The organism is Gordonia sp. NPDC003504 (assembly GCF_053587995.1).
Map to the genome: position 1 here is coordinate 515710 of NZ_JBSFPC010000002.1, position 112841 is coordinate 628550.

Below are 112841 nucleotides of genomic sequence, written 5' to 3' on the forward strand. Positions count from 1 at the left end.
CTCGTCGTTCACCCTGACCGGGGTGTTCGCGATCTACGTGGTGACGATGCTGATCAGCCTGCTGTCGGTGGGATCGCTCTCCGATCACATCGGCCGCCGACCGGTACTGGCCGCGGCCCTGGTCCTGCTGATCGCCAGCATGGTGCTGTTCCTGGCCGCCGACGGCGTCGGCATCCTGATCGCAGCTCGCGCTCTGCAGGGCCTGGCCACCGGGGCCGCGATCGGCACGCTGACCGCCACCGTCGTCGACCTGCAGCCCAGTGCGCGCCTCGGCTCGGCGATCACCGGGGCGGCCCCGACCATCGGCCTGGCCGCCGGGGTCGCGATCGCCGGTGTCCTCGTCCAGTACGCGCCGCAACCGCGATTCCTGGTCTACGAGATCACCCTGGGCATCTACGCCGTACTGCTCGTCGCGCTGCTGGTCGTGCCCGAGACATCGTCGCGCATCGGATTCACCTCACGCCGACACATGCTCGCCACCCTGGCCCCGCAGGCGTCGGTTCCCAGTGAGATCCGCCATCTCTTCTGGGGCGCCCTGCCCGCCTTCGTCGCGACGTGGTCGATGGGTGGGCTCTACCTCTCGCTGGGGTCGTCGGTGATCGCGAAGGTCTTCGGCATCGACAATCACGCCGAGGCGGGCGCCCTGCTGTTCACCTTCTTCGCCGCCGGCGCACTCACCTCGCTGGCCCTCATCGGACGCGACGCCGCGACCAAACTGGCCTACGGTTACCCGGCCCTGGCCGCCGGCGCGGTGATCTCGCTGGTCGGGGTGCTCACCTCGGCGCTGCCGTTCTATGTGGCGGGCTCGCTGATCGCCGGCACCGGCTTCGCGGCGACCTTCCTCGGTGCGCTCGACTCGATCAGCGCCGCCACCCCACCGCCGCAGCGCGGACAGGTGTTCTCGGCCGTCTTCATCGTCAGCTACCTCGCCTTCAGCGGCCCGGCCGTGATCGCGGGACTCGTCGTCAGTCACGTCGGACTCCAGGAGACCGTCGTCGGCTACGTCATCTACGTTCTGCTGGTCGCGATCGTCGGGGCCGTGCTGTCGCGGCGGGCGCGACGGCGTGCCGGAATTGTCTCATTGTCGGCGCCGGAGCCGACCGATTCGCGATCCCGGGTTTTGCCCCGCGACCTCGAAGAGTATGAAGGTAGGCATGCACCTGAAATACAGTTCAAGTGAGGAAGCATTCCGCGAGGAACTCCGGACGTTTTTCACGACCCAGGTCCCCAAGGACATTCGTGAGCGCAGCGCCGCCGGAAAGCTGAACTACCCCGAGGACGTCGTCACCACCACCCGCATCCTCAACGAGGCCGGGTATGCGGTGCCGCACTGGCCGACGGAGTGGGGCGGCCAGGATTGGACCCCGATCCAGCACCACATCTACCGCGAGGAGATGAGCCTGGCGTCGGTGCCGGACATGCTGCCGTTCAACGCGGGCATGATCGGGCCGGTCATCGCACAGTTCGGCTCCCCGGAGATGAAGGAACGTTTCCTGGCCAAGACCGCCAACCTCGATATCTGGTGGTGCCAGGGCTTCTCCGAACCGGAAGCGGGCTCGGATCTCGCATCTCTGAAGACCCGGGCGGTACGCGACGGCGATCACTACGTCGTCAACGGCCAGAAGACCTGGACGACGCTGGGCCAGTTCGCCGACTGGATCTTCTGCCTGGTGCGCACCGACCCGGACGTCAAGAAGCAGGCCGGCATCTCGATGCTGCTGTTCCCGATGGACACCCCGGGCGTCGAACTCCGCCCGATCCAGCTGATCGACGGCGGCTTCGAGGTCAACGAGGTGTTCTTCAACGATGTCCGCGTTCCGGTGGAAAACCTTGTGGGCGAGGAGAATCAGGGCTGGACACAGGCCAAGTTCCTGCTCGGCAACGAGCGCAACGGCATCGCCCGCGTCGGCTACACCCGCACCAAGCTCGCCCGCGCCAAGGAACTCGCACGAGAGGTGACCGCCGCCGACGGCACCCCGCTGCTCGAGGATCCGCTGTTGGCCGCACGTCTGGCCGAACTCGAAAACGAGTTGCTCGCACTGGAACTCACGCAGCTGCGGGTGGTGGCGTCCTCCGCAGACGGCAAGCCGAATCCGGCGTCGTCGCTGCTCAAGCTGCGCGGTAGCCAACTGCAGCAGGAGGCGATGGAGCTGATCGCCGACATCGCCGGCCCCCAGTCGCTGCCGGTGTCCGCGATCGAATCCGGCTCCGCCAACGGTTCCGCCGACATCCTTGCCCCGGAGTGGGCGCAGCTGTCGGTGCCGACGTACCTGAACTACCGCAAGGTGACCATCTACGGCGGTTCGTCGGAGGTTCAGCGGCAGATCATCGACAAGGCCGTCCTCGGCCTGTAGCCCCGATCCCCTTCTGCCCCAACACCTCTCGACAACCGAGGAATTTTTCATGGATTTCGAACTTTCCGAAGAACAAACGATGTTGCGCGACACCGTCCGCGACGTCCTGACCAAGACCTACGACGTGGAGACGCTGCGCAAGGTCACCGACACCGAACTCGGCTGGAGCCGCGATGTCTGGAAGTCGTTGGCCGACATCGGCATCCTGGGTCTGACGATCCCCGAGGAGGACGACGGCGCGGGCGCCGGTCCGGTGGAGTTCGCCAGCGTCATGGGCGAGATCGGTCGCGCCAATGCGCCCGAGCCGTACCTGGATTCGGTACTCGTGCCCAGCTCGCTGATCGTCGCCACCGCCGAGGGCGAGCTGCGCGCCGAGCTTCTCGGCGGGCTGGCATCCGGCGAGTTGCTGATGGCCTTCGCCCACCACGAGTCCGGCGATCGCTGGCCGGCCGCCGCGGTGGATGCGACCGTCGCCGACGGCAAGCTCACCGGAACCAAGGCGCTTGTCCCCCACGGTGATTGCGCCGACAAGCTTATCGTTTCGGCGCGCGAGAACGGCGAGCTCGGCCTCTACCTCGTCAACGCCGACGCCGACGGCGTGGACCGCGTCGCCTACCGCACCAGCGATCGTCGACGCGGTGCGCAGATCACCTTCACCGACGCACCGGCCACGCGGCTCGGCTCGGGTGATGCCAGCGCCCTGCTCAGCGACGTCGAGGTGGGTATCCAGACCGCCCTCTGCGCCGAGGCCGTCGGCGCGATGGAGCGCGCCCTGGACCTCACCGTCGACTACCTCAAGACGCGCAAGCAGTTCGGCGTGACCCTGTCGACGTTCCAGGCCCTCGACCATCGGGCCGCCGACGTGTACGTCTCGCTCGAACTCGCCCGCAGCATGAGCCTGTACGCGACCACCGCGCTCGCCGACGGCGTCGCCGACCCGATCGTCGCCTCACGCGCGAAGCTGCAGATCTGCCGTTCGCTGCGACACGTCGGGCAGGAAGCGGTGCAGATGCACGGCGGCATCGGCATGACCGCCGAGTACCCGGTGGGTCACTACCTGTCCCGGTTGACCGCGATCAGCCACACGCTCGGCGACGCCAACGATCACCTCCGGGCGCTGTCGAAGAACGTGGGCAGCTACGACCTCGTCGGACTGCTCTGACAACTCGCTGAACGCGAGAACGCCACCGCCCCGATCAACCGCCGCACACGGCGGGTGGTCGGGGCGGTACTTGCCTGGCGCACACCCGACGGAAATCAGCGCACACTCGACGGGAAAGGGCGCCCACTCGACGGGGCGGGTGGGGTCACGGCGGGTGGGGTCACGGCGTTCGCACTCACGGGATTCGCACTCACGGTGTCGACACACGGGGTGTCCGCACATAGGGCGGTGGCACCCACCGACTCGGGGCACAGTCCCGCGACACCGTCCAGCAGCCGGCGATGCTCGTTCTCCAGTAGTCGTGCCAACCAGCCCATCCCGGACACCTCCTGCGCCACTCGATTCCCACGACGATCCCGCCCAGTAGGCCCCGAACAGATCGCGGTGACCAGGGTTTGGCCCAGCGTGATCGTGCCGACCTCGTCGGCGACCGCATGTCGTGGGTGCCAAACCCGACGCCCGGGACACCATTGTCGCTAGGGTTTCTTCTGACCCGGCCGGTGACGGACGGGCCTCGACGATCGGTGACGACAGGAGTTCGGGTGGAGATCTTGCGGGACAATCTGGCCCAGGCGGCGTCGTTCTCGCTGGTCGGCATCGCGCTGCTGATCCTCGGCTTCGCCGCTCTCGACCTCGTCACGCCGGGACGACTCCGGCAGTTGGTGTGGGTCGAGCACAATCGCAACGCGATGATCATGACGGTGTCGATGGTGATCGGCCTGTCGCTGGTGCTGGTGGGGTCGGTGTTCGACACGGCCTTCCTGGAGTTGTGGCGCGGCCTCCTCTACACCATCGCGTACGCGGTGGTCGCGATCGCGGTGATGATGTGGTCGTTCGTCCTCATCGACTGGTTGACCCCGGGCAAACTCGGCACCATCCTGCTCGACGATTCCCGGGATCACCCGGCGATCTGGGTGACCGCGGCGGTGTTCGTGGGGATCGGCGCGGTCATCGCGGCCACGCTGCTCGCCTGACCGCTTATTGACGGTTGCTCAATAGGTGGCCTAGGGTCGCCCATATCCGACGTCACCCGTCGGGGTCTTTCAACCGATCACGACGTCATCGACCGATTCACACGAACCGATCAACACAAGGGGAACCGAACCGTGGCTGCACCACTCATCGAGGAGTCCATCGACATCAACGCCTCCCCGGAGGCGGTCTGGACGGTGATCTCCGACCTCAAGCGCATGGGTGAGTGGAGCCCGCAGTGCGTGAAGATGATCATCCGCGGCCCGGTGGAACTCGGCACCAAGACCATCAACATCAACCGTCGCGGACCGCTGGTGTGGCCGACCACGTCCAAGGTCGTGCGGTTCGCCCCGAATCAGGAGATCGGTTTCCGGGTGGCGGAGAACCACACCGTGTGGAGCTACACCATCACTCCCACCGACGCCGGTGTCACGTTGACCGAACGCCGTGAGGCGCCCGGCGGGACGACCACCAAGGTGTCGTCGGTGCTCGTCGACAAGCTCATGGGCGGCACCGAGTCGTTCGAGGAAGAGCTCAAGCTGGGGATGGCCGAGACCCTCGGCAAGATCAAGAAGGCCGCGGAGGCATAGGAGGCGTCGAGCGTACCCGGTTCAACCGTCGAGCTTGTCGATCAGTGCGGGTAGGTCGGCGATCGAGTCGATGACGTAGTCGGGCACCGGGCCGAACTCGTCGCGCTGCAGGGCGGCGAGGGCCTCCTCCCGGAACTTCCCGGTCCGCACCAGTACCCCGATCAGTGCCGAGGCCTGCGCGCCGAGCACGTCGTTGTGCATGTCGTCGCCGACCATCACCACCTGCGTCGGTTCCAGATTCATCACCTCGACGGCCGCCCGGAAACCCAACGGGGACGGTTTGCCGATCGCGCGGATCTTGCGGCCGGCGGCCTTCTCCAGCCCCTCGAGGTAGACGCCGGTGTCGATGGACAGGCCCGACGCCGTCGACCAGATCATCGACCGATGCATCGCGATCACCGGCACCCCGGCGAGCAGCATCTCCAACACCGTCGACAGCGCCTCGTGGGTGAACACGGGGCCCGCCCCACCGAGGACGACGACCTGCGCCTGCGACGGGTCGTCGGTGAGGGGAACCCCGGTCATGTCGTCGGCGATCGGCCCCTCGTTGAGCACCCACGCCTTCTTGCCGGGGTAGGTCTGCGCCAGATATTCCGCGGTGAGCTTCGCGGCGGTGAGGATCTCCTCGGGTGCCACCTCGAATCCCGCCTGCGCGAGGGCGTCGGCGATATCCCCACGCGAACGAGACGTGGTGTTGGTCAAAAACATTCGTGGGATCTGCCGGTCGGCCAGGGAGCGCACCGCATCGACGGCACCCGGCAGCGCCTCCCATGACGTGACCATCACGCCGTCGATGTCCAGCAGCAACCCGAGACTCATAGACCAAATCTAGTATCGGTCGCCGATGCCCGCAGAGCTCGACGCCCCCAGTTCCCTCGGTGTGCACCGACGACGGCCCGGTGGGGCGATGGCATGCCGGGGCGATGGCATGCTGGGGCGATGCGCCCGGTGAATGTCCATCAGCAGATCGTCGCCGACCTGTTCGGTCCGCCGGAACCGGTCACCGTCGCCGTCACCGACGCGCTGGGCCTGGTCACGGCCGAACCGATCGACGCGCCGATCTCGCTGCCCGGCTTCGACAATTCCGCGATGGACGGATTCGCGGTCCGGGCCGCCGAGGTCGCCGAGGCGAGCTCCGAGCACCCGGCCATCCTGCCGGTGGCCGCCGACATCCCGGCTGGACGCACCGACCCACCCCCACTGGCACCGGGCACCTCCGCACGCATCATGACCGGCGCTCCGATGCCGGCCGGCGCCGACGCGGTGGTACCCGTCGAGTCGACGACGGCCGATTTCACCGGCGACGCCGACCTGCCCGACACGGTGACGATCACCGCCGGCGTTCCGCTCGGCAAACACATCCGGCTCGCCGGTTCCGACATCGCCGCCGGCAGCCCCGCGCTGGCCAGGGGCACCGAGATCGGTGCCGCGCAGATCGGTCTGCTCTGCGGCCTCGGCATCACCGAGGTCCGTGTCTTTCACAGACAGCGGGTGGCGGTGCTCTCGACCGGTTCCGAACTGGTGGCGCCGGGGCAGCCGCTGCTGCCCGGCCAGATCTACGAATCCAACGGCGCGATGCTGACGGCGGCGGCCATCGAGGCCGGGGCCATCGCGCGGCACGTGCACTTCGTGCCCGACGACCCCGCCCAGTTCCTCCGCCGGCTGGCCGACATCGCCGCCGACGCCGACCTCATCATCACCTCCGGCGGCGTCAGCGCGGGTGCGTTCGAGGTCGTCAAGGAGGCCCTCACCGCCACCGGTGGCGTGGAGTTCGCGAAGGTGGCGATGCAACCGGGAATGCCGCAGGGCTGCGGCCACTTTCGTGCACCCGACGGGCGTGCGGTGCCGATCGTCACCGTGCCGGGCAACCCGGTGAGTTCGCTGGTGTCCTTCGAGATCTTCATCCGCGATCCGCTGCGTGCGGCGATGGGACTGCACCGGCGCCGGGAACGTCTGCGCGCGAAGATCACCACCGACCTCACGTCACCGCCGGGCAAACGCCAGTTCCAGCGCGGACTGTTCGTCCGCCACCCCGACGGCCCGTGGATCTCCCCCGCGGGCCCCCCGGCGTCGCATCACCTGAGCAACCTGGCGCGTGCCGAGGCCCTCGTCGACATCGACGCCGACACCGTGACGCTCTCAGCGGGCGACGAGGTCGACGTCATCCGACTGCGGTAGTCGGCGGGTGGGTAGCGGACGGGCGGACGGTCCCGGCAGTTCCTTCGCGACCGGGGGCTCTAAGCTGTACGGGCGCACCATCGGAGTGCGCATCCCCCGACATCGGAGAGGTTGACTGTGGCGAGGCGCCCGCGGCCGGACGCACCAGACGGCCTGTCACCTGCACATCTGCTCACCCTGGCCAAAGAGACCATTCCCCCGGTCCATCCCGCCGGTCTGCCCTTCGTCGCCGCCGCATCCGGCCTCGCCGTCGTCGGCCGCAGACACCGCTGGATCCGGGTGCCGGCCGCCCTCACCGCCGGGGCGTGTGCCGCGTTCTTCCGGCACCCCGCCCGGGTGCCACCCACCGATCCGGCAGTCGTCGCGGCCCCCGCCGACGGCACGGTCAGCCTCGTCGACGAGGCGGTCCCACCCGCCGAGGCCGGCCTCGGTGACACACCACGGCCGCGGGTGTCGGTGTTCCTGTCACTCTTCGACGTGCACGTGCAGCGGGTTCCGGTGTCCGGAACGGTCACGTCGGTGACGCATACGCCGGGACGGTTCGTCTCCGCCGACCTGCCCGACGCCAGTTCGGTGAACGAACGCACCACCATGACACTGCGCGCCGACGCAACCGGCGACGACATCGCCGTCGTCCAGATCGCCGGCCTGCTCGCCCGTCGCATCGTCTGCGAGCCGTCGGCGGGTGATTCGCTGTCGGTCGGCGCGACGTACGGTTTGATCCGTTTCGGGTCCCGCGTCGACGTCTACCTACCACCCGGAACGGTGCCGCAGGTCCGGCTCGGCCAGCGCACCATCGGCGCCGAGACCGCGCTGGCCACCCTGGGTGGCGACCGCGCATGAGTCCGCACCGGGAGCGTCCCGTCACCCAACGCCCGCCCACGCGGGTGGCGGGTCGTCGGACCTCGCCGGCCGAGCAGTCCCGGCTGCGTCGTCAGGCCGCCGCGGGGCGCATGTTCGTGCCGTCGGCGCTGACGATCCTGGCGATCTGCGCCGGGATGACGTCCATCCGGTTCGCGATGAACGGCAACATCAACGCCGCGCTGGGCCTGCTCGTCGCGGCCGCGTTGCTCGACGGCATCGACGGCCGGGTCGCCCGCCTGATGGGTGCGACCACGAAGATCGGCGCCGAGATCGACTCGCTGGCCGACGTCATCAACTTCGGCGTGGTGCCCGCATTCCTGGTGTATCTGGCGCTGCTCGACGGCACCGACCTGGGCTGGCTGCTCGCCCTCATCTACTGCTGCGCGATCGTGCTGCGTCTCGCCCGGTTCAACACCCTGCTCGACGACGATGACGCCCCCGCCTACACCCGCGACTTCTTCGTCGGGGTGCCGGCGCCGGCCGCCGCGATCGGCGCCTTGCTGCCCGTCGGACTGCTGCAGCAGTTCGGGACGGGGTGGTGGACGTCGCTGGCCGCGGTCGGGATCTGGTTGATGCTGGTGGCCTTCCTCGCGGTGAGCCGCATCCCGACAGCGTCGCTGAAGGCGGCGAAGGTGTCGGCCCGGGCGCTGCCGGGCCTGCTACTCCTGGTGGCGATCGGCGCGGCCCTGCTGCTGACCTTTCCCTACGTCCTGATGGTGATCGCCATCGTCGGCTACGCCGTGCACATCCCGTTCGCCTGGCGGAGTCGACGCTGGGTCGCCTCGCGACCCGAACACTGGGACGCCGCGCCGAAGGAACGTCGCGCCGAACGGCGAGCCCTGGCCCGGGAGGGTTCCGGACGACGCGTCATGCCGCGGCGTCGGCAGGCGATGAAGAAGTCCGACGGTCGACTCGGCCTGCACCGGCCACCGCGCACCGACGACTCGGGGCGTCGTCCGTCATGAGCCAATTAACCCTGACCGCGCGGCTCAATCCGTCGGCCGCCGACGCCCGACGCGGGATCGTCCGCGTCCACCCGGAGGTCCTGACCGCCCTCGGCCTGCGCGAATGGGATGCCGTGAGTCTGACCGGGGCGCGCGTCACCGCGGCCGTCGTCGGCGCCACCGCACCGGATGCGGCGACCGGCGCCATCCTGCTCGACGACATCTCGTTCTCCAACGCCGGTGTGCGGGAGAACGCACAGGTGGTGATCGGCCCGGTGGTCGTGCAGGCCGCCGCGCGAGTCATCGTCAGCGGATCGGCCCTGGCCAGCCACGGCGTCGACCCGACGACCCTGCGACGGGCACTGCTCGGCAAGGTGCTCTCCGTCGGCGACACCGTCTCCCTGCTACCCCGTGATCTCGGTCCCGAGCTGACCGCCGGCGACGCGGTCCGCGCCCTCGCGGTGTCGGTGGGCATCACCTGGACCAATGAACTGCTCACCGTCACCTCCACCGAGCCCGGCGCGCCGGTGAGCGTGCAGCCGAACACCGCGGTGATGTGGACCGTGGGCGCCGTCGGCGGGAATCCGGGCGCTGTCAATGCGGAAGTGAGCGCTGTCAGTGCGGGACAGGGCGCCGTCAATGCGGGCCAGGGCGCTGTCAACGTGGGAATGAGCGCTGTCAACGTGGAACAGAGCGCTGTCAGTGCGGGTGAGAGCGCTGTCAGTGCGGCGCGGCCGGCGCGATCGGTCGCCGAACTGGTCGGCGTCGATGCCCAGGTCGCCAAGCTCACCGAATGGTTGCGGATCACCCTTGACGAGCCGGAGGTGCTGCGGACGCTCGGCGCCATCCCGCGGCTCGGGGTCCTGCTCACCGGTCCGGCCGGCGTCGGCAAGGCTACGGTCGTGCGGGCAGTCGTCGCCGGGCGTCCGATGACCGTCGTCGACGGTCCGACGGTCGGAGCGCTCGAGGCGAATGCCCGACTCCGTGCGGTCACCGACGCGATCGCGGGTCTGCGTCCGGGTGGCGGTGTTCTGCTCATCACCGACATCGATGCGCTGTTGCCGGCCGAACCGGAGCCGGTATCGACGCTGATCCTCGACGCGTTGCGTACCGCACTCGATCCGGCCGGCGGGGACACCGGCGGGGGCACAATCGCGCTCATCGCGACAAGCGCCGAACCTGCCGCGATCGACATTCGGCTGCGCGATCCGCAGTTGTGCGACCGTGAACTGTCGATCGGTCTGCCCGATGCCGCCACCCGGGCCAAACTGCTCGCCGCCATCCTGACCGGCGTACCCACCGACGGTGCGCTGGACCTTTCGGCGATCGCTTCTCGCACACCGGGTTTCGTTGCCGGCGACCTGGCCGCCCTGACTCGTGAGGCGGCATTGCGGGCCGCGGCGCGGGTGACCGCCGATGCCGCGTCGTCGACGCCCGCATCGTCGGCACCCGTGCTGACCGACGCCGACCTCGCCGGGGCGCTGGGCGTGATCCGGCCGGTGTCGCGCGGCGAATCGCCGGAGGTGTCACTCGGGTCGATCACCCTCGACGACGTCGGCGACATGACCGAGACCAAACAAGCGCTCACCGAGGCGGTGCTCTGGCCCCTCGAACACCCGGACACCTTCACCCGGCTCGGCGTGCAGCCGCCGCGCGGCGTCCTGCTGTTCGGCCCGCCGGGCTGCGGGAAGACCTTCGTGGTGCGTGCTCTCGCCGCGTCGGGAAGATTGTCGGTGCACACCGTCAAGGGTGCCGAGCTGATGGACAAGTGGGTCGGCTCGTCCGAACGCGCCGTCCGCGATTTGTTTTCTCGCGCAAGGGAATCCGCGCCCTCACTGATCTTCCTCGACGAGGTCGACGCGCTGGCCCCGCGGCGCGGGCAGTCCAGCGACTCCGGCGTTTCCGACCGCGTCGTCGCCGCCCTGCTCACCGAACTCGACGGCGTCGAACCGTTGACCGATGTGGTCGTGCTCGGCGCCACCAACCGGCCCGATCTGATCGATCCGGCGTTACTACGCCCCGGCCGGCTCGAGCGTCTGGTCTTCGTCCCGCCGCCCGATGCCGCCGCCCGCGCCGACATCCTGCGGACCTCGGGGCGCAACGTCCCGCTGGCCGACGACATCGATCTCGATCACCTGGCCACCGATCTCGACGGCTACTCGGCCGCCGACTGCTCGGCGCTGCTGCGCGAGGCGGCCCTCTCAGCGATGCGGCGCAACATCGACGCCGCGACCGTCACCGCCGACGACATCGCCGACGCCCGTACCCGGGTGCGCGCATCCCTGGATGCCGCGCAGGTGGAGAACCTCCGCGCGTACGCGGAGCGTCGGCTCACCTGATCCCGACCAACAAAAAGTGGGGGAAGAATGATGTTCTTCCCCCACTTTTCGTCAGCTGGTCTGGGTCTGACCGTCGGTCTGCGTCGGCGCCTGGGTGGGAGCCTGCTGCTGGCCGGTCTGGCCGTTCTGGGTCTGCCCGCTCTGGCCGTTCTGGGTCTGCCCGCTCTGGCCGGGTATCTGACCCATACCACCGCCGGGCATCTGACCACCCATGCCACCACCCTGCTGGCCACCCATACCGCCGCCGGGCATCTGACCACCCATGCCGCCGCCCTGCTGGCCGCCCATGCCACCACCGGGGAACTGCTGGGTGTTCGACGACGAGCCGGAATCGCCGACGACGTAGCCGGCACCGAAGCCGAGCAGCCCGAAGCCGACGGCGAGGCCGATACCGCCGGCGATCACGGCGTTCTTGGTCTTCGACGGCAGGCCCGAACCCGGCTGAGCAGCGACGGGAACCGCGGCCGCCGGCGCGGGCGAACCGGCGACCGGCGCCGACCCGACCGGTGTCGACCCGATCGGGGCGGTGGGAGCGGTGGCGGCCGTCGGGCTCTGTCCGACCGGCGCCGTCGGGGCGGTGTCGCTGTAGGCGTCGGCATTCGACGGTGCCGCAGTGGTGCCGGGCGTTGCGTCGGGGGCCGTCGACGTATCGGAAACTGTCGTGGTGTCGGGAGTCGACATCGTGTCACTCTCGCTTTCAGGTTTGGTCCGGTCACAGACACCTGCGTCCCGGATCGGTTTCAACGACTCCACGGTGGCGACACCCGCTTGGCCGGTACTGCCCATCACCTGTGAACCCGCTGTCAACCGCGGCACGGCCCGAACCGATCTGCCCTACGTTTGGCTCACCCGTCCGCTCAGCCGACGCTGACCTGATAGAACACCGAGGTGGCACCGGCGGCCGCGGCCGGTGTGATGCCCAGCGTCACCCAGTAGGTGGTGCCGTCCTTCGTCCCCGACATCCGCACCACGGTCTGACCCGAGTCGCTCTCCCGGCCCTCCTCGGTGAAGCCGGCGTCGGTCAGCTTCGTCACCGCACCCTCGATCGGGTTGCCCTGATTCGCCGGTGCCTGCACGGTGACGGTCCAGTGATCCTTGCTACCGTCGGCGGTCAGCACCTGGCCGTCGACGAGCGGTACCTGCGCGGTCGGGAAATCGGCGGGCAGCCCCGGACGGGTCGGCGCGTCGTCGCTGCCGCATGCCGCGATCAGCACCGTTGCCACCGATATCACCAGCATCACGGCGAGCACCCTCACCACTGCATTCAGCCGAGCCATGGGAGCAACGGTAAGGTAGAGCCCGCGGACGTCACGTCGTGACACTCCCGGCCACCGGACAGACACACTCGACACCCGCGCCATGACCACCCCGCCCGCCGACCGAAGACCGACGACCGAAGACGGAGTGCGCCCCCTTGCTCACTGTGCTGATGGCATTGGCACTCTGCGCGCTCGTGGCCCCCGCGATCGTCGGCAAGCTCGGGACGAAGGGGTTCTACCTCCTCGGCCTGGCCCCTCTCGGCGGACTTGTCTGGGTGCTGACGCACTGGCCCGATTCCGATCGCGCCCCGCAGGTCGAGACGCTGCACTGGGTTCCCACCCTGCACATGGACATCGTCATGCGGATGGACACGCTGTCGGCGATCCTGTCGGTGCTGATCCTGGGTGTGGGCACGCTGGTGCTGTTCTACTGCGCGCACTACTTCGACGACGCCCTCCCGCGCGTCGCCGTGTTCGGCGGCGAGATGATCGCCTTCGCCGCCGCCATGTTCGGCCTGGTGACCAGCGACAACATGCTGGTGCTGTACATCTTCTGGGAGCTGACGACGGTCCTGTCGTTCATGCTGGTTGGCTTCTATCGCATCCGCGCGACGTCGCGACGCTCGGCCACCCAGGCGCTGCTGGTCACCACCCTGGGCGGTCTGGCGATGCTCGTCGGCATCATCATGCTGGGCGAACGCACCGGCAGTTACCTGCTCAGTGATCTGCTGGCGCATCCCCCGATGGACGGCGTCTACGTCGAGGTGGCCGTCGTGCTGCTGCTGATCGGGGCGCTGAGCAAGTCGGCGATCGTGCCGTTCCATTTCTGGCTGCCCGGCGCCATGGCCGCACCCACCCCGGTCTCGGCGTACCTGCACGCCGCGGCGATGGTGAAGGCGGGCATCTACCTGATCGGTCGTCTCGCGCCGGCATTCGCGCCGCTGCCGAGTTGGCAGGTGATGGTGATCGGGCTCGGCTCGTTCACGATGGTGCTCGGCGGCTGGCGCTCCCTGCGGGAACTCGACCTGAAGCTCGTCCTCGCCTTCGGCACCGTCTCCCAGCTCGGTTTCATGTCGGTGCTGATGGGCATGGGTGATGCGAACGTGGCGATGGCCGGCCTCACCATGCTGGTCGCGCACGCCCTGTTCAAGGCGTCGCTGTTCATGGTCGTCGGCATCATCGACCACGCCACCGGTACCCGCGACATCCGCAAACTCGCCCGGCTCGGGCATCGCCTGCCCGTCCTCGCGGTCACCGCGGCCGTCGCTGGCGCAAGCATGGCCGGACTGCCGTTCACCTTCGGATTCGTCGGCAAGGAGACCGCGTTCGGGTCGGTGTGGGACACCGGGTCGCTGCAACCCTGGCAGGGCCATGTCGTCGACCTCGTGCTGCTGCTCGGTTCGGTGATCACCTTCGCCTACACCTGCCGATTCCTCTGGGGAGCGTTCGGACGCAAGGTCCGCACCCTGCCGACGCGGGCGGTCGCCAAGATGCATCCGCCGACGCCGATGTTCCTGTTCTCCCCGATCCTGCTCGCCGCCTTCGGCGTCGTCGCCGGCCTGGCCAGCGGCTGGGTCGGTCACTGGTTCGAGCCCTACGCCGAGGAACTGCCGCTCCACGGCCACGACCTCGAACACCTCGCGATGTGGCACGGCTTCGGCCTGCCGGTGGTGTTCTCGGTCATCGTCGTCGTCGGCGGCGCCGCCCTCTTCCTGGGGTTGCGCCCGATCCGCGACCGCGTCTTCGGGTTCCGGCCACTGCTCAACGCCGACCGCATCTACGACGCAACCCTGCGTGGCGCGGACACCGTGTCGCTGTTGATGACCCGCAACACCCAGCGCGGATCGCTGCCGATCACCCAGGGGGTGATCCTGTCGACGATGATCATCCTGCCGACGACGGTGCTCTTTCTCGGCAATCGCAACACGCTCTCCCCCCGCGGCTTCGACTCCCCGGTCCAACTCGTCGTCGGCGGCATCATGATCGCCGCGGCCATCGCCGCGGTCATCCTCCGCAACCGCCTGGCCGCCACCCTCATCGTCGGCGTCACCGGATACGGATGCGGCATGCTCTTCGCGTTGTACGGCGCACCCGACCTGGCCCTCACCCAATTCCTGGTGGAGACGCTGACACTGGTGATCTTCGTCCTGGTCCTGCGCAAACTGCCCGCCGAACCCGAGCCCCGCCACTCCACCGGGTTCAAACCGCTGCGCGCGCTCATCGGCATCGCACTCGGTGTGTCGGTGGTGGTGATCGGATTGTTCGCCGCCGCGGCCCGCTCCGAACAGCCGGTGAGCATCGACCTCCCCGAGGCGGCCTACAAGTTCGGCCACGGCGCCAACGCGGTGAACGTGCTCCTCGTCGACATCCGCGCCTGGGACACCCTCGGCGAGGTGTCGGTCCTCATCGTCGCCGCGACCGGGGTGGCGTCGATGGTCTTCCGCAACCGCCGGTTCGGTGCCGCCCCACGCGTCGCCGACGCCACTCGGCGCTTCGGCCCGGCCACCGACGAGGACGACGACGTCATCCCACCCGATCGCACCACCTACCTGCTGGGCAGCGAATTCCGTGACCCCCGGCATCGGTCGATGGTGCTCGAGGCCACCACCCGACTGATCTTCCCGACGATGGTGGTGCTGTCGGTGTACTTCTTCTACGCCGGCCACAACTCGCCGGGCGGCGGGTTCGCCGGTGGATTGACGATGGGCCTGGCACTCGTGCTGCGCTACCTGGCCGGTGGCCGCTACGAACTCGGTGAGGCCCTGCCGGTGGAACCGGGCACCTTCCTCGGCGCCGGACTGCTGATCTCCGCGAGCACGGCGGTGACCTCAATGTTCCTCGGTGCACCGGCCCTGAGTTCGGCCGTCTTCGAGATCACCGTCCCGGTGCTCGGACACATCAAACTGGTGACCGCACTGTTCTTCGACCTCGGCATCTACCTGATCGTCATCGGTCTGGTCCTCGACGTCCTTCGCAGCCTCGGCGCCCGCCTGGACGTGGAGGGCCCGGGTGGCCTGGTGACCCGGTCGGTGCAGGTACCGGCGGATGGTGGCGCGAAATGAGCGTCAACCTCGGCCTGCTCGTGGTCATCGCGGTGTTGATCGCCGCCGGCGCCTACCTACTGATGGAACGCAGCCTGGTGCGGATGTTGCTGGGCCTGCTGCTGGCCGGCAACGGCATCAACCTGCTGATTTTGGTGCTCGCGGGCGGGATGGGCAACCCACCGATCATGGGTCGATCGTCGGAGGCCCGGCCACGCGACGCCGACGCCCTCGCACAGGCGATGGTCCTCACCGCGATCGTCATCACCATGGGCGTGGCCGCCTTCATCCTGTCGCTGGTGTACCGGCTGTTCGTGCTCAATCGCGACGACGACGACGTCGAGGACGACACCGAGGACGTCAAGGTCGCCACCGGCTCACTGCAGACCGCACCCGACCGCGACCGCAGCGACGACCCCCTGACCGGCGCCGACACCACCGCCGGCGACTTCTTCGACGACGAGGGCAACCCGCTGACCCCCGAGGAATACATCAACCGACACCTCGAGGTGATCGAGACCGACCTGATGCCCGAGGACGCCGACGTGATCGACGAGATCGGCGTCGACGACACCGAGTCGGGTAGCACCGAGTCGGGCGACACCGCCGGCTCGGATGACCGCACCCCGGGGGATCGCCGATGATCCCGCAGACCTCCTGGCTCCCGGTCCTGATCACCCTGCCGACGCTGGTCCCGTTGCTCGGCGCGGCGTTGACGCTGTTGCGCGGCCGCGGCGCCATCTTCCAGCGCATCATCACGGTGTCGGCGATCGGGGTGGCACTCATCGCGTCGTGCATGATGCTCTACCTCACCAACGAACACGGCACCTACGCGCTGGCCATCGGCGGGTGGGATGACAAGGGATTCGCGAACGGACCCCTCGGCATCACCCTGGTGGTCGATCAACTCGCCGCCCTGATGCTGGTGGTGTCGACGCTCGTGCTGCTGTGCGTCGTCATCTACGCGATCGGGCAGGGTATCCGCGATGGCACCACCGATCAGCCGGTGTCGATCTTCCTGCCCACGTATCTGATCCTGTGTGCCGGCGTGTGCAATTCGTTCCTGGCCGGCGACCTGTTCAATCTGTTCGTCTCGTTCGAGGTGCTGCTGGCCGCGAGTTTCGTGTTGCTGACCCTCGGGGCCAGCGCCGATCGTGTCCGCGCCGGCGCGTCGTACGTGATGGTCTCGATGGTGTCGTCGCTCATCTTTCTGGCGGGCATCGCCTTCGCGTATGCGACCACCGGGACCCTCAACCTCGCCGAGATGGCGGTGCGCCTCGACCACGTGCCCGATGGCACCCGCAACGCGCTGTACGCGGTGCTCCTGGTGGCCTTCGGCATCAAGGCGGCGGTTTTCCCGCTGTCGACGTGGCTGCCGGACTCCTACCCGACGGCCCCGGCACCGGTCACCGCGGTGTTCGCCGGCCTGCTCACCAAGGTCGGCGTATACGCGATCATGCGAACACACACCTTGCTGTTCCCGGGCGGGTCGATGGACGCCATCCTGCTGGTCGCCGGATTGTTGACGATGCTCGTCGGCATCTTCGGTGCGATCGCCCAATCCGACATCAAACGACTGTTGTCATTCACCCTGGTCAGCCACATCGGGTACATGATCTTCGGGATCGCGCTGTCCTCGGAGATCGGGATGAGCGCGGCCATCTACTACGTCGCGCACCACATCCTGGTGCAGACGACGCTGTTCCTGGTGGTCGGGCTGATCGAACGTCAGGCCGGGTCGGCGTCGCTACGGCGACTCGGTGGCCTCATCGCCAGCCCGGTCCTGGCCGCGTTGTTCCTCATCCCGGCGTTGAATCTCGGTGGTATTCCGCCCTTTTCGGGCTTTCTGGGCAAGGTTGCGTTGATCGAGGCCGGCACCTCCGACGGTTCGGTGCTCGCCTGGATTCTGGTCGCCGGGTCGGTGGTGACCAGCCTTCTGACCCTGTACGTGGTGGCCCGCATCTGGACCAAGGGCTTCTGGCGTCCCCGCGCCGACGCCCCCGAGGGCGACCTCTCCGACAGTGCCCCGTCGGCGTTGATCGACGAGAGCGCCGACATCGCCTTCGACGAGCGCGCCGACGTGGGTCGCATGCCCATCGCGATGGTCATCCCGACAGCGCTGATGGTGGCGGCGGGTCTGGCGTTGACGGTGTGGGCAGGTCCGATCTTCGGATTCACCGACCGCGCCGCGACCGACATCATCGACCGTGACATCTACGTCAGCTCGGTGTTGGGAGGCCGATGATGACCGACCGGAAGAACGAACGGATCGCGCCCGTCAGACCCGTCGGCAAAGGGCCGGTGAAGCGCCTGCTGATCAACATCGCGCGCTATTCGGTGCTGGGTTTCGCGTGGACGACGGTCAGCGCGTGGGTGTGGCTGCGCGGACGGGTTCGCACACCCCACTGGTTGGGCACCGACGGCCGGGAGGTGGCCGTCCGACTGTGGTCGATGGCGTGGCTGGCCTTCGTCTGGGTGCTGTTGTGGGGCACGGTGTCGTGGGCGAATGTGATCGCCGGGCTGGTCCTGGCCATCGCCATCGGCGTCCTGTTGCCGCTGCCCCGGGTCCCCGTCGAAGGCCGGATCCATCCCCTCACCCTGCTTGTGCTGGTTCTGCGGTTGATCGTCGACTTCTTCGTCTCGAGTGCGCAGGTGGCGTGGATCGCGATCCGGCCCGGCCGACCGCCGCTGGGCGCGGTCATGCGTGTACGCGTGGCCATCAAATCCGACATGGTCCTGACGCTGGCCGTGGATTATCTCAACCTGGTGCCCGGCACGATGGTCCTGGAGATCGATCATCGTCGGCGCCTGCTCTACGTCCACGTCTTCGACGTCCGATCGGACAAGAAGGTGCGCAGCTTCTACAACCAGGTCGCCTTCGTCGAGCGGATGTTCATCAAGGCCTTCGAACGCGACAGCGAGTGGCATCCCAGTCCGTACCACGGGATCGACGACAGCTTCCATCACGTGCCCGACGGTGAGCATGTCGGCATTGCGACCGGCGCGGTCCGGCACCGCCCCGACCTCTTCGACCGCACGACCCCCGGCGACGAGGAGGATCGGCTATGACTGTGGTCTGGTACTGCATCGCCACCGCATTGCTCGTCGCCGCCGTCCTGGTGATGGCACGGATTCTGCTCGGCCCGACCACCCTGGACCGGTTGGTCGCCCTCGACGCGCTCATCGCGCTGTGCATGTGCGGGCTCGCGGCCTGGACCGCCTACAGCGGCGACACCACGGTGGTGTCGGGAATCGTCGCGTTGTCGCTGGTCAGCTTCGTCGGCTCGGTGGCCATCGCCCGCTTTCGCGTCCGGGATGATCAAACATGATCGCCGACATCGTCACCGCCGTCTTCCTGTCCATCGGGGCGTTGCTCGCCGTCACCGCGGCGATCGGCATCCTCCGATTCCCCGACACCCTCTCGCGGATGCATGCCGCGACCAAACCCCAAACGCTGGGATTGCTGATGATGCTGATCGGAACGATGATCAGCGTCGGCGGCGGGCACGTCGACAACGGGATGCTGATCCTCGCCGGGATCTTCGCACTGATCACCGCACCGGTGGTCGCGCACCGCATCGGACGCCTCGTCTATCAGGAGCAGCGTGCCCGCGACGGGCTCATCGCACGCGACCAGATGGAAAGCGGCGACCGGGATTAGGGCCTGATCAGGACTGTCTGACACCCGCGGTGTGACGGATATCTCGACATTTACGCCCATTGTGTAAGTCGACCCTTCCCCGCGGACGACAACCACCGGTAGATTGATTGTTCACAGGACTAAAGAGGGGGTCGCGGAAGGAATCGAGTGGTGGGTAATCGATTCGATCAGCGGACGCTGGCTGTCTTGTGCAGCGAGCTGGGGGCGGTACCGCTGCTGATCTTGGCGCTGTTCTCGTCGTCCTTCGCTGTCGCCGGCACCCGACCACTCTTGGTGGCGATCCTGGTGTTCACCGCGATCTCGGTGTCACTCACGGCCTGGCAGGGCAGTCTCGACGACCGGCTGTTCGTCATCCTGTGCACGGGCGGGATGATCGGGGTGGCCGGCTCGGCGGCGGTGATCGCCGATCAGGGCACCTCACACGCGGTGCTGGTGCTGTTGGCGGCGATCCCCGCACTCGCCGCGATGGGGTCCTCGGGGCGCACCGTCGTCGGTTTCATGACGATCGCAGTGACCCTGGGACTCGCCGTCGTCGCCGTGCGCGCGGCATCGCTGACCGATCTCCTGGTCAGCGGGGGTGCGGTGATCATGGCGGTCATTGCACCGACGCTGATGGTGACGATGCTGCGGCGCAATCTGTCGGATCTGATCCACGAACAGGCGACGCTGAGCCTGATCGATCCGCTCACCGGCGCCCTCAACCGGCGCGGCCTGTTCGACGGCGCGCCGACGGTCTTCGAGGAGGCCCAGCAGGCGGGTCAGATGATCGGCATGCTGGTCATCGACATCGATCACTTCAAACGCGTCAACGACGCACTCGGGCACTCCGCCGGCGACGAGGTTCTCGTCGACATCACCTCGGTTCTCCACGAGGAGGTGGGGGATCGCGGGATCGTGGCACGCACCGGCGGTGAGGAATTCACCATCCTGTTCGGGGTCGCCGGCGCGGCCGAACTCGAGGCCGCCTCGACGAGGTTGCGGCTGGCGGTCGGTTCCGGCTCCGAGGTGACGGTCAGTGTCGGCGGCGTCTGCGCACCGCTGCGGCGACTCGATGCACCGCTGCACCCCGATGCCCAGACGCTCCTGGACGATCTGGCACGACCGGCCGACCAGCGCCTGTACGCCGCCAAGGCGTTGGGCCGCAACCGGTCGATGGTGTCGCAGATACCGACCGTCGATTGGTACTTCGATGATCCGGAGGCGACGGCGACGTCGGAGGACGGGACGGCCCGTCAGGTACGCACCACCTCCGCGCTGGTCTCGGCGGTCGCACCGCGATCGGCGGGAGCGGCGACGCGGGTACTGCGGGCCGCGTCGACACGCACCGCGAGCGGGTCCCGGCCGCCACGCAGCGCCCGCCGTATCGACGGTGTGGACATCACCGACCCCGGCGTCGCCGATTTCGGCGCCCCCGACCCCACCGGCGATGCGACGTTCGAGATCCTGCATCCCGCCCGGGACGCCGGCCGCATTCGGCAGCTCACCTCGTCGAATCTGTACGAGTTCGTCGACATCTGGCCCGATGCGGTGGCCGAACTGCGGCAACTCGATGCACTCGATCACGTCGAACCAGGGGTCCGGCCGGCAGACCCACTCGACTACGACGACCCGTCGGTCGTGACCGGACATACGCGGTACGTGGTGTTCCCGTGGCGCCGCCGGGTGGTCCGGATGCCCGACAGTGCGACGTTCTATCGGTTGAAGACAGCACGTAATCGCTTCCTCGTCACCAGCGCGGAACAACGCCGGTGGGGTGAGACGATCATCGCCGTCGCCGGACTCAGCGTCGGATCGTCGGCGGTGACGGCGTGTTCGCTGACCGGGGTGCGGCATTTCCGCCTCGCCGACCCGGACACCCTGGCCACCACGAATCTCAACCGGATGTCCGGGTCGGTGTGCGATGTCGGGACGGCCAAGCTGGACCTGACGGCGCGTCGGCTCCTCGAGGCCGACCCCTACACCGTCATCGAATCGTTCGCCGATGGCTACTCGCCGACCACGGCCGACCGGTTCCTGGCAACCTCGCCGTCCGGTCCGCGAACCATCGTGATCGAGGAGATCGATGATGTCGCGGCGAAGATCGACATGCGTCGCCGTGCCCGCGCGTTGCGGATTCCGGTCATCAGCGCAACCGACATGGGCGACAACGTCATTCTCGACATCGAACGCTACGACCTCGACCCCACCTACCCGATCTTCCACGGCCGGGTGGAGAACTTCACCGCCGGTGATGCCACCGACCCCGCCCAGCGACTGCGAATGGCCACGTCGATCGTCGGCGACGTCCTCACCCCTCGAATGGCGTTCTCCGCCAGTCAAATCGGCCGCGGTGTCGCGTCCTGGCCGCAACTCGGTTCGACCGGCGCGATGGCCGGCGCCTTCGCCGCGGCGGCGGCCCGGAACATCGTCAGCGGCCACCTCGTCGAATCCGGTCGCCACGTCATCGACGTCGAGCAGATGCTCAACGCCGGCCACGGCGGTTCCGCATGGAATGAACTCGATCCCGAGTTCATCGCCGGTAGGCCCACTGACGGGCCGGGGACGTGGGACCGCGAGAAGCCACCTGCTTGAGGTAAGTTCTCGCGGTCGGTGTCCCCCGACGTGCACCTGTCAGGCCACCGTCGCCGTCTCCGCCGCCGACACCTCCCGCGACCGCAATGCGGCGGCGTGCTCCGCATTCATCAACTCCCATACGTCGGGATCGGCGAAGGACTGCAGGTTCTCCGCGTCCCAAAACATCGCCCGGGTGCGGTAGCGGTCGTCGGGGTACGGGGTCGCGGCGATCAGCGGATTGACTCGTCCCCCACCGGATGACCAGCGTTCGAGCACGTAGTCGGCCGCGGTGGCGAGCATGTGGCGGCATCCGGTCAGCTCCATCGAGATCTTGGCCGACCGCGCCAGCGCACCCGCCGCCACCTTGGCCAGCGGCGACGACGGGTCGACGAAGGCCGACTTGACCTCGATGATCCCGTCGGGGATGCGATGGTTGATCGCCGCGATCAGGTCGTCCTGGCCGGGTTGGCCCGCCCACTCGCCGATCGCGTGTGACTGTCGGGCATCGCGATACGGCCCCTGCACGCGGAGGCCACCGACGACCGCACCCGACGGGTCGAGCACGGCACAGAACAGGGTGGTGTCCCGGCCGTCGCGGATCCGCTCGTATTCCAGCGCCGACCGGACCCCGCGTGCGGTGTATTCGACGACGGCGCCATCGATGTACTCATGCCACAGTTCCGGCCACGTGTGCGGATCGGCGAAGATCATCGTCGCTCCGCTCCCACAGAGGTCGTCCACCCATGCCGACGCACCGGCGAGATCGAGTGCAGAATACTGCGGGGAATGCGCGATTGTCACGATGGAATTCATAAGCTTTCATTTCCTTTGCCAGATAACCCCGCCACCGATTTCGGATGCTGCACACGGACGGGCAGCACCTCTTCAGTGTCCGTTAGCAAAGGTCACAAGCCAACACGCGGACACGACGCAACCCCGCGCATCGTCGGACTGTCGACGTCAGTGCGGCAATCCGGACAGGCCGGTCACCGGCGAAACCCGACATTCACACGGTCGGAGAAGCCCTACTTCACACGCGGGAAAATGAATTGTCAGAGTGGGTTATGAAATGGTCGCGAATTTCCTCAACGCACCCGATCCCGCGCGGTCCCGGGTCCACACCGAACACACCGCCCCGGCTCTCGGCCGGCACAGCGGCGCCGCGGGTCATTTCAGTTCGTCGACCACCGACGCGACCACCGCGCGAATGTCCCGGGTGGCGGCGAACGTCGCCCGCTGCCGTTGATAACTCGCGCCGCGGGCCATGATCTCGGAGATCCCGGCGAGTTCGTCGACGCAGTCGAGGTCGGCGGCGATCGGCGCGAGCCGCACCAGCAGGTCCGCCAGATCCTCGGTGACGAGGCGTTCGGTGCAGTCGGAGTCCAGGATCACGATCGCCTCGAGCCCGTATCTCGCTGCACGCCACTTGTTTTCCTGCACCAGCCAGGGCGCCATCTGCGGCAGGGTCTCGCCCGCGGAGAACCGCCGGTCCAGGTCGACGACGAGGCAGTGGATCAGCGCCACCAGTGCGGAGAGTTCGTGCAGGTTGGTGGTCCCGTCGCACACCCGCACCTCAATGGTGCCCAGATGCGGCGACGGCCGGATGTCCCACCGGATCTCGTTGATGTGGTCGATGATGCCGGTGGTCTTCTGGTCGGCGACGAACGCCTCGAACTCATGCCACGTCTGGAACTGGAAGGGCAGGCCGGCCGTCGGTAACTGCTGGAACATCATCGCCCGATTGCTGGCGTAGGAGGTGTCCTGCCCCGACCACATCGGCGACGACGCCGACAACGCCAGCAGATGCGGGTAGTAGTTGAGCAGCGACGACAGGATCGGCAGTACCTTGTCGCGGTGGGAGATGCCGACGTGCACGTGCACGCCCCAGATCAGCATCTGCCGGCCCCACCACTGGGTGCGCTCGATGAGTTCGGCGTACCGATGGCCTTCGGTGAGCAGTTGCGTCGACCATTGCGCGAAGGGGTGGGTTCCCGCCCCGTAGAGGTCGACGTCGAGGTCGTCGGCGACGCCGCGGACGGCGTGCAGCGTCTCGGCGAGGTCGGCGACCGCCTCACCGGTGGTCCGGCAGATGCCGGTGACCAGTTCGACGGTGTTGCGCAGCAATTCCTTGTGTACCTTGCCGGCGAGATGCGGATGCGCAGACCCGAAGGCCGCGAACAGGTCTGCCGCGGAGTTCGAGAGATCGCCACTGACCTTGTCGGTCAGGGCGAACTCCCACTCGACGCCGAGTGTCGGCTCCGGCGAGCCCGAGAATTCAATCGGGAGGATGGCGGACATCACGTCACCACACGTGGATTGTGCACCGGAGCCGTCGGCAGAACGCCCTACCCCGCGGTCTCGATGACGCCGCACGCCAAGCGCGGCCCACCGTCACCGGTGGACATCGTCGTCTCGTCGGGTCCGGGCTGTCCGTTGGCCTGGTAGCGATCGGGGATGTTGGCGAAGTTGTCGGCGTTCTCGTGGATGATGATCGTCTTGCCGGTCACCTGCTCCAGATCGACGGCATCGCTAGAGGTCAGCGTCGTCCCCGAGCCGTCGGGCAGGACGTTGATCGACACCAGGTCACCGCTGGCCGGGTGGCCGGTGTGGCCGTCGACCTGCAGGTGGCCACCCGCCGAGTCGAACTTGTCGGCGGTGTTGCAGGTGCTGCCGGAGTGGATGTGCATCGCGTGGAAACCGGCTGGGAGACCGCTGCCGGCGTTGAGCTTGACCAGCACCGCCAACGATTCCCCCTGCGGGCTGAAGGTCGCGGTACCGATGTCCTTGCCGGAGGTGTCCTTGATGGTCGCCGAGCCCTTCTCACCGCTGCTGGAGGGGATGTCGTCGGCGTCGACAAGTCCGACGACGGGCGCCGGATTTCCGGTCTGCACCGCCGGGGTGGTGCCCTTCTCGGTGGTGGTCGGCTCGTCCGGGGTACATCCCGCCAGTGCCAACCCGACGGCGCCGGCCGAGGCGAGCACCGCGAGCGCACGCAGGGACGCAGAGCCTGATTTCGAACTGACGGTCATCTCGCTCCTCGAGTGATATGTGATTGGAAACCGGGCTGCCTTGATGAGCCGGTGTCAGCGCCCGCGGCTGCAACGCTGAGGTCTGGGACGCCGCCGCCTGGGACACTGCGGTCTGGGACGCCGGGGCCTGGGATGCTGGGGCCTCGATGGACGGATGTGCCGATCACGGCTGCCTCACCACGACCACGGCGATCCCGCCGTCGCAACGGCTGAACCCGCTGCCCAAGGAGCTGCGCGAGTCGACACTGAACTCCCCGCCGAGGTCGTCGTTGAGCTTTTCGGCGAGCGGCTTCTGCGCGGTCGTCGAGTAGACGATGGAATTTTCGGAGAAGCCGCCCTGCGAGTAGTTACTCTCGCTCGTGATGCCCTCGGTGGTGTAGCCCTTGGCCTTGACCTGGGAGTCCACCTCGCCCGCCAGACCGGTGACGTCACCCGCATTGATCACGCAGATGGTGGTGTTGCCCTGGTTCACCGTCGACGTGGTGGCCGGTGCGCTGGCAGTCGTCGACGGCGCCGACGACTGCGCGGCCTGCAGTTGTTCCTCGGGGTTGTCGTTCGCGGTGGCCGCGGAGTGCCAGCCCAGGCCCACGAACACGATGGCAACCGCGAGGAGCAGCATGGCTCCGGCCCTCAGGGGCAGGCGGTTGGAGTCGCGATCAGCATTCATCACCGATGACCTTAACGCACACACGCATGGCGCCTGCTCTCCAGCGCCGGGGCGTGCGGGCTCAGGTGATGTCGAAACCGAGTCGACGTGCGGCACGCGCCTTCTGGCGTGATGCGCGCAACCGTCGCAGGCGCTTCACCAGCATCGGGTCGGCGGCCAGCGCCTCCGGCCGATCCACCAAGGCGTTGAGGATCTGGTAGTAGCGCGTGGCCGAGAGCCCGAAGAGTTCCTTGATGGCCTCTTCCTTGGCGCCGGCGTACTTCCACCACTGACGTTCGAAGGCGAGGATGTCGTGCTCGCGGCGGGACAGCCCGTCGGGACCGACCTCGTTCGGATCGAAGTTCTGCGCGCCGTCGACGTCGTGGGTCTTCTCAGACTCCGGGCCCTGGCCCGGCTGATTCTGGCTTCGCGCTGCTGCGCCGTCCATCTCGCTCCCTCGAAGATCTCCTCTGCGACCCCTCACACCACGTCATCGGGGTCCGGGGTCCATCATCGGACGTCTGGTGACGTCGCGCATGACAGGCTCGGGGCCGGCGAATGACAACGGTGTGGTTCGTGAACATCTAACCACGCAGAACCGGGTGGGTTGACGTGACGCGCGGGCGGCACGTCGCGCAGGACCATTCGGCGCCGGTGGCCGTCTGCGCGCACGATAACCTGTCGTGCATGGCAATTCTCCCCATCTGCATTGTCGGTGAGCCGGTTCTGCACCGTCCTACCGAACTCGTCGAACTCGACGGTGACGGACGGCCGTCGGCGGAGACGGTGACGCTGCTCGACGACATGTACGCGACGATGGACGCCGCGAACGGCGTCGGCCTGGCCGCCAACCAGGTGGGGGTCGGTCGGCGGATGTTCGTCTACGACTGCCCCGCCGGCGAGTCCCGGATGGCGGCCCGCCGCCGCGGTGAGGTCATCAATCCGGTGCTGGAGACCTCCGAGATCCCCGAGACCATGCCCGATCCGGACGACAACGACGAGGGCTGCCTGTCGGTACCCGGTGAGCAGTTCCCCACCGGCCGCGCCGACTGGGCTCGGGTCACCGGTGTCGACCGCGACGGTGCCGCGGTGACGATCGAGGGCAACGGGTTCTTCGCCCGGATGCTGCAGCACGAGGTCGGTCATCTCGACGGATACCTCTACGTCGACGTGCTGGTCGGCCGCAATGCCCGGGCCGCGAAGAAGGCGATCAAAAAGAACGGATGGGGGGTGCCGGGGCTGACCTGGACCCCGGGTGAGCAGGCGGATCCCTTCGGTCACGACGACGACTGAACGTGCGTATGTCACGGATGTCACGGTGACCGGGGCGGCGGGTTCGATGCCGGATCGGTTCGGCATGTCGTCCGGGGCTTTCCGCGGTGACCGTGTCGTGGTGCGTTATCGCCTTGGCTCTGTGACCCCGGCCGATTGGCGCGATACCCCCAATCCGCACCCCGCACCGGGTCGGCCGTCGCTGTCGGATGTGACCGGTTTCCTGCTCGACGACGGCGACCCGATCCGACTGGACCGCGACGGGGTCGTGGAATCCATCCCGCGGTCGGCGATCACCTCAATGCGGCTGCTGTCGGCGGTCGCGGTCCGCAACAGTGACATTCGGACGCTGGAACATGCCGCGGCGCTGGCGTGGCCCGGCATCGAGCACGAGGAGATCGACGGATGGTTGCTGCGCGCCGGTGGCGGCATCTCTCGGCGCGCGAATTCGGCCATCGCCGTTGATCGTTCGGCTCGCGCCGATGCCCAGATGCTGTCGGTGATCGAAGACTGGTATGCGGCACGGGGATTGCGCACGCTCATCGCGGTTCCCGATCGGCTGCTGCCCCGGCAGATCGTCGGGGAGCCCGCGAGCGACGAGATCCAGGTGTTGACACGCATTCTCGACGTGCCGGCTGACGGCGGTGTGCCGACCGGCAGTGGCGATGTCACGCTCGGGGCTGATCCGTCGCGCGCTTGGTTGCGCGCCTACCTTGGTGACGAGGCCGACCTCACCGTCGGCGCCGGCGTCCTGAACAGTGTTGTCGGCGAGAATGGTTCGGTGGTGTTCGCCTCCGTCGAGTACGACGGGGAGCCCATCGCGATCGGTCGTGGTGCAGTGACCGAGGCGCCGGGTTCACGACGGTGGTTGGGCATCACGGCGGTGTGGACCGATCCGGCCCGTCGCCGACGTCATCTCGGCGACGCCATCGTGTCCCGGTTGTTGTCCTGGGGAGCGCAGCACGGTGCCGACGCGGCCTACGTTCAGACCGAAGCCGCCAACCGGGTGGCCGGGGCCTGGTATAGGTCACGGGGTTTCGCGCTGCACCACGGCTATCGTTACCTCGCGCTCGGCGACGGAGGGCGAGAGACATGAATGCGACATCGAAGCGGCCGCGGTCATCGACCCGGGGATCGCGAGCACAGACCCCGGCGCAACGGCGCCGTCAGGCCGTCGTCACCGCGATCGGCCTGGTTGTCGTCGCCATCGTCGTGATCGCGACCTGGCTCATCAGCAACTCGGGTGACGACGCCGGGTCGTCCGGTTCGTCGGTGGCACGGTCTTCGGTGGCAGGGTCTTCGGTGGCACGGTCGTCGGTCGCATCGTCGGGACCATCGGGGCGGTCGACGTCCCGGCAGACGGCCGCCGTCCCCGCCCGGGTGACCCGCACGCTGGCTCTCATCGACGCCGGGGAATGGCCCGAGGCCGCCGACGCACCCGGCACGCAAGGCGGAATCACCTTCCGTAACAGCGAGGGTCGGCTACCGGCTCGCGATTCCGCCGGTAAGCGGATCACGTATCGGGAGTGGGATGTCAACCCGAAGGAGCCCGGCCGTTCGCGCGATGCCGAGCGCATCGTCACCGGCAGTGACGGGTCGGCGTGGTACACCGCCAATCACTACCGCAGTTTCGTGTTGATCAGGGGGCCGTCATGAGCGGAGACTCACGCACCATCGACGAGTTCCTCTCCGATGCCGGAAGGGGCGGTCCCGCAGTCGGATTGATCACCGACGCACTCTCGGTGACATCATTGCCCAGCTCTGTTGCCGACTCGTACGAGGTCCGCGTCGTCGACGGCGACCACCTCCGTTCACTGCCGCAGCTGTACGCGGCATTCGCCGATGGTTGGGGATTCCCTTCGTCTTTCGGCAAGAACAAGGACGCCTTCGACGACGCGATGCGCGACCTCGACAACCTCACCGCGGACGCCGGAAGTCCGCCACGGCGTGGATACCTGACGGCGATCACCCACGCGCAGCACCTGCTGACCGCGTCGGACACCGACTTCGACTGGTTCGCTGAGTCCCTGCCGTTCTACCGCGACCACTACCGTGATTTCTCTGATCCCCCAGTAATATTCGCCGTTCTCCTGTCGACGCCGATGGCATCCCGTCGGGCAACGGTGTCCCGCTGGCAGCGCGCTGGTATCCGCCTGGCACCGGTCAGCGTTTAGTCGGACGGTCGCACCGCCCCGTCCACCGGGGCCGAGCTTGTCGAGGTCGAGGCCACTTTCGCAACCTGATGCCGGAAACCGGTTGCAGCGCAGCACCACCCGACAGCAGGCCGATGTCGGCCGCCTATCGCGGATAGGTGGTGATGGTTTCCCCGGTGGCGGGGTCGCGCCAGATGACCGCCCGATCGGCGAGCATGGTGGGGATCAGCAATCCCATGTGTTTTCGTTGGTGGTCCGGGGTGCACAGCGGCATCAGGTTGAACTCCACCGTCCAGCCACCGGTGATCGGATCCTGGTGCACGAATTTCACCAGGTGATCGATCTGGCAGTCGCTGGCCGGGCGTCCGCACTGCGGGTATCGGCAGGTGCCGTCCAATTCGATGATTTTCTCTCGTAACCAGGCTGGGATCCGATATGTCAACGCACCCGGTGGTGGGAGGAGATAGCCGCCGTGTCCGGTGGGGTCGATCGGGGTTGTGGGGAACGGGTCGTCGAGGCGACGCCACGCCGCCGGTATCCGATCCAGTGAGGTGGTGGTGCTGATGGTGGGTATGTCCAGGGTGGGAAACTCGGTGACGGTGACCAGCTGTCCCGAATTGATCAGCGTTCGGGCGTGAGCTTCGTCAATCACGCCGAAGTATTCCAGCCGGGCTTCCCGCTGCCCGGATGGGTCGGTGATCAACGACAGCGACAACTGCAAATCACTGTCGAGTTCGGTGTCGGTGTCGGTGTTGGGGTGCGCCTCGACGGTATCCGTTGCCGCACAGTCAGCGTCGCCGTCGGTGATCGTCTCGGGATCGACGGCCACATTAGCGTCCGTCTGGGGATCGTCGGTCGTCTCGGGTTCGGTGATCTCATCAGGCTCACCATGATCGACGTCCGCGTCGACATCGTCAGACAGATCAGCCGCGTCGAGGTCGACATCGATGTCGAGGTCGGTCAGACCAGTGGGTTCTTCCGGCAACGGGATCGCCCGCGAGCAGTCACCCCGCCCGCATTCACACGACAGGTACGCACCGGGCAGGCCTTGGATTTCGGCGAATGCCGCGACCTGCACCTGACCGCGACGGCGTGGATCACGTGGGCAGATCCGCTCACTGATCATCGTCGCGATCCGCGCTGCCAGATGCGCACCCACCTCGCCGGGGGCGTAGACCGAGATGCTGCAATGCCCGTTGGTGTCCCGCCGGACCCGCACACTCTGAACCCGAGCGGCGGCCTCCTCGCGACGGTCGGCGGCACCGTCGGGATCCAGGGCGATCACCATCTCGGCGACCTGATCCCGCAGGGTCGTATCCGCCTGATTACGTCCGGCGAGTTGCAGTGCTCGGGTTTCGGCGAACGCGCGCACATCGTCATCGGATAGGACGACGATCTCGTCGGCGATGATGCGGATACGGTCCAGCGACTGGTCACCGGCCAGGAACGCCGCGGTTACCGTCGGGAGTGTCGACAGCAGGAAGCTCAACGTCATCCACGCGGTGGCGTGCGGTACCGACACACCCAGCGCGGTGGACACCTTGCCGGTGGCGGCTTTGTCGACGGCACCGGTGGTGTGCATGTTGGTCTGATGGCCCGAGAGCAGCATCTCGTCGTACACGGTGTGCCCGATCCGGGCTGCGGAGAGCACCTTCCGGGCGATCAGTTGTCGTTCTTGGCGCTGCAACGATCGGGCCAGAGCGGTGGCCTGCTCGGCGGGGAGGTGATCGATCATGGCGGCGTCGGCGGCGGTCATCGACAACTCCGGCGCGGCAGTCGTGCGAATTGTGGTGTCGGCCATGATGTTCACCCCTCTGCTCGGTCGCTCCAACTGAACTCCAGTCAAGTGTAGCGAGGGGGTACGACAAAACTGATCGGTGCGGAATCTGCTGGGTGCGAGAACTATCCGCATCCTCAGCGTTGGGTTCGGTTGGGGGTGGCCTGGTTTCGCTGTCGGGTTGCGGAGGAGGCCTCGACCTCGACAGGCTCGGCCTGCGGATACACCGACCCGCAAGCTCGTCGGCACTCGACCAGCGGGGATCAGGCGCACTCGACCAGCGGAAGCGGGGGTGGACCGGCCGGCCTCCGTGCGGGCGGGACTTGCCCGCCCTACTCCTCCGCAGCCCGCGCGAGCGCCGGCTTGAGCAGGTCGAGGACGTAGACGGTGGCGTTGGGTGAGGGTTCGTTGAGCCCGGTCACCTGCAGCGTGTCCATCAACGTGACCGCACCGGCTTTCACCGAGTCGAGATTCTGGTATCCGGGAAGTCCGGGCAGTCGCTTACGCAGGTCGTCGTTCTGGACGCCCATGACGAGGAGGTCGGAGTTGAGCCACGGGATGTTCTCCGCACTGATCTGGAACCGCGGCTCGCCGGTCTTCTGCGACTGCGCGATCAGGCGTGGCGCCATCACCAGTCCGAGCGATGTGAACAGCTGTCCGGCACCGTCATTGGGGTCACCGAGCACGGAGAACTGGTCGGTGCCGTAGAGGTAGGCGAAGGTGTAGGTCTTGCCCTTGATGCCGGGATACTCATCGGCGATGGCCTTGATCTTGGCGTCGACACCGGCGATGATCTCCTTCGCCTTGTCCGGCTGATGCAGGATCGTGCCCATCAGGGTCACCATGTCCTGCCACGGATCTACTTGTGCGCCACTGATCTTGTCGATCGTCGGTGCGATCTCGGTGAGCTTGTCGAACACGCCGCTCATCGAGGCGAAGCCGGGAGCGACGATGAGATCCGGCTCGAGTTTCGCGACTTTGGCGACGACGTCGTCGTTGGGATTGAGCGCCGTCGAGTCGGCGAGCTTGTTGCCGAACCACGGCGGGTTCTGGCCGCCCTGCGCTTGAATCGCGTCGTAGTACCCGACGGGTGTCACCCCGAACGACAGCAGCACGTCCGTCCACTGCCCACCGAGCGTCACGATGCGCTTCGGGTTCTCCGGGATGGTGATCGACCGGCCGTCAGGCAGGTTGATCTGCACTGTGCCACCAGCACTTTCGTCATCTGACGACGAGCACCCGGCGACACCCACGAGGACGACCGCGGCGAGAATCAGCGCCAGGAGGGCGCGCAGCCTGGTCATACTCAGGCGACCGAGCACGGGACCATGGCGTACGCGGCGATCACGCAGACGCTCTCATTGGAGAGTTTCCACTTGCCGTCGAGCCAGAACCACTTCATCGGCTTGTACCGAGATCCGTTGCCCGGCAACGACATCTGCAGTTGCGCATTCATCGTGGTGCCGTTGACGGTGACCGGGCCGACGATCTGGTAGGTGAAACCGGAGCTCGGGTAGGCCGCCAGCAACCGCGAGACGGTGTCGACCGAAGTGAGGGCCTGGTTACCGCCCTGCAGTTTTCCGAGGCGCGACCCGCACGCGGAGCGCTGGTGTTCATGACGGTCTTGACCTTGGTGGTCAGCTGGCCCGGGGTGAGCGCCGCCGGTGCGGCCGCCGCCTGCTGCTGGGTCGGCTGGGCCGCGGTGTTGCTGCCACCATTGTTGTCGTCGGCGATGAGCAGGCCGACGACGCCGATCGTGACGATGAGTGCGGAGATGATCGTGGCCACACCGGCCGAGGCCAGCACCGTCGGCCAGCTCACGCCACCGCCGGAGCCCGAGCCCGAGTCCGAGCTCGAGTCCGCAGAAGCGTCGGCCGCGGCCGGTTGGTCGACGGCGTACTGCTCGGTTGGATAGTCGTCGGCCGGGTACGCAGACCCGTACGCCTCGTCGTAGGGGGCATCTGCCCCACCCGTCGCCCCGCCGACAGCGTCGTTACCGGTCGATCCGTGTGTCATTTCGTAGTCCCGTCATAGCCGGAGTCCACCCCCCGGAACCCGCTGAAGGAGAAGCTAACCTGTCTGTTCGCGATTCCCAACCCGCTGTTGCCCAGACCGAACCGCAGGCAATCAGGACGGATCGGCCTCCGGCCGCCAGTAGGCCTGCGCCTTCACGCCCTTCTTGCCGAGGCCGAAGTCCTCGCGCAGCACCCCGGCGACGGCTCGAGTGCTGGTGGAATCCAAGGCGACCCAACCGAATTGGCCGGCGGACGGGGTGGCCGCGGCGCGCACCGCGTCGACGAGGGCGGCACCGTCACGCTCGCGGCGAACCCAGTGCAAGGTGTCCTGCGGCCGCAGCCGGATCGGCAGATCCTTGTCGTCGTCGTGCGCGAATTCGAACCAGATCGTGGCCGCCACCTCCGGCGACGACGACGCACTCAGCGCGTCGAGCAACGAATTGATCGCCGGCAGCGAGGCCGGATCACCCGCGATGAGCCACCCGGTGGGAGCCGGCTCCGGGATGGCGAACTTCGATCCCATGAACGTGGCACCGATGGTCGTCCCCGGCTGCGCGGCCTGAGCCCAGCGGGCGGCCGCGCCGTCGTGGATGGCGAATTCGATGAAGAAGGTGTCGGCCTCGGCGTCCGCGTCGGCGAGGGTGTAGCCCCGCTGATGCGCCTTACCGTTCGACTCGAACCACAACCGGACCCACATCGTCGGATGGATCGGGCGGTCGGCGAGCAGGCCGCCCCCGGTGAATCCGACGCGGATGTAGTGGTCGGTGATCACCTCGTTGCTGGTGACGGTGAATTCGTAGTCGTCGGCGCGGAGCAGCTTCAGGATCGCTCCCTGGATACCCCTCGACGGCGCCTTGTGCTGGGTCTCGGCCATGCCGGACGTCCCTTTCCTCGACGGCGGTTTGAGGTCAGGTAGCCTAAGTCAAAACAGGCGAGCCGCCGCGAGCGGGCCCACCAGGACCTTTTACACCGGCGCCAACGGCACGATTACACCGGCGCCAACGGCACAACACCGGGATGCTGGTCCAGGAAATCCTTGGTGAAGGTACACACCGGCCGCACCCGCGCCCCCTGATCGCGAATGTAGGCCAGCGCACCCCGCGTCAATCGGGTTCCGAGGCCGTGTCCGGTGTACTCGTCGTACAGAACGGTGTGCAGCACCGTCACCGTGCGTTGCCCGTCGACGTCGTCGATCGAGTAACCGAGAACTCCGACGAGGTCACCGGCGACCCACAGTTCGAAGCGCTCCCGCTCGGGGTTGTGCACCACCTGCGAGATCTGCTGAAGAATCGACTGCGCCGTCTGCGGCGGGCGATGCCGGTGTTTGCGTTGCATGTGTCCATATCCCTTATGCCGTGGTCCGGTGAACGACGAACCCCTGCCGACCGGCGCCCCTTCCTGTCGGCGAATCACTCTCTGTGATTCCGGTCACACACTACATTACGGTTCCGTAGGTGGGTGACGTGAACGCAACGGCCTGTGGACGAATCCGTTACGGTTCGGCCACCTCGGCCAGGCGTCTGCGAATCGCTTCCACATCCCTGCCACCCGCACCATCCACCGGCCCATCGGCGCCACACCACCCCGACGTCGATCGGTTGAACCCCGACCCGCGTATGCTCATCCGTGTACGACGACGATGCATATCGTCGGTGCACAACTTCACACGCGGGGGCTCCCACGTACCGGGGGCTGAGATGGCGACAGGCGGTCGCCGACCGCCCGAACCTGTCCGGGTAATGCCGGCGTAGGGAGACACAGACTATGGGCACACCTGTATCCGCCGACCGCACACGCACCACCGACACCGTCGACGGCTCGATCCTGACCACCGGCCCGATCCAGGGCAGCACCAAGCACTACCTCGAGGTGGACGGCCTGCGCGTCGGGCAACGCCGCATCCACCTCACCAACGGTGAGCACCTCGACGTCTACGACACCTCGGGCCCCTACACCGACGACGCCGCCGACATCGACGTCGAGAAGGGGCTGCCACCGACCCGCGATTCCTGGACGCGGCCCGCTCCGATCGACGGCGCCTCGACCCAGTTGGCCTGGGCGCGTGCGGGAATCGTCACCGACGAGATGCGGTTCATCGCCGCCCGCGAGGATGTCGATGTCGAACTCGTGCGCCGTGAGGTCGCCGCCGGCCGGGCGGTGATCCCGGTCAACCATCGACACCCCGAGTCGGAGCCGATGATCATCGGCAAGGCCTTCGCGGTGAAAGTCAATGCCAACATCGGCAATTCGGCCGTCACCAGCTCCATCGCCGAGGAGGTGGAGAAGATGGTGTGGGCCACCCGCTGGGGCGCCGACACCATCATGGACCTCTCCACCGGCTCCGACATCCACATGACCCGCGAATGGATTCTGCGCAACTCGCCGGTCCCCGTCGGTACCGTGCCGATCTACCAGGCATTGGAGAAGGTGAAGGGCGATCCGACCAGGCTGACGTGGGAGATCTACCGCGACACCGTGATCGAGCAGGCCGAGCAGGGCGTGGACTACATGACCGTGCACGCCGGGGTGCTGCTGCGGTACGTGCCACTGACCGCCCGCCGCGTCACCGGCATCGTCTCGCGCGGTGGGTCGATCATGGCCGCCTGGTGCCTCGCCCACCACGAAGAATCATTCCTCTACACCCACTTCGACGAACTGTGCGAGATCTTCCGGCGCTACGACATCACCTTCTCCCTCGGCGACGGACTGCGTCCCGGCTCGATCGCCGACGCGAACGATGAGGCTCAGTTCGCCGAACTGCGGACCCTTGGGGAACTCACCACGATCGCGAAATCTCATGGCGTGCAGGTGATGATCGAGGGACCGGGCCACGTGCCGATGCACAAGATCGCCGAGAACGTGCGGCTGGAGGAGGAACTGTGCGAGGAGGCACCGTTCTACACCCTCGGCCCACTCGCCACCGACATCGCACCCGCCTACGACCACATCACCTCGGCGATCGGTGCGGCGATGATCGCCCAGGCCGGCACCGCCATGCTGTGTTATGTCACGCCGAAGGAGCACCTGGGCCTGCCCAACCGTGACGATGTCAAGGTCGGCGTCATCACCTACAAGATCGCCGCACACTCCGCCGATCTGGCCAAGGGCCATCCGCGCGCACAGGAGCGCGACGACGCACTGTCCAAGGCGCGCTTCGAGTTCCGCTGGAACGATCAGTTCAACCTGGCACTCGACCCGGACACCGCACGTGAGTACCACGACGAGACCCTGCCCGCCGAGCCGGCCAAGACCGCCCACTTCTGCTCCATGTGCGGTCCCAAATTCTGCTCGATGCGGATCTCGGCGGACGTGCGCGCCTACGCCGAGGAGAACAATCTGGTGACCGCCGAGGACATCGACCGCAAGATCGCCGCCGAAATGGCCGCCAAGTCAGCGGAATTCGCCGACGCGGGCGGACGTATCTACCTCCCCATCGAGGCGGGCAGCACGCCGTGAGCTCTCACCCCCTGCCCACCGCCCCGCCGGGGGTCACGCCGACGCGGGTGATGACCGTCGCCGGCTCGGATTCCGGTGGCGGCGCTGGTATTCAGGCCGATCTGCGCACCTTCGCACTGTTGGGCCTGCACGGATGCGTTGCCGTCACCGCGGTCACCGTGCAGAACTCGGTGGGCGTCAGCGGGTTCCAGGAGATCGACCCGGGTATCGTTGCCGCCCAGATACACTCGGTGGTCTCCGACATCGGGGTGTCGGCGGTCAAGACCGGCATGCTCGCCTCGGCGCCGATCATCGACGCCGTGGTGGCCGCATGCACCGAACTCGGCATCGGGCGAGACGCGCCCGTCCCGCTGGTGGTCGATCCGGTGAGCGCATCGATGCACGGCGACGCCCTGCTCGCCACCGAGGCCCTGGACACGTTGCGCACCAACCTGTTTCCGCTTGCCACGCTGGTGACGCCGAACCTCGACGAGGTGCGATTGCTGACCGGGATCGAGGTCGTCGACGACGCCACCCAGCGTGATGCGGCACGCGCTCTTTACGCACTCGGCCCGCGTTGGGTGTTGGTCAAGGGTGGTCATCTGCGGACCAGCGCGCAGAGCCCCGATCTCCTGTTCGACGGTGAACAGTTCCTCGAGTTCACCCACGAACGCATCGACACCGGCCACGATCACGGCGCCGGCGACACCCTGGCAGCCGCGACGGTATGTGCTCTCGCACATGGCAGGTCGGTGCCGGATGCGGTCGGATTCGCCAAGGACTGGGTGACCCGCGGGCTCGCGGCCGCCTATCCCCTCGGCGCGGGCCACGGGCCGGTCAATCCGCTGTGGCGGGTCGGTGCGGCGCCGGACGGTGCGGCTACCGACGGTGAGACAGCACGTTGACCACGTTGCCGTCGGCGTCACGGAAGAAGAAACGCCGTACGCCCCACTCCTCGTCGGAGAGCGGGTGGACGATCTCCACACCGTCGGCGAGCGCCTGCGCGTAGGCGGCGTCGACGTCGGGTACCTGCAGCGACGCCACCGGATTCACTTGCGCGGTCGCATCAGTGGTCATCAGCGAGAATTGCGGTGCCGCACCACCGACGGCATCCGAATTGCCCAGCGTCGCAATCCATCCGTGATTCATCAGGACGTCGAGTCCCAGCAACGAGGTGTACATCGTCACGGCCTCGTCGAGGTCGTCGACTGTCAGGATCGGTACCGCGCGCACGAGTTCCATCTCCACGAGGATAGGGCAAGCGTGCGACCGTCGGCCGAGAACAACGTAGCGTGGAGCCATGACCTGGACCTACCTGATGGACATGGACGGTGTCCTCATCCGTGAGGACCACCTGATCCCCGGTGCCGATGCGTTCATCGCCGAACTCCGTGACGGCGGCATCCCGTTCACCGTGCTGACCAACAATTCGATCCGCACGCCCCGCGATCTGCGCGCCCGGCTCCTGCGCACCGGCCTGGACATTCCCGAGGATTCCATCTGGACCTCGGCGTTGGCCACCGCCCGTTTCCTGGACACCCAACGCCCCGGCGGCAGCGCATACGTCGTCGGCGAGTCCGGACTGACGACGGCCCTGCACGACATCGGTTACGTCATCACCGATGTCGACCCCGACTACGTCGTCCTCGGTGAGACGCGGACGTATTCGTTCGAGGCCATCACCACCGCGATCCGCCTGGTGGAGCGCGGTGCGCGGTTCATCGCCACCAACCCCGACGCGACCGGGCCGTCGGCGCAGGGCCCGCTGCCCGCGACGGGTGCGGTCGCCGCGTTGATCACGCGTGCCACCGGGCGTGACCCGTACTACGTCGGCAAACCGAATCCGCTGATGATGCGCTCGGCCCTGCGCAAGATGGGGGCGCATTCCGAACACACCCTGATGATCGGCGACCGGATGGACACCGACGTCATCTCCGGGCTCGAGGCGGGACTGCAGACATTGCTGGTGCTGTCCGGGATCTCGACCATCCAATCGGTCGAACTGTTCCCCTACCGGCCCACGCGGGTCATCGACTCGGTTGCCGATCTCGTCGGGCACACCACCAATCCGTTCGGCGGCGAACCCGACAGCCTCTGAGGCCTGAGTCCGGCCGAGAAACGCCGACCGCCCACCCGGTGAGTCCGGATGGGCGGTGAGAGTCGGGGTGACTCGACGTCAGTGAGCGAGCGCCTTCGCCTTGAGGGCCTCGTACTCGTCGGCGCTGATCGCGCCGGAATCCAGGAGCGACTTGGCGTCGGCGATCTGCTGCGCGGGTGAGGTACCGGCGACCGACTTGATGTAGCTGTCGGATTCCTTCTTGTACTCAGCCGCCGCCGCCTGCGAACGCTCGGCCATGCCCTGGCCCTTGGCCAGCAGGTACACCAGCGCCGTCAGGTACGGAAAGATGATCAGGAAGATCACCCAGATCGCCTTCGATAAACCGGACGCTTTATGATCACGGAAAAGGTCGGCGATGATGTACCAGAGCACCACCAGGTACGCGACGAACGCGAAGATGATGACCATCGACCACAGGAAATTCCAGAACGAATCCCACACGGGAGTGCTCCTTCAGAAATAGTGAAGCGACCAGTTTTCTGGCCAGCAATAGCATTGCACATATTCGCGGATTCATAGTGAGGCAAAGGGCTTATTTCGTGCCAACTTCTCCGTCGTCGCCCGGCGGGCACAATGGACCTCGTGAATCTGGAACTGGGACTCGACACCTTCGGTGATGTCACCGTCGACGACGACGGTGCACCGATCACCGCGGCGCAGTCGATACGCAATCTCCTCGAACAGGCCGTCCTCGCCGACGAGGTAGGCGTCGACTTCCTCGGCGTCGGCGAACATCACCGCGACGACTACGCGGTATCCGCGCCCGAGGTGGTGCTGGGTGCCGTCGCGGCCCGCACCACCCGGATGCGGCTGGGCTCGGCGGTCACCGTCCTGTCCTCCGACGACCCGGTCCGCGTCTTCGAACGGTTCTCCACCGTCGACGCCCTGTCGTCCGGTCGTGCCGAGGTGATACTGGGGCGCGGCTCGTTCACCGAGTCCTTTCCGCTGTTCGGCTATGACCTCGAACAGTACGAGGAGCTCTTCTCCGACAAACTCGAGTTGTTCTCCCACCTGCGCACCGGCAACCCGGTCACCTGGTCGGGCACCACGCGCGGCCCGCTGAGCAACCAGATCGTGCATCCGCAGCTGGAGAATCCGCCCCTGCCCGCCTGGATCGCGGTCGGCGGGAGTCCCGAATCGGTGGTACGCGCCGCGCGGCACGGACTGCCGCTGATGCTCGCGATCATCGGCGGCGACCCGCTGCGGTTCGCACCGTATGTCGACCTGTACCGTCGCGCGCTCGACCAACTCGGCAAGCCGACGGACCTGCCGGTGGGTGTGCACTCCCCCGGCCACGTCGCCGACACCGATGAGCAGGCCCGCGACCAACTGTGGCCGCACTACCGCTCGTACGTGTCGCGGATCGGCGCGGAACGCGGCTGGCCGCCACCGACACGCATCGAGTTCGAACGATCCACCGGACCGGGTGGCTCACTCTACGTGGGCTCGCCGGAGACGGTGGCCGGCAAGATCGCAACCACCGCCCGCGCGCTCGGTCTCTCCCGGTTCGACATGAAGTACTCCCATGGCGCCCTGCCGCATAGCGCCCTGATGCGCAGTGTGAAACTGTATGGCACGCAGGTCATTCCGCGGGTGCGGGAGTTGCTCAGCGACGACTGAGGGTCAGCAAGAAGTCCCCGTGCGGGTCGGTCCAGCTGGTGACGTGCGCCAATCCGGCGTCGGCGAGTTCGGCGTCCAGGGTGGCCGGATCGAACTTGGTGCTGATCTCGGTGAGGATCTCCGCGCCGGCCGGTAGTACCCAATCTCGTTGCAGCACCGCGAGATACGCCCGGACGTCCCGACGGGCCCGCAGCCACATCTCGATGCGGTGCCGGGCCGGATTCCACCGTGCGATGTGGTCGAAGTCGTCGGCGTAGAGTCCCGTCGCGGCCAGCCCGGTACGGAGCACCTCGATCATGTTGCGGTTGAAATCCGCTGTGACACCGGCCCTGTCGTTGTAGGCGGCGACCAGACGCCCGGTGTCCTTGATGAGGTCGGCACCGAGCAGGAAGTGGTCGCCGACCGCGAGTGACGCCGCGAGCCCGTCGAAGAAGGCGCGCCGCGCGTCGTCGTCGAAGTTGCCGATCGTACCACCGAGGAATACGACGAGGCGGTTCCCCGGCGAACCCGGAAGTGTCAGTTCGGATTCGGTGAAGTCGGCCTCGGTGGGTTCGATCGCGATGCCCGGGTAGTCACGCGCCAGGATCGTCGACGACTCGGCCAGCATCTCGGCACTGACATCCACCGGCACGTAGGTGACGTCGACACCCGCGGCGGCCCGCGCGGCGAGCGCATCGAGCAGTAGACGCGTCTTGGTGGAGGTGCCGGAGCCGAGTTCGACCATGGTGGTGGCGTTCGACGTGGCGACGATGTCGCGCGCGTGCGCCCGCAGGATCGCCGTCTCCCGACGTGTCGGGTAATACTCGGGGACGCGGGTGATCTCGTCGAACAACCGGCTGCCGCGTTCGTCGTAGAGCCACTTCGTCGGCAGCACAGGCGGATCGAGCCACAGTCCGGCCAGCGCGTCGGCGGCCAGCGGTGTTACGGCCTCAACGGTCACCGCGCCAACCTCAGCCCGGCGAACACCCACCGCGACGGAGCCGGGAAGAAGTTCCGGTACGTCGGACGTTCATGCCCTCGCGGGGTGATCGCGCTCGCTCCCCGCAGGACGTGCTGATCGGACATGAACTTGCCGTTGTACTCCCCGACCGCACCATTGGCGGGCACGAAACCCGGGTAGGGCAGATACGCGCTCGCGGTCCACTCCCAGACGTCGCCGATCATCGCCGCCCCGGCCATGCCCGGGTGGCATCGGTCCGGGTCGAGGAGCTCACCCCGTTGCGAGCCGAGCGCGCAAGCGGCTGCCTCCCATTCGAATTCGGTCGGCAGTCGGGCTCCGGACCACCGGGCGAAGGCATCCGCCTCGTAGAAGGACACGTGCATCACCGGTTCGCCGAGTTCGATGCGCCGTCGCCCGGACAGTGTGAAGGTGGTCCATTCGCCGTCGTCGAATCGCCAGTAGCCCGGTGCGTCCCAGCCGTGCTGACGAATCGTGGCCCACCCGTCGGACAGCCAGAATTCGTGGCGCCGATAACCGTCGTCGGCCATGAATTCCAGCCAATCGGCGTTGGTTACGGCGCGTTCGGCAATCTCGAAGTCCTCCAAGAACACTCGATGCCGCGGACCCTCGTTGTCGTAGGAGAAGCCCACTCCCGGCGCCGCCCCGATCTCGGTGATGCCGCCGGAGACCGACCGCCAGGTGGTCGGGCCGGTGGATGTGGGCGTGTCCGGGTCCCGGTCGACGTACACCGGTCCGGGTGAAAGCGGGATCGTGGAGAACAGGTGCTTGATGTCCATCAGGAGCAATTCCTGATGCTGCTGTTCGTGATTACAGCCCAGTTCGAGTAGGTCGAGGGCGTCGTCGTCGAGGGCGCCACGGGTGAGGACGTCCTCCATCGCACCGTCGACGTAGTTGCGGTAGTGCGTGATGTCGTCCACGCCGGGTCGGGTCACGAGTCCGCGGTCGGGGCGTGGGTGCCGTTCGCCGACCGCCTCGTAGTAGCTGTTGAACAGGTAGCGGTAGGTTTCGTCGTACACGGTGTAGGACGGGTCGCGCCGCAGGATGAACTCCTCGAAGAACCAGGTGACATGCGCGCGATGCCATTTCGCCGGACTCGCCTCGGTCATCGACTGTGGCGTCTGATCTTCTGCCGACAGTCGCGCCGACAGCAGGTCGGTCAGCTCCCGCACCTCTCGAAAGCGTTGCGCCGGTGACTGATCGGCGTGGGTACCGTCTGGGCTGGTGGAGATGCGTTCGGTAATGCTCACTGGAGTACCTCCCGTGGCGTGTGGACCCCGGGCTCTCCCGAGTCGTCGTAGTCCATCGTTCCTACGACGCGTGAAACTGTCAACGCGCCGAGATCACGCGTATTCCGTTCGGCACCGACGCCGGACGCCCCGCGCGCCGTGCCGTGCCGCGGTCACAACGCGAAACGACCGGCCCCACACGGAACTCCTCCGTGTGGGACCGGTCGCGTGGCGAGGTGCCGAAAGACCGGTTGCCCGGTAACGACTCTCGCATTCCGGACATGGTTGCGTGCGGCAAGCCCCAGGTCAGAACTCGTCGCCGACGACGTGCACCGCCGCCTCCTCCGCGCTGGCGCCGGCGCCGTCGATACCGCAGTCAGAGGCGACGGCCTCGGATTCGGTGTCCACACCGTCACCCCGATCGGGTGCGAGCAGGCGGCCGGCTCGACGCTCGCCCACCTGGTCGGCCCCCTCGGCGAATTCGTCGTCGGCGTCGGACTCGTGCGACTGCCAGTCCCGCTTCTCGTCGGCGACGATGTCGTCGAGCGGGTCGGTCGCACCGACGTCGGGCTCTTCCTCGGCGAGCTTCTGATCGAGCGTCTCCCCGTCACGCATCTCCTGGGCCGTCAACCCGTGGACGGCCCCCTTGGGCGCGTAGTCGGGCGGCGAGAAGCCTTCGTCGAGGACGTCGTCCACTCCTCGATCGTCGAGGGTGTCCTCGGGCTGCAGCTGATCGTCGGGGTCGAGGCTGTACTCGCCGTCGGAGCCTTCAGGGGTGCTGTCGTTGTCGTATCCGCTCACACTTCCAACGATGCCAGGCCGCACCGCACTAGGCCAGTATCCCCAGGTAATTGGGGTATTTCTGCCCTGAATCCGACCGTCGACGCCCATCGGCGGCCGGTAACATGTTTGTGAAACAGATCACTTTCTGCTGCTGCGTCGGCGACAATCGAGTCGTGATCGAGGAAATGCAGGACGAAGCCCGGTCCTTGCTGTCGGCCGGTGAGTACGGACATGCACTGGCCGAGTTCTCGGTCTTGCGCGAGATCCGATCACGCCGCGAGGGACCGTACTCGCCGATGTACCTGTCCAATCTGCACGATTCGGTGCGCTGCATGTCGCACCTGCACCTGTGGGCCGACGCGACGCCCCTGTGCCGCGAACTGCACGGCAAGTACGTCCGGACCCACGGTCGCGGCGAGGCGGACACCGTCGACGTCGCCAAACACTGGGCGTGGGCGCTGGTGCACCTCGACGACTACCCACCCGCGGTGCGGCTGTACCTACTGACCGCCGACGCCCTGTGGGACGTGGACCGCGAACAGGCGCACCGACTGCTCGGTGCGGCGTTGACTCACCGGCACGGCCTCGAGCCCGAGACCCTGGTGACGCCCGGCGAGATCGACGGCGTCGGGCTTCGTCATGCCGACGACGTGCTGGCCGACCTCACGTCGTTGCGCAGCCACCTTCCCGACGGCGCCGAACTCGACCGAACCGCATTCGACCGCACCAGTATTGATGGGTTGGTGGCGTAGCAGCCCTCAGACCGGCAAACCCGCCCGGACCCGGGTTCGGACATAAACCGACTGGTGGCTGAAGTACGAGGCAGTCGACCGATTGAACAACAGGTATCCAGGTAAGACCCACCCGATCCCAATGGTCGCCAGAACACCCAGCCAATGCCACCAACTCAGCGCCCCGGGCGCGCTGGAAGCCACACCCGGAATGAACAGCGTGGCAACCAGTAACGCCGGGAACAGAAGGCTCAGCGACCACATCACGATGAAGAAGGTGCGGGCGCCCCGCTTGCCACGAAGATATCTGATCGAGGCCAGAACGAAGATCAACGCAATCACCAGCAATACAAGTCCACCGATGAATGCGATCGTCGCATCGTCGTTGCGGGTCGTCGAGAGGCTACCGGAGTCGTCGATTTCATAGGTCGTCTCCCGTACCCAGCCTCCACTTCCGAGGGCCAAAGCGACCCCATAGCCCGCGTGTACCACCGAGGAGATCAACGCGAGCACACCGAAGACGACGACCTGCCACTGTATCCGGAGTGCGAGGTCGCGCGGGTCACGGAAGGGCTGACCCGACACAGGATGGCCGGGAGAACTGACCACCGGATACGCCGAGACCGGCAGAGTGTGAGCAGGGCCGGCGTACGCGGGCGGAGACGCCCACTCTCCCGGCGGGGGAAAACTCTGCTGCGGTCGCGGGATCTGTGGGGGTGGAGGTATCGGGGGAGGCGCAACCGGTGGCGCGGTGCGCGGTGGCGGAGGCGGAACGGCACCGAACGGCCGAGCGGGACGCGGTCCGGACGGCGGGCCGGGATACGACATTGTCCGATTTTAGGGCCGCCGACCTGCGCAGATCTGTCGCCCATTCAGAGGAAATCGGCAGCGCCGACCTCATCACCGACAGCGCTCTCGTCCCCGTTGACAGCGCTCTCGTCCCCGTTGACAGCGCTTTCGTCATTACTGACTCCGGCGGCGACGGCGGGTCGGTAACCGAATCCACCGACCTCGATGACATGGTCCGTCAGTGACACGGGCGCAGCCGAGGTGCTTGCCCATTTCTAGACATTCCGCCGAGTACAGGATGGCCGCGACCTGGGGTTTTGGCGCGAAGCTACTTCGAGAATGTCTAGAAATGGGCAAAGAGGTGATCGCGGGCGGCATTGACCGCGTCGGGTGTGGTGCGGGTGAGGTCAGTGTGATTTCTGGTGCATGCGGGACTGCTGCGAAGTGGATGTCACACGTTCCGAGATCTGCTTGCCCATTTCTAGACATCCGGCCGAGTACCGAATGGCCCTGACCTGGCGTTTTGGCGCGAAGCTACTCCGAGAATGTCTAGAAATGGGCAAGGGACCGGGTAGTGCGCGACGATGACGACGCCCAACCACAGGCGCCGTCAACCTCCGCCTTCCTCAGTCCTCAGTCGACAGCTGCCGAGCGTCGCCGGCCTCGACCCCGCACGAGATAGTTGTCGGCCGCGAACACTCCCGCATTGGCGAAGCCCACGGCAAGGAGTCCGGCGATCAGCGCGAGAGGCCATTCCCAGCCGGCCTTGCCATCGGCGACCCAGAAGCCCAGGTCCCAATGGACGTAGTAGATCGCGCCGATCATGTCGATGACCAGCAGCACCGAGACGATGGGCAGCAGCAATCCGAGGATCAGCAGGATGCCACCGACCAACTCGAGCCAGGTCACGGCGTAGGCGGAGAAGCCGGGCGCGACCACGCCCATCCCTTCGAAGTTCGCCTTCACACCGGAGATGTGGAAGGTGTTGAGCTTCTGCCACCCGTGGGCGATGAAGATGCAGCCGAGGATCACTCGGGCCGCCAAGAGGGCTATGCCCCGGAATCCGTTCATCTAACTCTCCTTTTCGACGAGAAGTCTTGTGGACTGTCTCCGCTATCGACCACCACAACCTATTCGGACCACGGTCCGTTTACAACGTGGCCCGACCGGAGCCAACCGATGCGCACGATGGCCGGAAGGTAGTCTGAGTGTCCGCAAGGTCGAAGCGACATCGGTCCATCTCGGGGCGATCGTCATCTGGTCGAGAGCTTCGACATCAGCCTGTGACCAGATCGCGATGCGCCGTGACATCGCGTCTCCGGCGCGGGCAGTTCGGCGAGTTCATGAAGAGGCGAGGAGATGTGGGTGCCGGGTAAGTCGGGCAGAGGCGCACGGCAACCGGGCTCCGGGCAACCGGTATTGGGTTCGCCGACCGACGTCCTCGATCCCTACCTGCCGGACAACGGAAACCTCGGCTACCGCATCAGCCGATACGACCTCGACCTCATGTACAAGGTCGCCGGCAACCGGCTCGAAGGCACCGCCACACTGACCGCGACCTCACACATCGATCTGCGACGGTTCAGCCTCGACCTGGCCAGCACCCTCACCGTCACGCGCGTGAGCGTCAACGACAAGCGCGTCCGCTATTCGCACCGCAACAAGAAGCTGACGATCACCCCGGCCGATCCCATCCCGCCCGGCGGCGCAATGACGATCGTCGTCCGCTACCACGGGTCCCCACGCCCCATCCGCAGTTCGTGGGGCGAGGTGGGCTGGGAAGAACTCACCGAGGGCGCGCTGTGCGCCAATCAACCCAACGGTGCGGCGTCGTGGTTCCCCTGCGACGACCACCCGATCGCCAAGGCGCCCTACCGCATCTCCATCACCACCGACAGCCCGTATTTCGCTCTGGCCAATGGCGTCCTGGAGTCCAAGCGGGCACGCGCCGCCCAGACCACGTGGGTGTATCACCAGGTGGAACCGATGCCGACCTACCTCGCGTCGATCCAGATCGGGCCGTACAAGAAGGTCTCACTGGCCACCAAACCGTTGCCCGTCGACGCGGTGATCCCGCCGCGGCTGACCAAGAACTTCGACGTCGACTTCGGCCGGCAACTCGAGATGATCGACGTCTTCGTCGAGATGTTCGGCCCGTATCCGTTTCCCCGCTACACCGTCGTCGTCACCGACGATCCCCTCGAAATACCCATTGAGGCACAAAGCTTTTCGACGTTCGGTGCGAACCACTGCGATGGCACTCGCAATTCGGAACGACTCGTCGCACACGAACTGGCGCATCAGTGGTTCGGCAATTCGGTGACGCTGGCCCGGTGGCGTGACATCTGGCTGCACGAAGGATTCGCCTGCTACGCGGAGTGGCTGTGGAGCCAACGTTCCGGCGGACGCAGCGCCGACGAATGGGCGCGCCACTACTACCAGAAGCTCGCCGCCTCCCCCGTACGCGTCCCCCTCGCCGACCCGGGTCCGCGAAAGATGTTCGACGACTGGGTGTACAAGCGCGGGGCGATCACCCTGCACGCCTTGCGTCTGACCATCGGCGACGGCAACTTCTTCGCTCTCCTGCACCGGTGGACCGAGAAGTACCGCTACGGATCGGTGACCACCGAGGACTTCATCGCCCTGGCGGCCAACTTCTCGTCCACCCCGCTGCAGGATCTGTGGCAGCGCTGGTTGTTCACCCCTGCCCTGCCGCCGTTCCCGGTTTAACCCGCACACGCTGCAGGTGCCACCGAAAAGCTTTGGGCGAGCCGGAAAGTGGCGGAAGAATGGTTCCTCCCCCGGGTTCGCTCCAATCCGCGGGAAATAGCTGGGGGACGAATCTGGACGTGAGGGAAGAAATCCGGCGGTAACGCACTCAGAGCCCGGTCAGATACTCCGTGACCTCGTCATACCGCGGCAGCAATCCGGACTCGGCGGCCTCCAAAAGTCCGGGCGCCGCCGTGTCTTTCGCGGACAGCTCGTAGTTCAGCGCACTGCCGTCGCGCGCGAGAGTCGGCCACTCGATGCCGAGTTCTTCATCGAGCGGGTTGATGCCGTGCTCGGCACCCGGGTTGTATCCCGTCGAACACAGATAGGTGACGGTCGAACCGTCGGCCAGCGAGAGGAACGCATGCCCCAGCCCCTCCGAGAGATACACCGTGCGGCGGTCGACGTCGTCGAGCAGCACCGTGTCGTAGGTGCCGAAAGTCGGTGAGCCGACCCGGATGTCGACGATCACGTCGAGGATGGCACCCGACGGACAGGTGACGTACTTCGCCTGCCCGGGCGGCACGTCGGCGAAGTGCACGCCCCGCAACACGCCGGCCGCCGACACGGACAGATTCACCTGGGCGAGGTCGAAGCGATGGCCGATGGTCTCGCTGATGACGTCGGCCTTGAACGCCTCGGTGAACAGCCCACGTGCGTCGCCGTGCAGCACCGGGGTGAACTCCCACGCCCCGGCAATGGACAGTGGCCGAACCTTCACGCGAATCCCTTTCCGCGGGCGAGGATGTCGAGGAGGTAGTTACCGTAGCCCGACTTGCGCAGCCGTTCCGCCCGGGCGGCCAGCTCGTCGTCGGTGAGATACCCATGCCGCCAGGCGATTTCCTCAGGCACCGCGATCTTGAGTCCCTGCCGCTGTTCAACGGTGCGAACGAAGTTCCCGGCGTCGAGCAGCGAGTCGAATGTGCCGGTGTCGAGCCAGGCGGTCCCGCGCGGCAGCACGGTCACCTTGAGTTCGCCGCGTTCGAGGTAGTGGGCGTTGATGTCGGTGATCTCGTATTCGCCTCGCGCACTGGGCCGCAGTCCGCGGGCGATCTCGATCACCTCGTTGTCGTAGAAGTACAGTCCTGGCACCGCATAGTTCGATTTCGGTGCGGCCGGCTTCTCCTCCAGCGACACCGCGGTCCCCATCTGATCGAATTCGACGACGCCGTACGCGCTCGGCTCGGCCACCCAGTAGGCGAAGATCGCCCCGCCTTCGATATCACCGAAACCCTGCAACTGCGAACCGAGACCGGGACCGTAGAAGATGTTGTCGCCGAGCACCAGGGCCACCGACTCGTCGCCGATGTGGTCGGCGCCGAGGGTGAACGCCTGCGCGAGCCCCTCGGGGGCGGGTTGGGTGATGTAGCTCAGCTCGATCCCGAACTGCGATCCGTCGCCGAGCAGCCCCCGAAAGGCCGCCTCGTCCGACGGTGTGGTGATGATCAGGATCTCGCGGATACCGGCCAGCATCAGCGTCGAGAGCGGGTAGTAGATCATCGGCTTGTCATAGACAGGGACGAGCTGTTTGCTCACCCCCTGCGTGATGGGGTGCAGCCGGCTCCCCGTTCCTCCGGCCAGAATGATCCCGCGCATGGGGCCAAGCCTAGTGGTTCGCCCATCCCCACGCCGAGGCGTGCGCGGCGTCTCACATCACCACGCCGCCCGGCGACCATCCGACCACCTCGGTATCGTCTGACCCACACCATCACTCGAGGAGAAGTGGGAGACGATGCGCGTTCTGGTCACCGGGGGCGCCGGATTCATCGGCGCGAACTTTGTGCTTCGTACCGTCGAACAGCGTCCTGACGTGCGCATTCGCGTCCTCGACAAGCTCACATATGCCGCGAATCCGGCCACGCTCGCACCGGTGTCGGATGTCGTCGAACTGATCGAGGGCGACATCGCCGACGCAGCCCTGGTCGATCGGCTGGTCGGCGACTCCGACCTGGTGGTGCATTTTGCCGCCGAATCCCACAATGACAATTCGCTCGCCGACCCGTCGGACTTCATCCAGACCAACCTGGTGGGCACTTACACCCTGCTCGAGGCGGTGCGCCGGCACGACGTCCGCTATCACCACATCAGCACCGACGAGGTGTACGGCGACCTCGAACTCGACGATCCGGCCCGCTTCACCGAGGCAACCCCATACAACCCGTCGAGCCCGTACAGCTCCACCAAGGCCGGTAGCGATCTGCTGGTGCGGGCGTGGGTGCGCTCCTTCGGGGTGGCCGCGACCATCTCGAACTGCTCCAACAATTACGGCCCGTATCAGCACGTGGAGAAGTTCATCCCGCGTCAGATCACCAACGTGCTCTCCGGTGTCCGGCCCCGCCTCTACGGCGACGGCCGCAACGTGCGCGACTGGATTCACGTCGACGACCACAACGACGCCGTGTGGACCATCATCGAGAAGGGCGAGATCGGCGAGACGTACCTGATCGGCGCCGACGGCGAGGTGGACAACCGCACCGTCGTCGAGACCATCCTGGAACTGACCGGACAACCGCGCGACGCCTTCGACTTCGTCACCGACCGCCCCGGTCACGACCTGCGCTACGCCATCGACTCCACTCGCCTGCGTACCGAATTGGGTTGGCGGCCACAGTATGTCGACTTCCGATCCGGCCTGACCGCAACCATCGACTGGTATCGGGCCAACCCCGACTGGTGGCAGACCGCCAAGCAATCCGCGGAGTCGAAATACGCTGTCACCGAACGGGTTCTGGGCTGACGCCGTCCCTTCGCTCAGCGACGGCAATCTCCACGGTCGCCGCGACCAGCGTTCCGACGGCGGCCACGGCCGGTCACCACGCTGATGAGGGCATAGATCCCGCCGACGAACCACAGGATCATCACGACGATCAGTACGTAGTCCCAGAACACCCGGCCCTCACACCCCCGCCGGCACCGTCGCCGTCAGGAACGCGATCTGATCGCCGACCACCCGCTCGAACGCGTCCCCGACGTAGATGTCGAAGTGCCCGTAGGGGTAACACTCCAACGTGATCATCGGATTCGCTTGCGCCGCACGCACAGTCGGACCCACCGGCGCGACGGTGTCGGCGTCGCAGGCACACACCAGGGTGGGGATGCGGATCTTCTTCATCGACCGCGCAGGCGAATGCACCGAGATCGCCAGACCGATCCGGGCCGCCACCTCGTTGCGGAACGCCGACCCCTCGGGCACCAACCCCAGGTACCCGGGCACCACATCGGGGGCGGTCATCAGCGCCGTGTCGTGACCGGTGCCGGCGAGTGCGACGAGGACCGGTTCACGGCGCAGCACCATCGACACGAGGTCGGCGACACCCCGCGCCGACACCTTGGCCGCGCCGCGGCGATCGAGCGCCAACGTCGACGCCACACCACTGGTGAACGGGCACTGCGAGATCGCGGCGGCCAGATCGGGGTGGCGGGCGGCCAGAACCAGCGCATGACCGCCGGAGAACGACGTCCCCCACACGATGACGCGGGCCGCATCCACGCCGGGCAGGCTGCGCGCGTATGCGATGGCGGCGTCGTAGTCGGCGAGTTGCCGACGAACCGACAGCAGCTGCCGGGGTTGCCCGTCGCTGTCACCGAAGTGCCGGTAGTCGAAGACCAGACACGCATACCCCGCCTGGGTGAAACGCTCGGCGAAGGCGTCGAGTCGCATGCCACGCACCCCGCCGAGGCCGTGCGCCATCACGATGATCGGCGGATCCGGCGTTCCCGGCTCCGCATCCGGCCGGTACCACCACGCCCGGATCGTCGTTCCCGACGACGCGAACTCCACATCGGACCGCTGCACACCCATATCCACCCCTACAAGTCTCGTCGCGGGCGTCACCGTTGTCGTCGGGTCGTGCGGATCACAGCATCCTCGCGGCCATCTGTCAGGCTCGCCGCCTACCGTGAACAGTATGCGTGTACTCGTCAGCGGCGGAGCCGGCTACATCGGCTCACACACCGTCATCAGACTCGTCGAACATGGCCACGACGTGCTCATCGTCGACGACTTCTCCAACTCCAAGCCGACGGTCATCGGCCGGCTCGAGGCCCTGACCGGCACACATATCCCCGTGCACGCCTTTGACCTCACCGACGTCGACAAGACTGAGCATCTGTTCGCCCACGAGCAGATCGACGCCGTCATCCATTTCGCCGGCTTCAAGGCTGTCGGCGAGTCGGTGGCCAAACCGCTCGACTACTACCAGAACAACCTCGACTCGACGTTCTCGCTGCTGCGGGCGATGGGCCGGCACGGCGTGTCGACGTTGGTGTTCTCGTCGTCGGCGACGGTCTACGGCGCCGAGCCCGTGCTGCCGATGACCGAGGACTCCCCCACCTCGGCGACCAACCCGTACGGCTGGACCAAGGTGATGATCGAGCAGGTGCTGCGCGACGTCGCCGCCAGTGACGACGCCTGGCGCATCGCGGCGCTGCGGTACTTCAACCCCGTCGGCGCCCACCCGAGCGGGCAGATCGGCGAGGACCCGTCCGGCATCCCCAACAATCTGATGCCTTTCGTCGCGCAGGTCGCCGTGGGCCGTCGGGACAAGCTGTCGGTGTTCGGTGACGATTACGACACCCCGGACGGCACCGGGGTGCGCGACTACATCCACGTCGACGACCTCGCCGCCGGTCACGTCGCCGCCCTGGAGCAGATCAGCACCACCGACCCCGGCCTGTCTGTGTGGAATCTGGGTACCGGACACGGTGTTTCGGTGCTCGAGGTGATCAAGGCCTTCGAGCGTGCCAGTGGCCGGGAGATCCCGTATGAGATCGCACCGCGCCGCGCCGGCGACATCGCCGCGTCCTACGCCGATCCGTCGCGGGCCAACGCCGACCTGCACTGGAGCGCGGAGAAGACCATCGACGACATGTGCGTTGACACCTGGCGGTGGCAGTCGGGCAATCCGAACGGCTACCCCGACGCCTGACCCCGACGCCTGACCCCGCCCGAAACCCATGACCACGTGACCCTGGCCGAATATTGGTTGTAGTTCTACAATCTTTGTATGTCTACAACTACCTCCGTCGAGCTGACCCCTCGCCGCAAGACGGTCATCCTCGCGACCTGTTGTATGAGTCTGCTGATCGTGTCGATGGACGCGACCATCGTGAACGTCGCCCTTCCCGCGATCCGCACCGACCTCAACGCCTCGGTCTCGTCCCTGCAGTGGGTCATCGACATCTACACGTTGGTGCTGGCCAGCCTGCTGATGCTGTCCGGGGCGACCGCCGACCGATACGGCCGGCGCCGCCTCTTCCAGATCGGGTTGATCACCTTTGCCGTCGGCTCCCTCGCCTGCAGCCTCGCCCCGTCGATCGGCATCCTCATCGCCGCCCGCGCCCTCCAGGCGATCGGCGGTTCGATGCTCAATCCGGTGGCGATGTCGATCATCACGCAGGTCTTCGTCGATCCCAAGGAACGCGCCCGGGCGATCGGCATGTGGGGTGCGGTCGTCGGGATCTCGATGGCGGTCGGTCCGATGGTCGGCGGCGCCCTCATCGACCTCATCGACTGGCGGGCGGTGTTCTGGGTGAACATCCCGATCTGCCTCATCGCGGTCACCCTGACCGCGCTCTACGTGCCCGAATCACGCTCACCCGTCATGCGCACCCTCGATCCCGTCGGTCAGGCCCTGGCGGTCCTCGCGCTCGCCGCGGTCGTCTACGGCCTCATCGAGGGACCGGGCCACGGGTGGGGATCGCCGCGCACGATCATCGTGTTCGCCGTCGCCGTGCTCGCCTTCGTCGGATTCCTCATCGCCGAACGCCGTCATCGCGATCCGTTCATCGAACTGCGCTTCTTCCGGAGCGTGCCGTTCTCCGCCGCGACCGCCATCGCGGTCTGCGCCTTCGCGAGTTGGGGTGCGTTCCTGTTCCTGATGTCGCTGTACCTGCAGGAGATCCGCGGCCTGTCCGCGATCGCGACCGGCGCCATGTTGTTGCCCGCCGCACTCGCCGTGCTGATCCTCTCGCCGCTGTCCGGGCGGGCCGTCGCCCAGTTCGGCACCCGTCCGTCCCTGGTGGTGGCCGGCATCGCGATGCTGATCAGTTCGGCCCTGATGATCACCATCGACGCCGGCACCTCCCTGGTGCAGATCGGCATCATCTTCGCGATCTTCGGCATCGGCTTCGGCGCCATCAACGCGCCGATCACCCACTCCGCGGTCAGCGGCATGCCACGACACCGGGCGGGTGCGGCCGCCGCGGTCGCGTCGACCAGCCGGCAGGTCGGCGTCAGCATCGGGGTGGCGCTGGCGGGCAGCATCACCGGCGTCGCCGCGGCCGGGATCGGCCCGTCCTTCAGCACCGACATGCACCCAATGTGGCTGCTGGTCGTGGTGTTCTCCGCGACCATCCTGATCCTGGGGATCGTGTCGACGACGCGGTGGGCCAAGCACACCTCCAACGAGGTGGCTCGCGTGCTGATCGATCCGGAGCCCGCCGATGCCTGAGTCCCGCGCGTCTGAGCCGACCGACGCCGACCGCCTGCGCACCGAGATCTGGCGCGCCATCGCCGCCGCCGTCATCGACTCGCGCGATCAGTGGAGGCGCGACGTGGTCGCGACCACCGGGCTCCCCTTCAGTCGCTACCGCGTGCTCCGACGCGTCGCACGAAAGCCGATGACACTCAAGGAGGTCGCACATGCGGCGATGATGGACGCGCCGGCCGCGTCGGTGGCCGTGTCGGACCTGGAGTCCGCCGGGTATGTCACCCGGGAACCGTCACCCACCGACCGCCGATCCAAACACGTCCTCGTCACCGACGCCGGCCGCACTCTGCTGGATATGGTCAACAACATCGCCGACCCGCCGCCGGAGACATTGATGAGGGCCACCCCCGAACAACTCGCGGTGTTGCACACCGTGTTCGGCGAGTAGGGGTTTCAGTCACCGTCGCCGACGCGATGGCGACGATGCCCCACCAGCACGACGGCCAGGCAGATCAGCGCCGCGACGACACCGAAGCCGAACATGTCGGTGTAGGTGATCGCCCCGAAACTCTCTGACACCCAAGCCAAGACGGCGGGAACCGCGAAGCCCAGGTACGTGACCCCGTAAAACACCGCCGTCAATCCGGCGAGATCACTACGGCCGGAGGGATTCCGCGCTCCATGGTCACGAGCGATGCGCTGCACCTCCAGCAGTCCGGCGATCATCGCCATGCCGTACCCGCAGCCCAGGACGGTCGCCGCGACCAGCGACAGCCAGATGGTCAGGACGTGAGCAGCCAAGGCCGCCAACACCATTCCAATCGCGAGGACCACCAGCGCACTGACCACGCCACGCACGCCGTCGGGGTCGTCGATGCGGCGACCCAGGGATTGAATGCCGAAACCCGCGGCGAGTCCGAGCACACAGCACAACGCCGCGAAGGCGATCGGCGCACCCGCGGTTCGCGCGGACATCAGCGCCGGAATGACCGCATAGGCCGACGCACACGCCCCGAACACCCACGGCGCCACCGGGAGCACGACGAGCAGGAAGCGGCGGTGTCCGGCCGACGGGATCTTCAGATCATCGAACAGTCGACCCGGATCGGTCTGCCGCGCAACCGTTTCCGGGACTCGTAGGATCAGCACCGCGGCGATCGCGGCGATCGCGATGTTGACGGCGTAGGCGAGGACATGCGGCCACGGCGCCCACTGGGCCAGCGCTCCGGCAACCCCGGCGCCGATGCCGAAGCCGGCGGTCAGGCTCATCGCGGCCCGCCGAGCACCCGCCGCCGCCTTGTCACCGCCCCGGATGCTCAGCTCGGTGATCCAGCTGCCGCCGACGGCCATCGACAATCCCAGTGCCACACCGCTGCACACGCGTCCGATCGACAGCAGCGCCACCGAATGCGCACCGAGCGCCAGGAGCACCGACCCGAGTGCGGCGAAGATCGGCGCGGGCATCATCAGGGGCCGTCGGCCGAACCGGTCCGAGAGCGGGCCGCCGATCAGCAGGGCGGGCACGATGCCCAGCACGTAGAGGAACAGCAGGGCGTCGACCATGACGGCGGAGAACTCACCGCTCTGCCGATACATCACCAGCAGCGGGGTGAACTCGTTGCCGCCCCAGGCCGAGGCGAACACGGCCAGGGCGACTGCGGGCCACGTACGGCGGCGGGTCGTCGTCGACGACGGGAATTCGGTGGTGAGGGTCATCGGTCATCTCCGGGCCGGTTGCGAGTGGCACCGACGCTGTGGACGGCGTCGAGGTGCCTCGTCAACGCGGCGTCGAAGCCGTCGGCGTCGCGCTGCGCGATGAGTTCGAGGAGTTCGGCGTGATCGGCGAGGATGCGCGCAGCGATGCGCGCATCGCGGTGGACGCTCGCGGTCGTCATCCGGCGATGCCGTTCACCGAGTCCGGTGAAGAAGCCGGCGAGCAACTCGTTGTCTCCGGCGACGACGATGAGCTGATGGAACTGGGCGTCGATCCGCGCGAAGTCGGCGATGTCGTCGGCGGGCACGAGGCGATGCCGCTCGAGATTGTCACGCAGTTCCGCGGCCAGCGTCGCCGCCGACGCATCCCCCACGGCCCGCACCGCGTGACCCTCGAGCAATCGGCGGGCGTCGACGACGTCGCGCGCCTCCCGCTCGGTCACCGGGAGCACCAGGGCACCGCGTTTGGGGTAGAGACGCATCCAGCCCTCGGCCTGCAGCCGCAGGAAGGCCTCCCGCACGGGCGTGCGACTGACCTCGCAGCGGCCGGCGACCTCCCCTTCGGAGATCAGCTCACCGCCGGCGATCTCGTTGGTCAGGATGAGCTCCTTGACCTCGCCGTACACCCGGTCGGCGGCCGACGGCACGGACGCATGCAACATAGACACAAGATGAATGCTAGCGGCGGACCGGGCGGAACGGCCACCCCGGAGTTGCACGGAACACAACAACGCGACCACTGTGACCGCGTCGTCGGACGTGGGTGAGACACTTGCGAGCAATCCGCGTGGCGCCTGACCAGGCATGCGATGCGGATGCAACGTGCGACGGCTGACGGCATACCCCCCGCGCTGGCGCCGAGCACGACCACGCCGCGACGCGTCAACGCCGACACGTCGCGCAGAACAGGTGACGCTGAGCCCGTCGCCCGACCAGGAGGAAATGCCCGTGACAAGTACGGACGACAACACCACAACACGACCCGGCGAGCCCACGATCGCCGACGCCCCCATCACCGACGACGAGATCTTTCTGGCCCATGCCGGCGGCAAACTGACCGTGGAACTGCGTTCCCCCATCGAGACCAAGCGCGACCTGTCCATCGCCTACACGCCCGGCGTGGCGCAGGTGTCACGCGCAATCAACGCCGAGGCCGATCTGGTCAACCGCTACACCTGGACCGACCGGCTCGTCGCCGTCGTGAGCGACGGATCGGCCGTCCTGGGCCTCGGCGACATCGGCCCGCGCGCCTCACTGCCGGTGATGGAGGGCAAGTCGGCGCTGTTCCGCACCTTTGCCGGCCTCAACTCGATCCCGCTGGTGCTCGACACCAAAGACCCCGACGAGATCGTCGAGACCCTCGTCCGGCTGCGCCCGAGCTTCGGCGCGGTCAACCTGGAGGACATCTCGGCGCCCCGCTGCTTCGAGATCGAACGCCGCGTGATCGAGGCCCTCGACTGCCCGGTCATGCACGACGATCAGCACGGCACGGCCATCGTCGTGCTCGCCGCGCTCAAGGGTGCCGCCCGGTTGCTCCACCACGGCCTGACCGATCTGCGTGTGGTGATCTCCGGTGCCGGTGCCGCAGGCGTCGCGTGCGCCAACATTCTGCTGGCCGCGGGCGTCGCCGACGTGGTGGTGCTCGATTCCAAAGGCATCGTCTCCGTCGGCCGCGACGGCCTCAACGAATTCAAGGAAGACCTCGCCCAGCGGACCAATCCGCGTGGTCTGGTCGGCGGCGCGGCCGAGGCGTTGGCCGGTGCCGACGTGTTCATCGGCGTCTCGGCGGGGCAGATCGACGAGGCGTTCATCGCCTCGATGAACGACGACGCGATCGTCTTCGCCCTGTCCAACCCGGACCCGGAGATCCACCCGGATGTCGCGGCCAAGCACGCCGCCGTCGTCGCCACCGGACGCAGCGACTTCCCGAATCAGATCAACAACGTCCTCGCCTTCCCCGGCGTGTTCAAGGGTGCCCTTGACGCCGGTGCGCGCCGTATCACCGAAAGCATGAAGATCGCTGCGGCAGAAGCGATCCTGTCGGTGGTCGCCGACGATCTCGCCGTCGACAAGATAGTCCCGAGCCCCCTGGATCACCGGGTGGCGCCGGCCGTATCCGCCGCTGTGGCCGCAGCGGCGCATGCCGAAGGGATCTGCTGAACGGCGCCCTGCCCCGATGACCACAAACGTCCCCGTGAGGCCCTCTCACCGCAATAATCCCGAGCCGGCCGCCCACGGGGACGTTTCTCGTCATTCGGTCTGGGCACCCTCCCGCTCCTGCCAGGTGCACAGACAGATCTCGTTGCCCTCGGCGTCGGCGAGCACCCAGAACTCGGGGGCGTGCTCGTCGGTGACCAGTCGACCGCCGGCGTCGAGGGCCGCGGCCATCCGGTCGGCGACCACGTCGTGCGGCAACCAGAGGTCGACGTGCATCCGGCTGCGTTGTGACCGTGGGGAATCCATCTGCTGAAACCACACCGGTGGGAGCAGTCCGTCGGGGTCTGTGAGGTCGGCGAGGGTGTGCTCGGGATCGTCGCGGTAGCCGAGCACCGCACGCCAGAATGGACGGATCGCCTCGAGGTCGAGGGCGTCGATCGCGAGGTCGAACCGGGCGGGCGGCGCGGCGAGTGGCGACAAGTCCATCTCGGCGGCGATGTCGGCGATGGCACCGGCCAACGCGACGTCGGCCGCGGTGATCCGATGTGAACTGTGCGTACTCAACGTGAGATGCACTGAGCCGTAATGCAGATCAATGTCGGGGTGATGATTCGCCGCCTCGGCCGCGTCGATGATGCGGGCGACGAATCGACCACCGGTCACCATGTTCGACGTGGCGTAGGCCGCCTGCAGGGCGTCCCCGATGACGCGCCACGGATCGGCGACGGCGGCGGTGACCTCGGCGGCGGTGAGGGGTGTGCGTGGGGTTTCGGTCATGACCCGACGATACGACCCGCAATCGCGTGTGACGCGCGGATATCGCTACTATCCTGGGCGCCATGCTGATACCGGCACGGCTGACGGGACGCATCGTCGACGGCGAGGTGGATCTGGCCTTTCGACGATGGACGTCGCCGCGCGTCGCAGCGGGTTCGCGGTTCATCAGCAACGAGATCGTCGTCGAGGTGACCTCGGTCGAGGAGATCACCCTCGCCGACATCACCGACGACGACGCCCGCCGTGCCGGTTTCGATTCCGTGGCCGATGCCGGTAGGCGTTGCGTCGCAACGAAGCTCCCGTCTTCCGGATCGGACTGAGATATGCCGGACCGGACCTCCGCATCGCACTGCGTAACGACGCCACGCTCTCCGACGACGACCTCACCGACCTGCAACGACGACTCGATCGCCTCGACGCCCACTCCACGCACGGCCCGTGGACGCGAGAAGTGTTGTCCCTCATCGGCCGTCGTCCCGCGGTGGTCTCCACCGAGTTGGCCGCCGAGATCGGACGACCACGGCCGAGTTCAAGCTCGACGTCCGGAAACTCAAGAAGCTCGGGCTGACCCACAGCCTCGACGTCGGATACGAATTGTCGCCGCGGGGCGCGGAGTTCCTCCGCCGCGACGCGCAGGACTCATAATCGATCCATGCCCTCGCGTCCGCCTGCGCGTCGCCTGCTCCGTGCGAAGGAACTGGTCGACACCCGATTCGCCGAACCACGCGGCGGATGGAACGAGCCGCGGCGATGCTGCGCGGCACCGACCGCAGCGTCGCCGACATCTGCGCGGCGGTCGGATTGACCAGCGTCGGGTCGTTCACCACCGGTATTCGGTCGGGCCTTCGGCACATCTCCCACCGAACACCGAGAGTCGTTCCCACCCGCAGCCACCTACGCTCGCCTCCCGGCGTGCGTACCGCGCGTCTACGGCCGGCCGGCGGCGACCTCGCGAACCGAGGGCATTGCGCAGACCAACACGGCACACGAGAAGCAGACCCACGCCGTCGGTGCTGCGGCCCGCGCCGAGGGTTTGGCCGCAACATGCGGAGTGATCGACTCGGTGTGACGGCAAGCGCGAGCGCTCACCGAGTCGACCACCGCAGTCCGGTATCGTGAGCCGACGATGTCCAGCGATGTGACCAGCCCCGATGATCGACCTGCAAAGAGTGTCGATCAACTCAGCGAGAAGGGGCGCCGCACACGCGATCGACTGCTCGATGCAGCTCGCGTCGTCTTCGAGCGCGACGGATTCATCGATTCCCGGGTTGCCGACATCGTCAAAGAAGCCGGCGCCGCATACGGCACCTTTTACACCTATTTCCCCTCCAAAGAGGCAGCCTTTCTGGCAGTGATCGAGACCCAGCAGGATGCGATCAAAGAAGCTGCCCGTCAACACGAGGCCGGAGTCGAGCGCCTCAACGCCCGCGATGTGGTCGAGGCCTCCAACCGCGCCTACCTCGAGGGCTACGGCAAACATTGGCGCCTGATGGAAGCGTGGTCGGTGGCCGCCGCTGTTGATCCCGAGATCGGCGGGCTACTCGAGGAGCTGATTCACTTCAACATCGAGCGAACCGAACGCTCACTGTTGCGGCTCCAGCAGCGCGGCGACATCTCGACAGACATCGATCCCCACTACGCCGCGCGCGCTCTCAACGCCATGGTGATGCAGTTCTCCATCCGTATCTTCCGCGACAACCCAGAGGGTGTCGACATCGACACCGCGGTACGCACCATCACCAACATCTGGTGTCAGGGCATTGGGCTCGGCGAGGATGCCCCGGCGTTCGACGCCACACACCCCTGACCGAGATTCACCCCGCGCTCCCCCACCGATAACCACCGCCGCGCCCTGGTGCTCCAGCCGACCGCCCGGGGCTTGTCTGCGCCCGCATCCGCGTCCACATCCGCACACTTGATATTGACATCAATGTCATATTCTCGCTAGATTTCATGTGCCCGCCGTCACATAGCGGTGGCACTGGCGAGAGGACTCCGACATGACAACCGTCGCGATCACCGGACAGGGCGTGATCTCCAGCCTCGGCCTGACCATCCCCGACTTCTGCGCCGGTCTGGACAAAGCCACCGTGGCAGTCGAAGCCACGCCATGGTCGGCAGAGACCGGAGGTCATCTCTACTACTCCCCGGTCACCGGATTCGACCCGACTCACTGGCTCGATGAACGCACCGAACGCGGCAGCGACAGATTCGCCCAGTACGCCGTGGCCGCCGCCGCCGAGGCCGTCGCAGATTGCGGGATCGGCCAGCTCGACCCACTTCGCACCGCCGTGGTCATGGGTACCTCGATGGCGGGAGCAGCAACTCTCGCCGGAGCCCAAGAGGCTTATGACGCAGGCGGTTACGGCTCGGTACCCAAAAAGCTACAGATGATGGCGTGGCCCAACATGGCGGCCGGACACATCGCGCTGCGCTGGAATCTTCATGGCCCGTTGCTGACGATCTCAACCGCATGCGCATCGTCGCTGGACGCGATCGGTATTGCCGCACGCATGATCGCCAGCGGCCAGGCCGATGTGGCGATCGCCGGCGGAACCGACAACGGTGGCGTCAAGATCAGCAGCCTCGGCGCCGCCCGGTACGGCATGTCACCCACCGACATCGACAACCCGCACGAGATCTGCCGCCCATTCGACCGTAATCGCAAGGGGGTCATGGGAGGCGACGGTGCGGGCGTAGTGATCCTCGAGCGCGCCGAACACGCTCGCGCTCGCGGTGCCCGCATCGACGGAATCGTCCGCGGTTATGGTTCGCTGTCCGACGGCTATCACCCCTCCTCCCCCGATCCGTCTGCGCGCTGGGAAATAGCGGCAATGCAGGCGGCCCAAACCGATGCCGGGCTCCACCCCGGCGAGATCGGCGCGGTCGTGGCACACGGCACTGGAACGCCCGTCGGCGACGCCGCCGAGATCTTGGCCATCAACACCGTTTTCGGCGAGTCAGTGTGTGCCACATCCATCAAAGGTCATGTCGGGCATACGGCCGGGGCAGCCGGAGTGATGGGCGTCATCACCGGTCTGCACACCCTCGCGACCCGAGCCCTCCCGCCGACCGCCTCGACCACCGATCTCGAACCCGACATCCAGTTTCGTGTTCCGCTCGGCTCCCCGGGCTCAGTCGATCTCGACGCCTTTCAGGTGAATGCCTTCGGCTTCGCCGGCCAAAACGCCTCGCTGGTCATCAGCCGAGACTGAAGAACTCGGCGACACCCACCGAAAGGACCACTCATGCCCGGATTTGCGTTCACCGACAACCTCGGCGCGATCACCGACTTCGGACTCCACTTCCGCCCCGACGAGCCGGCACTGATCCAACACGACCGTACCTTCACCTATCGTGAACTCGACGAGCGAATCAATCGGGTGGCGTGCGGGCTTCTCGCCGCCGGGATTCACGCCGGCGACCGAGTACTCATCTTGTGGGAGAACGATATCCGGTTTGTCGAGGCCACCTTGGGAACAATCCGTGCCGGTGCCGTTGCCGTCCCGGTGAATCCCAACCTCACCGAAGCGATGCACCGAATGCATCTCAACGACAGCGGCGCCGTCGCCGTCCTTGCCGGCACCACCGCCGCAGCCCACGCCGCATGTTTTGCCGACGATGAACGCGTAATACTGGCGGTCACGGCGGATGGATCTCAATCACACATGGTCGAACACGAGGCATGGCTGGCGTCGTCGCCGGCCCAGCGACCCGAGATGAGTTCACACCCTGAGGAACTGGCCTGGGCGCCCTACACCTCCGGGACCACCGGCACCCCCAAAGGTGTCAAACTTGCCCACCAGATGCTGTTGCGCGATGCCCAACTACTCAGTCAGAACTGCTATCTCAATCCCTCGGATCGAGTCGTCCTGGCAGCCCCGCTGTTCCATATGAACGCCGCAGCATGTGGGATTCTGCCGATGCTCTTTGTCGGCGGTTCTGTGTATATCCTGCCCTCCTTCGAGCCCGCTACCGTGCTGCGCACCTTTGCCGAACAGCGAGCCACTTACTCGTTGGGGGTTCCGGCGATGTTCAAACTCATGTTGTCCCAGCCTGATTCGGAACTCGCACGCGACTACAGCGCCTTGCGATTGATCTGCTGCGGCTCGGCTCCGATGCCACCGAGCCTGATCGACCGGCTCACCGAGGTCTTCCCCAATGCGCGTTTCGTGGAGGGCTATGGGCTCACCGAATGTGGCCCTGCCGCGACGATGAACCCCCTCATCGGTCCTCGCCGAAACGGAAGCATCGGCCGGCCACTGCCTGGATTCGAGGCCCGGATCGTCGACTACGACGGGGAAGAGGTAGCCCCCGGCAACACCGGCGAACTATGGTTGCGCAGCCCGCTGTGTACCACGCTGGGTTACCTGGGACGGCCCGATGAGGATGCCCGTAAACGCAAGGCCGACGGCTGGTTCGCCACCGGCGACCTGGCCGTGAGTGATGAAGACGGCTGGCTCTACTTTCGGGGGCGCGCCGATGATCGCATGAATGTCGGTGGCGAAAACGTGTATCCGGCCGAGGTCGAGGCGATCCTGACCCGGCATCCACAGGTACGCGATGTCGCGGTTGTCGCCCTGCCTCATGACACCAAAGGGCAGGTGCCAGTTGCCTTCATCGTTCGTGAGACCGGGTCCGACCTGGATGAGGCGAGCCTCCGCGAGTTCTTCTTTACCGAAGGTCCTGCATACGCGCACCCGCGGCGGATTCACTTTCTCGACTCACTACCGTTGTCGCCCACCGGCAAGACGGACCGCCGCTCACTGACACGACAAGCCAGGGACACCACACCGGCCGAGATCTCCGGAGGACCACGATGACCCAACCCCTCGTATCCAACCCGTCGACCGATATCGTCGTCGACGATTGGGAACCGGGCATTCGCCGGATCACCATCAACCGAGCTCCTCTGCGCAATGCCTACCGAACCCAGACTGCTATCGAAATAACTTCGGCAATAGCGCAATTCACCGCCGATGACACCGCACGGGTACTCATCATCACCGGTGCGGGCGGGGCCTTCTGTGCCGGCGGGGATCTCACAAGCACGTATGAGACCGAGCACGCCGCGGCCGTCGAGTTCGGGCATGGGGTGGTGATTCGAGAAGGTATGCACTCGGTGATCCGAGCCCTGGCGATCTGCGAGAAGCCGGTCATCGCCATGATCAGCGGCCCTGTAGTTGCCGGCGGTCTGGCCCTGGCGCTGGCGTGCGATATCCGCATCGCCGATGCCACCGCCCGACTCGGCGACACCTCCGGCCGCGTGGGCCTGCTCCCCGATGAGGGGGGAGCATGGTTGTTCAGTCACGCCATGGGCACCGACCAGGCACTAAAGATGCTGTGGGGCAACGAGATCTACGATGCACAACAGGCACTCGAGCTGGGGTTGCTCACCGAGGTCGTCGACGACGCCGCGAGCGCCACCCTCGCACTCGCCCGCAAGTTCGCGGCAACCGCACCACTGACTACCCGAATCGTCAAGCGGTTGGTGCGCAACGCCGGCGTGCAGACTCTTGATCAATCGCTGCGCGAAGCCGAGTATGCCGTGGAGATCATCAATCACACCGCCGACGTGGCCGAGGGCATCAGTGCCTTTGTCGGCAAACGTACTCCCAAGTTCAGTGGGCGCTGAGAGATGAGCACCGACGTACCGCCGACAATTGATGAGACTCGATACGCCGCCCCCATGACAGGACCACTATCCGGGGTATCGATCCTCGACATGTCTCGACTGGCACCCGGCCCCTATGCGACGATGCTGCTCGCCGATCTCGGCGCCGAGGTGACCGTCGTGGGCGGCGGTCGGGCAGGGCTACCACTGGATGCGGTGTCCCGGGGCAAGCGGTTTATCTCGTTGGATCTCAAATCTACTGCTGGCCAACAGGCATTGCATCGGCTGGCCGCCGAATCCGATGTCTTTGTCGAGAGCTTTCGCCCCGGTGTCGCCGCAAGACTCGGGGCAGGCTATGACGATCTGCGCGGTATCAGACCCGACCTGATCTACTGTTCCCTGACCGGATACGGCCAGGACGGACCAATGCGGAACGCGGCCGGCCACGACATCAATTACCTTGCGATGAGCGGAATGTTGGCAATGTTGGGGCCCACCGATGGTCCGCCGAGCATCCCACTGAACCTGGTGGCAGACTTCGCCGGAGGCTCTCTCGTGGCGGCAATGGCCATCGTTGCCGCGCTCTTCGAGCGCACCCGCTCCGGGGCCGGCCAATACCTCGATGTGGCGATGGTGGACGGGGCAGTGTCGCTGATGTCCATGCACCGCCAGATGTGGGGAACCTCGGCCGCCCCCAGCCGCGGGGAGAGCGTATTAGCCGGAGCCGCACCGTTTTACCGGTGTTATGAAACCTCCGACGGCCGATACATGGCCGTCGGCGCGCTGGAACCGCAATTCTTTGCAGCACTGTGGTCAACGCTCGGGCTCGGTGCGGTGCCACCCCAGTATCCACGCACCGCCTGGCCGCGGATCGCGGCCGACCTCACCGCGGTATTCGCCTCGCGCACCCGTGCGGAATGGACCGAGGTCTTCGCCGGAGTGGATGCTTGTGTCTCCCCGGTCCTCGACCCCGACGAGGTGTCCGCCGATTCTCATATCCGGTACCGGCACAGCTTCACCTATGACTCTGCTGCTCCGGCGATCCCCCGGCTCTCGCGTACTCCCGTGCGAGCCGGTGCCACTGATCGCACCGACCAGACTGAGGCTGTGTTGTCGGGAGCAGGCATGACAGCAGAACAGATCTCGGCCGCGCACGACACCACCGAACCGACCGGGCTGACCGGCTGGCCGGATATGTGAAGCCCCGCCATGTCTACGCCACCGATCACGCGCCGTCTGCGGCGCCCCAACTCATCAGGAGACAGTAATGAACGAAGTGACGCTCGCCAGGAGCGGCGCAATCGCCACGGTGACCCTCAACCGTCCCGAGGCGATGAACGCGATGAACGACGCCCTCCTCGACCAGCTCGTGGAAACCCTTGAGTCGCTGGACGGCGACGAGTCAACCCGGGTCGTCGTCATCCGCGGGGCAGGCCGCGCCTTCTGCGCGGGTGGTGATCTCACCGTTGATCACACCGGGCTCACCCCTGCGGTGGCCGAAAGCCGTCTGCGCGCGCACGTCCGGGCGGCAGAGATCCTGCGCGCAGGTCACATGGTGAGTATCGCTGCGGTCGACGGCGCGGCCGCAGGTGCGGGCTTTGCACTCGCCGCCGCGTGCGATCTCCGGGTGATCTCCGAATCGGCGGTCTTTCGCGCCGCATTTCTCACCGCGGCCATGAGCGGTGACTTCGGGTTGTCATGGTCGTTGACCCGACTCATCGGGTCGGCCCGCGCCCATGAAGTCTTGTTGCTCAACGAGAGAATCACCGCCGCTCGGGCCGTCGAGATCGGCCTGGCATCGCAGAGCGTCGTCGCCGCAGAGTTCGAGTCGCACCTCGACGCCATGGCCCAGCGATTGGCCGCCGGCCCGCCTCTTGCCCTCGCCGCGATCAAAGCCAACCTCAATGACGCCACAGAACTCTCCTTCACCGAATGCCTTCGCACAGAATGCCGTCGACATGTGGCGACCGGCCTCAGCGCCGATGCCACCGAGGCCGGCCACGCATTCTTGGAGAAGCGTCAACCCCGGTTCGTCGGCCGCTGACGAGCCCGCAACTACACCTCCACCACTCAATGATCAGGAGAATCCATGTCTGAAAACACTTCTCAGGTGGCCATGGTCACCGGAGCCGCCCGCGGCATCGGAGCAGCAGTAGCCGCCCGCCTACTCGCCGACGGCATGGCTGTGGCATTGCTCGACAACGATGCCTCCGAACTCGAGCCAACCGCCAAAAGGCTGTCGAATAAGGGCACGGTGCACCACGTGGTGACCGACGTCCGCGATCCCGATGCCGTTGCCGCAGCAGTGGAATCGACGAAGCAGACCCTTGGGGACCCCACCGTCCTGGTCAACGATGCCGGATACATCCGCGATAACCTCTTTCACAAGATGACACTGCAGGATTGGGATGACGTGATGAACGTGCACCTGCGCGCGGCCTTCATCACGACTCAGGCGGTTCAGCCGTTCATGGCGGCCGCCGGCGCCGGCCGCATCGTCAACATCTCCTCGGTCGCCGCGTTGGGCAACCGTGGGCAGAGCAACTACAGCGCAGCCAAGGCCGGTATCCAAGGGTTCACCAGGACGCTGGCCGTCGAGTTGGGTCGATTCGGGATCACCGCGAATGCCATCGCTCCCGGCTTTGTCGACACGGCGATGACCCGAGCGACTGCCGCACGCATGCGGATGGAGTTCGATGATCTCGTGGCCACGGCGTCCAAGCAGATCCCGCTCGGTCGGGTCGGCCAGCCCGAGGATATTGCTGGAGTCGCCTCCTTCTTGGCCGGGCCGGATTCGGCCTATGTCACCGGCCAGGTCATCTACGCCACCGGCGGGCCCACGGTCTGACCTGAACACATCGGTTTCGAGGGCGATCCGGTCTTGCCAGATTCATAGGCGTATCTCGTTACCCTCAACGTCGGCCAGCACCCACGCATTCGGGCGCAAACTCGTCGCTCACGAGGTGCCAACCGGCCGCGATCACCGCAGCCATCCGCTCGGCGACCGCATCATGGGAAACCCATGGGCCGACGTGGGTGCGGCTGCGTTGCGGTCGCTCGGTGTCCATCTGTTGAAACCCACACCGTCGGCAGGATGCCGTCGGGGTCCTCGAGGTCGGCCGTGGTGTTCGGGCCCGTCACGTAGGCCGGCGCCGCCCGCCAGAAGGGTGCGAGCGGCGATGTCGAGTGCGGCGAGGTCGATGTCGACGCGCCCGAACGGGCAGGGGTGCCTGCAAGCGTGAGCTCGGCGGCGATCGCCGCGATCGTAGTGGCCGGGGCGACGTCGACCCTGGTGATGCGGCGATTGCTGTGCGTGCTCAGACGAATGTGCACTGAGCCGTATCGCAGGTCGATGTCGGGATGGTGATCGGCCCGCTCGGAGGCATCGATGATGCGGACGACAAAGGTGCCAACGGTGACCATGTTCCCGGTGCGGAATGACGCATGAGCGGCGTCGGCCATCACGCGCCAGGGGTCGCCGAGCTGCTCAGTGGCTTCGGCAGCGGTTACCGGCTACGTGGAGCGGTCACGATCCGACGATACGACCTTGCATCGCCGACCGAGGCCCGGCCGGTTTTGGCTCCCCGAAGCCCACTCGCTACACTCGTGGGCGCTGCCTCGCGCAGCACGCCGCCCTAGCTCAGTCGGTAGAGCAATTCACTCGTAATGAATAGGTCAGGGGTTCGATTCCCCTGGGCGGCTCCACGAGAACACACAGTTCACAGCAGTCTTCGGGCGTGACCACATGGCTGGTTCCGGCACGCAGGTTCCCCCGCACGGACGCGACACGGTGCTCGACGCCTTCCTGCGACCCAGAGTCACGGCTTGCCACAGTCGAGTTCACCGGTCTATGAACGCTGGTGCTTCGACCGACCACTGCGCCGCACTCGACAGTTTGGAGCATGACGAGCAGAGGCAGGAAGACGGCGACTGCCTGAGCAACTGCGAAGACCAGCACCTACCAGGCCGCAACCGGAGACATTCGTGAGGTAGCCATGTCTCGACCATTCGGACGTAGCGGACATGTGAACGGCCGCCCCGGGTAACCTCTAGCGATGTCGATGACCGCCGAACGACCCGACATTGTGGAGTAGACGTGATCCTGCCGATGATCCTGGCACTGGTTGCCGCCATGCTGTTCGCGCTTGCGTCGGTACTCCAGGCGAAGGGCACCCAGGGATTGCCGGACGAGGGCGCGACCGGCGCAGGATTCCTGGTGACTCTCGCCCGCCGCAAGACCTGGCTACTCGGTATCGGCGCCGACATCCTCGGATTCGTGGTGCAGGCATGGGCGTTGGCGGTCGGCAGTCTCATGCTCGTGCAGCCATTGTTGGTGAGCACCTTGTTGTTTGCGCTACCACTGGCCGCGATCACCGAGCACCGCAGGCTAATCGCCCGGGAATGGATTTGGGCGGCAATACTCTTCGCCTCACTGGTGGTATTCATGGTGCTGGGGCAACCGATGCACGGCATCGAGGATCCCGCGTTCAGTGCATGGATCATTCCGATCATCATCATCGTGCCGCTGGTCGCGGTGTGTGTCGGAGTCGGCTCGCGGCTGCCACACGGCACCTGGCGGTCATTGGCACTGGCGATCGCAGCCGGTGTCCTGCTGGGGGTTTCGGCCCCACTGACCAAGACCACCATCGCCGAGTTCGGCCATGGCTTCCTGACCGGATTGGCGAGTTGGGAGTTCTGGGCGATGGCGGTGACGGCCACCCTCGGAACGCTGTGGCAGCAGTCCAGTTACCAGGCCGGCGACGTACAGACGAGCCTGCCCGCGGTGACCGTGCTCAAACCGGTTGCCGCGATGGCATTGGGCCTCACCATCTACCAGGAAAGCCTGCGGGTCGGGCACGCCGGAGACATCGTCGTGATCGTCGCACTCGCCCTCATGTTGGCATCGACGATCATGCTGGGCCGACTGTCGGCACCCGACAACGCCTCTGCCGCAACCAATTCCGGAACCGTGACGTCGAACGGCACACTGGGCGCACCCCAGACCGACTGATCCGGGATGCGCCGAGGAATTTTGGACAAGACCGGGGGATTTCTGTAATCCACCCCGGCCTCTGGTTCAACAAGCGAGTTACAGCATCGCGTGAACGTGGTGACGAGAGTATCAGGTTGCCGAGCGTGAACGCCAATCGGTTTTCCCTGACCCGACGGAACCGGGGCACCGACAGTTGCCGATCGGCCGATTGGCACACGCCGGAAAACGCTGTTACACAGCGATGTTGACCGAAGAGATTACGCCTCGACGCCCCGCCGGGGACGCTCCTCGATCCATCGCGTCGAAACTCGCGCACCAGGATGTCCCACATGGTGTAGACCACGAACGCGACCGGCGCGAAGATCAATCCACTCACCACGGCATCCCGGAAACTCTGGTCGCCCCACGTCGCTACCAAGATCGTCGTGATGACGAATAGAATCAGTGGGGGCTTATTCCCCCGAACGTGCTCACCCGACGAGAATGGAAGACCGGGAGGCCGCGTAGTCAGGCGTGTCGGCCCCGTAGAGGACACGCAGAATGCCCGGTGACGTGACGACGCACCGGGCATTCCGATGTGGTTCGCGAGGCGCGCTCAGGCCGCGGGCACGAGCGCGGGGCTCGGGCCCGTGTCGGACGGGTCCTCGCCGGCCGGGGCTTCACTCGCGGGCACCTCGACGTCCGGTGCGAGTTCTCCGGAGCCACCCTCGGGTTCGGTCTCGAGTTGCGGCTGCGGATCGACCTGCGGGTTCCCGTCGCCCTCTGCGCCCGGCGGGATGACGCCCCCCTTGGCCCTGAGCCGGGGCGGAACCCGCCGAAACTGCTGCCACTCGCACACCGACCACCTCACCAGGCCTCACCCCGCAAACGCCGACAGCCGTTGGGGTTGCTCCACCGATGAATAATGGGAGGCGTCGCCGAGGAGTATCCGACTCGCCTGTCCGTGAATGTCGACGGGGACGTCGCCTGCCAGCGTGATGCGGTGGAGTTCGCGCTTCTGATTGCCGAAGTCGGCGATGCCATAGTGCTGGGTGGCACGGTTGTCCCAGATGACCAGGTCACCGTAGCTCCAGTTCCATCGGAAGGTGTTCTCCAGCTTGGTGATCCGCGCCTGGAGAAGCGCGTGCAGGCTTGCGAACTCGGATGCTTTGAGGCCGCGGAACTCCGTGGCGAAATGGCCGAGCAACAGACTGCGCTCCCCGGTCTCCGGGTGTACTCGCACCACCGGATGCAGCGTGTAGAACTCGGTGCTGGTGAATTCGGTGTAGTGCGCTTCCTTCTGGACCACATCAATTCCGCCGGACGCCTCCTTCTGTCCGGCGTAGTCGTACAGGTTGGAATGCGTGGCCCACAAGTCATCGACCAAGGAACGCAATGGTTTCGGTAGCTGCTCGTACGCCGCGACGATGGACGCCCAGGTGGTCGCACCACCGTAGCTCGGCAGCACTATCGGACGCAGCAACGACGCCTTGGGGATGCGGTCGACGAAGGTCACGTCGGAATGCCAACTGTTGGCCGCGCCTTCGATGGTGAGCAGTTGTTCGCCTCGCGACGTCACCGTCGGATGCGGTGCGGTGGGTTCGCCGAGTCGGCGCGCGAAGGCGTACTGGCTGTCGTCGTCGAGATGCTCCTGACCGGAGAATACGATCACCTTGTTGACGGCCAACGCGGTCCGGATCGCCTCGGACTGCTCGTCGGTGACGTCGCCGCCAAGTCGCACGCCCTCCACGCGAGCACCGATGTGCTCCCCCAGCTTGGTCACCGTGATATCGGAAGCATGCAGCATTCCGACTCAGGTTGATTCCAACGGCACGCGCCGCGGGATCGTGGCGTCGGGCCGCCTCACCCGCGCGGCATCAACTCGACGATCGCGATCGGCCGGCTTGTCTTGGCCTGATACTGCGCGTACCGGCCACTGTTCACCTTGTCGGCGATCTCCCAGCGCAGGGCGTAGTCGGGGTCGTCGGGATAGGTGGCGCGAGCGGTGACCGGAATGTGCTTGCGCCCGACCTGGATCTCCACCTCGGGGATGGCCTTGAGGTTTGCCAGCCACGCCGGCGGACGGGGTGATCCGCCGTTGGACGCGACGACGAGGTAGGCCTGCCCGTCCCGGGCGTAGGTGAGGGCGGTGGTGCGGGGTTGACCGGTCTTGCGTCCGGTCATGTGCAGGAGCAGCGTCGGATTACCGAACAACAGCCGATGCCCGATCAGGCCACCGGAGTGCTCGTAGATCCACTGGTGCGCGTGCAACGCACGCACGAAGAGACTGGCCACGACAGGGCCCTACGCGGACGAGCCGCCGCCCTCGGTGTCATCGGAGGCCGGATCGTCGGAGGGAGCGTCACCAGAAGATGGGGCATCAGAGACGGACGCTGCGCTGTCGTCCGACGTCTCGTCGGCGAGCGGGTCGTAGCCGGGGACGCCTTCGAGCACGGTGAGTTCGTTGTCGATCGCCGCGCCGAGCGCCTTGGCGTCCTCTTTGATCTTGTTGATGAAGTCCGACATGCTCACTCCTCGCCGACCGCGGCACCGGTTTCTCCGGCCGATACTCGCCGTCCAGGGTACAAGAGCCGGCGGCCGCGGCCCCGGGAGATGCCCGTGGGCGCGGCCGCCGCCGGTCAGGCCCGCTTGAGGTCGGGGTTCTCCGCGTAGACCTCCTTGATCAGCGACATGTCGAAGATCTGGTCGGCGGTGAGGGTGTAGCCCGCCTTGGCCAGCGCCTCGATGTTCTGGTCGATGAGCGCGTCGGTCATGGTCAGCAGGCCGTTTGCCTTGGTGTCGGCGGAGACGACGAGACCGTTCTGTGCGGTGGCCTCCTTGGTCTGCTCGGCCTCGTCGAGTCCGAGGTCCTTGCCGTACTTGGTGACGGCGAGTTTCGCCGATCCGGCCGGGTCGGCGACGGCGTCGTACCAGCCCGCGATGTCGGCCTTGAGGAAGGCCTTCACCTTGTCGCGTTCGTTGTCGATGGTTTCCTGCCGGACCACCAGCGTCTCGGCCACCAGCGGCAGGTTGAAATCGGCGAACAGGAAGTTGGTATTGGCAAAACCGGACTCCGCCAACGTGATCGGCTCGTTGGTGACGTAGGCGACCCATCCGTCGACCTCACCCTTGGTCAGCGGCGTCGGGTCGTACTGGACGGTGATCTTCTGGACGTCGGCCTCGGTCATCCCGTTGGCGGTGAGCAGCGCCTTGAAGACGTTCTCGTTGGATGCCTGCACACCGATCTTCTTGCCGGCCATCTGCTGTGGCGTGGTGATCGGCGCGCCGGCCGAGGAGACGATGCAGAAGGGGTTCTTCTGGAAGGTCGCCGCGACGGTCTTGAGGGCGGCGCCCTGCAGGATGACCGGCGCGGTGAGCTGCGGGGCGGTCATCCCGATCCACACCTTGTTCGACGTCAGGCCGGTCTCCACGCCGGTTCCGGCGCCGCCGCCGGTGAGCAGTTCGGGGGTGCCGAGTCCTGCCTGTTCGAAGTACCCCTTCTCCAAAGCCCAGTATTCACCGGCGAATTCGATGTTCTTCTGCCAGGAGAGTTGCACCTTGGGGTTGGTCGACGAGGCGCCCCCGGTGTCGGAACTGCCGCTGCTGCAGGCCGAGAGGGCCCCTGTGACACCCAGTGCCCCGGCCGCACCGCCCGCCATCAGGGAGTAGCGCAGGAACGATCGGCGATCGAAACCCCGGGCGGGCGTGTGGTGTTGTGTCATTGTTCCTTCTCCCCTCCCGGCGGACGTCGGTGATCCGCCGAGTATTCTCCGGTTGTCTGTTCTCCGGTGTCAGCGAGAGCGCCGTTGCCCTGCATGGTTTTTCGTATCGCCCACCGTCGTGGTCATCTCAGGCCGGCGTCATTCCCATCTGGCTCAGCACGACGGTCTCGATCACGCCGACGATGGCGTAGATGACGATCGACGACACCGTGATCACCAGCACCGAGGCCCACAGTTCGTCGTAAGCCGCGGCCGGAAGTGCTTGCTGCAGAGTTGCTCCCAGCCCCTTATTGGTGGCCAGCCACTCGGCGACGGTGGCACCGATGATGGCACCGGGCACCGACACCTTGGCAGCGCTGAACAGCGACGGCACCGCCGACGGGATCGCCGAGACGCGCAACGCGGTCCAGCGACCTCCGCCGTAGACGGCCACCACGTCGTCGAGGTGTTTGGGAGCGGCGGCCAATCCGGTCATGATCATCACCAGGGCGGGGAAGAACACCACGATTCCGCCCATCACCGCCACCACCGCCACACCGCGTCCGACGATCATGGTGATCAGTGGGGTCATCGCGACGAGGGGCACCGACCGCAGCAGCATCGCGATCGGCATGAAGGTCTGCGCCGCGGGCCGCGACACCACGAACACCGCGGCCACCACCAGCGCCGCGATCATTCCGGTGACGAATCCGATTGCGGAGTCCTGCAACGTGATCCAGAGGTTATCGGTGATCTGTTGGCGGTTCTGCCCGGCGTCGGGATCAGTGAACAGGTAGGCGAGAACGTCACTCGGGGTGCGGCCGATGATCGGCCCGATGTCGGGGAAGGCGAGCAGGAATAGCCACCAGATCACCAGGATCAGCACGAACGACAGGACCAGCGATCCGAGGAACTTCGCGATCGTCCACAGACTCGATGCGCCGACACTCATCGCGTCACCGCCGTCCCGGTGGACCACCGGGTGACGAATCGCGCGATCACCGCGATGATCGCGTACCCGATGCCTGCGACCACGCCGCACAGCAGCGCGATCGCCCACACCTGTGGGATGTCACCGGCCTGCTGGGCGATGATCATCGCGGGCCCGGCACCCTGCTCGGGCATCGCCAGGAACTCGCCGAGAACCGCACCCAGCACCGCCGCGGGTGCCGAGATCTTGAGCGCGGCAAGCGTATTGGGAAGGGCGGCCACGGACCGCACGAACCATAGCTGGGCGAATCGTCCGCCCCCGTACACCCGTACGAGGTCGAGGCTGCCCCGGTGCGGTGACCGCAGGCCGGACAGCGTGCCGATCATGGTGGTGAAGAACACCGAGATCGCGGCGAGGAACACGATCATCGTCTGCACCTCGGCGAAGGCCACCTGGATGATCGGCGCGACCGCGATGATCGGCGTGCAGTAGGAGATGATGGCCAGCTGTGTCGCGAGCCCCTCGACGGGCGGGATGATGATCACCAACAACGCCAATGCGATGGCCAGCCCGTTGCCCCACAGGAATCCGCGGAAGGCCAGCGAGATGGTGGCCGAGAAGTTGTCGACGTAGAACTGCAGTCCCCGATCCCCGATGGCGGCCAGGACCGCCCAGGGCGTCGGGATGGTGCCGTTGAACCATTCGAGGGCACCGGCGAGCCACCAGAGGCCGATGAGTCCGACGATCCCGATGGCACCGGCGGCCCACCGGTCGGGTGCCAGCCGACCCCAGCGGCCGGTCGCGGCCTGCCCGACGACCGCGCTACTCATGCGCGGCCCCTGCGGTTATGGCGGTCTCGCCGGCACCGGTGTCACCGCCGGCGGGCTTGGCCCCAAACAACAGACCGGACAAATGGTCGTGCAGCGCATGGAATTCGGGGGTGCGCATCATCTCGGGGGTGCGTGGGCGCGGCAGGTCGATCGGCACCATCTCGATCACCCGACCGGGCCGCGGACTCATCACCGCGACGACGTCGGACAGGAAGACCGCCTCGGCGATACCGTGGGTGACCATCAGCGTGGTGGCCGGCTTCTCCGTCCAGATCCGCAGCAGTTCGATATTGAGACGCTGACGGGTCATGTCGTCGAGCGCACCGAACGGTTCGTCGAGCAGAAGCGCGGTCGGGCGCACCACCAGGGCGCGCGCGATGGACACACGCTGACGCATCCCGCCCGACAGCATCGCCGGTTTGGCCTTCTCGAATCCGGTGAGACCGACGAGCTCGATCAGGTCGGCCACCAGCGCGTCGTCCTTGGGCATACGGCCCACCTGCAGCGGCAGTTTGATGTTGGATTCGACCGATCGCCACGGCAGCAGGGCGGAATCCTGGAAGGCGATCCCGAGCTGATGGTTGCGTTGCAGCTCCGACGGCGACTGACCGTTCATCAGGACGGTGCCGGTGGTGGCGTCGTCGAGTCCGGCGAGGATGCGCAGCACCGTCGATTTGCCGCACCCCGACGGTCCGAGCAGCGACAGGAACGCCCCCTCGGAGGTCTGCAGGGACATCTCAGACAATGCGGTGACCGAACTCGATCCGCGGATCGAGCGGGTGGCGAATGTCTTCGTCAGACCGGTGATGTCGAGACCGGTACCGAGTGGACGCGCCGGAACTGGGGCCATGCGAGGCCACGCTAGAAGGTCGGTATTGCCCCTTTATTACCGTTGAGTAACCCGAGGCGCTTCGCGGTGAACATCGCGATGCCCGAGCGACACCGACTACCGCGGCACCGGACTGCGCATCGCGAGCCCGATCCGGGCGACCATCGCGTCCACCGCGAACTTCGGTTTGACGTTGACCTCCAACGCTTCCCGGCAGTCCAGCACGGCCTCCACGCAGCGCAGCAGCTGTTCGGGGCTCGCATAGGCGGCCATCGGCCGGGTGATGTCGTCGGTCTTGTCCGGGTGCATCGCGGTCACCCCGGCGCCCATGGAGATCACCAGCGCATCCCGGTAGAGCGCCGCGAGGTCGACCAGCGCACGGTCGAGGACGTCGCGCCCCACCCGGGTGGCCCGTGACTTCTGCCGCTTCTCCAGCTCCTTGAGCGCACCCGCGCTGCCGCGCGGGGCCCGGGCGGTCCCCTTGCCGGTGCCACCGGCACCCAATGCGGTCTTGAGTTCTTCGGTCTCGGCCTCGTCGAGTTCGGCGCTGATCGCCTTGGCCGCCGTCTCCGCCGACCGGACGAGGTCCTCGGCGGCCTTGTAGGCCGTCGCATCTCGCGTGGCCGCACGGGCGATCCCCAACGCCGATTCGCGTTGCGCACGCGCGTCGGCGTCGGTGGCGAGCCGCTTCGCGCGGCCGATGTGACCGCCGCACACCGCGGCCGCCCACGACGCGGCCGGCGGGTCGATGCCGTCACGGTCGATGAGGACCCGTTCGATGTCGGCGGTCGACGGCGTCGCAAGCGGCACGTGTCGGCAGCGCGAGCGCAGGGTCACCGAGATGTCCTCGGGATCGACCGACGGCGCACACAGCAGGAACACCGTCCGCGACGGCGGCTCCTCGACCACCTTCAGCAGGGCGTTGGCGGCCTGCTCGGTGAGCCGGTCGGCGTCCTCGACGATGACGATCTGCCAACGGCCGGTGCCCGGGCGCCGAGAGGCCACCTGAACGATCTCGCGCATCGAGTCCACCGACAGGCTCAATCCCTGCGGGACGATGTTGCGGACGTCGGCGTGGGTCTGGGCCATCACCGTCGTACACGCACGACATTCGCCGCAGCCGACGACGTCCGGGTCCTGGCATTGCAGGGCGGCCGCGAAACACGTCGCGGCCACCGACCGGCCGCTGCCGGGCGGCCCGGTGAACAACCAGGCATGGGTCATCGACGCACGCGCACCCGCATCCAGGGCGGCGTCGGCGCCCGCGTCCGCCTCGTCCGAGAACATCGACACCGACCCCATCGCCGCCTCGTCGAGGCGGTTCGCCAGCCCGCGGGCAGCGCGCGCTGCGTCGGTCAGGTCGGCGACCACGGCCGACTGTCCGATCATGCGGTCAAAGACATTTGTCACAGCAGCCAGCCTAAACCGCAGCTGGGACAGTACTGTCCCGGCCAATCGCGTTTAACAATTGCAAGCAGCCAGCTACCGTGGTTGACGTGGTGCAACGTCGGTCATGGCTGTCCAAGGCCATTCACACGGGGAAATGGCTGGTCCACACCCCGTGGCCGATCCTTGCCCTCGACATGCTGCGCGCCAACCTCGTCGGCGCCCTGTTCACCTTCGCATTCCTGCGGTTCGGCATGCCGGCCAGCGACTCGTTCCGGCTCGACGAGATCACCGCCGTCAACCAGGCGATCTTCGCGGTGTACCTGGTGGTGGCGATGATCGTCGGGGCCCTGCTGAGCATCCAGTTGTCGCTGCCGGTGCTCATCTGGCATCGGCGACGCACCCGGTTGGACAACGAAGGGGCACGACGCCGCGCCCTCCAGCTGCCGATGCTGCTGTCGGCGGTGAACGTCGGCATGTGGTTGATCGGCGGCGTCCTGTTCACCGTGGTAAACCTCACCGTCTCGCGGCGCGATGCGTTCATCGTCGCGATGGCCAGTGTCATCGGCGCCCTGGTGACCTGCGTTCTGAGCTTCCTGCAGTTCGAGAAGGTGCTGCGCCCGATCACCGTCGCCGCGATGGCCAACAATCCCGACAACGCGATCGCCCCCGGCGTCACCACCCGCATCACCGTCTTCTGGGTGATCAGCGTCGTCGCCCCGACGGCCGTCATCGTCGGCCTGATCACGATGCAGCGACTGCACTTCATCGAGACCGATGCGACCGGGCTGCTCCGACCCATCCTGTGGATGGCGCTGGCCTCGCTGGCATTCAGTGTGCTCGCGATCTTCCGGGTGGTCGCGGCGATCAACGATCCGATCAAACAGTTGCGGCGCGCGCAGGCGAAGGTTTCCGCGGGCGACCTGAACGCCGCGGTGAAGATCTACGACGGCTCCGACCTCGGGCTGCTGCAGGCCGGGTTCAACGACATGGTCGCCGACCTGCGCGAACGGCAGCAATTGCGCAACCTGTTCGGCCGATACGTCGGCGAGGACGTGGCCCGCCGCGCCATCGAGACCGGTACCGAACTCGGAGGCGAGGAACGCTACGTCGGCGTCCTGTTCGTCGACATCGTCGGTTCGACCCGGCTGGCCGTCAACCGGCCACCTCGCGAGGTGGTCGACCTGCTCAACGAGTTCTTCCGGGTGGTGGTGGCCGTCGTCGGCCGCCACGGCGGGTTCGTCAACAAGTTCCAGGGTGATGCGGCGCTGGCCATCTTCGGTGCCCCGCTCGACCTCGAAGACTTCGCCGGCCGAGCGTTGGCGTCGGCGCGGGAACTGCGCGCCGAACTCTACGAGACCCTCGGCGACACCGACATCGGCATCGGGGTGTCGGCGGGCAAGGCGATCGCCGGCCACATCGGGTCGGAGCAGCGACTGGAGTACACGGTGATCGGCGACCCCGTCAATGAGGCCGCCCGGCTCACCGAACTCGCCAAGGATGAACCGGCCCGCGTGCTCGGTTCGGCGCGTGCGGTGTTCCTCGCCTCCCAGGGCGAGGCCGAGCACTGGGAGATCGGCGAGGGCGTCGAACTGCGCGGACGCGGTATCGAGACGCTGCTGGCGCGACCGCTCGTGGAGACGCCGCAGCAGTAGCGGCACGTGCAGCGATAAGGCCGGTCTGTTCCGGGCAGCCGGCTCGGTCAGCCGTCGGCCGGGGGCGTCTTCTGGGCGGCCGTCTTCTTGGCCGTCGTCTTTTTCGCCGTCGTTTTCTTGGCCGCCGTCTTTTTCGCAGCGGTCTTCTTGGCGGCGGTCTTCTTGGCCGGGGCCTTCTTCGCGGCGGCCTTCTTGGTGGTGCGCTTCTTGGCCGGACCGCGGGCGCGACGATCGGCGAGCAGCTCCATGGCACGTTCGACGGTGATGGTGCCGACCTCGTCGCCCTTGCGCAGGCTCGCGTTGGTCTCGCCGTCGGTGACGTACGGGCCGAAGCGGCCGTCCTTGATCACCATCGGCTTGCCGGACACCTCGTCGTTGCGCTCCAGATCACGCAGCGGCGGCGCGGCGGCCTGCCGACCGCGACGCTTGGGCTCGGCGTAGATCTTGAGTGCGTCCTCGAGGGTGACGGTGAAGAGCTGATCCTCGCTGGTCAGTGACCGCGAGTCGGTGCCCTTCTTCAGGTACGGCCCGTACCGGCCGTTCTGCGCGGTGATCTCGTCACCGGATTCCGGGTCGGTTCCGACCACCCGCGGCAGCGACAGCAGCTTCAGTGCATCCTCGAGCGTGACGGTGGCGACGTCCATCGTCTTGAACAGCGAGCCGGTCCGCGGCTTGGGGCCGGCGGCCTTCTTCGCGGTCTTGCGAGCCGTCTTCTTGGCGGCGGTCTTGGTGGCCGTGGTGGTCGAGGCGCCACCCCCGGTCGGGGTCTCGTCGAGCGGGACCACGTCGCCGTCGGCGGCACCACCGTCGCGAGGGGTCGGGCCGGCCGGGATGGTGGCCGGCGCGCCCGACGATCCCCCGTCACCGTCGTCCCCGTCGTCGTCGCTGGGCAGGATCTCGGTGACGTACGGGCCGAAACGTCCTTCCTTGACCACGATTTCGTGGCCGGAGGCCGGATCGACGCCGAGCACGCGACCCTCCTGCGGGGTCGAGAAGAGCTTCTCGGCCACCGCGAGGGTCAGTTCGTCGGGGGTCATGTCGGCGGGCAGATTGGCGCGCTGCAGATCCGGTTCGGCGTCGGGGCTTGCGGCGACATTGCGCTCGAGGTACGGCCCGAAGCGGCCCACCCGGACGTACACCGGACGTCCCTGCTCGTCGTCGAACAGCCGGATCGAGTTGACCTCGCGGGCGTCGATCTCCTCGAGGTTGACCCCGACGAGCTTCTTCAGCCCACCGTGCTTGGCGATCTCGGAGTTCGCGATTTCTGAATCATGTTGTCCCCCAGCCGCATCGTCACCGAAGTAGAACTCGGTGAGCCAGCGGGTGCGGTTCTCCTGACCGCTGGCGATCTGGTCCAGATCGTCCTCGAGGGAGGCGGTGAAGTCGTAGTCGACGAGACTCTCGAAGTAGGCCTCGAGCAGTCCGACCACCGCGAACGCGACCCAGGACGGAACCAGCGCGTTGCCCTTCTTGAGGACGTAACCGCGGTCCTGGATGGTGCCGATGATCGACGCGTACGTCGACGGCCGGCCGATGCCGAGTTCCTCGAGCACCTTGACCAGCGAGGCCTCGGTGTAGCGGGCCGGCGGGTTGGTGGTGTGCCCGTCGGCGGAGGGCTCGGTTGCGGTGAGCGCCTGACCTTCTCGCAGTTGCGGCAGCCGGTTCTCGGCGTCGTCGGCCTGGCCGCCGGCCTGATCGTCGACGGTTTCGACGTAAGCAGACAGGAAGCCCGGGAAGGTGATGGTACGGCCCGACGCCGCGAAGGTGGCGACCTCACCGCTGGTCGCGGTGCCGCTGATGCGCAGGCTCAGGGTGGTGCCCTTGGCGTCGGCCATCTGGCTGGCCACGGTGCGCTGCCAGATCAGTTCGTACAGACGGAATTCGTCGGTCTCGAGCTGCCCGGCGACCTGTCCGGGGGTCCGGAAACTCTCACCGGCCGGCCGGATCGCCTCGTGGGCTTCCTGGGCGTTCTTGACCTTTCGCGTGTACTGACGCGGAGTCGGATGAACGAAGTTGTCGCCGTACAGATCTCGTGCCTGTGCGCGGGCCGCGTTGATCGCCGACTCGCTGAGCGTGGTCGAGTCGGTACGCATGTAGGTGATGAAGCCGTTCTCGTACAACCGCTGCGCGATACGCATCGTGCGGTCGGAGGAGAAGCGCAGCTTGCGGCCGGCCTCCTGCTGCAGCGTCGAGGTCATGAACGGCGCATACGGACGACGCGTGTAGGGCTTTTCCTCGACGGAGGTGACCTGCATCGCCGCGTTGTCGAGGGCTGCGGCCAATGCGGTCGCACGCTGCTGGTCGAGGACAACCACACCGTCGGTCTTCTTCAGCACGCCCTTGGGGGTGAAGTCACGACCGGTGGCCACGCGGGCGTCGTCGACGGAGACCAGGCGCGCGGTGAAGGTGCGCGGGGTCGAGTCGGAGTCGGCACCGGTGTCCATGGTGGCGTCGATGTCCCAGTACTCCGCCGACACGAACGCCATCCGCTCACGTTCACGTTCGACGATGATGCGGGTGGCCACCGACTGCACGCGGCCCGCCGACAGCCTCGGCATGACCTTCTTCCACAGCACCGGGGACACCTCGTAGCCGTACAGGCGGTCGAGGATGCGGCGGGTCTCCTGCGCGTCGACGAGATCGATGTCGAGGTCGCGCGGGCTCTCGGCGGCGGCGCGGATCGCCGGTTCGGTGATCTCGTGGAAGACCATCCGCTTGACCGGGATCTTCGGCTTGAGCGTCTCGAGGAGATGCCAGGCGATCGCCTCCCCCTCGCGGTCACCGTCGGTGGCGAGGTAGAGCTCGTCGACGTCCTTCATCAGGGACTTGAGTTCGGTGACGGTCGATTTCTTGTCCGGCGAGACGACGTAGAGCGGCTCGAAGTTGTCGTCGACGTTGACGCCCAGGCGCGCCCACGGCTGACCCTTGTACTTCGCGGGCACGTCGGCCGCGCCGCGGGGCAGGTCGCGGATGTGACCGCGGGAGGACTCGACCACGTAGTTCGACCCGAGGTACCCGGCGATCTTGCGCGCCTTGGTGGGCGACTCGACGATCACGAGTCGTCGGATCGCCTTCCCGCTCGTGGGGGTCGTGGTGCTGGTCTCGGCCAACGCGGGTCCTTCGCTTTCGAACTGTTCGCTTCGGTGGGTGTCGCCGGCGGGTGTCGTCGGTGGGTGTCGCCATGGGGGCGGTCACCTGCACTGTAGAAGAAAACCGTTCTGGTATCCGTCAGTGGGGTTTGTACCTTATTAATAGCGTCAATTGCACATCCGAATTCCCGCAGGGGCACGTCGGACATTCCGAATGAACGGCCTTGGGGCCGAAAATCCGCTGGTCAGACTACATTGGGCGGTTCGGTCACACCGACGACGACGCGGCCGACATCGGCGCGATCCGTCACCGATCCGTGACCTGACCGGGGCAGTCAGTACGGGTCGCCGGGCCAGTCGCCGGCCGATGCCCCCGCGGGTCCGCGGCCGACGTATTCGGCCAGTCGGGCCAGCCGGCGGGGCCCCGACACCCGCAACGCCGGGGTGTTGATGCGGGTCCCGACCAGTGTCGGGGCGATACCGACCCGCATGAGCGCGGTGGCCAGTACCGCGTGGGAGTCCGGGCAGTGCGGGTCCAGTCCGAGCAGATACTGACCGTGATCACCGTGTCCGGTGGCCAGTGCCCAGAACCGCAGCGCCCGGGGTGAGGGAACCCAGCCGACCGGCATCGTCTTGACCGCCCCGGTCGACCACGCGCGGTGCAACACGTCGAGGTCGTGGCAAACCGAGGTGCGCGCGATCGGCGAGCCCTCGTCCGAAGTGATCGATTCGGCGTCGAGTCCGGTGCTGCGCATCTCCTCGACGATCGCGTCGGCACGCCAGTGCGCACCGACGACCACCGACACCCGGGTACCCGACCGCGTCGACGCCGTCTGGCCCCAACCGGCGAGCAGACCCGCGAGATCGGCCACCACCGGCTCATCGGTCTCGGCTGAGAAGAACGCCAACTGGCCCACACCACCGACATTACTGCCCGGACACGAAAAACCGCTCCCGGCCTGATATCAGGACGGGAGCGGTTTTTGAGAAGCCTGTTCGCGTCTCCGCGAGATCGGCTCAGACGGCGCGGACGCCCGTCGCCTGCGGGCCCTTGGTGCCCTGTCCGACCTCGAACTCAACGCGCTGGTTCTCTTCGAGGGTGCGGAAACCGGATCCCTGGATCTCGGAGTAGTGGACGAACACGTCGTCGGACCCCTCGTCAGGAGCGATGAAGCCGAAGCCCTTCTCCGCGTTGAACCACTTCACAGTTCCCTGTGCCATTACTGCATTCCTTTACATCATGCCAACTGTCAAGTACGGGGTGGCCCCGTACCGTGGCCGGTCTGACCGCCATACCTCGAAGAAGCCCCGCCGGATGGGTGGACACCACCCACGTAGGAGTAAAACTCAGTACCACGGCTGCAACCCGATTCCCCCGAACACCGCAGTGACGATGTACCGAGAGAAGCTGCGGCCGCACATAGTCAATCATGTTCGGGGCGTCAGCGATAGTCGCAGTAACCACGACGAATGAAAATGTGGACGATTTCGAGCAGATGGAATCTGTCGGTAACATCTGAACAGACCCCGCGCCAGTGAGGAACATATCGATCCGGTCTCGAATCCCCGTCCGACAGCGAAACTCTGCGACGTCGACGAGGTGCGGACACGACCCCGATGCACGCTCTATGACTTTGCACACCTACGGAACCGAACTGTTGCGCCGCTGCCTCGCCGGTACCGAAACGGACTCTGGTCCTCTCACTCATCTATCCGTCATCCCCTCGCGCGCACCAACTTTCGCCGAGTGGCCGGAGTGGGTCGCCGACGAGGTCCGATCGGCGTTCGCCGCCCACGGCATCGAGCGGCCATGGGCACATCAGGTGCAGGCCGCCGAACACGCCCACGCCGGGCGGCATGTGGCCATCTCCACCGGCACCGCATCGGGAAAATCCTTGGCGTATCAACTGCCGATCCTGACCGCAATGCTCGACGAACCGCGCGCCACCGCCCTCTACCTCGCTCCCACAAAGGCATTGGGCACCGACCAGATCCGGGCGGTCTCCGCGGTCACCGCCGGCCGGGCCGCCTTCTCCCATCTCGCGCCGTGCGCCTACGACGGCGACACCGATACCGAGATCCGGCACTGGGCCCGGACCCATTCCCGGTGGATCTTCACCAACCCCGACATGCTGCATCTGGGCATCCTCACCGGCGTCCTGGCGCGGGGCACACCGACGGCAGCCGGGCCCGTCCACGGCCAGTGGCGCCAGTTCTTCCGCCACCTGCGCTACATCGTGATCGACGAATGTCACCACTACCGAGGCGTGTTCGGGTCGCACACCGCCCTGGTGTTGCGACGCCTGCTGCGTCTGGCACGGGCGTGCGGGTCTGATCCGACTGTGATCGCGGCCAGTGCGACGGTCGCCGATCCGGGCGCCGCATTGTCCCGGCTCATCGGCGAACCGGCCGTCGTCGTGACGCAGGACTGTTCGCCGCGCGGCGAACGCACCGTCGCACTGTGGGAACCGGACTTCCTGCCCGGCATCTCCGGCGAGAACGACGCACCGGTACGACGCTCCGCGGGAGCCGAATCCTCGCGACTGCTGGCCGATTTCGTGATCGACGGGGCGCGGACCCTGTGCTTCCACCGCAGCCGCCGCGGAGTGGAGATCGCCGCCCTCGGTGCACGAAAGCTGTTGTCGCACAGTGCGCCCGAACTGGTGGACAAGGTCGCCGCCTACCGGGCCGGTTACCTCGCCGACGACCGGCGCCGCCTCGAGGCGGCGATCTCGGCGGGCGACCTCGTCGGCGTGGCCACCACCAACGCCCTCGAGCTCGGCGTGGACATCAGCGGCCTGGACGCGGTCATCATCGCCGGATATCCGGGCACCGTCGCATCCTTCTGGCAGCAGGCCGGCCGGGCCGGACGCCAACGCACCTCCGGCGACGCCCTGGTCGTGCTGATCGCCCGCGACGATCCCCTCGACACCTACCTTGTCCACCACCCGCAGGCCCTGCTCGGCACCCCGGTGGAGGCACCGGTCATCGATCCGACCAATCCCTTCATCCTCGGACCGCATCTGCTGTGCGCCGCCACCGAATACCCGTTGCAGGACAACGAGATCGAACGCTGGGGTGCGCACGACGCGGTCGCCGAGCTCGCCGCACAGGGGTTGCTGCGCCGCCGCGCGGCCGGCTGGTATCCGGCGCCCGGGGTGGATCCGCACGGCGACATCGACATCCGCGGCGGGATCGGCGGACAGATCCTCATCGTCGACGCGACGACGTCGGAACTGCTCGGCACCGTCGACGCCGGACGGGCCCCGGCGACCGTGCATCCGGGCGCGGTGCACATCCATCAGGGACGCACCTTCGTCGTCGACGAACTCGCCCTCGACGACGGCCTCGCACTGGCCCACCCGGAGGAACCCGACTGGACGACGTCGGCGCGCGAGACCACCGCGATCACCATCACCGACACGCTCTCGCAGGAGTCATTCGGACCGCTGCGGACCGCACTCGTCGACGTCGACGTCACCCACCAGGTGGTCGGCTACCTGCGGACGCTGCTGTCCGGGGAGGTCCTCGACGCGGTGGAACTGGACATGCCGCCCCAGACACTGCACACCCGCGCGGTGATGTACACCCTCGACCCCGAGGCCCTGGAGGACGTCGGCGTCGACGCCACCCGCCTGCCGGGCTCCTTGCACGCCGCCGAACATGCGGCCATCGGGCTGCTGCCGCTCGTCGCCACGTGTGATCGCTGGGATATCGGCGGACTGTCGACCAACCTGCATCCCGACACCGGATTACCGACTGTCTTCGTCTACGACGGGTACCTGGGCGGCGCGGGCTTCGCCGAACGCGGATTCGGTGCGTTCGCCACCTGGATCGCCGCCACCCGCCACGCCGTGGCCGGGTGCGGATGCGAGTCGGGATGCCCCTCCTGCGTGCAGTCCCCCAAGTGCGGCAACGGCAACGACCCGTTGGACAAGGCCGGTGCGATCGCGACCCTGACGTTGATCGGCCGGCTGCTGCAGTCGCCGGACTGAGCCCATCCCCACCGATATGCGCTGTTCAGCGGATGTTCCGGGACACCGGCAGCACCGATTGACGATCCCTTGTGGATGCACGCACGATTGCGAATTCCGATGTGTGGCGGGACTACCCGCGAGTTCTCGGTGATACTGGTCGAATGCACGACAGGGATTCGGGGCGGAGCACACCGTCGCGGACCATCCTGCGGGCGCGCCCGGTGTACTACCTCCTGGCCCGCCCGACGCAAGAGCCGGATAGTCTGCCGCCGACGATCGGCGAGAGCGACGTGTTCTTCTCCGAGGACGAGGCCCTCGACGCACTCGACATCCACTACGCCTGGACCGCCGTTCGTCACGACGACAGCGAATTCGTCGAATCCGCGCACTGGTATCTGCAGAGCGCGATGGTCGGCCCCCGCATCAGCCCGTCGCTGGGCGAGGTGTACCTGGCGACCGTCGACGAGCAGAGCGGTGAGACGTGGGCAGCGGCCGGCGGATTCCTCACCGAGGGTGAGGTGGTCCACTGGGCGCCGTTCGTCGCGGCGGTCCGCCCGCGCATCCGCACCGCCGTCGGCGACGCCGCGCTCGAGCTCGCCTACCGCGGCGACACATCGGTGTACTTCGGGCAGGTCTGGTTCGCGCCCATGCATTCAGTACGGGTGTACCCGAAACGCATCGTGGTGGGCGACGAAGCGCACGGGTGAGGGGCGCACGGGGGAGGAGCTTCTGGTTTCAGGCGCCGCACTCGAGTGACCGGCCGTACCGATCGCTGCACCAGGCGACCGTGTTCGTCGCATCCCCGAAGCCCGTCATGGCCAGGTAGCGCACGCCGTCGCCGTCGGTCTGCAGGGTTGCGCTGTACGTCGCGCCCGCGTACATGGATCCGCCGCTGCCGGACCCGACCGATGACTGTTGACTCACCAAGGTGATCGCGATGCCCGATCCCGAGCCACGCCAGGTGACCGTCCAGGTCTCGCCGTTGGACGCACCACTGAACACCTCCATGGTGCCGTTGCCGTCGGGATTGAGCGTCATCTGCCGGGTGTGGCCGATCCAGTCACCGGCGTAGGCGGCGGTGTCGACGGCGGGGGTGGTCGCGGTCTGCGTGGCATTGCCACCCCCGCCGGTCGGGGTCTGGGCGGCCGGTGTCGGGGTGATCGTCGTCGGGGGGCCGCCGCCGGGTGGAACGATGACGGTGGCGGTTTCGGTGACCACGACGACCGGCGACGCCGACCCCGCCGATGCCGAATCGGTGCCGGAGTGGCAGGCGGTCAGCGCCACGATCAGCGCCGGGACCATCCCGATGGTGACGACGACGGGGCGCCGCGTGGGACGTCGTGGGAGCGCGGAGAACATGCGGCCCAGTGTCGCAGTGCCGGGAGCGACGGTGCACGCGAAGTGCCGCGGATTCCTTCCACCGGACGAATCGTCGTGGCGACGGGCGGGGCGTCACGGGCCGGGACGTCGTCGCATGGCCGAATGACCGCGTTCTCGGGCACAATGACCGCTCATGAACGTCGGTGAGGGTGCCCCGCCGAGCGCGGGTTGGAGAACGCTCGCACGGCCCGCCTGGGTGGACCGATCACCCCGGTCGTACTGGTACACCGTCGCCGGTATCAGCTTCGGCGCGTTGATGGTTCAGCTCGATTCGAGCATCGTCACACTCGCCTTGCCGACCCTGCAGCGCTCGTTCGACGCCTCCCTCGCCTCTGTGCAGTGGGTGTCGGTGGCCTACGTGCTGACGGTGGTCGCGCTGGTCGCGCCGTGCGCCCGGCTCGGCGACGGCCTGGGCCGCAAGACGCTCTACCTCTACGGGTATGCGGTGTTCACGGTGAGTTCACTGCTCTGCAGTGTCGCACCGGACCTGGTGTCCCTCATCGCCTTTCGTATCCTGCAGGGTACCGGCGGCGCGGCGATCGCCGGCAATGCGATCGCCATGGTCACCGAGAACATGCCCAAGGACAAACTCCGCGACGGGCTCGCCGTCCAGGCGGCCATGCAGTCGGCGGGCCTGGCGCTGGGACCGATGTGCGGCGGATTCCTCGTCGACGCCTTCGGCTGGCGGTCGATCTTCTGGGTCAACGTGCCGATCGGGCTTCTCGCGCTGGGCTCGGCCTTCATCCTCCTCCCGCCGGGACCGGCCCGTCGCCGCATGCCCCGATTCGACTGGCCCGGAACACTTCTACTCGGCCTGGTCGCCGTCGGCCTGCTGATCGGATTGTCCGGACTCTCCGGCCTCCCCCTGGGCCTGGCCGCCTCCCTCACGTTGCTGGCGAGTCCCCTGCTCACCGTTCCGGCGTTCTGGCATCGGGAGAAGCATGCCGCCGCCCCACTGATCGATCCGCCGACGATGCGCACCCCGCAGATCGCCATCGGCGCGTTCGGCGCCCTGGTGAGCTACCTCCTGCTGATCGCTCCCACCGTGCTCGTCCCCCAGATCCTGGTTCCCCTGGGCAGATCGGTGAGCGAGACCGGCGTGATCCTGTTCTCGATGCCCGCGGGATTCCTGGTGGCCACCGTCGCGTCGACCGTGTGGTTGCACGCATGGGTCGGCAACACGACGCGCACCGCGGTGGCGTGTGTGGTGATGCTCGGGGCGCTGGCCGCGTTGGCGACCCATCCGATCGAGCTCGGCTGGATCGTCCCCGCGCTGGTCGCACTCGGCGTCGGACTCGGCGTGTTCGTGCCCGCCAACAACGCCGCCGTCATGTCGGCGGCCACCGCACGCGGCACCGGGACCGCCGGGTCACTGATCTCGATGTTCCGCAACGTCGGCGTCGCGATCGGCGTGGCCGTCGTGACGCTCACCCTGCACATCGCCGGACACGACAGCCGCGCCGACGCCACCGATCCGACCGGCCCGGCGCACGCCGACCTGCTCGACGGCGCCCGGGCGGCCTGGCTGGTGCTGCTCGCGTTCGGGCTGGTGGCGGCACTGATCACCGCGGCGTCGGCCGTCGCCGCCAGACGTGGCGCGTCAGCGGCTGCCCGGTGACACCGACGCAGGCCCGCCCTCAACCCACCGGACCGGCACGCGCGGCGGCCCCGGCCTCCCGGGACCCGAACACGCCCAACTCGATCGGGACCACCACCTCCACCACCACATCACCTCCTCGGACACTGCACATCCTCAGCTGCGCGCCGCTTCGCTGATCGGCGATCACCTCACGTGCCGACGCACACGGATCGGCGGCGGCGCCCACCTGATCGACGGCGGCGGCCAGGGCCGCGAGGTCGGCGGCGGACTGGGCGCGGTGCCGTGCGACGACCGACGCCCCGACGTGGACGACCATCAGCAGCACCGTCAGCACGGCCAGGATCACCCCGGCCGCCACCACCGTCGCATAGCCGTCCTCGTCGGCGACGACACCGGCGCCGAGCCCACCACGCCGCGATGCCGCCGTCACGGTGCAACCCCGGTCACGGAGCAACCCCGGGTGCGAACTCCACCTGATCGGAGCCGTCGGGCTCCGGCACGGCCACCGCGCGGGCGGTCATCGACACGCCCGGCAGCATCGGCACGCCGTCGGTGACCTCGACGACGATCCGGACATCGGTCGTGGTCACCGAGATCCGCGCATCGCCACCGACCAGATCCGTTGCCGCCGAACGTGCCTGCGCATCTCCGGAGGCGGTGAGTCGTGCCACCTCGCGAGCGGCGTCGGTGCACCGGATCTCGGTGACGACCGCACCGATGACCCCGAGGCCCAGGATCAGTATCGCGATGATCGCCGAGATCCCGTACGCCGCTTCGACCGTCACCATCCCGGACTCCCCGGTGATCAGACGCCGCGGCCACCGGCGTCGAATTCTGCTTTCCTGCAGAGACATTCAGTTCACCGACGTGGACAACGCCTTGTTGATGATGCCGGTCAACGCCGAGACGATGTCACCTCCGGTGACGACGGTGTACAGGATCGCACCGAAGGCCGCCGCAGCCACGGTGCCGATGGCGTATTCGGCGGTGCTCATCGCGTCGTCCTCGCTGATCAGGCGCAGCGTCCGAACGGTGATCCAGTCACGGGTCTGACGGTATCTGCGGTGAGATGACATGGGGTGGTCCCTTCGATCGTCGGGTTGATTCACGGGATTGGACGCACCGCAGGGCGCCACGGTTCCACGAATCCCCGAGAAATTTCGGAGCACACCGAGTAATTCTCTACCGCACCGTCATTCGGGGCCGGCGGTGATGGTCAGCCAGATGATCCGGGCCTGCGCCGCGGCCACCGCCGCGTCACCCGAGGTGTCGTCCCCGACCGCCATGATGTGCTGGGTCGCGGCGCGCTCCACCATCCAGGTGATGGCGGCGACCGATTCCCGGGTGACCACCGGATCGACCCGGCCGGCCGCCTGCCAGTGGGCGACCTTCCCGTATGCGAAGTCGACGAACACCCCGATCCGGCCGTGGTAGAACTCCGCCACCTCGGGGTCGTACGCGGCGACCTCGGCGACCGCACGCATCAGCGGCCAGTGTCCTCGGGTCTCGGCGATCATCGCGGCGACCGCCGACTCCACGCCCGCGACGCCGGCATCGAGTGATGCGTCGTCGGCGAACCACGATGCCGGGGCGGCGAACAGTTTCGCCGACGCCACCTCGGCCACCTGGATCAGCAGGTGACTCTTGTTGGGAAAGTACTGATAGAAGTTGGTGCGCGACATGCCCGAGTGCTCCGCGATCCGTTGCACCGGGAGTTCGGTGAATCGTTCGCCGGAGCTCAACAGCTCTTCCACGGCGTCGAGGACGCGGCGGGTGATCTCGGCCCGGCGGCGGGGTCCGTGCCCGCTGTGTGTTCTCGTCACCGAGCCCATGCCGAGATCCTACCGCCCGCCTTGACACATGCGATACGCAGGGATAACGTCGCCTGACACTGTGTCGGACTGCATGTCGGGGGTCGACGGAGAGGAACATCGATGGACTCTGCCGTCGAGCAGTTCGACGCAGTTGTCGTCGGCGCGCGGATCGCCGGATCGGCCACCGCCACCGCCCTCGCCGAGCGCGGACTTCGGGTGCTGGCCATCGACTCCGCCCGGTTCCCGTCCGACACCCTGTCCACCCATCTGCTGTGGCCGACGACGATGGCCGAGATCGCCGCACTCGGCGCGTTACCTGCTGTCACCGCGATCGGCGCCCCGCGGATGCCGCTGGCGCAGGCCTCGCTCGGCGACCTCGGTTGGCAGACGCCCTATTCACCGGTGTCCGGTATCGACTATGCGATGTGTGTGCGCCGCACCCACCTCGACCGTGCCCTCGTCGACACCGCACGCGCGGCCGGCGCGGAGATCCGGGAACGTTGCAGCGCAACCGATCTCGTGTGGGACGGCGGTCGGGTGGCCGGGCTCGTCTACACCGACGACGACGGCGCGGTGCACGAGGTGCGTGCCCCCGTCGTCATCGGCGCGGACGGACGCAAGAGTCTCGTCGCCACCCTCGTCGGTGCAGCGAGGCCCACCCTCGTCGCACCCAGCGGACGGGCGTGCTACTACGCCTACTGGTCCGACGATCGAGATGACTTGCGGCACATAGCCTCGCAGTGGCGCGTCGACCGCCTGCTGGGCACCGCCTTTCCGTGTGACGGCGGGGATCTGCTGTGCCTGCTGCAGCCTCCGATCGACCTGATCCCCGAGTTCCGCGGACGCCGGGCCCACGACGCCTATCTGCGTGGCATCGAGGCGCTGCCCGGGTTGGCACGTCGACTGCAGGGCTGCGAACTGCGCTCGAGTGTGCGCTCGTGTGTGGGCATCGAATCCTACTTCCGCCGATCGAGCGGACCGGGCTGGGCGCTGCCCGGCGACGCCGGACACTTCAAGGATCCGGTGACCGCCCAGGGCATTCGCGACGGCCTGCACTACGGTCGGCTGCTCGGCGAGTACCTCGCACCGGTGCTGGCCGGGCGTGACGGCGTCGATCCGGCGGCCCTCGACCGGGCGACCGGCATGTGGTCATGACGACGCGAATGGGAATGCGTCGAGGTCTATCAGTGGACCAACTTCCTGGCCTCCGGCCCTGCCACCGCCCCCTCGAAAACGAGTTGTACCGCCGGGCCGGTGCGGACATCGGCTACACGTCAATTCTCGCCGACATCTACAACCGGGCCCGCCGACCCGCGGAGATGATGCCCGTCGCGGCCCTGGCCGCGTCGGTCGCACGTGCACTGCGACGCCCCGACGTGACCCCCGGTGAGGTCGGGACCGATCCAACGATTCCAGCAGCAGCGCATGCTCGGCGAGTGCCGGGAGAAACGTCGATTCCCTTCTCAAGGCCCGGTCAGATCCCGCCGAGGGTCTGCGCGGCGAGCCCGACGACGACCGGCACGATACCCAGGCACACGAAGGCCGGCAGGAAGCATAGGCCCAACGGTCCGCTGATCATGACGCCGGCGCGTTCAGCGCGGGCCAGGGCATCGTCATTCGCCCGACGCCGCACGGTCAGGGCGAGGTCGGTGACCCCCTGCGAGAGCGCAGAACCGGCCCGCGCCGATCGCCGCGCCAGGGTGGCGAGTTCGTCGAAACATGTCATGGCGGACTCATTGCGCCGATGCCGCCACCATCGGCGATCGGCTCGGGAGGTGGATGCGGGTGCCCACGCCTGCTGGGGATCGGCTCCGAGGGAAAGCAGTTCGGCCGCTCCGGCCAGTGGGCGCGCCAAACCGGTCGGGGCACTTTGTGCGGCAACCCGGACCGACACCGCGACGGGTAACCCCGCACGCAGACAGACCGCGAGCAGATCCAGTGTCGCCGCGACTGCGAAGGGATCGTCGGGGCGCGTGACGACGCCGAGCCACCGGGGCTCACGGTTGCGCACCGGCATGTCGGTGACCCGGTAGAGGACCCATCGACGCTCCGGCCAGCACCAGCACGCACCGGCGAGACACAGCATCACCATCGTGGTCATCGGGTGATCACCTTGTCGGAGATCCGTTCCGACCACACCAGCCCGGCGGCCACCAACGACGCACCGACCACCAGCAACACCCCGCCGACCCCACCGCCGGTCAGGATCTGCACCGGACGCGCACCCGTGGCCTGTCCCAACGCAATACCCAGCAACGGCAGCACCGCGAGAACCGATGCCGTCGCCCGGGGACCGGCCAGTCCGGCACGGGTGCGATCGTCAAACCCGCGGCGCTCCACCAGATCTGCGCGGACCGAGTCCAGCAGTTCGGCCAGGGGTAGTCCGTATCGGTCCGCGGTCTGCCAGGCGATCGCGATCCGGCTCCACGACTCGTCATCGGTACCCGCATCGGCGTCGACGACGATGGTGCCGCCGAGTTCGGCACGTCCGGCGAGCACCGACAACGCCGCCGCGACGGTGCTCGTACCGTCGTTTCCCGTCGACATCTCTTGTGCGGCAACTGAACATGCTCGTGCCGGTGGTGCGCCGACCGAAAGTTCGGCGATCATCAGCGTCAGCGCCGTGAGAAGTTCGTCGCGGTGGTGCGCACGCTCGGCGATCCTGCGCCGATGTCGCGACAGCCACCATGCCACCCCGGCCACGATGCCCGCCGCGATCGCCGGCGCGGCACCGCCGATCACCGCCACGGCACCCATGCCGGGCATCATGATCGGCCACCGCGCGAGGCCGGGCACCGACGACCGCGACGCGAGTCGGATGCGTTGCAGTCGGTGTGCAGCGCGAGGGCGACCCGTCCACAGGACCGCGCACGCGAGCGCGAGAAGTACCGGCGTCATCGGCGTGCCATCACTCCGCGGAGCTGTGGGTGAAACTCGGTGATCCCGCTGCCGGACAGCCAGACCGGGACGATCGTGACAAGTCCGTCGGTCTCCCGATGCAGCATCCCGATCTCCGCGATACCCCGGGTGCCGTCCGCGCGTCGGGAGACGCCGATGACGACGTCCACCGCGGCACCGAGCTGGCTGTGCAGTGCCGCGCGCCCCATTCCGCCCAGTGCCGCAAGCGCTTCCATCCGTGCGGGCACCTCGGCGGTCGAATTGGCGTGCAGCGTACCGCCACTGCCGTCGTGCCCGGTGTTGAGTGCGGTGAGCAGGTCGATCACCTCCGCACCACGCACCTCACCGACGATGATCCGGTCCGGCCGCATCCGCAACGCCTGCCGCACCAGCGCCCGCACCGGGACCTCGCCGGCACCTTCGACATTCGCGGTTCGCGCGACCAGCCGGACCACATGCGGATGTGTCGGTGTCAGTTCCAGGGCGTCCTCGACGCAGACGATCCGCTCGGTATCGGCCATCTGCTCGATGAGCGCGCCGAGCAGGGTCGTCTTACCCGACCCCGTTCCGCCGACGATGAGGAAGGACAGCCGCGCGTCGAGGATGCCGCGGAGCAGATCGGCAGCTTCGGCGGGGATGGCGTCGGCGGCGACGAGTGCATCGAATCCCATACTGGCGGTGCGTAACACCCGCAGCGACAGGCAGGTTCCGTCGGCCGAGAGCGGTGGGATCATCGCGTGCAGCCGCACCGTGTAACCACGGCGGCCCAGGCTCGACAGCTGCCCGTCGACCCACGGTTGCGCGTCGTCGAGGCGTCGACCGGCACTCAGTGCCAGACGCCCGGCGAGGCGTCGCACCGCGGCATCGTCGTCGAATCGAATATCGGTGCGCGCCAGCCCCGTTCCGCGGTCGACCCACACCCGGTCCGGCCCGACGACGAGGATGTCGGTGATGTCGGGCTCGGCGAGGAGTTCCTCGAGGCGCCCCGCGCCGGTCAGTTCGGTCTGCAGGTAACGCAGCACCGCGAGCAGGTCGGTGTCACCGAGCACCCCGCCGGATTCGGCACGGATCGCGTCGGCGATGACCGCAGCGGTCACCTCGGCCTTCTCGGCGGCGAGCCGGGTACGCACCCGATCGAGGAGCGCCTCGTCGGCGTGTGCCGCCCTCATGCGACCGACCGATCACCGGCCGCGGGTGGCGGGGCGGACCGACCGGCGACGGCGGTTCGGACGCCGGGACCCGACGCCGGCCCGTGGTCGGCGACAGTGACGGCGCGATACACCGCCGTCGCCGCCCGCCCCAGCGGGCTACGCGAACCCGGTTGCAGCCGTCCGATTTCCACGCGTCCGGGCAGTCTCGGATCCGGACGGAAGGCCGCGAGGAGCGGCAGACCGACGGCGTCGGCGATCTGCGCGGGCCGCAGACCGCCCGGCGACGGCCCGCGGATCACCAGCCCCACCTCGGCGGCATCGCCGAGAAGTCGGTCGGCCACCCGGCGGGCCGCGGCGCACCCGGACACCGTCGGAGCGGCGACGAGGACCACCAGATCCACCGATTCGACAACGCCGCGCACGATGTCGGTATCGGTGCGTGGCAGGTCGACGACCACCAGATCGCCGTGGGCGCGGCCGGCATCGACGGTGGCGAGCACCGCGTCGGGGGTCAACGGCGCACCGTCGTCGCGGCGACCGGTGAGCACCGAAAGGCGGTCGTCGGCCTTCGGCAACGCATGACGCAGCGCCTGACCGTTGACCGCGCCAGCCTCGATCGCGAGGTCCTGCCAGCGCAGGCCCGGCCGGTCCTCGATGCCGAGCAGCAGATCGACACCGCCGCCGAACTCGTCGACGTCGAGGAGCAGCACCTCCTCGCCCGCGTCGCCGGCGGCGAGGGCGACCGCGGCGGCCAGCACCGAAGCCCCGGCTCCACCGTGGGCGGCCATCAGCGCGATGGCGCCGGCGGTGGCCTGACGCGGGGTGCGCAATTCGGTCAGTCGTCGGACCAGGTGGGACTCGTCGGCGGGAAGGAGCGCGGCATCACCGGCGCCGAGATCCATGGCCGCTCGCCATGTGGTCGCCGCCGGCGGCGTGTCGGCGACGAGCAGCACACCGGGCCGTCGCGGGACGGCGGTGTTGCCGAGCACGGCCACCGCCGACGGATCGACGACGACCGCGCGAGCCCGCAGCCACTCGGCGCGGCACCGTTGCGGGTCGGCCACGACGAGGTGGTAACCGGCGGCGGCGGCGCATCGGGCAACGTCGTCGCACAGGGCGGGATCGACGAGGGCCAGCAGGGAGTCGGACATGGCGTCATGGTGACCGAATCCCGGGCCCACGCCGGGGACCCGGACGGATTGACGCACTGATCTGTGGAGACCGCGCTGACTGTGCACAGCCACTGGGGGTTACTCGGGGAAACGTGCCTCAGATAGAGGACGACCCCGGCCAGGGGGGGAGGAGGCCGGGGTCATCGCGTTTCAGCCCCGGGGGGTCGGGCTGAAAGGCACCGGTCCGAAGACCGGCTACCACCGACTATACACCCTCGATCGCTGCCCGCAAGCACAATCGAGAGCCGACACAACCGCGCATTTTCATCTCACTGCCTGCGGGTTTACCAACCCCAAACGGGCTTTACCAACCCGAACGGGCACTGCATCGACCGCAACGCGCGAGATAACCGAAGTCGACTTATGGCGTCGCCGAGAGTCGTATCATCCGACGATGAGCGATGGCCGCCCACCCACGCCCGGGCCGGACGTCGCAGCCTTCTTCGATCTAGACAAAACGGTCATCGCCAAGTCGTCCATCCTCGCCTTCAGCCGCGAGTTCTTCCACGGCGGACTACTCGACACCCGAACCCTGATGAAGTCGGTCTTCAACCAACTCACCTTCGCCCTCTCCCCGGCTGACGCCGACCACGTCGAACGCCTGCGGCGCCACGTCACCACCATGTGCCGCGGATGGGATGCGACCCAGGTGCAGCGGATCGTGGCCGAATCGCTCGACGAAGTCGTCACTCCGCTGATCTACGCCGGCGCCGCCGAACTCATCGCGTTGCACCACGATCAGGGTCACGACGTCGTCCTGGTGTCCGCATCCGGCCACGACATCGTCGAACCCATCGGCGCACTGCTCGGCGTCGACCACGTCCGAGCCAGCGAGATGCGCGTCGACGACGACGGTCACTACACGGGTGAACTGACCTACTACTGCTACGGGGAGGAGAAGCGCTCGGCGATCGAGAGCGTGGCCGCCGAATACGGCTACGATCTCGACAAAAGCTACGCCTTCACCGACTCGATCACCGACGTCCCGATGCTCGAATCCGTCGGCCACCCGCGCGTCGTCAACCCCGATCGAGCACTACGCCGGCAGGCCGAGAACCACGGCTGGCCGATCTACGACTTCGCGCTCGAGACCGAACCGTCGGCGGCATCCGCCGCGGCGCCGGCCCTCGCGGCGGCACTCGTCGTCGGCGTCGGAGCGGCCGTCGGCTACGGGATGGGAGTGCGCCGAACGACTTCCCGGTAGCCGCCTCGGCACCCGGAAGTTGTTGCGTACCAGCATGAACCGCAGGTTACGAGAACTCCACCGAACGTTGACACGCTTGAGTCTTGCTGTGATCGGCATCACGGTGTACAAAGGTCTTACGGAACCTCGGAAGGCAACGCTCGATCCGGAAGAGAAGGAGCGAGCCCCCATCCCGAGCCTTCCCAGCACGGGCGGCAAGTACCCACGCGGAGCAAGCCGCATAAGGCACAAGTGTTGTGCGCCTGCGACATCGAGGCCATGTGACGAAGATGGAATGGCAGCGCCCCGACCCTCGGACAGCGCCGACGGAATCCACGGATGACGGCGTGATGGGACGAGATTGGCAGCGCCGGAACAGAATTCGATTTCATAGTCGAGGTCAATCGCCGAGGCGGTAACCACAACCCACCAAGCACGCTTGGTAGCTTGAGTCCGTGCTTTGCGGGCGGCACCTTCGTTGACGACGAGGGCGCCGCCCGCAGTGTTGTGTGTGGGGGAGAACAAGCGCTGTCGGTGAAGAAGCGAGCGCCGTCAACGGGATTCAGGGCGCCGTCAACGGGATTCAGGGCGCCGTCAACGGGATTCAGGGCGCTGTCAACGAAAACCAGAGCGCTGTCAACGAAATCGGGAGGCTTCGCCTCAACCGGCACGCGCGGCGTCGGCGATCGACCTCGCCTCGGCCGCACCGGCGCTCAGCGCCTCGCAGCAGAAGATGATCCACTCCCCCAGCGCCTCCGGACGGCCGGTGCCGAATGCCTTCGAGAGCACCCGGTAGTCGGCGACCCGCCGCAGCCACGTCACCTCCGGCACGCCCAGATTGTGCGGATCGAGGCCCGTCGACATACAGACCAACCGTGACGCGGCGCGCGCCACCACTCCGTTGGCCGTCGGGAAGGCCCCCAGACTCAGCAACTCGCCGTGGACGACCGCGGCCAGGATCGGGGCCGCCACCCGGGTGGAGCCGGTGATCAGCTGGGCCAGCAGGTCCAGCCGGTCGGCGACCTCGGCACCGGCGCGGGGCCGGCCGAGGTCGTCGGGATCGTCGACCAGATCGGCCGCGGCCAGCATGTGCAGCCGGGCGAAGGCCTGCGCCGGGGCGCGGCGGAAGATCGCGGTCAACGAGTCGGCGGCGTCGCCGTCGAGGGCCTGGGCCACCCGCATCGCGCCGGCCAGGATCGGATCGTCGAAGTCACCGTCACGGCGCAACTCGACGCTGCCCCCGTCGATCGCGGCCGAGGACCGCCCGGCGCGCCACGACGCCTCGGTCGCGGTCTTGTCCCAGCCACGCAGATTGGCGGGATGACGATGCACGGCCGCGAGCGCGTCACGCGCGGTGTCGGCGGCGGCGCTCACCCCGGGCAGGTCGGCCAGGGGGGCGAGCGGATCGGCGGTCACGTGGTCGAACCCTACCCGTGGCGCCCACCCGACGGTGACCGGGCGCCGCTCACCGAACACCACCCACCATTCGTCGCGCGCAGTGGCCCGCGGTGTCTGCAACGGCCATCCAACGTGACTACCCTCACAATAGGTTCCCCACGGTCGCCGCGTCACGCGCGGCGGCTATCCGCGATCTGTTGCCGACCAGCGAAAGGCCATGCAATCCGATGACCACATCCGCATCCGAAACCGTTCCCGGTTACCCGCCGTCGGAGGAGTTCGCCGCCCAGGCCAACGGCACCGCCGAACTCTATGACCGCGCCGAGGCCGACCGCCTGGGCTTCTGGGCCGAGCAGGCCCGACGCCTCGATTGGGACACCGACTTCTCCCAGGTCCTCGACTGGTCGGACGCCCCGTTCGCGAAGTGGTTCGTCGGCGGCAAGCTGAATGTGTCGGTCAACTGCGTCGACCGCCACGTCGCCGCGGGCAAGGGCGATCGCGTCGCGATCCACTGGGTCGGTGAGCCCGGCGATTCCCGCGACATCACCTACGCCCAGCTCAAGGACGAGGTGAGCCGCGCCGCGAACTACTTCACCGCGATCGGCCTGACCGCCGGCGACCGGGTGGCCATCTACATGCCGATGATCCCCGAGGCACTGATCTCGATGCTGGCCTGCGCCCGCCTCGGTCTGACCCACTCGGTGGTCTTCGCCGGATTCTCCTCCGGCGCCCTGCGCTCCCGCGTCGACGACGCGTCGGCCAAGCTCGTCATCACCACCGACGGCCAGTACCGCCGCGGCAAGCCCGCCCCGCTCAAGACCGCCGTCGACGAGGCCCTCGGCACCGGCGACGACGCCGCGGAGTCGGTTGAGAAGGTCATCGTGGTGCGCCGCACCAACCACGATCCGGACCTGCCGTGGGTGGAGGGTCGCGATGTGTGGTGGGAGGACACCGTCGCCGAACAATCCCCCGAACACGAGCCGGAGGCCTTCGACTCCGAGCACCCGCTGTTCCTGCTGTACACCTCGGGCACCACCGGTAAGCCCAAGGGCATCGTGCACACCTCCGGTGGCTACCTCACCCAGGCGTCCTACACCTTCCACTACGTCTTCGACCACAAGGAAGGTCGCGACGTCTTCTGGTGCGGCGCCGACATCGGCTGGGTCACCGGGCACAGCTACCTCGTCTACGGTCCGCTGTCCAACGGCGCCACCGAGGTCGTCTACGAGGGAACCCCCAACTCCCCCAACGAACATCGCCACTTCGAGATCATCGAGCGCTACGGCGTCACCATCTACTACATCGCGCCGACGCTGATCCGCACCTTCATGAAGTGGGGCCGGGAGATCCCCGACGCCCACGACCTGTCGTCGGTGCGGCTGCTCGGTTCGGTCGGCGAGCCGATCAACCCCGAGGCGTGGAAGTGGTATCGCGACGTGATCGGCGGCAACAAGGCCCCAATCGTGGACACCTGGTGGCAGACCGAGACCGGCGCCATCATGATCTCCCCGCTGCCCGGCGTCACCTCCACCAAGCCGGGATCGGCGATGGGCCCGCTGCCCGGTATCAGCGCCACCATCGTCGACGACAACGCCAACCCAGTCGGTGCCGGCGAACAGGGCTACCTCGTCCTGGACAAGCCGTGGCCGTCGATGCTGCGCGGCATCTGGGGCGACGACGAACGCTACCGCGACACCTACTGGTCCCGGTTCGCTGAGCACGGCTGGTACTTCGCCGGTGACGGCGCCCGCTACGACGACGATCACGCCCTGTGGGTCCTCGGCCGTGTCGACGACGTCATGAACGTCTCCGGGCACCGCATCTCGACCGCCGAGGTCGAATCCGCGCTCGTCGGGCACTCCGGGGTCGCCGAGGCCGCCGTCATCGGCGCCGCCGACGAGACCACCGGCCAGGGCATCGTCGCCTTCGTCATCCTGCGCGAAGGTGTCGAGAACACCGGCGAGACCCTCATCGCCGAACTGCGCCAGCAGGTGTCGATCGAGATCTCCCCCATCGCCAAACCGCGTGAGATCAACGTCGTCCCCGAACTGCCCAAGACCCGCTCGGGCAAGATCATGCGACGCCTGCTCAAGGACGTCGCGGAGGGCCGCGAACTCGGCGACACCTCCACCCTGGTCGATCCGTCGGTCTTCGAGGCCATCCGCGCCAAGAAGGCCTGAGTCAGATCATCGGGCCTGAGCTGCGGCGGAAGGCCCGAGCGACCGATCACCACCGCGTCGCGACCGCAGTGAGCGGCGCTCCCCGCCGGGAGCGCCGCTCAGTTGCGTCCGGGTCCGAGGGCGACACTCCATCGACCCCGACGCGGGGCAGCATGGCAACATAACCCACACACCCCAGAGACGGAGGATCCTGTGAGCCGAAACGACAACGGCCAGACTGCACCGAGCAGCCGGCCGGTCCCCGCGATCCCGCTGTCGGACGCGGATCTCGGCCCCAAGGGCGAACCGAGCATCGGCAACCTGGTCAAGGACGCGACCGCGAGCATGTCGACGCTGGTGCGTTCCGAGGTCGCACTGGCCAAGGCGGAGCTCGTCGACGAGGCCAAGAAGGCCGGTGCCGGTACCGGCGCGCTGATCATCGCCGGCGTGACCGCCCTCTACGCCAGCCTGTTCTTCTTCATCTTCCTCGCCGAGCTGATCGCGGTGTGGCTGCCTCGCTGGGCGGCCTACCTGATCGTGCTGGGTCTGCTGATCCTCATCACCATCGTCGTGGCGATCGCCGGTTACCTGTTCTTCCGCAAGGTCCGCGGGCCCAAGAAGACGATCGCCTCCGTCAAGGAGATCCAGACCGTCCTGCCGACGTCGCCGGCGCATACCGACCGTTCGAAGGCGGCCGTCGCCACGGACCATCCGAACATCCCGCCCGCCCGCGAAGGCTGACACGTGGTCGCGCCCGACCCGTCGAGCGTGCGGCTGCCCGGCATCTGGCGTCACCTCGATGTCCGGGCGAACGGCCTCCGGTTCCACGCCGTCGAGGTCGACGAGCCGATCGCCGACCGCCCGCTGGTGCTGTTGCTGCACGGGTTCGGCGAGTTCTGGTGGAGCTGGCGGCACCAGTTGGGTGCGCTCTCGCAGGCCGGTTTCCGGGCCGTCGCGGTGGACCTGCGCGGCTACGGCGACAGCGACAAACCGCCCCGCGGTTACGACGGCTGGACGCTCGCCGGTGACACGAACGGGCTGATCCGCGCGCTCGGCCATACCAGCGCCACCCTCGTCGGGCACGCCGACGGCGGTCTCGTGTGCTGGGCGACGGCCACCCTGCATCCCCGGGTGGTCTCGGCCATCGCGGTGATCGCCTCACCGCATCCCCGATCGCTGCGGCACGACGTGCTCCTGCGCACCGATCTGCGATCGTCATTCCTGCCCGGGTTCCTGGTCAATCAGCTCCCGCGCTACGCCGAGTCACGGCTGACCCGACGCGACGGCGCCTTCGTCGGCCGCTACTTCGGGCGGCGCGCCGGCCAGGCCTGGAAACGCACCGACGACTACGCCGAGGCGGTCACCCGCAACCGTTCGGCGATCCAGATCCCCTACGTCGCGCATTCCAGCCTGGAGTATCAGCGGTGGGCCTTCCGCTCCCAGTTCCGGCCCGAGGGCATCAGGTTCATGCGCCTGATGCACCGGCGACTACACATCCCGACGCTGTCACTGCGCGGTGCCGACGACCCCTTCATCACCGAGCACGTGATGACCGAAAGCCACACGTGGGCCGAGGAATTCACCCATCGCGAGATTCCCGGCAGCGGACACTTCGCCCATCAGGAACAACCCGAGGCGCTCAACGCCCATCTGATCGAGTTGCTGCGGACGACGCCGACATAGCGGCGTCTGACGTCCGGGTGCATCGCCGACGGCCCGTCACTCGCGCAGACACACCCCGGTCTTCACCCGCGCATAGCGTTCTTGCGCCCGTTCCAGATCACCGCGGACGACGTTGGCGGTCAGCGCATACCCGGTCTCGTCGGCCGGGTTCTCCGCGGTCGCGAAGACGACGCCGAGAACCTCACCGTTCGCATTGATCATCGGCCCACCGGAATTGCCCTGCCGGATGACGCCCCGCACCGTGTACACCTCACGCACCACCTGCTGGTCGCGGTAGATGTTGGCGGTCGGCAGTTCGCTCACACCACGTACCCGTACCGCCGTCGATCGGAAGGGCCCGGCCTCCGGGAACCCCAGAACGATCGCGTCGTCGCCGGTCGCGGCCTCGCGCGCGGCGAACTCCAGGGGCTGCGCGTCGAGGTCACTGACCCGCAGTACCGCGACATCGTTGCGGTCGTCGAAGAGGATCACGTCCGCGTCGTAGGCGTCACCGCCGTACGGGGTCACCGTCAGGGTGGTGGTGCCGGCCACCACGTGCGCGTTGGTCATCACCAGATCGCGACCGACGACGAAACCGCTGCCCTCCAGCGCCTGACCGCAATCCGGTGCCTCACCCTCGATCTTCACCACACTCGACCGGACCCGCGTGACCACACGCGAATCGGCGAGAGCGGCATCGGGCGGATCGACCTGGCTGGCCGTGGTGGTGGGGCGCAGCACCCCGTCGAACACCTCGCCCTGGAACAGTTCGTCGAAGCGGTCGGCCGCGCGGGCCTCCAGGCCCGCCGGTGCGGCCTGCCCGACCGCACCGAGAACCGCCGAGTCGTCGATGGCCTGCTTGAGCGGAGACCCGTCGTGCGACAACGGGATCGACAGCAACCACATCGCCAACACCGCGGCGATGGCCTGCAGTACCAGGCCGACGCCGCTGTCGACGGCCCGCAACTCCGGGGACCGGATGCCGCTGCGCAGGGCACTGCCCAGGATCATGCCGGCGACCTCGCCGATGACCACCAGCCCGACGAGGACGACGACGGTGATCACCAGCTTCAGGTTCGGGTCGTCGGTGATCGAATAGGCATGTGGCACAAGCAGAATGCCGGCGACGGCGCCGAGCAGGACCCCGAGTACGGCCAGCGCCGAGGCCACCGCACCGTGCCGGTAGCCGCTGATCGCCGCGATCAGCGCCACCGCGATCACGACGATGTCCACCCACGTCGAGGACGTCACGACTGCGTCCCGTCGTGCTGGTCGCGCAGATGCGCGGGCAGCACCGCGGCCGCACCGGTCTGCTGCGGGCTGCCGGCCAGCTCGATCATCTCGTCGAGGGGTCGGACGTCATCGGTGTTCCACGGCACCGCCCATCCCGCGGCATCACTGATCGCGGCCAGCAGACCACCGGTGAAACCCCACACGAGCAGACCGTCGACGAAGAACGCGGGCCCCTTGTAGACCTGGCCACCAAGCACCGACCGACGAACCTGGAAACGGTTCTGCGGGGCGAGCAATTCACGCAGCGACACCCGGGCCACCCGCGCGGTCTCCCCCGGGTCGACGGCGCGCACCGGTCCCGGCGTGCTCCAGTGTGCGAGCACCGGCACCACATCGAACCCGGAGACCGGCACCGGGAAGCTGGGCAGCGTGGCCAGGACGTCGACGCCGTGGGCGGACAGTCCCGTCTCCTCGTCCGCCTCGCGCAGGGCGGTGCCGACCGGGAAGTCGTCGCCCGGATCAACGCCGCCACCGGGGAAGGCCACCTGCCCGCTGTGCTGACGCAGCGTCGGCGCCCGCTCGGTCAGCAGCACCTCCGCGTCGGCGGGCAGACCCCCGGGATGCAGCGGATCGGCGTCCCACGACCCGGAGATCAAGATGAGCACCGACGCCGACCGGCGGTTGCGGCCCAGCATCGCGGCCCAACGCGTCCGATCACCACCGCGGGAAAGGACCCGCTCGCGGACCGCGGTGACGTCGTCGGTCAGCGCCCGCATCCACGGTGGGATCTGCGCCCGCGGTACCAGCGGACCGATCGGCGTCTCGGGGACATCGTTCGGGTCCGGTGCACCACCCTCGGAAGGCGTACCACCATCGGCCCGGGTACCGCCGCCGGAGTCCGGGCTTCCCGGATTCCCGGAGCGGTGAAAGATACTCACGTAGTGACCCCCGTCGCCGACCGCACCTCGTCGGCGATCTGTTGGGGATCGTCGAATACCGTGGGCGCGATCTTGGCCACACTACCGTCCGCGCGGACGATGATCGTCGACGGAAACACCCGCGGCGCCCGCAGCGCCGCGGCCACCGCACCGTCGGTGTCGAGGACGACCGGCAGATGCACGCCGAGTTCGGTCAGGAATCGCAGCACCAGATACGGGTTGCCCGCCCCCTCCTTGGCGTGCACGGTGAGCACGGTCACCCGGTCTCCCGCGCGCTGTGCGTATTCGGCGAGCACCGGCAGTTCGCGGCGGCACGGCTCGCACCAGACCGCCCACATGTTGATGACCAGCGGCTTGCCGACGGTCCCCGCCCCGACGTCGTAGGGCGCGCCCGTGGCCAGGCACGGCACGCTCACCCCGGCCAGCACCGCCGAGGCCCCCGGCGGCGGGCCGCCGACCTGCGGACACGGGGCGATCGCGGCGTCGGTCCGCGCCTGCGCCAATTGCGCGTCGTCGACCTGCAGATCGGTTGCCGACAGCGCCCCGGACGGACGGACCTGCTCCGACGACGAGGACGAGGATCCGCCCTCACGCGGCCAGATCGCCACCACCAGGGCGATGACGACGATGAAGAACACCACCGTCCAGCGCGCGGCGGGCGGGAACCGGGAGCCGCGCGGTCGGTGCCCGGGTGTGGGCTGCGGGGTCGGTGCCGGCGAGGAGATCGGCGTCTGTCCGGACGTGCTCTCCGGAGCCTCGGACGAACCGTGTGGGTCGCTGTGGTCGGTCGTCATCAGGGCGCGATCCCCGCCATCTCCAGCAGATGATCGGTCTCCGGTCCCTTCACCAGTGCCGCGGCCTGCTCCTTGTCCATCGGTCCGGTACCGACCGACGGGCAGTCCTTGGCGAGGATGCACACGCCGCAGGCGGGCTTACGGGCGTGACAGACCCGACGGCCGTGGAAGATCACCCGATGCGACAGATCGGTCCAGTCCTTGCGTTCGATCAGCTCGCCGACCGCGTGCTCGACCTTCACCGGGTCGGTCTCCTCGGTCCACTGCCACCGGCGCACCAGCCGGCCGAAATGGGTGTCGACGGTGATGCCGGGCACCCCGAAGGCGTTCCCCAGCACCACATTGGCGGTCTTGCGGCCGAAACCGGGCAGTGACACCAGTTCGGGAAGCGTGTGCGGCACCTCGCCGTCGAAGCGTTCGACCAGTGCCTGCCCCAGTCCGATGATGGAGTTGGCCTTGTTGCGGTAGAACCCCGTCGACCGGATCATCTCCTCGAGTTCGATCCGATCGGCCTGCGCGTAATCCCAAGCGGTCCGATACTTCTCGAACAGCGCCGGGGTCACCTGATTGACCCGCACGTCGGTGCACTGGGCCGACAGGATCGTCGCCACCGACAACTCCAGCGGCGTGGTGAAGTCGAGTTCGCAGTACACATGCGGAAACGCGACCATCAGCGCGCGATTCATCCGACGTGCACGACGCACAAGACCCAGGTGGGTCTCGCTTTTCACCGACCTCTTCGACGGCACCGCGCCGGCGGTCGGCGCCTTCGCCATCCGTGCCGGCGATCCCGGGGCCTTACGTGCACTCACCGGACCAGATTAGCGATCGTGCTCGGGGTGATCGGCGCGCGCGTCGCCGCACTCGCCGCCAACGCTTTGGTCACAAAGCGATCACCACGGCCATTCTGGTTGGGAGCCGGCAACCCCTCCGGTGTTTACTGGGGGCCATGCAAGGACTCGCCGTGCTGCTGTTCCCGGCTGTGCTGATGCTCTTCGCGCTCGGTATGGAGAAGGTTCAAGCGTGGACCGACAAGGTCACGGTCAACCGTGACAACGTCGAGGAATTCCTGGAGGGCGCGGAGCCGGAGCACGTGGACACCCTCGCCCGCGAGGGGATGCCGGCCGCGCTGGACGAACTCCGCAATCGCCGCGCAGGCTGAGTCGTCGCACATTTCCCGCATCGGGACACGCTCGCCATTGCGGCGCCCGTGACCCATTCAACACTTATGCTGGTGGCGAGAGTAGCGTTGCAAAGGGTGCGATGATCCGGTCGCACCCGGTGTTGTTACAGTGAGAAGGGACTCCTTGGTGGAGGAAGTACTGGCGCGGGCGGGCATATTTCAGGGTGTTGAGCCCTCTGCCGTTGCGGCGTTGACCAAGCAGCTGCAGCCCGCCGATTTCCCGCGTGGGCATGTCATCTTCCACGAGGGCGAACCCGGCGACCGGCTCTACATCATCCTTTCCGGCAAGGTGAAGGTCGGCCGTCGCTCGCCGGACGGACGCGAGAACCTGCTGACGATCATGGGGCCGTCGGACATGTTCGGTGAGCTGTCCATCTTCGACCCGGGTCCGCGGACGAGCTCGGCCACCACGGTGACCGAGGTGCGCGCGGTGTCGATGGACCGCGACGCGCTGCGCGCCTGGATCAAGGACCGCCCGGAGATCGCCGAGCAGTTGCTGCGCGTCCTCGCCCGCCGCCTGCGTCGCACCAACAACAACCTCGCGGACCTCATCTTCACCGACGTCCCCGGCCGCGTCGCCAAGCAGCTCCTGCAGCTCGCGCAGCGTTTCGGCACCCAGGAGGGCGGCTCACTGCGCGTCACCCACGACCTCACCCAGGAAGAGATCGCTCAGCTCGTCGGCGCCTCCCGCGAGACCGTGAACAAGGCACTCGCCGATTTCGCCCAGCGCGGCTGGCTGCGTCTGGAGGGCAAGAGCGTGCTGATCGCCGACTCGGAGCGCCTGGCCAGGCGCGCAAGGTAAGAGCGGACCAGACCTGACGAAAAGTGGGGGAAGAATCTTCTTCCCCCACTTTTCTGTTTCTCTGCGGGAAGTTTCTGGCCGACGATGACGAACCCCGCGGAAGTCCGCCGTCGGGCCCCGATCACCCCCCGATCCGTCGTCGGGTGTGAGCGCGATTACCCTGGGCGCATGACGGATTCCGGTGTCGGAGCCCCCGACGAACCCACCCCGGCGAACGAGCCGGTCTCCCATCCCGCCTACGGCGTGCTGCGCGAGGTCACCCCGTTCGCGTCGGTGCTGCTCTGTGAGAACCCGGGCGTGATGGAACTCGACGGGACCAACACCTATATCCTGCGGGCTCCCGGCCACGCCGAATGTGTGGTCGTCGACCCGGGCCCGCCGCGTCACAAGAAGCATGTGAAAAACATTGCGGCCCAACCGGGTATCGCGTTGACGCTCATCACCCACCGGCATTTCGACCACACCGGCGCCATCGATCGGTTGACCAAACACACCGGTGCACCCACCCGCGCCCGGCTGGCCGAACACAGTCGCAACGCGCCACCGCTGCGCGACCGGGAGATCATCGAGATCGCCGGACTGCGCATCACCGTCCTGTTCACCCCCGGTCATTCCGGTGATTCGGTGAGTTTCCTGGTCGAGCACGAGGAGTCGCGTGCCGTGCTCACCGGCGACACCATCCTCGGCAGCGGCACCACCGTCATCGACCCCGCCGACGGCAGCCTGCGCGACTACATGGCGTCGCTGAACCGGCTCATCGTCGACGGCGCCGACGCGGCGCTGCTACCCGCGCACGGCCCCGACCATCCGGCCCTCGAGCCGGTGGCCCGCTTCTACAAGGCGCACCGCGAGGAGCGCATCGACCAGATCCAGGCCGCGCTCGACGAGATGGGTGTCACCGCGCACCAGGCCAAGCCGATGAAGGTGGTCAAGAAGGTCTACGCCGACGTCGACAAGAAGCTCTGGCCGGCAGCCCGGATGTCGGTGAAGGCGCAGTTGGAGTACCTGCGGGGGGAATGACCACGGCGTCCGTGACGCCCACCGCTCACCCGGTGATCAGGTCATACGACAGCTTCGCCACCATCACCACGACGACGACCAGCAGCACCCAGCGCACGAAGGCACTGCCGCGCCCCAACGCCATCCGCGCCCCGATCTGCGCGCCGATCACGTTGCCGATTGCCAACGCCGCTCCGAGCAACCACATCACATGCCCCTGCGCGGCGAAGACCGCCAGCGCCCCGAGGTTGGTGCCGGTGTTGATCACCTTGGCCGTCGCCGAACTCTCCAGGAAGTTCGTCCCGACCATCGCGGTCAAGGTGATGATGAGGAAGGTTCCGGTGCCCGGACCCATCACACCGTCGTAGAAGGCGATCACGACGCCCGCGATCACCAGTCCGGCGATCATCGACGCCCGCGAACGTGTTGTGGCCGAACCGGATCCGAAGCCGGGGTTCAGAGCGACGAAGAGTCCCACGACCACCAGCATCACCAGCACGATCGGTGTGAACACGTCGGTGGGCAGGCGGCTCGCGACGAAGGCACCGGCACCCGAGCACACCACGGCGCAAGCGAACACCGGCGCCAGACGTCGCCAGTGCAGCGGCACCGCACGGGAGTACCGCCACGCCGCCGACGCGGTACCCACGACCGCGGCGAGTTTGTTGGTGGCCAGCGCCGACGCCGGCGCGACGCCGGGCTGACCGATCAACAGCGCCGGGATCAGGATGAGCCCGCCGCCACCGACGACGGCATCGACCCATCCGGCGGCCGCCGCGGCGAGGATCAACGCCGCGACGACCTCAACGCTCACTGATCGGCGACCTCGACGATGAGTTCGACCTCGACCGGCGCGCCCAGCGGCAGTTCGGTCACGCCGACCGCCGATCGGGCGTGGACACCGGCGTCGCCGAAGATCTCACCGAGCAGGTCCGACGCGCCATTGAGCACCCCGGGTTGACCGGTGAATCCGGGAGCCGACGCGACGAAACCGGTCACCTTGACCACACGCACGACCGCGTCGATCCCGACGAGGCCGTCGACGGCGGCCAACGCGTTGATGGTGCACTGCCGGGCGGCCGCGGTAGCCTGATCCGGTTTGACGATGCCCTCGGCACCGACGCATACCTTGCCGCGCGCACTCAGCTCGCCGTCGACGAATGGCAGCTGACCGGAGGTGTAGACGAGGTTCCCCGACCGCACCGCCGGCACGTAGTTGGCCACCGGCTTCGGCGCGACCGGCAGCGTGATCCCCAGTTCGTCGAGACGTCGGGTCCAGGTACCCACCGCGATCAGCCCTTCGGTCGTTTCAGGTAGGCGACGTGCTGCTCCCCGGTCGGTCCGGGCAGCACGCTGACCAGCTCCCAGCCGTCGGCGCCCCACTGATCGAGGATCTGTTTGGTGGCATGGGTCAGCAGCGGAACCGTCACGTACTCCCATGGGGTGACTTCACTCATGAGGGCCAGCCTAACCGGTTTGTCCCCGAGGACTTCCACAGTGGATAGGGTGGGGCGATGGTCGACGATACTGCCGATGACGGCACGACACACACCGCCGCCGGGGGCGGCGCCGGTGACGGCGCGCGGTATGCGGCGCAGGCCGAGGCCGACGACCTGGCCGACGATGTGACCGCAGCGGCCCTGCGTGAGGACACCGAGGACGTGACCGCGCAGAACTCCTGGCCGGACTCCGCGGCCCGGGCCCGGTTGCACTTCGTCTCCGGCAAGGGCGGCACCGGCAAGTCCACGGTCGCCGCGGCACTGGCGCTGACTCTGGCCGCCGACGGCAAACGCGTCCTGCTCGTCGAATGCGAGGGCCGGCAGGGCATCGCGCAACTCTTCGACAGCCCGCCGCTGCCACCGACCGACACGCGAATCGCCACGTCCGAGGGCGGCGGCGAGGTGTGGGCGCTGGCCATCGACATCGAGCACGCCCTGCTCGAATACCTCGACATGTTCTACAACCTGGGCTTCGCCGGCCGCGCGATGAAGCGCATCGGGGCGATCGACTTCGTCACCACCGTGGCCCCGGGTCTGCGCGACGTGCTCATCACCGGCAAGGTCAAGGAACGCATCATCGCAACCGACAAGAAGGGCACCCGGGTCTACGACGCGGTCGTCGTCGATTCGCCACCCACCGGCCGCATCGGCAGCTTCCTCGACGTCACCAAGGCCATGGCCGACCTGGCCAAGTCGGGACCGATCCGCAACCAGAGCGAGGGCGTGGCCCGGCTGCTGCACTCGGAGGAGACCGTGATCCATCTGGTCACCCTCCTCGAGGCGATGCCGATCACCGAGACCATCGAGGCGGTCGACGAACTGCGCGGCAAGGATCTGCACATCGGCAGCCTGATCATCAACCGCGTCAACCCGATTCATCTGCCCGCCGACTCGATCGACGACATCGCCGAGGGGCACATCGACGCCGCCACCGTGGCGAAGGGACTGACCGCGGTCGGCATCGACGCCTCCGAATCCGACTTCGCCGGACTGCTCACCGAGACCATCGAGCACGCCTCCCGGCTGCAGGCCCAGCAGGTCGCCAAGGCGCAGCTCGACGAGGTCGAGGTGCCCACCCTGGAACTGCCCACCCTCGGCGACGGCATCGACCTCGGCGGGCTCTACGAACTGGCCAATCTGCTGCAGAAAGCGGGCGCGTGATGCCACTGGACCTGAAGATGGGCGCCGTGCTGGCCGACCCGGAGACCCGCGTGGTGATCTGTTGTGGCGCAGGCGGAGTCGGCAAGACGACGACGGCCGCCGCGATGGCGCTGCACGCCGCCGAGGCCGGTCGGACCGTCGCGGTGCTGACCATCGACCCGGCCAAGCGGCTCGCCCAGTCACTGGGGATGAGCGAACTCACCAACGACCCGCAACCGGTCGCCGTCGACGGTGCCGGAACGCTGGACGCGATGATGCTCGACATGCGCCGCACCTTCGACGAGATGGTGCTCGAATACTCGACACCCGAACGCGCAGCGGCGATCATGGAGAACTCCTTCTACCAGACAGTGGCCGAATCCTTCTCCGGCACACAGGAATACATGGCCATGGAGAAGCTCGGCAAGCTGTTGGAGACCAATCGCTGGGATCTGATCGTCGTCGACACCCCGCCGTCGCGGAATGCACTGGACTTCCTCGACGCCCCGCAACGCCTCGGTTCGTTCCTGTCCGGACGGCTGATGAAGATGCTCGTCGGCGGTGGCCGCGGGGTGGGCCGGATGGTCACCGGCGCGATGAGCCTGGCGATGCGTGGCGTCTCCACCATCATCGGTGGCGACATGCTGCGTGATGTCGCCACCTTCGTGCAGTCACTGGACTCGATGTTCGGCGGTTTCCAGGACCGGGCGATGAAGACCTACGAACTGCTCAAGCAGCCCGGCACCCGATTCGCCGTGGTGGCCGCCGCGGAACCGGATGCCCTGCGCGAGGCCGCGTTCTTCGTCGATCGGCTCTCCGAGGAGTCGATGCCGCTGACCGGACTGATCCTCAACCGCACCCACCCCAACCTCACCGGCATCACCGAGGACGCCGCGCGGGCGGCGCTGGAGCGCAGCGACGGCGACCTCGACGAACTCACCCGCGGCGTGCTGCTGGTGCACGCCGAACGCGCCGGGACGGCCAAGCGTGAGGTCCACCTGCTGCAGCGGTTCACCGCCGCCCACCCCACGGTGCCGATCGTCGGGGTCCCGTCGCTGCCGTTCGAGGTCGCCGATCGGGTCGCGTTGCGCGCGGTCGCCGAGCAGATCACCGGGCGGGGCTGACGCATCACATCCATCGGGGGATGGGCGCGCCACTGTGCGGGTTCGGCGGTTCTCGGCGGGTTGCTCACCACATTCGGCGCGGCACTGTTCCAGGGACTCGCCAGCCCCGGCGGCCGCGGCTACGTGACCTACATCGCGGTGTGGCCGGAACCCGCCGATGGCTTCGGGTCGGAGACGCTGCGTTATCTGACCGTCGCGGTGATCGGCATCGTGATCGGCGCGCTCGCCGCAACGGTCTCGTATCTGACCGGCGCCCGGGCCGCCCCGGCCGGCTCCCGCGTCGGCCTGACCGTGACGGCCGGACTCGTCGGCATCACGCTCGGACTGGCGCCCGTTCTCGCGATGCTGACGGTCACCGACTACCCGGACGTCTCACCGCTGCTGATCTACGGGGTCTGTGGCGTCCTCGCGTACGTGCTCGCCGTGGCCGCGATCGGCCTGGCGCTGAGGGCCGTCGGAGATGAGCGGGTGCGGTCGACGATGTACGCCACCGCGGCCGTGTTACCGATCGGGGCGGTGGCGGCGACGGCCGGCGGGGTGCTCAGTGCATGGGCGCTCGGATTCTCGACCACGACGTCGACGTGGATCGTCGTGGTGATCCTGGTGATCGGTGTGCTGGGTGCCACGCTCGCAGTGGCGCGCGGGGTGGCCCTGAGGCGAGCGGGCCGGCCGGCGGGCCACGATTCTCACCCGGCCTGAACGCGAATCGTCCCGCACGGTTCCGACCGGGATCAGAAACGACACATCACCGGCGGGATGTACCCGGCCGGTGATGTGTGAAGTGACTTTACTTCAGCCCGCGACCCGCTGACGCCGACGCTGTGCCTCGAAGAACGCCGCCCACGAGGTGACCTCGGGATGCTGACGCAGCAGCGCCCGACGCTGACGTTCGGTCATGCCGCCCCAGACGCCGAATTCCACCCGATTGTCGAGCGCGTCGGCACCGCACTGCAGTTGCACCGGGCAGTGGCGGCAGATGGTGGCGGCCTTGCGCTGTGCGGCGCCACGAACGAACAGATCGTCGGGATTCTCCCCGCGGCAGCGCGCTTGCGACACCCACGTCAATCGCGCCTCTTCCGTTGAAACCGCCGCTGTCGCCATCGTCGCCCCTGTCTGTCGTTGTATGCCGGCCACCTGCGTCGCCGACTTCTCGACTGCAACCCGCCCATTCGAGATCGCCGCGTCGTATTTGATACATGCAACACTCTGTCGGACCTGCTGTTAAGTGAGTCACATTCTGCCCTCAATCTAGGGATCTGTGCTGACGACCGCAACCCCTGGGCCGGAAAAACTGGCACACACGTGCAGACTTGACGAATCGTCGCAGTTCAGAAGGCATGCCGTGGTCGACGACATCGCCCGCGGTCGAGGCTGCGCGGGTGTTGACGAAATCACACGTATCCTGTCG

Annotated in this window: 115 protein-coding genes, 1 tRNA gene, 1 pseudogene and 1 riboswitch (1 of these 118 running past the window's edge); of the genes and pseudogenes, 60 read left to right on the plus strand and 57 right to left on the minus strand. The window is 67.3% G+C overall.

From position 1 onward, the window contains the following. The 5 genes from ACWDPV_RS06595 to ACWDPV_RS06615 form a co-directional block, all read left to right on the plus strand. Window positions 1-1180, plus strand: partial view of an MFS transporter gene (locus tag ACWDPV_RS06595; protein WP_449742251.1) — the 3' portion only. Its footprint begins 119 nt before the window's first position; the window shows 1180 of its 1299 coding nt (coding positions 120-1299); the start codon falls outside the window, past its left edge; it ends in the stop codon at window positions 1178-1180. Continuing rightward, window positions 1155-2354: an acyl-CoA dehydrogenase family protein gene (locus ACWDPV_RS06600; protein WP_449742252.1), complete on the plus strand. Its 1200-nt coding sequence runs from the start codon at window positions 1155-1157 to the stop codon at window positions 2352-2354. Before ACWDPV_RS06595 ends, ACWDPV_RS06600 begins: the two co-directional genes overlap by 26 nt. A gap of 49 nt (window positions 2355-2403) precedes the next feature. Beyond that, window positions 2404-3516 (plus strand): acyl-CoA dehydrogenase family protein, encoded by a 1113-nt coding sequence (locus tag ACWDPV_RS06605; RefSeq protein WP_449742253.1) that lies wholly within the window; start codon window positions 2404-2406, stop codon window positions 3514-3516. 542 nt (window positions 3517-4058) lie between these two features. Then, a complete protein-coding gene (locus ACWDPV_RS06610; RefSeq protein ID WP_449742254.1) occupies window positions 4059-4490 on the plus strand; it encodes a DUF350 domain-containing protein in 432 nt (143 codons plus the stop codon). 132 nt (window positions 4491-4622) lie between these two features. After that, window positions 4623-5078: an SRPBCC family protein gene (locus tag ACWDPV_RS06615; RefSeq protein WP_348805216.1), complete on the plus strand. Its 456-nt coding sequence runs from the start codon at window positions 4623-4625 to the stop codon at window positions 5076-5078. Between the two features lie 21 nt (window positions 5079-5099). On the opposite strand, the gene ACWDPV_RS06620 is transcribed toward ACWDPV_RS06615, so the two are convergent. Beyond that, window positions 5100-5897: an HAD-IIA family hydrolase gene (locus ACWDPV_RS06620; RefSeq protein ID WP_449742255.1), complete on the minus strand. Its 798-nt coding sequence runs from the start codon at window positions 5895-5897 to the stop codon at window positions 5100-5102. 120 nt (window positions 5898-6017) lie between these two features. On the opposite strand from ACWDPV_RS06620, the gene moeA reads away from it, so the two are divergent. The 4 genes from moeA to ACWDPV_RS06640 all read left to right on the plus strand — a co-directional run bounded on the left by moeA (window position 6018) and on the right by ACWDPV_RS06640 (window position 11403). After that, window positions 6018-7256 carry a molybdopterin molybdotransferase MoeA gene (moeA, locus tag ACWDPV_RS06625; protein ID WP_449742256.1) on the plus strand — a complete coding sequence of 413 codons (1239 nt, stop codon included), beginning with the start codon at window positions 6018-6020 and terminating at the stop codon, window positions 7254-7256. A gap of 117 nt (window positions 7257-7373) precedes the next feature. Next, window positions 7374-8099, plus strand: coding sequence for a phosphatidylserine decarboxylase (locus ACWDPV_RS06630; protein WP_449742257.1), 726 nt, complete (start codon window positions 7374-7376; stop codon window positions 8097-8099). Next, window positions 8096-9085: a CDP-alcohol phosphatidyltransferase family protein gene (locus ACWDPV_RS06635; protein WP_449742258.1), complete on the plus strand. Its 990-nt coding sequence runs from the start codon at window positions 8096-8098 to the stop codon at window positions 9083-9085. The genes ACWDPV_RS06630 and ACWDPV_RS06635 overlap by 4 nt, the downstream gene beginning before the upstream one ends. Further along, window positions 9082-11403: an AAA family ATPase gene (locus tag ACWDPV_RS06640; RefSeq protein WP_449742259.1), complete on the plus strand. Its 2322-nt coding sequence runs from the start codon at window positions 9082-9084 to the stop codon at window positions 11401-11403. The genes ACWDPV_RS06635 and ACWDPV_RS06640 overlap by 4 nt, the downstream gene beginning before the upstream one ends. A gap of 51 nt (window positions 11404-11454) precedes the next feature. On the opposite strand, the gene ACWDPV_RS06645 is transcribed toward ACWDPV_RS06640, so the two are convergent. Together ACWDPV_RS06645 and ACWDPV_RS06650 are read right to left on the minus strand one after the other, a co-directional pair. Beyond that, window positions 11455-12084: a hypothetical protein gene (locus ACWDPV_RS06645; protein WP_449742260.1), complete on the minus strand. Its 630-nt coding sequence runs from the start codon at window positions 12082-12084 to the stop codon at window positions 11455-11457. A 176-nt stretch (window positions 12085-12260) separates the two neighbouring features. After that, window positions 12261-12680 carry a hypothetical protein gene (locus tag ACWDPV_RS06650; RefSeq protein WP_449742261.1) on the minus strand — a complete coding sequence of 140 codons (420 nt, stop codon included), beginning with the start codon at window positions 12678-12680 and terminating at the stop codon, window positions 12261-12263. Between the two features lie 137 nt (window positions 12681-12817). On the opposite strand from ACWDPV_RS06650, the gene ACWDPV_RS06655 reads away from it, so the two are divergent. From ACWDPV_RS06655 to ACWDPV_RS06685, 7 genes are all read left to right on the plus strand, one after another. After that, window positions 12818-15724, plus strand: a complete 2907-nt coding sequence (locus ACWDPV_RS06655) for a Na+/H+ antiporter subunit A (RefSeq protein WP_449742262.1) — start codon at window positions 12818-12820, stop codon at window positions 15722-15724. Beyond that, complete coding sequence (locus ACWDPV_RS06660) at window positions 15721-16347, plus strand: Na(+)/H(+) antiporter subunit C (protein ID WP_449742263.1); 627 nt, start codon at window positions 15721-15723, stop codon at window positions 16345-16347. The genes ACWDPV_RS06655 and ACWDPV_RS06660 overlap by 4 nt, the downstream gene beginning before the upstream one ends. Further along, window positions 16344-17948 carry a Na+/H+ antiporter subunit D gene (locus ACWDPV_RS06665; protein WP_449742264.1) on the plus strand — a complete coding sequence of 535 codons (1605 nt, stop codon included), beginning with the start codon at window positions 16344-16346 and terminating at the stop codon, window positions 17946-17948. The genes ACWDPV_RS06660 and ACWDPV_RS06665 overlap by 4 nt, the downstream gene beginning before the upstream one ends. Beyond that, entirely contained in the window at window positions 17945-18772 is an 828-nt protein-coding gene (locus ACWDPV_RS06670; protein WP_449742265.1) for a Na+/H+ antiporter subunit E, read from the plus strand. The genes ACWDPV_RS06665 and ACWDPV_RS06670 overlap by 4 nt, the downstream gene beginning before the upstream one ends. Continuing rightward, window positions 18769-19032 (plus strand): monovalent cation/H+ antiporter complex subunit F, encoded by a 264-nt coding sequence (locus ACWDPV_RS06675; protein ID WP_449742266.1) that lies wholly within the window; start codon window positions 18769-18771, stop codon window positions 19030-19032. The genes ACWDPV_RS06670 and ACWDPV_RS06675 overlap by 4 nt, the downstream gene beginning before the upstream one ends. Next, complete coding sequence (mnhG, locus tag ACWDPV_RS06680; protein WP_449742267.1) at window positions 19029-19364, plus strand: monovalent cation/H(+) antiporter subunit G; 336 nt, start codon at window positions 19029-19031, stop codon at window positions 19362-19364. Before ACWDPV_RS06675 ends, mnhG begins: the two co-directional genes overlap by 4 nt. Before the next feature lie 150 nt (window positions 19365-19514). Beyond that, on the plus strand, window positions 19515-21935 hold the full coding sequence (locus ACWDPV_RS06685; protein ID WP_449742268.1) for a diguanylate cyclase: 2421 nt from the start codon (window positions 19515-19517) through the stop codon (window positions 21933-21935). Window positions 21936-21974: 39 nt separating this feature from the next. Here ACWDPV_RS06685 and ACWDPV_RS06690 read toward each other — a convergent pair whose 3' ends face one another. From ACWDPV_RS06690 to ACWDPV_RS06710, 5 genes are all read right to left on the minus strand, one after another. Further along, the gene (locus tag ACWDPV_RS06690; protein ID WP_449742269.1) at window positions 21975-22718 is read right to left on the minus strand and encodes a hypothetical protein; all 744 of its coding nucleotides are present in this window, start codon (window positions 22716-22718) and stop codon (window positions 21975-21977) included. A 366-nt stretch (window positions 22719-23084) separates the two neighbouring features. Next, a complete protein-coding gene (locus ACWDPV_RS06695) occupies window positions 23085-24215 on the minus strand; it encodes a glutamate--cysteine ligase (protein WP_449742270.1) in 1131 nt (376 codons plus the stop codon). A gap of 47 nt (window positions 24216-24262) precedes the next feature. After that, window positions 24263-24946: a superoxide dismutase family protein gene (locus tag ACWDPV_RS06700; RefSeq protein ID WP_449742271.1), complete on the minus strand. Its 684-nt coding sequence runs from the start codon at window positions 24944-24946 to the stop codon at window positions 24263-24265. 163 nt (window positions 24947-25109) lie between these two features. Then, window positions 25110-25613: a LytR C-terminal domain-containing protein gene (locus tag ACWDPV_RS06705; RefSeq protein ID WP_449742272.1), complete on the minus strand. Its 504-nt coding sequence runs from the start codon at window positions 25611-25613 to the stop codon at window positions 25110-25112. 61 nt (window positions 25614-25674) lie between these two features. Next, the gene (locus ACWDPV_RS06710; protein ID WP_449742273.1) at window positions 25675-26040 is read right to left on the minus strand and encodes a DUF3263 domain-containing protein; all 366 of its coding nucleotides are present in this window, start codon (window positions 26038-26040) and stop codon (window positions 25675-25677) included. 239 nt (window positions 26041-26279) lie between these two features. Between ACWDPV_RS06710 and ACWDPV_RS06715 the strand changes: the two genes are divergently transcribed. From ACWDPV_RS06715 to ACWDPV_RS06730, 4 genes are all read left to right on the plus strand, one after another. After that, window positions 26280-26885 (plus strand): peptide deformylase, encoded by a 606-nt coding sequence (locus tag ACWDPV_RS06715; RefSeq protein WP_449742274.1) that lies wholly within the window; start codon window positions 26280-26282, stop codon window positions 26883-26885. 64 nt (window positions 26886-26949) lie between these two features. Continuing rightward, window positions 26950-27960 (plus strand): N-acetylglutamate synthase, CG3035 family, encoded by a 1011-nt coding sequence (locus ACWDPV_RS06720; RefSeq protein WP_449742447.1) that lies wholly within the window; start codon window positions 26950-26952, stop codon window positions 27958-27960. Then, window positions 27957-28520 carry a ribonuclease domain-containing protein gene (locus tag ACWDPV_RS06725; RefSeq protein ID WP_449742275.1) on the plus strand — a complete coding sequence of 188 codons (564 nt, stop codon included), beginning with the start codon at window positions 27957-27959 and terminating at the stop codon, window positions 28518-28520. Before ACWDPV_RS06720 ends, ACWDPV_RS06725 begins: the two co-directional genes overlap by 4 nt. Continuing rightward, window positions 28517-29038: a barstar family protein gene (locus ACWDPV_RS06730; protein WP_449742276.1), complete on the plus strand. Its 522-nt coding sequence runs from the start codon at window positions 28517-28519 to the stop codon at window positions 29036-29038. The genes ACWDPV_RS06725 and ACWDPV_RS06730 overlap by 4 nt, the downstream gene beginning before the upstream one ends. 124 nt (window positions 29039-29162) lie before the next feature. Here ACWDPV_RS06730 and ACWDPV_RS06735 read toward each other — a convergent pair whose 3' ends face one another. The 3 genes from ACWDPV_RS06735 to ACWDPV_RS06745 form a co-directional block, all read right to left on the minus strand. Next, the gene (locus tag ACWDPV_RS06735) at window positions 29163-30818 is read right to left on the minus strand and encodes an HNH endonuclease (RefSeq protein WP_449742277.1); all 1656 of its coding nucleotides are present in this window, start codon (window positions 30816-30818) and stop codon (window positions 29163-29165) included. Between the two features lie 308 nt (window positions 30819-31126). Further along, window positions 31127-32098 (minus strand): ABC transporter substrate-binding protein, encoded by a 972-nt coding sequence (locus ACWDPV_RS06740; RefSeq protein WP_449742278.1) that lies wholly within the window; start codon window positions 32096-32098, stop codon window positions 31127-31129. A 2-nt stretch (window positions 32099-32100) separates the two neighbouring features. Then, entirely contained in the window at window positions 32101-32322 is a 222-nt protein-coding gene (locus tag ACWDPV_RS06745) for a hypothetical protein (RefSeq protein ID WP_449742279.1), read from the minus strand. An 87-nt stretch (window positions 32323-32409) separates the two neighbouring features. Here ACWDPV_RS06745 and ACWDPV_RS06750 point away from each other — a divergent pair, with 87 nt between their 5' ends. Beyond that, window positions 32410-32709 carry a hypothetical protein gene (locus tag ACWDPV_RS06750; RefSeq protein ID WP_449742280.1) on the plus strand — a complete coding sequence of 100 codons (300 nt, stop codon included), beginning with the start codon at window positions 32410-32412 and terminating at the stop codon, window positions 32707-32709. A gap of 212 nt (window positions 32710-32921) precedes the next feature. On the opposite strand, the gene ACWDPV_RS06755 is transcribed toward ACWDPV_RS06750, so the two are convergent. Both ACWDPV_RS06755 and ACWDPV_RS06760 read right to left on the minus strand, forming a co-directional pair. Beyond that, window positions 32922-33683: a siderophore-interacting protein gene (locus ACWDPV_RS06755; RefSeq protein ID WP_449742281.1), complete on the minus strand. Its 762-nt coding sequence runs from the start codon at window positions 33681-33683 to the stop codon at window positions 32922-32924. Between the two features lie 113 nt (window positions 33684-33796). Further along, complete coding sequence (locus ACWDPV_RS06760; RefSeq protein WP_449742282.1) at window positions 33797-34144, minus strand: GNAT family N-acetyltransferase; 348 nt, start codon at window positions 34142-34144, stop codon at window positions 33797-33799. 323 nt (window positions 34145-34467) lie between these two features. Further along, window positions 34468-34580, plus strand: a riboswitch (TPP riboswitch). Between ACWDPV_RS06760 and thiC the strand changes: the two genes are divergently transcribed. Continuing rightward, a complete protein-coding gene (gene thiC / locus ACWDPV_RS06765) occupies window positions 34574-36265 on the plus strand; it encodes a phosphomethylpyrimidine synthase ThiC (RefSeq protein WP_449742283.1) in 1692 nt (563 codons plus the stop codon). Its footprint overlaps the riboswitch before it by 7 nt. A 50-nt stretch (window positions 36266-36315) precedes the next feature. Continuing rightward, window positions 36316-37149 (plus strand): bifunctional hydroxymethylpyrimidine kinase/phosphomethylpyrimidine kinase, encoded by an 834-nt coding sequence (thiD, locus tag ACWDPV_RS06770; RefSeq protein WP_449742448.1) that lies wholly within the window; start codon window positions 36316-36318, stop codon window positions 37147-37149. Here the strand turns inward: thiD and ACWDPV_RS06775 are convergent. Next, on the minus strand, window positions 37124-37486 hold the full coding sequence (locus ACWDPV_RS06775) for a VOC family protein (protein WP_449742284.1): 363 nt from the start codon (window positions 37484-37486) through the stop codon (window positions 37124-37126). The two genes, thiD and ACWDPV_RS06775, sit on opposite strands and share 26 nt — an antisense overlap. A gap of 58 nt (window positions 37487-37544) precedes the next feature. On the opposite strand from ACWDPV_RS06775, the gene ACWDPV_RS06780 reads away from it, so the two are divergent. Next, the gene (locus ACWDPV_RS06780; RefSeq protein ID WP_449742285.1) at window positions 37545-38342 is read left to right on the plus strand and encodes an HAD-IIA family hydrolase; all 798 of its coding nucleotides are present in this window, start codon (window positions 37545-37547) and stop codon (window positions 38340-38342) included. A 78-nt stretch (window positions 38343-38420) separates the two neighbouring features. Here the strand turns inward: ACWDPV_RS06780 and ACWDPV_RS06785 are convergent, their stop codons facing one another. After that, the gene (locus ACWDPV_RS06785; RefSeq protein WP_449742286.1) at window positions 38421-38804 is read right to left on the minus strand and encodes an SHOCT domain-containing protein; all 384 of its coding nucleotides are present in this window, start codon (window positions 38802-38804) and stop codon (window positions 38421-38423) included. A 132-nt stretch (window positions 38805-38936) separates the two neighbouring features. Here ACWDPV_RS06785 and ACWDPV_RS06790 point away from each other — a divergent pair, with 132 nt between their 5' ends. Then, window positions 38937-39983: an LLM class flavin-dependent oxidoreductase gene (locus ACWDPV_RS06790; RefSeq protein WP_449742287.1), complete on the plus strand. Its 1047-nt coding sequence runs from the start codon at window positions 38937-38939 to the stop codon at window positions 39981-39983. Here ACWDPV_RS06790 and egtD read toward each other — a convergent pair. From egtD to ACWDPV_RS06805, 3 genes are all read right to left on the minus strand, one after another. Beyond that, window positions 39970-40923, minus strand: a complete 954-nt coding sequence (gene egtD / locus ACWDPV_RS06795; RefSeq protein ID WP_348808327.1) for an L-histidine N(alpha)-methyltransferase — start codon at window positions 40921-40923, stop codon at window positions 39970-39972. The two genes, ACWDPV_RS06790 and egtD, sit on opposite strands and share 14 nt — an antisense overlap. Then, the gene (egtB, locus tag ACWDPV_RS06800; RefSeq protein WP_449742288.1) at window positions 40920-42191 is read right to left on the minus strand and encodes an ergothioneine biosynthesis protein EgtB; all 1272 of its coding nucleotides are present in this window, start codon (window positions 42189-42191) and stop codon (window positions 40920-40922) included. Before egtB ends, egtD begins: the two co-directional genes overlap by 4 nt. 285 nt (window positions 42192-42476) lie before the next feature. Then, the gene (locus ACWDPV_RS06805) at window positions 42477-42971 is read right to left on the minus strand and encodes a DUF5709 domain-containing protein (RefSeq protein WP_348808329.1); all 495 of its coding nucleotides are present in this window, start codon (window positions 42969-42971) and stop codon (window positions 42477-42479) included. A 155-nt stretch (window positions 42972-43126) separates the two neighbouring features. Between ACWDPV_RS06805 and ACWDPV_RS06810 the strand changes: the two genes are divergently transcribed. Then, entirely contained in the window at window positions 43127-43705 is a 579-nt protein-coding gene (locus ACWDPV_RS06810) for a hypothetical protein (protein ID WP_449742289.1), read from the plus strand. Window positions 43706-43711: 6 nt separating this feature from the next. Here the strand turns inward: ACWDPV_RS06810 and ACWDPV_RS06815 are convergent, their stop codons facing one another. Continuing rightward, complete coding sequence (locus ACWDPV_RS06815; RefSeq protein ID WP_449742290.1) at window positions 43712-44197, minus strand: hypothetical protein; 486 nt, start codon at window positions 44195-44197, stop codon at window positions 43712-43714. Window positions 44198-44400: 203 nt separating this feature from the next. Between ACWDPV_RS06815 and ACWDPV_RS06820 the strand changes: the two genes are divergently transcribed. Then, window positions 44401-44718, plus strand: coding sequence for a hypothetical protein (locus ACWDPV_RS06820; RefSeq protein WP_449742291.1), 318 nt, complete (start codon window positions 44401-44403; stop codon window positions 44716-44718). A gap of 388 nt (window positions 44719-45106) precedes the next feature. Here ACWDPV_RS06820 and ACWDPV_RS06825 read toward each other — a convergent pair whose 3' ends face one another. Continuing rightward, a complete protein-coding gene (locus ACWDPV_RS06825) occupies window positions 45107-45544 on the minus strand; it encodes a DoxX family protein (RefSeq protein ID WP_449742292.1) in 438 nt (145 codons plus the stop codon). A 294-nt stretch (window positions 45545-45838) separates the two neighbouring features. On the opposite strand from ACWDPV_RS06825, the gene ACWDPV_RS06830 reads away from it, so the two are divergent. Continuing rightward, window positions 45839-47203, plus strand: coding sequence for a M1 family metallopeptidase (locus ACWDPV_RS06830; RefSeq protein ID WP_449742293.1), 1365 nt, complete (start codon window positions 45839-45841; stop codon window positions 47201-47203). A 148-nt stretch (window positions 47204-47351) separates the two neighbouring features. On the opposite strand, the gene ACWDPV_RS06835 is transcribed toward ACWDPV_RS06830, so the two are convergent. Further along, window positions 47352-47963 (minus strand): dTDP-4-dehydrorhamnose 3,5-epimerase family protein, encoded by a 612-nt coding sequence (locus tag ACWDPV_RS06835; protein ID WP_449742294.1) that lies wholly within the window; start codon window positions 47961-47963, stop codon window positions 47352-47354. Continuing rightward, complete coding sequence (rfbA, locus tag ACWDPV_RS06840) at window positions 47960-48838, minus strand: glucose-1-phosphate thymidylyltransferase RfbA (RefSeq protein WP_449742295.1); 879 nt, start codon at window positions 48836-48838, stop codon at window positions 47960-47962. The genes ACWDPV_RS06835 and rfbA overlap by 4 nt, the downstream gene beginning before the upstream one ends. Window positions 48839-48974: 136 nt before the next feature. Here rfbA and rfbB point away from each other — a divergent pair, with 136 nt between their 5' ends. Continuing rightward, complete coding sequence (gene rfbB, locus ACWDPV_RS06845; protein ID WP_449742296.1) at window positions 48975-49979, plus strand: dTDP-glucose 4,6-dehydratase; 1005 nt, start codon at window positions 48975-48977, stop codon at window positions 49977-49979. A gap of 159 nt (window positions 49980-50138) precedes the next feature. On the opposite strand, the gene ACWDPV_RS06850 is transcribed toward rfbB, so the two are convergent. Further along, on the minus strand, window positions 50139-51044 hold the full coding sequence (locus tag ACWDPV_RS06850; protein WP_449742297.1) for an alpha/beta hydrolase: 906 nt from the start codon (window positions 51042-51044) through the stop codon (window positions 50139-50141). A 106-nt stretch (window positions 51045-51150) separates the two neighbouring features. Here ACWDPV_RS06850 and galE point away from each other — a divergent pair, with 106 nt between their 5' ends. The 3 genes from galE (at window position 51151) to ACWDPV_RS06865 (ending at window position 54121) form a co-directional block, all read left to right on the plus strand. Further along, window positions 51151-52170 (plus strand): UDP-glucose 4-epimerase GalE, encoded by a 1020-nt coding sequence (galE, locus tag ACWDPV_RS06855; RefSeq protein ID WP_449742298.1) that lies wholly within the window; start codon window positions 51151-51153, stop codon window positions 52168-52170. A gap of 78 nt (window positions 52171-52248) precedes the next feature. Further along, on the plus strand, window positions 52249-53694 hold the full coding sequence (locus ACWDPV_RS06860) for a DHA2 family efflux MFS transporter permease subunit (protein ID WP_449742299.1): 1446 nt from the start codon (window positions 52249-52251) through the stop codon (window positions 53692-53694). Then, window positions 53687-54121 (plus strand): MarR family winged helix-turn-helix transcriptional regulator, encoded by a 435-nt coding sequence (locus ACWDPV_RS06865; protein WP_449742300.1) that lies wholly within the window; start codon window positions 53687-53689, stop codon window positions 54119-54121. Before ACWDPV_RS06860 ends, ACWDPV_RS06865 begins: the two co-directional genes overlap by 8 nt. 5 nt (window positions 54122-54126) lie before the next feature. Here ACWDPV_RS06865 and ACWDPV_RS06870 read toward each other — a convergent pair whose 3' ends face one another. Further along, entirely contained in the window at window positions 54127-55389 is a 1263-nt protein-coding gene (locus ACWDPV_RS06870) for an MFS transporter (RefSeq protein ID WP_449742301.1), read from the minus strand. Beyond that, window positions 55386-56048 (minus strand): GntR family transcriptional regulator, encoded by a 663-nt coding sequence (locus ACWDPV_RS06875; RefSeq protein WP_449742302.1) that lies wholly within the window; start codon window positions 56046-56048, stop codon window positions 55386-55388. Before ACWDPV_RS06875 ends, ACWDPV_RS06870 begins: the two co-directional genes overlap by 4 nt. A 280-nt stretch (window positions 56049-56328) precedes the next feature. Here ACWDPV_RS06875 and ACWDPV_RS06880 point away from each other — a divergent pair, with 280 nt between their 5' ends. Next, a complete protein-coding gene (locus ACWDPV_RS06880; RefSeq protein WP_449742303.1) occupies window positions 56329-57546 on the plus strand; it encodes an NAD(P)-dependent malic enzyme in 1218 nt (405 codons plus the stop codon). Window positions 57547-57636: 90 nt separating this feature from the next. On the opposite strand, the gene ACWDPV_RS06885 is transcribed toward ACWDPV_RS06880, so the two are convergent. Next, window positions 57637-58320: a VOC family protein gene (locus tag ACWDPV_RS06885; protein WP_059036365.1), complete on the minus strand. Its 684-nt coding sequence runs from the start codon at window positions 58318-58320 to the stop codon at window positions 57637-57639. Window positions 58321-58382: 62 nt separating this feature from the next. Here ACWDPV_RS06885 and ACWDPV_RS06890 point away from each other — a divergent pair, with 62 nt between their 5' ends. The 10 genes and pseudogenes from ACWDPV_RS06890 to fabG all read left to right on the plus strand — a co-directional run bounded on the left by ACWDPV_RS06890 (window position 58383) and on the right by fabG (window position 66782). After that, window positions 58383-58640, plus strand: coding sequence for a hypothetical protein (locus tag ACWDPV_RS06890; protein WP_449742304.1), 258 nt, complete (start codon window positions 58383-58385; stop codon window positions 58638-58640). Then, window positions 58601-58888 (plus strand): hypothetical protein, encoded by a 288-nt coding sequence (locus ACWDPV_RS06895; RefSeq protein ID WP_449742305.1) that lies wholly within the window; start codon window positions 58601-58603, stop codon window positions 58886-58888. The genes ACWDPV_RS06890 and ACWDPV_RS06895 overlap by 40 nt, the downstream gene beginning before the upstream one ends. A gap of 84 nt (window positions 58889-58972) precedes the next feature. Next, window positions 58973-59389: pseudogene (locus ACWDPV_RS06900) on the plus strand (helix-turn-helix domain-containing protein). Between the two features lie 57 nt (window positions 59390-59446). Further along, window positions 59447-60127, plus strand: coding sequence for a TetR/AcrR family transcriptional regulator (locus ACWDPV_RS06905; protein WP_083533907.1), 681 nt, complete (start codon window positions 59447-59449; stop codon window positions 60125-60127). Window positions 60128-60320: 193 nt separating this feature from the next. Then, window positions 60321-61535 carry a beta-ketoacyl-[acyl-carrier-protein] synthase family protein gene (locus ACWDPV_RS06910; RefSeq protein ID WP_059036368.1) on the plus strand — a complete coding sequence of 405 codons (1215 nt, stop codon included), beginning with the start codon at window positions 60321-60323 and terminating at the stop codon, window positions 61533-61535. 33 nt (window positions 61536-61568) lie between these two features. Continuing rightward, window positions 61569-63143 carry a class I adenylate-forming enzyme family protein gene (locus tag ACWDPV_RS06915; RefSeq protein ID WP_059036369.1) on the plus strand — a complete coding sequence of 525 codons (1575 nt, stop codon included), beginning with the start codon at window positions 61569-61571 and terminating at the stop codon, window positions 63141-63143. Next, window positions 63140-63955: an enoyl-CoA hydratase/isomerase family protein gene (locus tag ACWDPV_RS06920; protein WP_449742306.1), complete on the plus strand. Its 816-nt coding sequence runs from the start codon at window positions 63140-63142 to the stop codon at window positions 63953-63955. Before ACWDPV_RS06915 ends, ACWDPV_RS06920 begins: the two co-directional genes overlap by 4 nt. A gap of 54 nt (window positions 63956-64009) precedes the next feature. Next, the gene (locus ACWDPV_RS06925) at window positions 64010-65134 is read left to right on the plus strand and encodes a CaiB/BaiF CoA transferase family protein (RefSeq protein ID WP_157079384.1); all 1125 of its coding nucleotides are present in this window, start codon (window positions 64010-64012) and stop codon (window positions 65132-65134) included. 67 nt (window positions 65135-65201) lie between these two features. Next, complete coding sequence (locus tag ACWDPV_RS06930; protein WP_059036372.1) at window positions 65202-65978, plus strand: enoyl-CoA hydratase-related protein; 777 nt, start codon at window positions 65202-65204, stop codon at window positions 65976-65978. A gap of 45 nt (window positions 65979-66023) precedes the next feature. Next, window positions 66024-66782 (plus strand): 3-oxoacyl-ACP reductase FabG, encoded by a 759-nt coding sequence (fabG, locus tag ACWDPV_RS06935; protein WP_449742307.1) that lies wholly within the window; start codon window positions 66024-66026, stop codon window positions 66780-66782. 161 nt (window positions 66783-66943) lie between these two features. Here the strand turns inward: fabG and ACWDPV_RS06940 are convergent, their stop codons facing one another. After that, window positions 66944-67396, minus strand: a complete 453-nt coding sequence (locus tag ACWDPV_RS06940; RefSeq protein WP_449742308.1) for a 4a-hydroxytetrahydrobiopterin dehydratase — start codon at window positions 67394-67396, stop codon at window positions 66944-66946. Between the two features lie 167 nt (window positions 67397-67563). On the opposite strand from ACWDPV_RS06940, the gene ACWDPV_RS06945 reads away from it, so the two are divergent. Both ACWDPV_RS06945 and ACWDPV_RS06950 read left to right on the plus strand, forming a co-directional pair. After that, window positions 67564-67639 (plus strand) — tRNA-Thr (locus tag ACWDPV_RS06945). A gap of 391 nt (window positions 67640-68030) precedes the next feature. Then, window positions 68031-68945, plus strand: coding sequence for a DMT family transporter (locus tag ACWDPV_RS06950; protein WP_449742309.1), 915 nt, complete (start codon window positions 68031-68033; stop codon window positions 68943-68945). Between the two features lie 577 nt (window positions 68946-69522). On the opposite strand, the gene ACWDPV_RS06955 is transcribed toward ACWDPV_RS06950, so the two are convergent. From ACWDPV_RS06955 to ACWDPV_RS06995, 9 genes are all read right to left on the minus strand, one after another. Next, window positions 69523-69765, minus strand: coding sequence for a hypothetical protein (locus tag ACWDPV_RS06955; RefSeq protein WP_348808350.1), 243 nt, complete (start codon window positions 69763-69765; stop codon window positions 69523-69525). An 18-nt stretch (window positions 69766-69783) separates the two neighbouring features. Next, the gene (locus tag ACWDPV_RS06960) at window positions 69784-70713 is read right to left on the minus strand and encodes a TauD/TfdA dioxygenase family protein (RefSeq protein WP_449742310.1); all 930 of its coding nucleotides are present in this window, start codon (window positions 70711-70713) and stop codon (window positions 69784-69786) included. 56 nt (window positions 70714-70769) lie between these two features. Beyond that, the gene (locus tag ACWDPV_RS06965) at window positions 70770-71201 is read right to left on the minus strand and encodes a nitroreductase family deazaflavin-dependent oxidoreductase (RefSeq protein WP_348808352.1); all 432 of its coding nucleotides are present in this window, start codon (window positions 71199-71201) and stop codon (window positions 70770-70772) included. A gap of 9 nt (window positions 71202-71210) precedes the next feature. After that, window positions 71211-71432 carry a hypothetical protein gene (locus ACWDPV_RS06970; protein ID WP_449742311.1) on the minus strand — a complete coding sequence of 74 codons (222 nt, stop codon included), beginning with the start codon at window positions 71430-71432 and terminating at the stop codon, window positions 71211-71213. Between the two features lie 113 nt (window positions 71433-71545). Then, complete coding sequence (locus ACWDPV_RS06975; RefSeq protein ID WP_449742312.1) at window positions 71546-72628, minus strand: ABC transporter substrate-binding protein; 1083 nt, start codon at window positions 72626-72628, stop codon at window positions 71546-71548. Window positions 72629-72755: 127 nt separating this feature from the next. Further along, the gene (locus tag ACWDPV_RS06980) at window positions 72756-73559 is read right to left on the minus strand and encodes an ABC transporter permease (RefSeq protein WP_348805302.1); all 804 of its coding nucleotides are present in this window, start codon (window positions 73557-73559) and stop codon (window positions 72756-72758) included. Beyond that, the gene (locus tag ACWDPV_RS06985) at window positions 73556-74368 is read right to left on the minus strand and encodes an ABC transporter permease (RefSeq protein ID WP_449742313.1); all 813 of its coding nucleotides are present in this window, start codon (window positions 74366-74368) and stop codon (window positions 73556-73558) included. Before ACWDPV_RS06985 ends, ACWDPV_RS06980 begins: the two co-directional genes overlap by 4 nt. Next, on the minus strand, window positions 74361-75218 hold the full coding sequence (locus ACWDPV_RS06990; protein WP_348805304.1) for an ABC transporter ATP-binding protein: 858 nt from the start codon (window positions 75216-75218) through the stop codon (window positions 74361-74363). Before ACWDPV_RS06990 ends, ACWDPV_RS06985 begins: the two co-directional genes overlap by 8 nt. A 96-nt stretch (window positions 75219-75314) precedes the next feature. Further along, window positions 75315-76607: a DNA polymerase III subunit delta' gene (locus tag ACWDPV_RS06995; RefSeq protein ID WP_449742314.1), complete on the minus strand. Its 1293-nt coding sequence runs from the start codon at window positions 76605-76607 to the stop codon at window positions 75315-75317. Window positions 76608-76780: 173 nt separating this feature from the next. Here ACWDPV_RS06995 and ACWDPV_RS07000 point away from each other — a divergent pair, with 173 nt between their 5' ends. Then, window positions 76781-78238, plus strand: a complete 1458-nt coding sequence (locus ACWDPV_RS07000; RefSeq protein ID WP_449742449.1) for an adenylate/guanylate cyclase domain-containing protein — start codon at window positions 76781-76783, stop codon at window positions 78236-78238. A 47-nt stretch (window positions 78239-78285) separates the two neighbouring features. On the opposite strand, the gene topA is transcribed toward ACWDPV_RS07000, so the two are convergent. The 3 genes from topA to ACWDPV_RS07015 form a co-directional block, all read right to left on the minus strand. Beyond that, entirely contained in the window at window positions 78286-81348 is a 3063-nt protein-coding gene (topA, locus tag ACWDPV_RS07005; protein ID WP_348805306.1) for a type I DNA topoisomerase, read from the minus strand. 314 nt (window positions 81349-81662) lie between these two features. Then, window positions 81663-82244 carry a hypothetical protein gene (locus tag ACWDPV_RS07010; protein WP_449742315.1) on the minus strand — a complete coding sequence of 194 codons (582 nt, stop codon included), beginning with the start codon at window positions 82242-82244 and terminating at the stop codon, window positions 81663-81665. A gap of 100 nt (window positions 82245-82344) precedes the next feature. Beyond that, a complete protein-coding gene (locus ACWDPV_RS07015) occupies window positions 82345-82548 on the minus strand; it encodes a cold-shock protein (protein WP_004022110.1) in 204 nt (67 codons plus the stop codon). 407 nt (window positions 82549-82955) lie between these two features. Between ACWDPV_RS07015 and ACWDPV_RS07020 the strand changes: the two genes are divergently transcribed. Next, window positions 82956-85322 carry a DEAD/DEAH box helicase gene (locus ACWDPV_RS07020; protein ID WP_449742316.1) on the plus strand — a complete coding sequence of 789 codons (2367 nt, stop codon included), beginning with the start codon at window positions 82956-82958 and terminating at the stop codon, window positions 85320-85322. A gap of 143 nt (window positions 85323-85465) precedes the next feature. Next, on the plus strand, window positions 85466-86011 hold the full coding sequence (locus ACWDPV_RS07025) for a hypothetical protein (protein ID WP_449742317.1): 546 nt from the start codon (window positions 85466-85468) through the stop codon (window positions 86009-86011). A 28-nt stretch (window positions 86012-86039) separates the two neighbouring features. On the opposite strand, the gene ACWDPV_RS07030 is transcribed toward ACWDPV_RS07025, so the two are convergent. Beyond that, complete coding sequence (locus ACWDPV_RS07030; protein WP_449742318.1) at window positions 86040-86663, minus strand: hypothetical protein; 624 nt, start codon at window positions 86661-86663, stop codon at window positions 86040-86042. Between the two features lie 154 nt (window positions 86664-86817). Between ACWDPV_RS07030 and ACWDPV_RS07035 the strand changes: the two genes are divergently transcribed. Beyond that, window positions 86818-88302, plus strand: a complete 1485-nt coding sequence (locus tag ACWDPV_RS07035; protein WP_449742319.1) for an MFS transporter — start codon at window positions 86818-86820, stop codon at window positions 88300-88302. Between the two features lie 19 nt (window positions 88303-88321). Here ACWDPV_RS07035 and ACWDPV_RS07040 read toward each other — a convergent pair whose 3' ends face one another. The 4 genes from ACWDPV_RS07040 to ACWDPV_RS07055 form a co-directional block, all read right to left on the minus strand. Further along, complete coding sequence (locus ACWDPV_RS07040) at window positions 88322-88714, minus strand: Rv3654c family TadE-like protein (protein ID WP_449742320.1); 393 nt, start codon at window positions 88712-88714, stop codon at window positions 88322-88324. A 13-nt stretch (window positions 88715-88727) separates the two neighbouring features. Then, window positions 88728-89072, minus strand: a complete 345-nt coding sequence (locus tag ACWDPV_RS07045; protein WP_348805313.1) for a TadE family type IV pilus minor pilin — start codon at window positions 89070-89072, stop codon at window positions 88728-88730. 66 nt (window positions 89073-89138) lie between these two features. Then, window positions 89139-89360: a DUF4244 domain-containing protein gene (locus ACWDPV_RS07050; RefSeq protein WP_449742321.1), complete on the minus strand. Its 222-nt coding sequence runs from the start codon at window positions 89358-89360 to the stop codon at window positions 89139-89141. A gap of 117 nt (window positions 89361-89477) precedes the next feature. Then, complete coding sequence (locus ACWDPV_RS07055) at window positions 89478-90116, minus strand: TetR/AcrR family transcriptional regulator (protein WP_449742322.1); 639 nt, start codon at window positions 90114-90116, stop codon at window positions 89478-89480. Window positions 90117-90218: 102 nt separating this feature from the next. Between ACWDPV_RS07055 and ACWDPV_RS07060 the strand changes: the two genes are divergently transcribed. After that, window positions 90219-91253 (plus strand): NAD(P)/FAD-dependent oxidoreductase, encoded by a 1035-nt coding sequence (locus ACWDPV_RS07060; RefSeq protein WP_449742323.1) that lies wholly within the window; start codon window positions 90219-90221, stop codon window positions 91251-91253. A 319-nt stretch (window positions 91254-91572) separates the two neighbouring features. On the opposite strand, the gene ACWDPV_RS07065 is transcribed toward ACWDPV_RS07060, so the two are convergent. From ACWDPV_RS07065 to ssd, 4 genes are read right to left on the minus strand one after another with little or no spacing between them, the layout of a single operon-like run. After that, window positions 91573-92199 carry a type II secretion system F family protein gene (locus tag ACWDPV_RS07065; protein ID WP_449742324.1) on the minus strand — a complete coding sequence of 209 codons (627 nt, stop codon included), beginning with the start codon at window positions 92197-92199 and terminating at the stop codon, window positions 91573-91575. Next, complete coding sequence (locus ACWDPV_RS07070; protein ID WP_449742325.1) at window positions 92196-92996, minus strand: type II secretion system F family protein; 801 nt, start codon at window positions 92994-92996, stop codon at window positions 92196-92198. Before ACWDPV_RS07070 ends, ACWDPV_RS07065 begins: the two co-directional genes overlap by 4 nt. Then, the gene (locus ACWDPV_RS07075; RefSeq protein WP_449742326.1) at window positions 92993-94165 is read right to left on the minus strand and encodes a TadA family conjugal transfer-associated ATPase; all 1173 of its coding nucleotides are present in this window, start codon (window positions 94163-94165) and stop codon (window positions 92993-92995) included. The genes ACWDPV_RS07070 and ACWDPV_RS07075 overlap by 4 nt, the downstream gene beginning before the upstream one ends. Next, entirely contained in the window at window positions 94162-95298 is a 1137-nt protein-coding gene (ssd, locus tag ACWDPV_RS07080; RefSeq protein WP_449742327.1) for a septum site-determining protein Ssd, read from the minus strand. Before ssd ends, ACWDPV_RS07075 begins: the two co-directional genes overlap by 4 nt. 415 nt (window positions 95299-95713) lie before the next feature. Here ssd and ACWDPV_RS07085 point away from each other — a divergent pair, with 415 nt between their 5' ends. After that, window positions 95714-96523: an HAD family hydrolase gene (locus tag ACWDPV_RS07085; protein ID WP_449742328.1), complete on the plus strand. Its 810-nt coding sequence runs from the start codon at window positions 95714-95716 to the stop codon at window positions 96521-96523. Window positions 96524-97162: 639 nt separating this feature from the next. Here ACWDPV_RS07085 and ACWDPV_RS07090 read toward each other — a convergent pair. Then, window positions 97163-97918 carry an oxidoreductase gene (locus ACWDPV_RS07090; protein WP_449742329.1) on the minus strand — a complete coding sequence of 252 codons (756 nt, stop codon included), beginning with the start codon at window positions 97916-97918 and terminating at the stop codon, window positions 97163-97165. 209 nt (window positions 97919-98127) lie between these two features. On the opposite strand from ACWDPV_RS07090, the gene acs reads away from it, so the two are divergent. The 3 genes from acs (at window position 98128) to ACWDPV_RS07105 (ending at window position 101742) form a co-directional block, all read left to right on the plus strand. Continuing rightward, window positions 98128-100080 (plus strand): acetate--CoA ligase, encoded by a 1953-nt coding sequence (acs, locus tag ACWDPV_RS07095; protein WP_449742330.1) that lies wholly within the window; start codon window positions 98128-98130, stop codon window positions 100078-100080. Window positions 100081-100272: 192 nt separating this feature from the next. Next, window positions 100273-100800, plus strand: a complete 528-nt coding sequence (locus tag ACWDPV_RS07100; protein ID WP_449742331.1) for a phage holin family protein — start codon at window positions 100273-100275, stop codon at window positions 100798-100800. A gap of 3 nt (window positions 100801-100803) precedes the next feature. Beyond that, a complete protein-coding gene (locus ACWDPV_RS07105) occupies window positions 100804-101742 on the plus strand; it encodes an alpha/beta fold hydrolase (RefSeq protein WP_449742332.1) in 939 nt (312 codons plus the stop codon). Window positions 101743-101778: 36 nt separating this feature from the next. Here ACWDPV_RS07105 and ACWDPV_RS07110 read toward each other — a convergent pair whose 3' ends face one another. From ACWDPV_RS07110 to nth, 4 genes are all read right to left on the minus strand, one after another. Then, window positions 101779-102972 carry a MarP family serine protease gene (locus ACWDPV_RS07110; RefSeq protein WP_449742333.1) on the minus strand — a complete coding sequence of 398 codons (1194 nt, stop codon included), beginning with the start codon at window positions 102970-102972 and terminating at the stop codon, window positions 101779-101781. After that, complete coding sequence (locus tag ACWDPV_RS07115) at window positions 102969-103730, minus strand: NUDIX hydrolase (protein WP_449742450.1); 762 nt, start codon at window positions 103728-103730, stop codon at window positions 102969-102971. Before ACWDPV_RS07115 ends, ACWDPV_RS07110 begins: the two co-directional genes overlap by 4 nt. Before the next feature lie 158 nt (window positions 103731-103888). Next, window positions 103889-104686, minus strand: a complete 798-nt coding sequence (locus tag ACWDPV_RS07120; protein ID WP_449742334.1) for a TlpA disulfide reductase family protein — start codon at window positions 104684-104686, stop codon at window positions 103889-103891. Next, the gene (gene nth, locus ACWDPV_RS07125) at window positions 104686-105462 is read right to left on the minus strand and encodes an endonuclease III (RefSeq protein WP_449742451.1); all 777 of its coding nucleotides are present in this window, start codon (window positions 105460-105462) and stop codon (window positions 104686-104688) included. The genes ACWDPV_RS07120 and nth overlap by 1 nt, the downstream gene beginning before the upstream one ends. A gap of 173 nt (window positions 105463-105635) precedes the next feature. Between nth and ACWDPV_RS07130 the strand changes: the two genes are divergently transcribed. The 3 genes from ACWDPV_RS07130 to ACWDPV_RS07140 all read left to right on the plus strand — a co-directional run bounded on the left by ACWDPV_RS07130 (window position 105636) and on the right by ACWDPV_RS07140 (window position 107691). Beyond that, a complete protein-coding gene (locus tag ACWDPV_RS07130; RefSeq protein WP_348805328.1) occupies window positions 105636-105848 on the plus strand; it encodes a hypothetical protein in 213 nt (70 codons plus the stop codon). A 148-nt stretch (window positions 105849-105996) separates the two neighbouring features. Further along, window positions 105997-106671 (plus strand): Crp/Fnr family transcriptional regulator, encoded by a 675-nt coding sequence (locus ACWDPV_RS07135; RefSeq protein WP_348805329.1) that lies wholly within the window; start codon window positions 105997-105999, stop codon window positions 106669-106671. A gap of 168 nt (window positions 106672-106839) precedes the next feature. Then, window positions 106840-107691: an MBL fold metallo-hydrolase gene (locus ACWDPV_RS07140; RefSeq protein WP_449742335.1), complete on the plus strand. Its 852-nt coding sequence runs from the start codon at window positions 106840-106842 to the stop codon at window positions 107689-107691. 25 nt (window positions 107692-107716) lie between these two features. Here ACWDPV_RS07140 and ACWDPV_RS07145 read toward each other — a convergent pair whose 3' ends face one another. From ACWDPV_RS07145 to ACWDPV_RS07155, 3 genes are read right to left on the minus strand one after another with little or no spacing between them, the layout of a single operon-like run. Further along, window positions 107717-108484 carry a TSUP family transporter gene (locus ACWDPV_RS07145; RefSeq protein ID WP_449742336.1) on the minus strand — a complete coding sequence of 256 codons (768 nt, stop codon included), beginning with the start codon at window positions 108482-108484 and terminating at the stop codon, window positions 107717-107719. Beyond that, window positions 108481-108957, minus strand: coding sequence for a RidA family protein (locus ACWDPV_RS07150; RefSeq protein ID WP_449742337.1), 477 nt, complete (start codon window positions 108955-108957; stop codon window positions 108481-108483). The genes ACWDPV_RS07145 and ACWDPV_RS07150 overlap by 4 nt, the downstream gene beginning before the upstream one ends. A gap of 5 nt (window positions 108958-108962) precedes the next feature. Further along, window positions 108963-109127, minus strand: coding sequence for a DUF4177 domain-containing protein (locus tag ACWDPV_RS07155; protein ID WP_348808389.1), 165 nt, complete (start codon window positions 109125-109127; stop codon window positions 108963-108965). Between the two features lie 57 nt (window positions 109128-109184). Here ACWDPV_RS07155 and ACWDPV_RS07160 point away from each other — a divergent pair, with 57 nt between their 5' ends. The 3 genes from ACWDPV_RS07160 to ACWDPV_RS07170 are packed head-to-tail and all read left to right on the plus strand — an operon-like array spanning window position 109185 to window position 112132. Continuing rightward, complete coding sequence (locus tag ACWDPV_RS07160) at window positions 109185-110330, plus strand: ArsA-related P-loop ATPase (RefSeq protein ID WP_449742338.1); 1146 nt, start codon at window positions 109185-109187, stop codon at window positions 110328-110330. After that, window positions 110330-111433: an ArsA family ATPase gene (locus ACWDPV_RS07165; RefSeq protein ID WP_348808391.1), complete on the plus strand. Its 1104-nt coding sequence runs from the start codon at window positions 110330-110332 to the stop codon at window positions 111431-111433. Before ACWDPV_RS07160 ends, ACWDPV_RS07165 begins: the two co-directional genes overlap by 1 nt. 60 nt (window positions 111434-111493) lie before the next feature. Beyond that, a complete protein-coding gene (locus ACWDPV_RS07170) occupies window positions 111494-112132 on the plus strand; it encodes a hypothetical protein (protein ID WP_449742339.1) in 639 nt (212 codons plus the stop codon). Between the two features lie 93 nt (window positions 112133-112225). On the opposite strand, the gene ACWDPV_RS07175 is transcribed toward ACWDPV_RS07170, so the two are convergent. Further along, window positions 112226-112534: a WhiB family transcriptional regulator gene (locus ACWDPV_RS07175; RefSeq protein ID WP_449742340.1), complete on the minus strand. Its 309-nt coding sequence runs from the start codon at window positions 112532-112534 to the stop codon at window positions 112226-112228. Window positions 112535-112841: the final 307 nt, after the last annotated feature.

Coding starts and splice junctions, on each gene's coding strand:
- ACWDPV_RS06640 (WP_449742259.1), top strand. CDS start 9,082: ATGAGCCAATTAACCCTGACCGCGCGGCTCAATCCGTCGGCCGCCGAC.
- ACWDPV_RS06975 (WP_449742312.1), bottom strand. CDS start 72,628: ATGACACAACACCACACGCCCGCCCGGGGTTTCGATCGCCGATCGTTC.
- ACWDPV_RS07065 (WP_449742324.1), bottom strand. CDS start 92,199: ATGACCACGATGGTGATGCTGTGTCTCGCCGGTGCGTGCTGGTGCTGG.
- ACWDPV_RS06605 (WP_449742253.1), top strand. CDS start 2,404: ATGGATTTCGAACTTTCCGAAGAACAAACGATGTTGCGCGACACCGTC.
- ACWDPV_RS06695 (WP_449742270.1), bottom strand. CDS start 24,215: ATGTCCGCCATCCTCCCGATTGAATTCTCGGGCTCGCCGGAGCCGACA.
- ACWDPV_RS06980 (WP_348805302.1), bottom strand. CDS start 73,559: ATGAGTGTCGGCGCATCGAGTCTGTGGACGATCGCGAAGTTCCTCGGA.
- ACWDPV_RS06780 (WP_449742285.1), top strand. CDS start 37,545: ATGACCTGGACCTACCTGATGGACATGGACGGTGTCCTCATCCGTGAG.
- ACWDPV_RS06990 (WP_348805304.1), bottom strand. CDS start 75,218: ATGGCCCCAGTTCCGGCGCGTCCACTCGGTACCGGTCTCGACATCACC.
- mnhG (WP_449742267.1), top strand. CDS start 19,029: ATGATCGCCGACATCGTCACCGCCGTCTTCCTGTCCATCGGGGCGTTG.
- acs (WP_449742330.1), top strand. CDS start 98,128: ATGACCACATCCGCATCCGAAACCGTTCCCGGTTACCCGCCGTCGGAG.
- ACWDPV_RS06720 (WP_449742447.1), top strand. CDS start 26,950: ATGTCGTCCGGGGCTTTCCGCGGTGACCGTGTCGTGGTGCGTTATCGC.
- ACWDPV_RS06600 (WP_449742252.1), top strand. CDS start 1,155: ATGCACCTGAAATACAGTTCAAGTGAGGAAGCATTCCGCGAGGAACTC.
- ACWDPV_RS06620 (WP_449742255.1), bottom strand. CDS start 5,897: ATGAGTCTCGGGTTGCTGCTGGACATCGACGGCGTGATGGTCACGTCA.
- ACWDPV_RS06715 (WP_449742274.1), top strand. CDS start 26,280: ATGGCAATTCTCCCCATCTGCATTGTCGGTGAGCCGGTTCTGCACCGT.
- ACWDPV_RS07075 (WP_449742326.1), bottom strand. CDS start 94,165: ATGAGGGCGGCACACGCCGACGAGGCGCTCCTCGATCGGGTGCGTACC.
- thiC (WP_449742283.1), top strand. CDS start 34,574: ATGGGCACACCTGTATCCGCCGACCGCACACGCACCACCGACACCGTC.
- ACWDPV_RS07120 (WP_449742334.1), bottom strand. CDS start 104,686: ATGACGACCGACCACAGCGACCCACACGGTTCGTCCGAGGCTCCGGAG.
- ACWDPV_RS06730 (WP_449742276.1), top strand. CDS start 28,517: ATGAGCGGAGACTCACGCACCATCGACGAGTTCCTCTCCGATGCCGGA.
- ACWDPV_RS06760 (WP_449742282.1), bottom strand. CDS start 34,144: ATGCAACGCAAACACCGGCATCGCCCGCCGCAGACGGCGCAGTCGATT.
- ACWDPV_RS06725 (WP_449742275.1), top strand. CDS start 27,957: ATGAATGCGACATCGAAGCGGCCGCGGTCATCGACCCGGGGATCGCGA.
- ACWDPV_RS06740 (WP_449742278.1), bottom strand. CDS start 32,098: ATGACCAGGCTGCGCGCCCTCCTGGCGCTGATTCTCGCCGCGGTCGTC.
- ACWDPV_RS07025 (WP_449742317.1), top strand. CDS start 85,466: ATGCACGACAGGGATTCGGGGCGGAGCACACCGTCGCGGACCATCCTG.
- ACWDPV_RS06635 (WP_449742258.1), top strand. CDS start 8,096: ATGAGTCCGCACCGGGAGCGTCCCGTCACCCAACGCCCGCCCACGCGG.
- nth (WP_449742451.1), bottom strand. CDS start 105,462: ATGGCGAAGGCGCCGACCGCCGGCGCGGTGCCGTCGAAGAGGTCGGTG.
- ACWDPV_RS07050 (WP_449742321.1), bottom strand. CDS start 89,360: ATGTCATCTCACCGCAGATACCGTCAGACCCGTGACTGGATCACCGTT.
- ACWDPV_RS06920 (WP_449742306.1), top strand. CDS start 63,140: ATGACCCAACCCCTCGTATCCAACCCGTCGACCGATATCGTCGTCGAC.
- ACWDPV_RS06650 (WP_449742261.1), bottom strand. CDS start 12,680: ATGGCTCGGCTGAATGCAGTGGTGAGGGTGCTCGCCGTGATGCTGGTG.
- ACWDPV_RS06865 (WP_449742300.1), top strand. CDS start 53,687: ATGCCTGAGTCCCGCGCGTCTGAGCCGACCGACGCCGACCGCCTGCGC.
- ACWDPV_RS07035 (WP_449742319.1), top strand. CDS start 86,818: ATGAACGTCGGTGAGGGTGCCCCGCCGAGCGCGGGTTGGAGAACGCTC.
- ACWDPV_RS06675 (WP_449742266.1), top strand. CDS start 18,769: ATGACTGTGGTCTGGTACTGCATCGCCACCGCATTGCTCGTCGCCGCC.
- rfbA (WP_449742295.1), bottom strand. CDS start 48,838: ATGCGCGGGATCATTCTGGCCGGAGGAACGGGGAGCCGGCTGCACCCC.
- ACWDPV_RS07055 (WP_449742322.1), bottom strand. CDS start 90,116: ATGGGCTCGGTGACGAGAACACACAGCGGGCACGGACCCCGCCGCCGG.
- ACWDPV_RS06985 (WP_449742313.1), bottom strand. CDS start 74,368: ATGAGTAGCGCGGTCGTCGGGCAGGCCGCGACCGGCCGCTGGGGTCGG.
- ACWDPV_RS06890 (WP_449742304.1), top strand. CDS start 58,383: ATGCTGATACCGGCACGGCTGACGGGACGCATCGTCGACGGCGAGGTG.
- ACWDPV_RS07060 (WP_449742323.1), top strand. CDS start 90,219: ATGGACTCTGCCGTCGAGCAGTTCGACGCAGTTGTCGTCGGCGCGCGG.
- ACWDPV_RS07155 (WP_348808389.1), bottom strand. CDS start 109,127: ATGAGTGAAGTCACCCCATGGGAGTACGTGACGGTTCCGCTGCTGACC.
- ACWDPV_RS07140 (WP_449742335.1), top strand. CDS start 106,840: ATGACGGATTCCGGTGTCGGAGCCCCCGACGAACCCACCCCGGCGAAC.
- ACWDPV_RS06700 (WP_449742271.1), bottom strand. CDS start 24,946: ATGACCGTCAGTTCGAAATCAGGCTCTGCGTCCCTGCGTGCGCTCGCG.
- ACWDPV_RS06970 (WP_449742311.1), bottom strand. CDS start 71,432: ATGTCGGACTTCATCAACAAGATCAAAGAGGACGCCAAGGCGCTCGGC.
- ACWDPV_RS07045 (WP_348805313.1), bottom strand. CDS start 89,072: ATGGTGACGGTCGAAGCGGCGTACGGGATCTCGGCGATCATCGCGATA.
- ACWDPV_RS07015 (WP_004022110.1), bottom strand. CDS start 82,548: ATGGCACAGGGAACTGTGAAGTGGTTCAACGCGGAGAAGGGCTTCGGC.
- ACWDPV_RS06710 (WP_449742273.1), bottom strand. CDS start 26,040: ATGGACGGCGCAGCAGCGCGAAGCCAGAATCAGCCGGGCCAGGGCCCG.
- ACWDPV_RS06645 (WP_449742260.1), bottom strand. CDS start 12,084: ATGTCGACTCCCGACACCACGACAGTTTCCGATACGTCGACGGCCCCC.
- ACWDPV_RS07130 (WP_348805328.1), top strand. CDS start 105,636: ATGCAAGGACTCGCCGTGCTGCTGTTCCCGGCTGTGCTGATGCTCTTC.
- ssd (WP_449742327.1), bottom strand. CDS start 95,298: ATGTCCGACTCCCTGCTGGCCCTCGTCGATCCCGCCCTGTGCGACGAC.
- moeA (WP_449742256.1), top strand. CDS start 6,018: ATGCGCCCGGTGAATGTCCATCAGCAGATCGTCGCCGACCTGTTCGGT.
- ACWDPV_RS06915 (WP_059036369.1), top strand. CDS start 61,569: ATGCCCGGATTTGCGTTCACCGACAACCTCGGCGCGATCACCGACTTC.
- ACWDPV_RS06750 (WP_449742280.1), top strand. CDS start 32,410: ATGACGGTCTTGACCTTGGTGGTCAGCTGGCCCGGGGTGAGCGCCGCC.
- ACWDPV_RS06660 (WP_449742263.1), top strand. CDS start 15,721: ATGAGCGTCAACCTCGGCCTGCTCGTGGTCATCGCGGTGTTGATCGCC.
- ACWDPV_RS07165 (WP_348808391.1), top strand. CDS start 110,330: ATGCCACTGGACCTGAAGATGGGCGCCGTGCTGGCCGACCCGGAGACC.
- ACWDPV_RS06735 (WP_449742277.1), bottom strand. CDS start 30,818: ATGGCCGACACCACAATTCGCACGACTGCCGCGCCGGAGTTGTCGATG.
- ACWDPV_RS06790 (WP_449742287.1), top strand. CDS start 38,937: ATGGACCTCGTGAATCTGGAACTGGGACTCGACACCTTCGGTGATGTC.
- ACWDPV_RS06940 (WP_449742308.1), bottom strand. CDS start 67,396: ATGGCCGACGCCGCTCATGCGTCATTCCGCACCGGGAACATGGTCACC.
- ACWDPV_RS06960 (WP_449742310.1), bottom strand. CDS start 70,713: ATGCTGCATGCTTCCGATATCACGGTGACCAAGCTGGGGGAGCACATC.
- ACWDPV_RS06925 (WP_157079384.1), top strand. CDS start 64,010: ATGACAGGACCACTATCCGGGGTATCGATCCTCGACATGTCTCGACTG.
- ACWDPV_RS07000 (WP_449742449.1), top strand. CDS start 76,781: ATGCTGCGCGCCAACCTCGTCGGCGCCCTGTTCACCTTCGCATTCCTG.
- ACWDPV_RS06910 (WP_059036368.1), top strand. CDS start 60,321: ATGACAACCGTCGCGATCACCGGACAGGGCGTGATCTCCAGCCTCGGC.
- ACWDPV_RS07175 (WP_449742340.1), bottom strand. CDS start 112,534: ATGGCGACAGCGGCGGTTTCAACGGAAGAGGCGCGATTGACGTGGGTG.
- rfbB (WP_449742296.1), top strand. CDS start 48,975: ATGCGCGTTCTGGTCACCGGGGGCGCCGGATTCATCGGCGCGAACTTT.
- ACWDPV_RS07030 (WP_449742318.1), bottom strand. CDS start 86,663: ATGTTCTCCGCGCTCCCACGACGTCCCACGCGGCGCCCCGTCGTCGTC.
- ACWDPV_RS06905 (WP_083533907.1), top strand. CDS start 59,447: ATGTCCAGCGATGTGACCAGCCCCGATGATCGACCTGCAAAGAGTGTC.
- ACWDPV_RS06870 (WP_449742301.1), bottom strand. CDS start 55,389: ATGACCCTCACCACCGAATTCCCGTCGTCGACGACGACCCGCCGCCGT.
- ACWDPV_RS06755 (WP_449742281.1), bottom strand. CDS start 33,683: ATGGCCGAGACCCAGCACAAGGCGCCGTCGAGGGGTATCCAGGGAGCG.
- thiD (WP_449742448.1), top strand. CDS start 36,316: ATGACCGTCGCCGGCTCGGATTCCGGTGGCGGCGCTGGTATTCAGGCC.
- ACWDPV_RS06885 (WP_059036365.1), bottom strand. CDS start 58,320: ATGACCGAAACCCCACGCACACCCCTCACCGCCGCCGAGGTCACCGCC.
- ACWDPV_RS06930 (WP_059036372.1), top strand. CDS start 65,202: ATGAACGAAGTGACGCTCGCCAGGAGCGGCGCAATCGCCACGGTGACC.
- ACWDPV_RS06670 (WP_449742265.1), top strand. CDS start 17,945: ATGATGACCGACCGGAAGAACGAACGGATCGCGCCCGTCAGACCCGTC.
- ACWDPV_RS07070 (WP_449742325.1), bottom strand. CDS start 92,996: ATGACGCCGGTACTTCTCGCGCTCGCGTGCGCGGTCCTGTGGACGGGT.
- ACWDPV_RS06705 (WP_449742272.1), bottom strand. CDS start 25,613: ATGAATGCTGATCGCGACTCCAACCGCCTGCCCCTGAGGGCCGGAGCC.
- ACWDPV_RS06665 (WP_449742264.1), top strand. CDS start 16,344: ATGATCCCGCAGACCTCCTGGCTCCCGGTCCTGATCACCCTGCCGACG.
- ACWDPV_RS06860 (WP_449742299.1), top strand. CDS start 52,249: ATGTCTACAACTACCTCCGTCGAGCTGACCCCTCGCCGCAAGACGGTC.
- ACWDPV_RS06850 (WP_449742297.1), bottom strand. CDS start 51,044: ATGGGTGTGCAGCGGTCCGATGTGGAGTTCGCGTCGTCGGGAACGACG.
- ACWDPV_RS06880 (WP_449742303.1), top strand. CDS start 56,329: ATGCCCGTGACAAGTACGGACGACAACACCACAACACGACCCGGCGAG.
- ACWDPV_RS06875 (WP_449742302.1), bottom strand. CDS start 56,048: ATGTTGCATGCGTCCGTGCCGTCGGCCGCCGACCGGGTGTACGGCGAG.
- ACWDPV_RS07020 (WP_449742316.1), top strand. CDS start 82,956: ATGACTTTGCACACCTACGGAACCGAACTGTTGCGCCGCTGCCTCGCC.
- ACWDPV_RS07085 (WP_449742328.1), top strand. CDS start 95,714: ATGAGCGATGGCCGCCCACCCACGCCCGGGCCGGACGTCGCAGCCTTC.
- ACWDPV_RS07160 (WP_449742338.1), top strand. CDS start 109,185: ATGGTCGACGATACTGCCGATGACGGCACGACACACACCGCCGCCGGG.
- ACWDPV_RS06775 (WP_449742284.1), bottom strand. CDS start 37,486: ATGGAACTCGTGCGCGCGGTACCGATCCTGACAGTCGACGACCTCGAC.
- fabG (WP_449742307.1), top strand. CDS start 66,024: ATGTCTGAAAACACTTCTCAGGTGGCCATGGTCACCGGAGCCGCCCGC.
- galE (WP_449742298.1), top strand. CDS start 51,151: ATGCGTGTACTCGTCAGCGGCGGAGCCGGCTACATCGGCTCACACACC.
- ACWDPV_RS07115 (WP_449742450.1), bottom strand. CDS start 103,730: ATGCGGGCGCTGACCGACGACGTCACCGCGGTCCGCGAGCGGGTCCTT.
- ACWDPV_RS06825 (WP_449742292.1), bottom strand. CDS start 45,544: ATGAACGGATTCCGGGGCATAGCCCTCTTGGCGGCCCGAGTGATCCTC.